Here is a 113,360-nt window from a genome sequence, read left to right as displayed (position 1 = left end):
GGCTCGGTCTCCAATTCCAAGGCTCTGATCGAGGCGCTTGTCTGATGCCATCGATGCGTGCCCAAGTCTTCCGTGTGCCGGCCGACGGGCCGGATGATGTCTCCGGCGTCGAGGCTCTGTTTGCTGCCGGCCTGAAGCCGGAGAATGTCGTCGCCATACTCGGGAAGACCGAGGGCAATGGCTGCGTCAACGACTTTACCCGCGGCTATGCGACATCGAGCTTCGAGGCGCTGTTTCGTCGCTATGGTGTCGAGGGAGTGTCGATCGTCATGTCCGGCGGCACGGAGGGAGCGCTGTCGCCGCACTGGACGGTGTTTTCCCGTGAGGAAACCGATGTGCCGGCGACGCGGTCGCTAGCGATCGGGGCGGCGCGCACACCTGCCCTGCCCTCGCATGATCTCGGGCGCCGTGCACAGGTGCTGATGGTCGCCGATGCCGTGAAGGCCGCAATCCGGGATGCCGGGATCGAGGATATGGCGGACGTGCATTTCGTGCAGATCAAGTGCCCGCTGCTGACGACGCAGCGGATCGCCAAGGTGGAAGCATCTGGCAAGACCGTCGCCACGCGCGACACGCTGAAATCCATGGGGCTTTCGCGCGGCGCGTCGGCGCTTGGCGTCGCAGTGGCGCTGAGCGAGATCGATCCGGACGAGATCACCGATGGCGATATAGGCACGCGCCACGAGCTCTATTCGCGCTGCGCTTCGGCGTCGGCAGGCGTCGAGTTGCTGGATCACGAGATCGTCGTGCTCGGCATGAGTTCCAGGTGGTCCGGTCCTTTCCAGATCGACCATGCTGTCATGCGGGACGCAATCGATGTGCAGTCGGTGAAGGCGGCCTATGCGCGGCTGCCCGAGGGCAAGCTTGCGGCCGTGCTTGCCAAGGCGGAACCTGACCCGAGCGGCCAGGTGCGCGGCAACCGGCACACCATGCTCGGCGATTCCGACATATCCGGCACGCGCCATGCCCGCGCCTTCATCGGTGGCGTGCTGGCCGGTGTGTTCGGGATGACCGATCTCTACGTCTCGGGTGGCGCCGAGCATCAGGGGCCGCCTGGCGGCGGGCCCGTGGGAATCATCGTCGAAAAGGAGACATGAAGTGAGCATAGTCCGCGACACCCCTCTCCCGCAGGCCGGCAAGGCCGTCGGCATCCAGACCATCGGCATGACCATGCGCTTCGGCAGCTTCACGGCGCTCGACAATGTCTCGGTCGACATCCCGGCCGGCAGCTTCCACGCGCTGCTCGGCGAGAACGGCGCCGGCAAGTCGACGCTGGTGAAATGCATCATGGGTTTCTATCACCAGACTTCCGGTTCGCTGTCGGTGGATGGCCGCGAGGTGGCGGTCGCCTCGCCGAAGGATGCGGCGACCTATGGGCTCGGCATGGTCTACCAGCACTTCACGCTGGTGCCGTCGCTGACTGGTGCCGAGAACCTCGTCATCAGCCGCGCGGAAGTGCCTCACATCATCAACTGGGCCAAGGAGCGCAAGGACCTCGCCGCCTTCATGGAGCGGATGCCGTTCAAAATCCCGCTCGACAGGCCGGTGAGCGAGCTGGCCGCCGGCGAGAAGCAGAAGCTCGAGATCGTCAAGCAGCTCTATCTCGGCCGTTCCTTCCTGGTGCTCGACGAACCGACCTCGGTACTGACGCCTGCAGAGGCCGACGAAATGCTCGGGCTGGTACGCGGGATGACCGAGCGCGGCGAGCTGACCGTGCTGATGATCTCGCACAAGTTCCACGAAGTGACCAAGTTCGCGGACGCTGTCTCGATCCTCCGGCGCGGTACGCTGGTGGGATCAGGCAAGGTCGGCGAACTCTCCACGGCCGACATGGCGGCGATGATGATTGGTGACGTGAAGCTTGCCGAACTCGACACGCGCGTGCCTGTTTCCTCAGCTGCCAAGCCGGTTCTCAAGGTCGAGAACGTAAAGGCGCCGGATCGGTCCGGGCTGAAGACCATCGAGATCGACAGCCTGACGGTGCGATCCGGCGAGATCGTTGGTATCGCCGGCATTTCGGGGAACGGCCAGAAGGAGCTGACCGAGATCCTCGCCGGCCAACGGCCGACCGATGCCGGCACGGTTGAGGTCAATGGCGGGGTCTACGGCGCTACGCGACCGGAAACGCGTCGTAACAATGTGCGCTTCATCCCCGAGGAGCCGCTGCAGAACGCCTGCGCGCCGAAGATGACGGTCAGCGAAAACCTCGCTTTCCGCACCTTCGACCTGAAAGCCGACGGCAAGGATGCGATCTGGCTCAGCAAGGGCAAGATGCGCAAGCGCGCCACAGACCTGATCTCCGATTTCAAGGTGAAGACCGCCTCCTCGTCCTCGCCTATCGCGGCCCTTTCGGGCGGCAACGTGCAGCGGGCGGTGCTGGCGCGGGAGCTCACCGGCGAGGTCGACCTGCTGATCGTATCCAACCCGTGCTTCGGCCTCGATTTCTCCGCGGTGGCGGAGATCCGGGCGCGGATCATGCGGGCGCGCAATTCTGGCGCGGCAGTGCTGCTGTTGTCGGAGGACTTGGACGAGCTACTGGAGATGTCCGACCGGATCATGGTGATCTCGGAGGGCAAACTGGTTTACGAGACGCCTGCGCTCGCGGCGGATATTGCCGTTATCGGTTCTCACATGGCGGGACATCATTGATGGCGGAGATCAAAGCGCAACCTTTCGCCTTCCTTGCGAAGCCAGGTGAACTGGCGCTTGTCGTCATCGACATGCAACGCGACTTCGCCGAACCCGGCGGCTTCGGTGCCAGCCTCGGCAACGATGTCAGCCGCATTACCAGGATCGTGCCCGACGTCAAGCGGCTGATCCAAGGGTTCCGCGATGCCGGATTGCCCGTCATTCACACGATGGAATGCCACAAGCCGGACCTTTCCGATCTTCCACCTGCCAAGCGCAACCGCGGCAAGCCGAGCCTGCGCATCGGCGACGATGGACCGATGGGGCGGATCCTCATCGCGGGCGAGCCGGGCACGGCGATTTTGCCTGAACTTGCGCCCATCGATGGTGAGATCGTCATCGAGAAACCCGGGAAAGGCGCCTTCTACGCCACTGAACTTGGCGACGTTCTGAAGGAAAAAGGCATCACGCAGCTGGTGTTCGCAGGCGTCACGACGGAGGTCTGCGTGCAGACAACGATGCGGGAGGCCAATGACCGTGGCTATGAGTGCCTGCTCGCGGAAGAGGCCACCGAGAGCTATTTTCCCGAATTCAAGGATGCCGCCATCGCTATGATCCGCGCCCAGGGCGCGATCGTTGGGTGGACTGCACATGTGGACGACATATTGGAGGTGATCGGTCATGCCTGAGACAACACGCGAGCTTCTGACGCTAGGCGGCTGGAAAGACCTGACTTTCTCTCCGTTTCGTGAAGAGGTGACGATCCACTGGATCCGGCCCTTCGAGGGCGATCAGCCGGGCGTAGCGCTGCTGAAATACGAGGCCGGCGCCTCGGTACCGCGCCACCGCCACGAGGGGCTGGAGACCATTCTCGTGCTCGAGGGCACGCAATCGGACGAAGCTGGTGACTATGGTCGCGGTAGCTATATCGTCAATGCCGCCGGCACGGAGCACTCGGTCTGGAGCGATACCGGCTGCGTGGTGTTGATCCAATGGGATCGGCCGGTGAAAATACTGGAAGAGGAAAGAGCATGACCGCGGGACCGCCATTCGACATCGCATCGCTGCACGCCTTCTACGCCGACGGCGGCACCGTCGCTGACATCTTCGATCAGGTCTTTGGGCGCATTGCCGCGGTCAACGACCCCGGGATCTTTCTTCATCTCGCGGATAGAAGCAAGCTGGCAGCCGAGGCGGAAGCGCTTGGCGCGTTCGATCCCATCACGAAACCCCTGTGGGGCGTTCCCTTCGCGGTCAAGGACAACATCGATGTTGCCGGCATGCCAACCACGGCGGCCTGCCCTGACTATGCCTATGTCGCCGAAAACGACGCGACGGTGGTCCGCTTGCTGAAAGACGCCGGGGCGCTCGTCATCGGCAAGACCAATCTCGACCAGTTCGCGACCGGCCTCGTCGGTGTTCGGTCTCCCTACCCGATCCCACGCAATGCCATCGATGCGCGCCTCGTTCCCGGCGGCTCGAGCTCCGGCTCCGCGGTTGCCACCGCGCAAGGAATTGTCAGCTTTGCGCTCGGCACAGATACCGCCGGTTCGGGGCGTATTCCCGCAGGGCTCAACAATATCGTCGGGCTCAAGCCGAGCGTCGGCGCCTTCTCGACCGCCGGGGTCGTGCCGGCCTGCCGGACCTTGGATTGCGTCTCCGTCTTCGCATTGACGGTCGATGACGCCTGGACCGTCTTCCGCGTCGCCGCACGCCATGATCCGGCGGATGCCTATTCGAAGACGATCTCGGCGACCGGCTTTGGCTCGCTGCCGCCCGTCCTGTCGATCGGCGTTCCTGTCAAGGACGACCGGCAGTTTTTTGGAGATACAGTCATGGAAGCGGCGTATGAGGCTGCTCTGTCGACCTTGTCCGGGCTAGGCCATCGGCTTGTCGAAGTTCCGTTCGGTGACTTCTACCGGGTCGCCAATCTTCTCTATGACGGTGCCTGGGTCGCCGAGCGCTATGCCGCGGTCAAAGATTTCTTCGACGCGAGAGAAGACAGCTTCCATCCGGTAACCCGGAAAATTTATGGCGCCGCGAAATCGCTGACGGCAGCCGATGCGTTCAATGGCCTCTATGCGCTTCAGGCACTCAAGCAAACGCTGCAGCCGGTGATAGCCTCCGTCGATCTCTTCTGCGTGCCAACCGCGCCGAGCCACTACACGCTTGCCGATCTGGAGGCCGAGCCGATCCGTGAAAACTCGCGGCTTGGGACCTACACCAACTTCGTCAACCTACTGGATATGTGCGGCATTGCCGTTCCGACCGGCACGCGCGCCGATGGTCTACCGGCCAGCGTCACGCTGCTTGCCGCATCCGGCCGTGATGGGCTGACAGCGGCGCTTGCCCGCGAGCTTCACCAGACCGCCGGCCTGACGCTCGGCGCCACCGGCTGGCCTCTGCCGCCCGCCGCAAAGGCTCCCGCCGACAGCGAGCAGGGGTTGATCGATCTGGTCGTGGTCGGGGCGCATCTGTCCGGCATGCAGCTGAACGTGCAATTGCGCGACCTCGATGCACGCTTCTCCAGGACGGCACGGACATCCGATGCCTACCGCCTTTATGCGCTCGCAGGCCAAGTTCCGGCTAAGCCGGGGATGATCCGTGTAGAGGCAAGGCAAGGCGGCAAGATCGATGTCGAAGTCTGGCAACTGACGCCGGCTGCTTTCGGCGCCTTCGTAGCGGCAATCCCGTCGCCGCTTGGCATCGGCACGGTTCACCTGTCCGACGGCACCTCAGCAAAGGGATTTCTGGTCGAGCCGGCGGCAATTGCCGGCGCGAGCGACATCACGGCCTATGGTGGCTGGCGCAACTATGTTGCCAGCGAGCCAGAGCGACGGGCTCGAAGCGCCGGCTGATCCGCCGGCAAAAACGCGAAACCGTCTGATCCCTTCAGGCGATTTCGGGTTCGGTCAACTCGACGTCGAAGCTCATTTGGTCGTAAGCCGGAACGACGTGCTCCGGCGTCTCTGCCATCACCGTGTCATAGTCCAGCGGCGTATGCATGTGTGTCAGGATCGCTCGCTTCGGCTTCAGGCGTTCGATCCAGTCGAGCGACTGCTCCAGCGACAGGTGGCTCGGATGGTATCGGTACTGCAGAGCGTCGATGATCAGGATGTCCAACTTCTCGAGTTTTACAACAGTTTCTGGCGGGAAATCACTGATATCGCTACAATAAGCGACATCGCCTATACGAAATCCCAGCGAAACGATATCGCCGTGCTGCTGTATGTGAGGCCGGAACGTGATCGTGCCCCCGGCGCCGCTGATGCGAAGCGGCGCACCGATATCCTCGATGATCCTCGCCTCGACAATCGGCGGGTAGTTGCTGCCGGGAGGTGTTTCCAGGCAATAGCCAAACCCCTGCCGGATCCGGTCCATCGTGACCGGCGTGGCATAGATCGGAACGCGCTGTTGCGAACCGAAGTAATAGCCACGCAGATCGTCGAGACCATGAATATGATCGGCATGGGCATGCGTGTAGAGAACCGCATCGACGTTATCGACACGCGCTGCAATCATCTGTTCGCGAAAGTCCGGCCCGGTATCGATGACAACGGTGGTCACGCCACCATTGTCATCGTATTGCTGGACCATGAAGGACGATCGGGTGCGCCGGTTCTTCGGATTGGCCGGATCGCAGGCACCCCAATCGCCGGTGATCCGGGGCACGCCGGGCGACGATGAACAGCCTAGAATGGTGAACCGTCGCCGATAGGCCACCGCGTCAGATCCTTGGCATTTTCGAGAAGCAGCGGAATGCGTTCTCCGTTGTGATCCTCGATATCTCGGCGTAGCTGACATCCAATGTTTCAGCCAGGACTTCGGCTGTGTTCACCACATAGGACGGCTCGTTGCGCTTGCCGCGCCAGCGCTTCGGCGCAAGGTAAGGCGCGTCGGTTTCGACCAGTAGCCGATTATGCGGGATGGTCTTGGCGATGTCGCGCAGATCCTGCGACTTCGGAAATGTCAGGATGCCCGAGAAGGAAATGTAACCCCCGAGCTCCACGCCAGTTCTTGCGAGCTCCGGACCGGCCGAAAAGCAATGCAGGATGAATGGGAACGCGCCCTTGCCCGTTTCCTCGGTCAGGATCGCAGCCATATCTTCATCAGCGCTGCGGCTATGGATGACCAGCGGAAGCTTCGTCTCGCGGGCTGCGGCGATGTGACGGCGGAAGCCGGTCTTCTGATCCTCGGGCTTCTGCGTGTCGTAGAAGTAGTCGAGCCCGGCTTCGCCGATCGCAACGACCTTCTCGTGCGCATTGGCAAGGCGCACGAGGTCTTCGGTCTGGATGTCGAGTTCTTCGTTCGCGCTGTTCGGATGCGTGCCGACGGAGCAGAACACCGACGGATACTTTTCCGTGATGGCCAGCAGAGTGTCGAGTTTGCGGACCCGCGTGGAGATCGTCACCATCTGCTTGACGCCGGAATCGTGGGCGCGCTTGACGATATCTTCACGCTCCTCCTCGAAATCACCGAAATCCAGATGGCAATGCGTATCGATCAGCATGGCGGTCTCACGCCTCGGGTGCGACGTAACGCGGGAATACCGGCGTCGGCGCTTCGAGCGGCGTGCCCGGTACGAGCCGGCCTGCTTCACCAAGGGCTACGAAGTCCCGCTTGTCGGCAGGTGCCGCAACGAGATTAAGCAGCTTGTCAGCCGATTCAGGCACGAATGGCTGCAACATGATCGCAATCTGACGGACAACCTCGGCTGTCACGTAGAGTACGGTGGCCATGCGCACCGGGTCGGTCTTCTTCAATGCCCAAGGCTGCTGCCCGGCAAAATAGCGGTCTGCCTCGGACACAACGGCAATGATCGACGTCAGTGCGCGATGGATCAGCTGCTTGTTCATGTCCTCACGCGTCGACGCGTGCAGGGCGTCTGCAGCGGCCAGCATTGCCTTATCTTCGTCGGTCAAGGGACCGCATTCCGGGATCTTGGCGTCGCAGTTCTTGGCGATCATCGACAGCGAGCGGCTGGCGAGGTTGCCGATGCCGTTTGCAAGATCCGAGTTGATGCGCGTGCCGATTGCCTCTTCGCTGTAGCTGCCATCGTGGCCGAAGGAGACTTCGCGCAGGAAGAAGTAGCGCACCTGATCGAGACCGAAATGGCTCACGAGATTGACGGGATCGACGACGTTGCCGAGCGACTTCGACATCTTCTCACCCTTGTTGAGCAAGAAGCCGTGCGCGAAGACGCGCTTGGGCAGCGGCAGGTTCGCGGACATCAGGAAGGCCGGCCAGTAGACCGCGTGGAAGCGAATGATGTCCTTGCCGATGATGTGGACGTCCGCAGGCCAATACTTCGCCCGTGGGCCATTCTTGTCTTCGATATAGCCGGTCGCGGTGATGTAGTTGGTCAGGGCGTCAACCCAGACATACATGACATGCTCGGGATCATTCGGAACCTTGATGCCCCAATCGAAGGTCGTACGCGAAATCGACAAATCCTTCAGGCCCGACTTCACGAACGAGATGACTTCGTTGCGGCGCTCGGCCGGACCGATGAAATCGGGATTGGCTTCGTAGAGCGCGAGCAGCTTGTCCTGGTATTCGGAGAGCTTGAAGAAGTAGCTCGCTTCCTCAACCCACTCGACCGGCGTGCCCTGCGGCCCGTAGCGCACGCCATCGGCGCGCAGCTCGGTTTCGTTTTCCTGGTAGTAGGCTTCGTCGCGCACCGAGTACCAGCCGGCGTAGGAATCCTTGTAGATGTCGCCGGCGTCGGCCATCAGGTTCCAGATATTGCGGGAGGTCTCGTGATGGCGCTCCTGCGTCGTGCGAATGAAATCATCATTCGACGCATTCAGTAGTTTCGCCATGGCCTGGAATTCGCCGGAGTTGCGGTCGGCGAGCTCTTGCGGGGTGATGCCTTCAGCCCGCGCCGTCTGCTGCATCTTCTGCCCGTGCTCGTCGGTGCCCGTCAGGAAGAACACATCCTTGCCGTCGAGCCGCTGGTAGCGTGCCATCGCATCGGTCGCGATCAGTTCGTAGGCATGGCCGATATGCGGCTTACCGTTGGGATAGGAAATCGCGGTGGTGATGTAGAAAGGAGTCTTGTCTGCCATGGCGGCCATCGTATCCGTCTAACTCTATAAAAACGATCAGCCGCTCCTTAGCGCATGTGGCGGCGAAGCGAAACATTAAGTTTCGAAACGGTTGGCGGTTTCAGGGGCGGAGCCCGCGCGACCTTGACTCGCTTTTTCTCGCATTCTACGCAGAGGCAAAGAAGACAGGGTGACAGCAACGTGACACTTCAGGCATCCCTCAGCAACGTTTCGCGCGCAGGCTCGAGGCTCACCGTTTGACCCTATCCAGCTTCGATCCGCTCTACTCGCTATCCGGGCTCCTCGTGGGCGCGCTTGTCGGAATCACCGGTGTCGGCGGCGGTTCGCTGATGACGCCGATCCTCGTGCTGCTCTTCGGCGTACACCCGGCAACTGCCGTGGGCACTGATCTGCTTTATGCCGCAGTGACCAAGAGTGCGGGCACCGCCGTTCACGGCATACACGGCCGCATCAACTGGCGCGTGGTCGGCTGTCTGGCCGCCGGCAGCGTGCCGGCCGCACTGCTGATGCTCTGGCTCATGGCGGGCGTTGATCGCAAGAGTATAGAAGTCGCGCATACGATCACCACCGCTCTTGGCTGGCTCCTGGTCATGACAGCGTTCATGCTGGTGTTCCGGCGCCAGGTGCTCGACTTCGCCAAGCGCTCCATCGGCGACCGGCGCCCGATGCGCCCGGCAACGATCTCCATCCTCACCGTTTTGCTGGGGCTGGCGCTCGGCGTCCTTGTGACGCTCACCTCCGTCGGCGCAGGCGCCCTTGGCGTGACCGTCCTGCTGATCCTCTACCCGAGGCTGGATGTTCGCGAGATCGTCGGCTCCGATATCGTCCACGCCGTCCCGCTGACCTTGATCGGCGGCATGGGCTACTGGATGATCGGCGAGATCGACTGGGGCATGTTGCTGGCCCTGCTCCTCGGCTCCATCCCCGGCATTATCATCGGCAGCCTGCTCGCCCCGAAGCTCCACGAGCGTACGATACGCATCGTGCTTGCTCTGACACTCGCCGTCGTTGCCTGGAAACTGCTGGCGGGCTGATCTCGCCTGATCAGGGACCAGGCTGTTTGATATCCCCGAGGATGCTCAGGATCGTCTGCTTGCGATCCAGATTGTAGGCATCCGATACCGTCAGCCGCTCGATGATATCGGAATGGAGCCGCGACAGCCGCTCCGCGGCAGCCACCTGCCCCGCCATTGCGGCCGCTCGTGCCTTGCCCATCAGATCATCGCCGACATGGCCGGAGAAAAACTCGAAGATGGTGTCGCTCTCCTTGCCCGAGAGCGCATCGGCGAGGCGATGCATCGCCTTTCGAGCCGATGGTCCCTGCGACGACAGCACCTCGTTGTAGGCCGCGATGATCTCGCCGCCACCGTAATTGACGAGCTTCAACGCCTCGCCGACACTGCCGTTCGCGGCAGCAAGGAGGTCGCTATCGTCGACCCGGACGCCGAGGTGCGCAAGCGCAGCGCCAAGCGCCTCATCCCCGAGCGGTGACAGCTTCAACGGCAGGCAGCGGGACCGGATGGTGGGCAAGAGCTTGCCCGGCGCGTGCGAAATCAGCAGGAACAGCGCCCGCTTCGGCGGCTCTTCGAGGATTTTCAGGATGGCGTTGGCCGCGCTGCGGTTCATATCGTCCGCGGGATCGATGATGACGATGCGCCAATTTCCGGTACCCGAGGTCTGGGAAAAGAACTTTCCGGCCCGGCGCACTTCATCGACCGTGATCGCCGACTTCTGCTTCCCGGTCTTTTCATCCACCGGTCGGGCAAGATACAAGAGATTGTGCGACGCGCCCGCGACGATCTGACGGGTCACCGGCGAGCCCGGATCGGGGTCGGCCATCAGCTCCGGCGCGCCGGCCGGATCCGGATGCGACAAGACGTGATTTGCGAAACGAAACGCCAGCGTCGCCTTGCCGATCCCCGACGGCCCTTCGATCAATAGCGCATGATGGCTTTTGCCCGAGTGGTAGGATTGGGCGAGAAATGCAGCCGCATCTTCATGGCCGAAGAGCTTCGTGTTTTCCGCTGGCCAGATGGCGCCGTCGAGCAGACCGGGGCGTTCGTCACTCATGGCGACGCTTCCGTTGTCTTCGATACTATTCCTGATGCAAGGAGCTGCTCGACGATCGACAGGATATCGGCAGAGATGACGTCCTGGCTGCGCATCGCGTTGACCACATGGCAACGCTCCGGTTCGCGCGCGGCGATATCGAGGAAAGCCTCGCGGCGCTTCTCGTGTGTTTCCAGCTCTTCCTTCTCGAACCGGTCGGGCGCCACATCTCCGGCTGCGCCGCGCTTCTGCGCGCGCTCCAGACCGGCACGTGCCGGCAGATCGAGGATCACCGTGCAATCAGGAACGACGCCGTTTACAGCAACCCGCTGCAGCGTCTCGACGAACTCCGGCTCGAGATTGCCGGTCACGCCCTGATAGACCCGGGAAGAATCCATGAACCGATCGCAGAGAACGACCTCGCCACGCAGCAGTGCCGGCCGTATCAGTTCCTCGACGTGATCGTTACGCGCAGCAGCAAACAGGATTGCCTCCATTCGGGTGCCATAGGCCTCCGCGGCGCCTGACAGGAGCACGTGGCGCACGGCCTCCGCTCCGCGGGAGCCACCTGGTTCGCGAGTCAGCAGAACGGTGTGCCCAGCCGCCCGAAGCGCTTCCGCCAGCAGGCGGATTTGCGTCGATTTCCCAGCGCCCTCGCCGCCTTCAAATGTAACAAACAACCCAGTATGGAATGACAATAATACGTTCCTGCATTTCGGCGCCGGTGCCGCCACTGCCGTACATCTAGCGGAAGATGCCGACGAGCGGAACTGCTTGCGGGTCAACTCCGTGTGTTGCCCCACAATGAACAGCGAATATGGCGATCACGTGGGCTCGGGCTTGTTCCAGAGCCAGGAAAAGAGCAGCGATTCACCGACTTCGAGCAGCGCATCGACGGCCCTGCTGCTCAGCGATCCGACCTCAACCGCGTTCTTCGTGTAGAGGGGAACCTCCCGCAGAAGTCGGCTGCCGGCAAAGATGCGAAGCGTGCCCACAGACTGGTCGGCGGCCACAGGCGCCATCAGGGGCCAGCGATAGACAATCCGCGCGGCCAGACGATCGGGATTGTTGACCGGGATATAGACGCTGACCGGGGCCTTCGCGACAAGATCGACGTTGCGCTCGGCGCCACCGTAGACGCTGGCCGCACCGATGACTTCGGTTTCGGCGAACAGCTGCCGGCTCTCGAATGAACCCAGCCCCCATTCGATGATGCGCTTGGCTTCCTCGGTTCGCTCCTTGTCGGAAGCAATACCGCCGAGTGCCACGAACAGCCGCCGGTCATTGCGCACGGCGGATGCGACGATGGAATATCCCTCCCCCTCGGCAAACCCGGTCGCGAGCCCATCAACCCCAAGACCGAAGCCCAACAACGGATTGCGGTTCCGCTGGAAGATCTTATTCCACTGGAAATCGGGCTGCGCGAAATAGGGATAGAAGTTCGGATAGGCCTGTTGGAGTTGAACGGCAAGCGTGACCATGTCGAACGCCGTCGTCTTGCTCTTCCCGTCAGGAAGGCCGGTCGAGTTACCAAAGAGCGAGTGCTGCATGCCGAGTGTCTTGGCCCTGCGGGTCATCGCTTCAGCAAAGGCCGGCTCGCCGCCGCTCATGCCCTCCGCGAGAATGATGCAACTGTCATTGGCGCCTTGAATGGCGATGCCCTTTGCCAGATCCTCAACGCGCACATTCGATTTCAACGCCGCAAACATCGTTGCCGTGCGCGACGGCGCTCCACCGGTGCGCCAGGCATACTCGGAAACAGGATATTGCGTGTCGAGGGTGATCTGGTTTTTCGTCAGGGCATCGAAGACGAGTTCGACCGTCATCAGCTTGGCAAGCGACGCCGGCGAAAAGGTCTGGTGTTCGTTCTTGGCGAGAAGGACCGTGCCAGTCGACGCCTCGATCATGTAGGCCTGTGCTGCCTTTGTGCCGAAGGCCGGCGCCGGCTCATTGGCAGCCGGCGCGGCATTCGCGGCAACCGGCAACAAGAACGCACAAAGACGAAGCATACGCTTCAGCATCAACAACCCCACCAATCAGGCAACCTTGCCCATGGGAGACGACATAAACGGCGTTCAACCGCCGCACTACTGGCGCCAGCGTTACCGCTTCTGGCGCTTGAACGAAGCGAGGATCGAATCCTGCGTGAGCCCGTCGTTACGCACCATGACGGCATCGAAAGCCAGTGGAACCGTGACGGTCTTGATCTCTTCCTGATAGCCCATCGCCATGCCGCCACCATAGGGCCGTTCATAAGGAACGGGGCCGATATCGGGGAGAACAACCATCTGCTCGTACGACTGCGACGTACCGGTCGCGAATGGCGACGCCATCGGCGTCGGTACGGCATTGTACTTGGCGCTCGGCGTCGAACCGGCATACGAGGTCGCTGACATCGGCACAGGAACGGACGCCGGCGTGGGCGCGTAGCCGCCAAATGTCTGGATCTCGTCGGCAGTTATGCGCTTGCTGTTGGAGGCAACCATGACGCCGCTCGCGATCTGCCCCTCACCGGGATTGATGCCTGGGATACGGCTGCCCTTGGGCACGTAGGAGGCCATCAGATACGGCATATCGTGGCCGTCCATGCGGGCGCGACCAACGTACTGGACGCGCACATTGCCGGTGCCGCTGTGCTGCAGATCCAGCATATCGGCCGTTTTATTCGACAGATCGATGATACGGCCCTCATGATAAGGACCACGATCGTTGACTCGCACGATAACGGACGAGCCGTTCTCGACGTTCGTTACGCGGGCGTAGCTTGGAAGCGGGAATGTCGGGTGAGCGGCAGACAGGTGCATCTGGTCATAGACTTCGCCATTAGCGGTCAACCGACCATGAAACGCCGAGCCGTACCAGGAAGCGATACCGACCTTGTTGTAGGAGAAATCCTCTTTCGGGTAATACATCTTACCCTTGACCGTGTAGGGATTGCCGACCATGTAGCGGCCGCCACCCTTGGGGATATTGTCGCCGGTCGCGACTCGCGGGCTCGCCTTGACGCCATATTCCTTCTCAGAGAAATATTCCTTGCCGTGCTTAGGCTTGGTCGGCGCAGGCGCCGTGCCACATGCCGTAACCGTTGCACAGATCAGCGACAGCCCTACCCATCGCATTCCCGTCGCAAATGACATCGCCCCGCCGTCTCGCCTCATATGTCCCACGCCGCTCAAGACCGTTATGGTTAAGAAATCCGCCCTTGCGGGCAAGACACCCCTAGTTCCATCAACCTAACGAGACTTTAATCATGATGCGTTCGTGGCAAATTTGCGAAGACTTTCGCCGAGATAGAGACAATTCTAATTAATATGGTTAATAAACCGCTAATTTAACGATCTATAACCGCACGTCCCGACATGGGACGCGGCGACCCGCTCTCAGTCGAGGAACCGCAAGTCCCGATCCGTGCGACGACCGAAAGGAATGGATATTTCGCCGGTCGCCGGCCGAATTCTGCATCGCTACTCCCGGTCGGAGACTTCAGGCGCCGAGCCCTCCGGAAACCACAACATGCCTGAGAGCTTGAAAAGGAAGGCGGTCGTCCAGCCAAACAGAAGTATGCCGTTGACGCCCTCCAGGGCACTGGCGATCCTCCAGTGACCCGTCAGCGTAACATCACCATAGCCGATAGTGGCGAAGGTGACCGCCGAGAAATAGACGGCCTCCTCCATATTCTCGAGCGCTCCGGTCAGCCAATAAGCCAGCGCCCAGATCATGATCTCGATAAAGTGTGCAACGACAAAGCCGAGAACGAACACGTAGGTGTAACCTAGCCGCATCGCGTTCGACAGGCCGGCAGCCTTGGCGAGCGGCTTCAGACTAAAGCCATAGAGAACTATCACGGCAATGCCGTGAACGATGATCGTGCCGAGCAAAAGGCTGGCAGCTATCAGAACGACAAGGATCACCGCGATTGCCCCTCCGAAACTCGCGTCAGTTGCGGCCTATGGTTGTTATTGCAATAAAACCGATATATAACAATAGCAAATTAGGAATGCTTAATTCTATGCCGAGGGAGCCATGGAACTTGCAAACCTGCCGTGTGCCGATCAACCGACTGAGGCGGAGATACGCCAACAGCTGGATCGGATATTTGCGAGCGCCGAGTTTCACTCTCCGCAGCGAGGCCGCGCGTTCCTGCAATTCATCGTGGACGAGACGCTGGCAGGACGCTCGGAGTTCCTGAAGGCGTTCACGATTGCCAATATCGTCTTCGGCCGAAACGTGTCATTCGATGCACAAAACGACCCGGTCGTGCGCATCGAAGCGGGCCGGATGCGCCGAGCCCTGGAGCGCTATTATCTGATCGTTGGTCGTAACGATCGGGTGGTCGTCACAATACCAAAAGGCGGTTATGTGCCGTCGTTCACCTATGCTGAGAGCGGCAAGGCGACTAGCCCGCAACCTTTATCCGACACGGTCTTGGCAAAGGAGACTGGTTCGGCTGCTCGCCCGCCCTCGCCGGCTCCGCTCGTTACTCCTCCCAGCCGTTCCTGGGTGAAATACGCGTTGCCGGCAGGCGCGTTCCTCGCTGCACTCGCGGTAGTCGCCCATACGCCGCTCACGTCCTTGCTCGCGCCGATGCTAGGTGCGTCTCACCCAACAGCGGTCACGGACGCGAGCCCTCCGAAAATCCTCGTCGAGCAATTCCAGAATGGGGCCGGATCGGAGGCAACGTCCGATATGGCGCAAGGCCTGAGAGACGAGGTCATCGGGCAACTCGTGAAGTTCAAGGATATCGTTGTCATCGCAAATCCGGCGGCGACCGACGAAAGCACCACCGAAGAGCCCCGCTATGCGCTGCAGGGCAGCGTCCGGCTTGAGGAAAACCAGCTTCGTTCGCTGGTCCGTCTCGTCCGCACGGCCGATGGCGCCGTTGTCTGGGCAAACAGCTACGACGGGGACATGCGCTCGCAAGGAATCTTTGAGATTCAAGAGGATATCGCACAGCGTGTCGCAACCACGGTCGCCCAGCCCTATGGCACCATCTTCCAAACGGATGCCGGTGCGCTCGCCCAAGAGCGAACCAGCGGCAGCTTCGACAGTTACGCCTGCACGCTGGCATATTACAGCTATCGCATGAGCATGAGCGCGACCAGTCATGAGGCTGCGAAGGATTGCCTGCAGAAGGCCACGCAGCGCAATCCGAACGAAGCGACCTATTGGGCGCTGCTGTCACTGACCAATCTCGACGAGTTCAGGTTCGCGTTCAAGCTTGGGCGACCGTCTTCTCCCGCCCCGCTTCAACGCGCCGTCGAAGCGGCTCAGAAGGCGATCAGTATCGACCCTCAGAACTCGCGCGCCCTGCAGGCATTGATGCTGGTAAGCTTCTTCGAGAATGACATCGACACGGCCTTGCGCGCAGGCGCCGCCGCCTATGCCGCCAACCCGAATGATGCGGAAGTGGCCGGCGAATACGGTCTGCGACTGTCGATGTCGGGGAAATGGCAGTCCGGCTGCGAACTGGTGTCGAGCGCGGTAAACAAGAGCGCCGGCCCCAAGGGATATTACGAAGTCGGCATGGCGCTTTGCGCCTTCATGCGTGGCGACCTTCAGGCTGCTGAACTGTGGTCGCGCATGTCCGACCTGGAATATAATCCGATGCATCGTCTCGTGCTGCTATCGATCCTTGGTGCGGCCGGGAAACGCGACGAAGGCAAGCAACAGCAGGACTGGCTTCAGGCCAATGCGCCGGCACTCATGAAAAATATCCGCAAGGAAGTTTCCATACGGCTTCAACGCAAGGAAGATCAGGAGCGCTTCTTCGCCGGTCTGAGAGCAGCCGGCACGCCTGTTGCATCATCCGACACACCTGTTTCGACACAGTAGCGGAAACCTTCTCCCGTATTAGGCTATGCCGATCCACCGCAGCGAAACCGCAACCAGTAGATGCGAGGTATTTTACCGTATCATACCGGAAATGGCCTGTATCTTACTGCCCTGTTCGCCCGCACCGGCCTATATGGGAAGCGTAGGTCCAGTAGCTACGGCGTGATTGCGATGGCGAGGTCGAATTCGTGGTTTGGCATTTGGGGTGCCAGGGTGTGCGACGTCGACGCTCATCCCATTACTGACGAAACGCTTGGGGGACACATGATGCGACGAGCAAAGTGCAGTGCCGTGCATGCGCCGATTTATTCTCTTCTTGCATTGTGCCTGCCCGTCGGATCCGCTCTAGCCCAAGAGGCGGCGAAACCGGCAGACAAACCGGCTGAGACCAGCAAGGCCGAGGAGCATTGGATTCCGAAACTGCGGCTCGGAGACGACAACGCCTATGTGGAGCTCTACGGTCAGATCAACAAAGGCCTGCTGGTCTATGACGACGGCGGTTCCACCGACAACTACTTCCCGGTCGACAACGGCAACTCGTCGACGCGCGCTGGTCTTCGGTTCTCCACCAAGATGGAGAACAACTGGTCGGTCGGCGGCAATCTCGAATGGGAATGGACACCGTATTCGACCACAAGCGTCAATCAGCTCAACAAGGATCACTACGATTGGGAGGCCAACCTTCTGCGAAAGGCGGAAGTTTATATGGACTCGAAGGAGTACGGGAAATTCTGGTTCGGCCAGGGTAGCATGGCCTCCGATGGTACCGCCGAAGTCGATTTGTCGGGCACCAGCGTCGTAGGCTATTCGCTTATTTCCGACATGGCTGGCGGGCCGTTCCTGAGGCTGGATGATGGAACGCTCTCCTCGATACGCGTCAAGGACGCCTTCACCAACTACGACGGTCTCAGCCGAAAACTGCGCTTCCGCTACGATACACCGTCGTTCGCCGGGTTCAGTGTGTCATCGTCGGTCGGAACGCAAGTCGTACCTGATCCGACGGACGTCGCCGTGTGGGACATCGCCTTGCGATACGACCAGACGATTGAGGACGTCAAAGTCAGTGGCGCATTGGCCTTTTCGAGGCCGGGCGACAGCAACTCGATCTACGACGCCTCGGTTTCCCTGTTGCATCAGCCGACTGGCCTTAGCCTGACGCTTGCGGCGGGTTATTCCGACAAGGAAGCGATCGATGGCCGCTACGGCTATGCCAAGCTTGGCTACCAAACGGATATCTTCGAGGTCGGCAAGACCGCCTTCTCCGTCGACGCCTATTTTGGCAAGGACATCAAAGCCAAGGGTACCAATAGCGATTCCTACGGTGTGCAGGTCGTCCAGAATCTCGACTATCTCCAGACCGAACTCTACGTCGGCGCGCGCACCTATTCGTATGACGACGAAGTCGCCAGCGTCCAAGACAGCTATGCAGTGCTCGCAGGCGCCAGACTGAAATTTTAGCGATGTTTCGCGCTCAAAGGTTCGGGCGCGACGGACCCTTCAACTGGAAGAGGCAGCGAACCGCCAACCATGGCGGCGCTTAAGCCGTATCACGGGAGGATGTAGCATGACCGAGATCGACTATCGCGAATACGAGCATATGAGCCCGTTTGAAATCAAGGACGGGTTGATGAAGCTTGCCAAGCGCAGCTCTCAGAGATCCGCGCACGCCCTGCTCAATGCCGGACGCGGCAATCCGAACTGGGTGGCGACGACGCCGCGTGAAGGCTTCTTCCTGTTCGGGCAGTTTGCATTGTCCGAATGCCGGCGCACCATGGACAATCCGGTGGCCGGTCTCGCCGGCATGCCACAGATGAGCGGCATTGCGGCAAGGCTCACGGCGTGGCTCGGCAAGCATGCGGACGAGCCGGGCGCGGCCTTCATTTCGAAAATCGTCGACCACGGCGTCAAGGCATTCGGTTTCGACGCGGACGCCTTCGTACACGAGCTGACGGATTCGATCATCGGCGACAACTACCCGGTTCCGGATCGGATGTTGGTGCATGCAGAGCAGGTCGCGCACCGCTATCTCCTGTGGGCGATGGGCGCCGATCAGTCCGTCGGAAAATTTGACCTCTATGCGGTCGAAGGCGGCACTGCGGCAATGTGCTACATCTTCAAGTCGCTGATGGCCAACCGGATTCTCAAGAAGGGCGACACGATCGCCATGGGAACCCCGATCTTCACCCCCTACATCGAGATTGCGGAACTGGAGGACTATGCGTTCCACGCCGTTCACATCCGCGCGACGCAGGAACACCGCTTCCAGTACTCCGACGAGGAACTCAAGAAGCTCGAAGACCCCAAGATCAAGGCATTTTTCATCGTCAATCCAGGCAACCCGACCTCGATGGCCATCGATGCCCCGACGCTGAAGAAGATCGTCACCCTGGTGAAGACCAAGCGGCCTGATCTCATCCTCCTGACGGATGACGTCTATGGCACCTTCGTTCCGCATTTTCGCTCATTGATGGCGGAACTGCCCTACAACACGATCTGCGTCTATTCCTATTCCAAGTATTTCGGCTGCACCGGTTGGCGCCTCGGCGTGATCGGCATTAACGAGAAGAATATTCTCGATGACCGCCTCAAGGAGCTTCCGGCCAAGGAGTTGGAGGCGCTGGACAAGCGCTACATTTCGATCACGCTTGAGCCACGCAAGCTGAAGATGATCGACCGCATCGTTGCGGACAGCCGCGACGTGGCGCTGAACCACACCGCTGGGCTATCCCTGCCGCAGCAGGTGATGATGACCATGTTCTCCATGAGCGAACTGATCGACAGCGAAAAGGTCTATCAGCAGGCCTGCATGGCCATTTGCCACAAACGCGTGAACACGCTTCTCGAGGGACTTCCCCTCGATCTGCAGCCCAACGCCAATTTCGCCGCCTACTACGGAACGATCGACTTCGAATTCTGGCTCCGCAGATATGTCGGCGAGGATATGGTGACCTGGCTCAAGGAGCATGTCCATCCTCTCGATCTCGTCTACAGGCTGGCAGAGGATCATTCGATCGTGCTGCTGAACGGCGGCGGATTTGAAGCGCCTGACTGGAGCGTTCGCGTCTCCTTCGCCAACCTGCCGGATGACGTCTATGACGATATCGGCCGGGCCGTGCGTGCGGTTGGACGTGGTTACGTCGATCGGTTCAACGCATCGAAAAAGTAAGGCAAGACACTGAATTAGAAAGACCGCGTCCTCCAAGGGACGCGGTCTTTCTATTTCTGCAATCCGAATGCTTCAGGTCTCGTCAGAAGGTGCCTCGGCATCAGGCGTCGGCGGCGAGCGTCCGGATATGGGCACCGCACTCTCCTGGTAGTGCCGAATGCCGGCATGAACCGAGGCGAACATGCGGCTCTCACCAAGCCGCTCGGCAAATCCTGACACCCTGACGTAGTCGAGAACATCCGCATTGAGGCTTGCAAGCCAGAGCACGATGCCGCGCTCGGCCAGGCTTCGTTCGCTTTCGATCAACATCTGGAGCGCGGAATATTCGATATCGAACACCGCCCTCAGATCCAGCATGAGCACCCGGGGTTTGTTCTGAACGACCAACTCGCGGATCGTGTCTGCGACATGCTGCGCATTGACGAAGAAGAGCCGGCCTTCCGGTCGCAAGATCAGCAGCCCTTCGACTGTCTCGTCGTTGGGGTGCTCTGGCGAAACCGGTCGCAGGACGTCCCCGCCTCGCTTCCGGCCGATCACATGGATACGTGGGTTTGCGGCCTGGCTGGACAATGCGACCAGGGAGAGGATGATGGCGACGACGATGCCCTGAAGCGTGCCAAAGACAAGCACGCCCAGGAACGCCGCTACGGCCCAGCGGAATTCCATCTTCCGTACATTGCGGATCGAGACGAACTCAGCGGGCTGAATGAGGCCAACGGAGTAGACGATGACGATTGCGGCAAGCACCGCTTGCGGCAGGAGGCCGAGCAAAGGCGCCAGTACCAGCATCGTCGCGGCTGACGCGGCCGCAGTCACGAACGACGCCTTCTGCGTTCGGCCGCCGACTGCACGCACAACGGCGGTTTGTGATGTCCCGCCGCCCGCGGGCATCGCGCCGAAGAAGGCGCCGGACAGGTTGGCGGCACCGGTCGCAATCAGTTCCCTGTTGGCGCGGATCGGCGGGTCCGACTGATCTGCGAACGCGCGCCCAGCGGCGATGGTCTCGGTGAAGCTCATCAAGGCGATGCCGATCGCGCCCGGCAGCAACTGTCTGATCAGGTCGGCGTGCGGCAGCGTCAGCGACGGCAGCGCCTGGGGGATGTGGCCAACGACGGAGACGCCGTGATTGCTCATGCCGAACAGCCATGATGCCGCGATACCGCCGGCGACGACCGCGAGGGGCGCAGGCGAGTGCGGCCACGCGCGCTCCATGAATAGCAACAGGACAAGTGCGATCGCGCCGACAAGCACCGTTGTGATCGACGTTTCGGGAACGTGTTGCAAAAGACTAAGAATATCGCGGAAGAAGCCTTCCTTGGTGAAGTGAATGCCAAGCAGCTTCGGTATCTGGTCCAGCACGATCACCAGCCCGATACCGGCCTTGAAGCCGGTCAGCACAGGCGAGGAGATGAAATTCGCGACAAAACCCAGGCGCAACGCCGACGCAAGGATCAGCAGGACGCCGGTGAGTGCCGTGAGCGTCGCAGTGGCCGTGAGCAGCTTTGCGGGGTCGCCGTCAGGAACGACGAGGGCGAGTTCCGCAGCGGTCAGGATCGCCAGTGTCGTCGTCGAACTGACGCTCAGTACGCGCGAGGTTCCTAGCAACCCATAGACAACGGTCGGTACGAAGGCCGTATAGAGGCCCACGCTCACTGGAAGACCGGCTACCGTCGCATAGGCCATGGCCTTCGGCAGGACGACCGCCGCTGCCGTCAGACCCGCAACAATATCCGGCCGCAGCGTCCCTGCTGATGGCCCTATTGGCTGCGCAGTATCTGATGACCGAAGCATGATGTTCTCTTTCCGTATCAAGGCGTCTCGGAAAGCGCGCCAGCCGCAGCCCACGCGCCCATGATTCTAATCCCGGCATGGCGCGGCGGCCAGACAAATGTCCGCAGCACCGGCCGCTTTATCCCGCCATAACGCCGACGATCACGGTTCCCCAGGTCGTAAGCAGGATGTGGCCGATCGGTACCGTCGGCGTGTAGCCAAGAACGGCAACGCTGCTTCCCGACCTGTCTTGGACCGCCGCCATGCCAGCCGTCATCGTCTGGGCACCGGCCAATCCGCCGAGCAGCAGAATGGGATTCATGCGCAGCACGTAACGCCCGAAATAGAGGCCGACGAGCATGGGGACAGCAGTGACGACCATGCCTCCCAGCAACAGGCCGACCCCCGCCTCAGCGATGGCGGAAACGAAGACGGGCCCGGCATGCAGCCCGGTCATTGCAACGAAGGCGGCGAGGCCAAGCGCGGTCATGAGGGATACGGCTGCATCCGGTATTCTGCCAAACAGCGGAAACTGGGTGCGCAGATGCCCGACGAGCAGGCCGGCAAGCAATGTGCCCACGCTGGTGCTGAGAGATATCCGCATGTCACCGATTGGAACGGTCACGATGATCCCGACAAGACCACCGAGGAATATCGCCAACCCAAGAACAAAAAAGTCCGTGGTCGTGGTCGGCGCCACGACCACCCCAATCTGCTTGGCGGCCTGCGAAACGACGTTCTCAGGGCCGACAAGACGGATGATGTCACCGCGTTCGATGACCACGCCCGGCGCCAAGGGAATTTCCTGGCCACCACGCGTGATCCCGCGGAGATAGAGGCTCCGTGCCCAACTCTCCTTTGACAGCCCGTCGATCGTCCGACCGACGAAATTTCGAGACGTCACCAGAACGTCAGCCACAGAGACCGGTATATCGAGCAGTGCGCTGTCCTCGACCTCTTCGGCGCGCGGCCCGAGCACGGTGATCAGCGCCTCCCGCGATCCCGACACGGCAATTATGTCACCGGCTTCGAACCGGATCTCCGATGAGCCCTCCAGTATCGCGCCCTGCCTTCGCAACCGCTGAACGAAAAGCCGATGTTCGGGGAACGAGGCTTCCGCAGCCGCCATCGACATGCCGACGATGGGCGCACCTTGGGCGATGCGGTACGCGCGAACCTCAAATCTGCGCCAGGCGGACGCGACACCGGCCGTCGTGCGGGTGATCCCCAGCTCTCGTTCCAGCTTCAGCGCCTCGGCACTCAAGTCCACGCCCAGCAGCTTCGGGCCGACGAGACTGCAAAAGAGGATCACTCCGACCGCACCGAAGACGTAGCAGACGGCGTCGGCAACAGCCACGTGTGCAACGAAACGGGCTCGATCCGCGTCCGGTAGCGGCAATGCATTGATCGCCTCGGTCGCGGTACCCATCGCCGGGCTTTCCGTGAGCGCACCGGAAACCAGGCCCGCCGCAAAGCCCGGGTCAAGCCCGAGGATCTTGGCGACGACGATGGCGGTGAACAGGCCGCTCACGCAGACGACGACGGCGAGCAGGACCGGCTTCATGCCGTCCCGCTTGAGAGCCTGCAAGAATTGCGGCCCGACGGAATAGCCGATGCCGAAAAGGAACAGGAGGAACAGGAACGACTTCGCCATTCCGGCGATCGGCACTTCAGCGACTTGCCCAATGAAAATGCCAGCGAAAAGGGAGCCGGTGACGGGCCCCAGGCTGAACCCGCCGACTTTCACCCCACCAATCAGATATCCGAGGCTGATTGTAAGGAACACGGCGAGCTCAGGATACTTGACCAGAATTTGCTCAATCCACACCATGACTATGCCCCCAACCCACGAGCGTGCCTTGGGCCGGCGTCGGTGGTGCGGCGCCGGCAGCTTTTGCTATTCCGGCGCCCGCCGCGGCACCGTCAATTGGCCCGCGAAGATCTCGCCGCCGGCTCCGCCTCGTCAGCGCTTCGCCTTGGCGGCGACCGCGTCGGGCTTGACCAGCTTCAGCCCCCTCGCCTTTTCGTAGCCATGGATCTCCTTCACATCGAGCTTGCGCATGAAGTCGATGGTCTCCTGCGTCAGCACCTGGCCCGGCACCATGATGGGGAATCCCGGTGGATAGGGAATGACGAAGTTCGCCGAGACCATTTCGGGGCCTTCGCGCAGTCTTCGATCGCACTCGGCACCGTTCAGCGGCACGTACTCGCACAACGAGGCATCATAAGCGTTGAAGAAGGCGCTTCGCATGTCGCCCTCTGGCGTCGTGCGGCCCGCATCGCTGCGATACAGCTCGTGGAAGTGGCTGAAATTGGGAAGGTCCGGCACATCGGTCATCAGCGATTTGACGCGCGCCTCAAACGCCGCACGCTCGGCTTCGCCGCCGTCCGCTAGGCGCTTTTCGATGCCATGGCATATCTCGACGAGGACGCGGATGAGGTGGGCAACGTCGCTGCGCGTGTTGTTGATGTTCGATTGCAGCAGCACGCTGTTACGCGAGGTCTTGTTGAGCTGGATATTGTACTCGTTTGCCAGCAGTCCCTTGAACTGCGTTCCGTCGAAGGCGGCAGTACCGCAAACCAACGTCATGCGCGTCGGGTCCAGATAGAATTCGTCCTCCTGCATTGCCTTGACGGCCGTTGCCCAACTGGAACCCGGCGCGAGGTAGTCCTTGAAGCCCGACTGGCGGTAGGCCGCAGGGATCATCTGATCGGCGCCGAGGACACGGAAATACTTTGAGATCAATTCGTGTTCGTTAATCGATTGCCGGATTTTGAGCGCGATCTCGATCGCGTTCATCACCAGCCCGTACCCTTCGAGCTCCATCTGCCGGCGAGCGACATCGAGGCTGGCGATGAGCTGCTGGTTCGGGCTCGTCGAAGCGTGCGTGAAGACCGCTTCGTGGAATTGGGCCTCGACCGTATGAAAGTCCACGTCCTTGACCAGCAGCATGGAACCCTGGCGGATGGCAGACATCGACTTGTGCGTCGAGTTGGTTTGGTAGACACGAAGGCGCACGAGGCGCGGATCGGGAATCAGGCGGGTGGCGAGCAGCGTTTCGTCCGGCGGATTATCACCCAGTTCGGCATGCTGCTTTTCGTAAGCCGTTACGGATGCGGGGTCACGTAGCCATTCCTCGAGGTCCGCTGCGGCACCCATTGCCGTGCGCGGACGCAGGAATGGCGAGAAACGGGCAAAACCCGACCAGGCTTCGTCCCAAAGGAAGATGAGGTCTGGCTTGATGGCGAGGCACTCCTCCATCACCCGCCTGACATTGTACATGTGCCCGTCGAAGGTGCAGTTGGTGAGATCAAGCAGCTTCAGCCGATCGAGCCGCCCTTCCGCGCGAAGCGCCAGCAATGCCTGCTTGATCGTGGCAAGCGGCACGGCGCCGTACATCGAGTATTCCGTCATCGGGAAAGCTTCGACGTAATAAGGCTGAGCCCCGGTAAGCACCATTCCGTAGTGATGAGACTTGTGGCAGTTGCGATCGACCACGGCAATATCGCCCGGCGCAAGCAGCGCCTGAACCGCCATCTTGTTGGAGGTTGATGTGCCGTTGGTGACGAAAAACACATGATCGGCGCCAAAGGCGCGCGCCGCCATCTCCTGGGAGCGCTTGATGTTTCCCGTCGGCTCCAGAAGGCTGTCGAGGCCGCCTGTCGTCGCACTGCTTTCCGCCAAGAACAGATTGAGACCGTAAAACTCCCCCATGTCGCGGATCCAGTCGGACTTGAAGACCGACTTGCCACGAGCGATCGGCAGCGCATGGAACGTGCCAATCGGTCGGCGCGCATATTTTTTCAAATTGTCGAAGAACGGCGTTTCAAAGCGCGCCTGGACCCCTTCCAGGACCGCCAGGTGCAATTCGAGCATTTCTTCGACCGCATAGAAAATGCGGCGGATGGCATCGGCTGCCGGGTCTCCGGCGATCTTCTCGACCTGGCGGTCAGAGAGTAGATAGACGTCGAGTTCCGGACGGATCCGCCGCAACGCGCGTGCTAGGCGGAGCGCAGACATGTCAGGACTGTCGGACTCTCCGAGCGGATCCAGAACAGAGCGGAGCACCGGCGCATCATGCCGCGAGCGGTAAGGGAAACCTTCCGCAAGGACGACAGAGATGATGTCAGGGTTCAAGGCCGCGGCGCAGACGGCATCCTCGAAGGAGCCTACAATGACGGGTTCATAGATGAAGGCATCTTCCGGGCGGCGCAGCCTGCGGATCTCTCTGGCGAAGGCGGGCCAGCGCGCTGCCGGCTGGCTGTTGACGAACAGCACCTCGAAATAGGGGCGGTGTCCGCCTAGCTCACCGGTCGCCGGCGGCATCATGTCCGCCACCTCGTTCGGTGACATCTCTTCGTGGGCATCCCATTCGGCCGCGCGGCCGCGATAGGCATGTGTCAGCAGACCGTTGGAAATCCGCCGCGCCAGTCGTGCGGCTCCACCTGCGTCGTTGGTCGCGATGCGCTCGCTCAACGCTGTTAGCAATCGCGATCCGGGATAGGCGTGATATTCCTCGACAGCTGCCAAGTCCGCCAGTGCTGCCTCCAATGCCGCCCTGTCTCCGCGCTTGCTGGCCCAGGCGTCGGCTAGGCTGGTCACTGCGCGCCAGTTGTCTGCACGCGCCGAATGTATCAGCAGAAACTGATCGATATGTGCGCTCTTGCTTGGCATCCCGGTCTCCAGATGTGGGTTCTGATTGCAATTCCGCCGTCCCCGCAGCCTTGCGCTCCCGCAGGGTCTGCCGATGGCGCTTGATCCGCTGGTGTTGACGGCAGGTCAGCTCGATGATCGAGCCGACCTCCCAACGTGCGCTGCTCAGGCGAGCAGCATCACGAGCACCATGCCCCAGATGGTCAGCAGCGTGTTGCCGACGGCGTATGTCACCGTGTAGCCGAGGCCGGGGATCTGGCTCTTCGCGCGGTCGTTGATCATCCCAAGCGAAGCGGTCGTGGTGCGGGCACCAGAGCAGCATCCGAGCAGGATCGCCGGATGGAAGCGAAACACGTATTTGCCAACGTACATGGCCAGAACCAGTGGCACGGTCGTGACCACGATCCCCCACAGGAACAGGCTGAAGCCGAGTTGCTGCAGACCAGCGACGAAACCCGGGCCCGACGAGATGCCGACGACGGCAATGAACACGTTGAGACCGACGGAGTTCATGAACCAGACGGTTGGGGACGGGATACGGCCGAAGGTCGGACGAACGGAGCGCAGCCAGCCAAAGAAGAGGCCCGCGATAAGCGCACCGCCCGATGTCGAAAGCGTCAGCGGAACGCTACCAATCTTGAAGGTTAGCGCACCGACCAAGGCGCCGATGGTGATAGCCGCACCGATGAAGGCGACGTCGGCAACATCCGTCTGTGCATCCGGACGGCCAAGATCGCGCGTTGCTGCCGCGGTATCCTGTGTTCGCCCAACGATCGTGAGAATATCGCCGCGATGGATCTTGGTGTTTGGCAGGATCGGTATTTCGGTTGCCGTTGCCCCGCGGACGATCTTGCGCAGGAATACGCCGCGAGAGGCTGGTCGCGTTGCCAGTTCCGCGAGCGTCTTTCCGTCCACGTCCTTGTTGGTGACGAAGACATCGACACCATCGGCGGGAACAGCGAGCAGCTCGCGGTCGTCCACTTCGTCGGCGACGCTGCCGATGAGATCGACAAGAACCTCGCGGCGACCGGCGACGGCGACAATGTCTCCAGCCGCGATCACGGTATCGGCCGTGGCATCCTTCACCACACCTGCGCGGCGAATGCGCTCGATGAAGACGCGCTCGGTCGGCAAGAGGCCTTCAGCCTCGAGCGCCGTCAGACCGACGATCTTGCCATTTTCCTTGACCCTGTAGGCGCGGAGCTCGAAGTTGTGCCAGGCTGTTCCGGCGCCACCTAGAGCCTTCTTGCCCCCCTGCTCTTCCTCATAACGCTTGCATTCGGCTTCCAGATCGATGTTGAGCATCGCGGGGCCGAAGAGCGCAAGGACGATGGCCGAGCCGACCGTTCCGAAAATATAGGTGACGGCGTATGCGACCGGCATCGCGTCCAGCATGGCCTTGCTCTGCTCCGGCGGCAGACCGAGGCGATTGATGGCATCGGTGGCAAGCCCCATCGAGGCCGAAATCGTCTGTGAGCCGGCATAAAGCCCGACCGCGGAACCGATATCGTAGCCTGCAAGCAAGGCACCAAAATAGGCTGCCCCCAGGCAGAAGACGCAGACCACGACGGCGAAAAGCGCCTGTGGAATCCCGTCTTTCGCTATCCCGCGCACAAATTGTGGCCCGACGCCGTAGCCGATTGCAAACAGGAACATCAGGAAGAACGTCGGCTTGAGCGGCGGTGAGATAGTAATGCCGAGCTGGCCGATCAGGACCGCGGCGATGAGCGTCGCGGTTACCGCGCCGAGCCCCAGCCCCTTGTAGGTGAATGACCCAAAGTAATAACCCAGCCCGAGTGACAGGAAAATTGCAATTTCCGGATAGGTGCGAAGCGTGCTGACAAACCAGTCGATCATCGGGCCCTCTCTCATTGGGATTGCGGGATGCGCAACATCACGAGGCAATCCCGCCCCGAAGTGCATCCCGCCAATATTTTTTTAACGAATACTCTCCTCCGATCCCGCGTGACCTTAAGGCCACCGTGATGCTGCCCTAAAGGTCCTCCAACAACCGCCGCTTGCGAAGTAAAATACCGTATTATACCGGACGGGACGTGTATCTTACTCCCCTCGCTTATCCACACGGCCTATCGTGCCGATGGTTAGATGGAGGCATGGTGTGATGGTAGAACCAAAAGCAGATGGTCCCCGTTCGACGATCGAGAGCGCGGAAGACCTGAGGAAGCGTGCGCTGGAGCTTCAACTCGCGGAAATGGACCGCGAGGACAAGATCAAGGAGCGCGAGGCCAAGAAGCACGCCGAGTTTGTCGAAGACTTCTTCAAGAAGCATATCGGCGACAACGAACGCGCAGTCATAAAGCGGCTGGTCATGAAAGCGGCGGCCGACGGAAAGTTCGAGGCGATGGTCTACAGCTTCCCATCGAGCTTCTGCACCGACAGCGGGCGGGCGATCAACAACAGCCTAGCAGGATGGCAGAACACGCTGCAAGGCAGGGCCAAGGAGGTCTACGACCTGTTCGAGACCGTCGCCAAACCGCAAGGCTATACGCTCAAGGCCATGGTCATCAATTTTCCCGGCGGAATACCGGGCGATATCGGCTTCTTCCTCGGCTGGGAACCGCCGGTGGAGTGATCCGCTGTCACCTGCCCCGCCTGACGCCGCCGATTTGACAGCTGAGGCTTGAACGCGATCGAGTGTCGGGGCAGATCTTTGCCCTCGAAGACGACGGCGCGTTTGTGGGTTGGCCCCACATACCGCGTCGCGGGGGTTGTTGCGTTCTGAACGCGCTAAATCGTCCCCGGGCATACGTCGTTGAAACAGAGCCACGGAGCCGGGCTGGATCGAAAGCCCGGCGTCCAGTCAGCATCACCGCATGATGCATGGCCGGCGACACTCAGATCCCGTCAACGGAAGGTCTACCTCATCCCCCTTTTTCACAGAGGGGATACTCGACCGTCGACCGTAGCCTCCGAAATCATGATATCTCTGCAAGGTGATTGGACAGTGGGAGCGGCAGGGGCGCAAAAGGCTGGCCACTAGGGTTTAGGTGGGTGCCGATGCTGGTGCAAATGAATGACTTTGGCCTTGGACAGAGCCTCTTCAATCTCGCTCGAAAGCGCGGTCACCAGCTCTCGGTATTCCAGTCGACGTGACTCACGGATGTCATCTGGAAGCCGTACGATATGCTCCAAGGTCGCCTGTGCATCCGCAAGATCCTCGCACAACCCGCGGAAGCTCTCATCGAACTCAAATAGATCCTCTATCCGGCGCGCTTGCGCTGGAAAAAGTTCGCGCGCAGCCGCGAGGCCCGGTGAAGGTAACGGTTTATCTGAGCTAGACCCCATCGCGCACCTGCAAGGTTCCCCGGCAAGAGATGGATCATCGTATTTCAGTTAAACCATTTATGGACGTATTATACATGAAGATACAGACGAGCCGGCGACCCTGACGATCTCCCTTACCATCGAGACAATTCAACGTGGCTCCCACTTCGGCCGGAAGAACCAACCCGCCACGCGAAATCGAGGCAAATACCGAGCGCACCAAACCGGTGCCATCTCCGGCGAAGCCATACCTCTAAAGCCGGTTTCACAAGCACCACAGATACTACATGATGTTACACGTCACTTAGCTCCATCCAAGTTAATATGCCAGGAAATGACTGTAACCGAGGACGGTTGTGGGCGTCAGCGCCCGACGGGAGCGGTCACACATACACGGCTGGATGAGATAGCATCCGTCTGCAGCCTTGAATCCCATTAGCAATGCGCCTGGCTCGATACGCCGCAAGTAACGTCGGGCACCCCTAATAAAGCAACAACGGAGGGAAGCATGAGCAAGACGCGCGATTCAGACCGTGAAGCAGGATCTGAAGGAGAAAAAAACAAAGAAAAAGCCTTCAACTATAACAAGCAGATGAAGAAGCTGCAGGTCGAGCTTGCCCATCTGCAGGCGTGGGTCAAGCAATCGGGATTCAGGATTGTCATCATTTTCGAGGGACGCGATGCCGCCGGTAAGGGCGGAATGATCAAGCGAATTCTCGAAAAGGTGAGCCCACGCGTTTTTCGGGTTGTCGCGCTTCCGGCGCCGACCGATCGCGAAAAGTCACAGATTTACATGCAGCGGTATATTGCGCATCTGCCGGCGGCAGGAGAGATCGTTATCTTCGACCGCAGCTGGTACAATCGGCCGGGCGTCGACCGTGTCATGGGCTTCTGCACGGAAAAGAAGGCGCAGCGCTTTCTGGAACTGGCTCCGCGCTTCGAGGCAGCGATCGTGGAAAGTGGCGTGCTGCTGTTGAAATACTTTCTGACGGTCAGCGAGGAGGAACAGGGGCGACGCTTCAAAAAGAGGATTGAGGATCCTGTTCGGCAGTGGAAGCTGAGCCCTATGGATGTGGAATCCTATCGTCGCTGGTGGGACTACACCCGCGCCTATGACGAGATGCTTCGGATGACCGACACCGAACATGCCCCATGGTGGATTGTTCCTTCGGACGACAAGGAGCGGGCGCGCATAAACTGCATCTCGCATATCCTCAAATCCATTCCCTACGAACACGTCAAGTTCGATGAGCCGGATCTTGGGAAGCGCCAGAAGCGACCGCACGACTACGTCGAGGATGATAGCCTCCGCCGCGTCGTTCCTGATGTCACGGCATAGTCTTTCCAGAGCGCGACCGCATCGGTCGGACGGTCAGTTTTGAAGTAGCGAGCGAGAACGATGAATGGCGATGCGACTGTGAAAGAGGACACGCCGCCGGCAGCGCGACCCGGGCAGATCTCGATCGAGGCGCGGGTTAGCGATCTCGTTCGTCTGGGGATCATCGCAGTATTCGCCTACTGGTCAGCGCAACTGGTCGCGCCCTTCGCTCTGATTGTCGTATGGGCGGGTATCCTCACGGTTGCGCTTTACCCGATCTTCGACTTCCTGAGCCGGCTCCTGGGTGGGCGCCGGCTCCTGGCGGCGATTGCTCTTGTCTTCGCCTGCCTGTTCGTGATCATCGGTCCCCTCGCGCTGGTGGCCAGCAACTTTGCGGAGACATTGCAGTCCTTGATCGCAGGCGCTGGAAGCTTCACCCTCCCGCAAGCGCCCGACCGGCTGAAGGATTGGCCGCTCGTCGGGCCGCAGCTTTACGCGGCATGGAATCAGGCTGCCAACAATCTGGCCGCTGCGATCGTGACATTCCAGGCCCCACTCCGCGAAGTGGGAGGGCTGATTGTCGGAAAACTGGCCTCGATCGGAGGCGGCATACTTAGCTTTATCGCGTCAATTCTTCTTTGCGGCGTCCTGCTCACCGTGGCACCGCGCCTCAACGCAGGCATACAGATCCTGGCAAGCCGGATTGCTGGCGAGCGAGGCGTCGGCTTCGCGAAGCTGGCAGGTACCACAGTCAGGAACGTCTCTCGTGGCGTCATCGGTGTCGCGTTCTTCCAGACGCTCTTGTGTGGTCTGGTTTTCATCGCTTTCGATGTGCCGGCGCGGGGGGCTCTCACTTTCGCGGTGTTCATCCTCTGCCTCATGCAGATCGGACCAGGCCTTATCCTGGTGCCGGCGATCATCTGGAGCTGGTTCTCATGGCCACTCGGGGTGGCCGTTTCGTTCACGATCGTGGCTGTGCCCGTGATGCTTGTCGACAACATTCTCAAGCCGATCCTGATGTCCCGGGGCCTCTCCACGCCGATGCCGGTCATTCTGATCGGCGTCATCGGCGGGACGATCTCGCACGGGTTGCTCGGACTGTTTCTTGGCCCGGTGGTGCTCAGCGTCTTCTACGACCTTCTTCTCGCGTGGGTATGGCCCTCGCCCCTACCTGCACCTGTCGATGGCAGCCAACAAACCGACCAAACCCGAGAGGTCCAACCCGAAAGGCACCCCTGAAAAAATGCATGGGCTTTTGTTAGGAGGTGCCATCCTGATAGCAATAGCGCGACACCTCGCATTCGATTTCCCGGCACAGTTCCTCGTACTCGCCGATGAACCCTGGGTTTGTCGACGTTTCCCTTCGAAATCCATCAAGCGCGCTGGTAGCCAGATCGTATGATTCAAAAAGTTCGCCCACGGTGTCGCCGGCAAGACTGCGAAGCTGGGCGCGCAAGGCAGGCAGCTTCAGCATCAGCTTCTTTCGTCCATTTTCGGGACTCGGTGAATACATTTGACTGCTCGCAATCAGTCGGGACAAAAGGACATACGCAATGGAGCGCACGACGGATCGTTCCATGAGTCACTTCAAAAGAATTTCGGCGATATGACCGCTCTGGGAGAACAGATGCACAGCAATCTGATCGGACGCCTCCTGAAATTTATCGACGTTGGCGATGCTCTTGGCGAGGTGCTCTTCGGCTTGATCATGGCGCTCACGTTCACTGTTGGCGCGCGGCTTGTCGCCGGCGACGAGGCACTCGACGCGCGCGATCTGGTCATCGCGACATTGGGCTGCAATATCGCGTGGGGTATCATCGACGCCGTTCTGTTCCTCATCGGAATCCGCATTTACAGGCTCGATCGGGCCCGTGTTTTTCGTGCCATCAACAGCGCCGCGGATGACAAGAGTGCGCTGGCAGCAATTGCCAGGGAATTCCCTCCAGACGAGGGACCATTGACGCTGGACAAACGCGACCAGGACGAGGTCTATGGCTACATGCTGGCGTTGGCCAGGCGCGCGAAGCCATCGACCACCACCTTTTCGCTGGACGATCTCATCGGAGCTTTCATCGTCTTCGTGATCGTCGCGGCGACAGCTATCCCGGCGGTCATCCCCTTTCTCATCATCGACGACAAATACCTCGCTCTGCGCGTCAGCAACGTACTCCTCGTCGGCTTACTTTATGCAACGGGCCACGCATGGGCGCGTTTCGCAGGTTCCCGGCCCTTCGTGGTCGGAATGGCGATGACGGGCCTGGGGCTGATCCTTGTCACCGTCGCCGTCCTGCTGGGAGGATGAGCACCGCCAGATGATGAGCGTAACCGCCGGCCAGGTGCGGCCTCCACGCTCCCGTCTTGGCGGAAAATTCCCCGGCCTGACGCTCTTCGTCCTGCGCATTTTATGCGATTCTACGTCGCCTGCCCGCGAGGCGTCGTACCGCGCGAGATGTGTTGTCCAGACTACCCAAACGACTTACGCTCAAACGGCTTTCCTACGCAAAAGAGCTGTAACTTTAGATAGTTGAATGAGAATAGGCGCCTCATTAGTCTGGCGTTTCTACTTTACGGGATTGTTGACGCATTCACGCTTGCGTCGATGCTTCCGGGAGTAGTTGTCAAAGAAGAATACGCCCGCCCTGGAAAAACGCCGCCTGCCCTCTCCGTAACTTACACGATGCTACGAGAAAATCGCATCTTCGATGCGTAGTGTGTCTCAGGCAAGCCACAGGAGGATTCGGAAGAGCGCAGTCAGGCGGTCATCAGAGAAATTGCGAAATCGTCACTATGCGCCTGCGGCCATGGCGCACCGGGTCAAAGCCAACAGTATGTGTTGATCGGCAGGCACCCGTTCTTACAGAAAGGAAAATCCGATGGCGCAAGATCTCCATCCGGCAGCTATTGAGCACTTGCCAATCTTCATCACGCCGCCCGGTCAGACCGACTACCTTTTCGTCGGCGTCGTTGTCTTCCTGATCCTGATGATTTTGATCGTCGGCAATCTTTACTTTCAGCTTCACGCCGTTCCCGAGCGCATGGCACATCGCACCAGCAAGGTGCAGATGGAAATTGTGGCCGTGTTGGCGCTGATTTCGCTCTTCACGCACAATCACCTTTTCTGGATCGCGGGTCTGTTGCTCGCCTTCGTACACATCCCCGACTTCTCAACGCCGCTCTACTCGATCGCGCAATCACTAGGCAAGCTGTCCGGCCGCACGGTTGAAACGACAGACGACCCAGCCCTGGTCCGCGACCAGCCTCCCAAACCCGTCGAAGCGCATCCAAAGGCTGAAGAGCCGGCGAAGAGCGAGACGCAGGGCGAAGGGGTCTGACCATGTTTGAATTGATGCTTTGCTCGCTTCTCACGATCTTCCCGGACTACCTCTACCGACGCTATTTCCAGGGAAAGCGAATTGGCTACGAGATCAACCTCTATACCATGTGGTACGAGCTCCGCTGGGGCATCTCCGCGTGCCTCATGCTCACCATTTCGCTGATCACACTGATCTTCTACTTCCATCCTTCGACGAAAAACGTGACGGCGGTGTTCCGCACGGTGACCATCCTGCCGGAAACGGTTGGGCGCGTCGATGAGGTTTTTGTCGGCCTCAATCAGAAAGTTGAAGCCGGCGCGCCGCTTTTCCGACTGGATGACTCGCAGCAGCGGGCAGCACTTGAGACGGCGCGCCGGAAAATCGCCGAACTGGAAGCCCAAGCCAAGGTCGCACAAACCGAATTGGTGACAGCTGACGGCCAGATCCAGGAAGCCCAAGGTTCGCTTCAGGTTGCCGTGGACGAGTATGAGATGAAGGCACAGCTCCTGACCAAGGATGCCGTCGCCCGTCGCGAGGTCGAGCGCCTCGCCAACACGATCGAAAGCCGCAAGGGAACGCTCAGCGCCGCAATCGCCAAAAAGGATACCCTCCAGACCCAAATCACAGATCTTCTACCGTCACAAAAAGCGAGCGCGGAAGCAGCGCTTGCGCAGGCACAGGTAGAGTTGGACAAGACACTGGTGCGGGCCGGCGTCGCCGGTACGGTTCAACAGTTCACCCTGCGGCCAGGTGATGTCGTGAACACCATGATCAGGCCCGCAGGTATTCTCGTGCCGGCGACAGCTGGCAAAGGCACGCTAATCGCAGGCTTCGGGCAGATTGAAGCACAGGTCATGAAGCGAGGAATGATCGCCGAGGCCACCTGCATCGGAAAGCCCTTCACCATCATTCCGCTTGTTGTCACCGAGGTGCAGGATGTCATCGCGGCCGGGCAATTGCGGCCTACCGATCAGCTTGTGGATGTCCAGCAGCTGGCGCAACCGGGAACGCTTACCGTCTTCCTGCAGCCGCTGTTCGAGGGCGGACTGGATGACATTCCACCCGGCAGCAGCTGCATTGCCAACGCCTACACGAACAACCACGACGCGCTCGCCGACAAGAATATCGGCGCGGCGAAATGGGTGTTCCTGCACGTGGTGGACACCGTCGGCCTCGTGCACGCGATGATCCTGCGCATGCAAGCGATGCTGCTCCCCGTCCAGACGCTGGTCTTCGCCGGGCACTGAGCCACGGCCCTGATACAAAGGTTTGTTGCAAGACGCTCATGGATCCGGCCGCGTTCAGCGCTCGGATCCATTTCCATTTTCCGAGACCGGCATTGTGTTACCGCCTACTCCGGTCTCATGGATTTGGTCTGTCTGCGAATGCACTCGCTGGCCGCCCCGTCGGAAACACGGCCGCAAGCGCGAACAAGCAACACGTAAGGATGCACCGTCAGTCACGATTTGACCATCAAGCCAGACTGTTGCCGTGCGTAACGCAGCAGCGGGGCGACTTCGCGTTAGAAGCGGTTATCCACGCAGAGAATGGCAAGCTCAAGCGCGCTATCAGCCTGTTACCTCAGTGTCGCTCCAGGCAAGGGAGCGACCATCGAGAGCGTGCCCTAGCCGATGCCCTGGGTCAGGCCGAGCAGGAAGACGGCCGACCAGGGGACGTCCTTGGTGCTCATATCGACCTCAGCGACACGCGCTCTTCAAGCTTCTCCGCCTCCTCCTTGCGCTCACTGTAGCGGTCGGTCAGATAGGCGGAGGCATCGCGCGTCAAGATCGTGAATTTGACGAGCTCCTCGCATACATCGACGACCCGGTCGTAGTAGGACGACCGCATCATCCGCCCCTCGGCGTCGAACTGCTCGAACGCCTTCGCGACAGAAGACTGGTTCGGGATGGTGATCATCCGCATCCAGCGACCGAGAACGCGGAGTTGGTTGACTGCGTTGAAGGATTGGCTCCCGCCGGAGACCTCCATCACCGCTAGCGTCTTGCCCTGTGTCGGCCGGACGGAGCCGACCGAGAGCGGTATCCAGTCGATCTGCGCCTTCATGATGCCCGTCATCGCGCCATGTCGCTCCGGACTGATCCAGACCTGCCCCTCCGACCACGCCGAGAGGTCGCGAAGCTGCTGCACCTTGGGATGGGTGGCGGGCTGCTCGTCTGGAAGCGGAAGTCCTTTTGGATCGAAGATGCGGACCTCACATCCCATGCGCTCCAGCAGGAGCCGGGATTCGTGAGCAAGGAGCCGGCTGTACGAGACCTCACGCAGCGACCCGTAGAGTATGAGGATGCGCGGCTTATGAGTGGCGAAGACAGGCCGCATGGATTCGGCGTCGGGCATCCGGAAGTGAGCTTCTTCCAAAACTGGGATGGTTTCAGACAACGCGCTTCCCCTCGGCATCAATGACCTTCTCACCGTCCTCTTTGCTGAACGCTCCTTGGTGAGTGTCCGGAAGGATGTCGAGAACGACTTCCGAAGGGCGCGCAAGACGCGTCCCCATAGGAGTGATGACGAATGGTCTATTGATCAAGATCGGATACTGCAACATCGCATCCAGAAGCTGATCGTCCGTCAGGTCAGCGTTGTCGAGCCCGAGCGCCGCGTAGGGCGTACCCTTTTCCCGGATCGCTTCCCGGACAGTCAGTCCGGCGTCCGCGATCATCTTCACCATCTCTTCCCGCGACGGCGTCGTCTTCAGGTACTCGATGACGGTCGGCTCGATCCCCGTATTGCGGATCATAGCCAGCGTGTTGCGGGAGGTGCCGCAGTCAGGGTTGTGGTAGATCGTGACGTTCATGATGCAGTCTCCACGGTGGGGGGTCCGAAGCAGCCAGGTGATCAGAAGGAAGGCGCACAGTGCGCCGATGAGTTCCGCCGCCACGAACCCCGGAAGGTCGACAGGGCGAATTCCGGAGAAAGTGTTCGTGAACGCACGCGCGACGGCGACGGCAGGATTCGCAAATGACGTCGAGGACGTGAACCAGTAGGCAGCCGTGATATAGAGGCCGACCAACCACGGAACTGACTTCCGATCGAAGCGCACGCCGAGGAGAATAGTCGAGACGAGGCCAACGGTGGCAACCCCTTCCGCGAGCCATTGGCTCGCTCCGGAGCGCTCCTTGGTTGACCATTCGAGAAATGGACGCGCGAACATCGCGTGGGCCAGCACCGTGCCCGCGATGCCGCCGACGATCTGAACCGCGACGTAGGCAGGCAGGTCGCGCCTGGTCAGCGTACGCGACAGGGCAAATACCAGCGACACGACGGGATTGAAGTGCGCCCCGGATATCGGGCCGAGCACCGTGACGAGAACCACGAGGATCGCACCCGTCGCCAGCGTATTTCCAAGGAGCGCCAGCGCCGTGTCCTGCGTGAGCGAGGAAGCCATGATGCCCGAACCGACGACGGTCGCGACCAAGAGAGCGGTCCCTATGGCTTCGGCAGCCAGCCGTCGTGGAAGATCAAACGACTGCATCAGATCGCTTTCTTAGACACCGACGTCGCCCGGTCCATGGGGCGCGCGCAGCAGGTCGCGACGTCGGCGGCCGGAGCGCATATCTCCGGATGGCCGGCGCAGCAATCCTCCAGCAGGAACCGAACAAGCGCGCCGAGCGCGTTGTAGCTTGCGCTGTAGATGATCGACCGGGCCTCGCGCTTCTGCAGTACGAGCCCCGAGCGTTCAAGTTCCTTCAAGTGGAAAGAGATGTTCGACGGCGAGACGCGCGCCTTCTCTGCGAGCGCCCCCGCAGCAAGGCCATCGGGACCGGCGACGACGAGCATGCGCACGATCTGCAGGCGGGTTTCCTGTGAGAGGGCCGCAAAGGACATGAGAGCTTGACGTTCTTTCATATTTCAATATTCCTTGAAATGTTGAATCAGGAGATATCCGAAATGGACACGATCGACAAGACACTTTCGATGGACATCGATCTGGGCACGCTGCTTGGGTCGCTGGACGGTATCGAGGCGCTGCCTCTCGTCTTCCGATACGACGGCCGCAGCGTCAGGCCCGCATGTGACGGAGGTGAAGAGCGGGCGATTCGACACCCTTGACTGCCGCGCGAACACGGAGAGTTGGACAGAGATATGCATTCAGCTCTGGGACGTCGACGAGGAAGGCAGAACTCACATGCCTGCCGGGAAGTTCTGCGCGATAATCCGGAAGGTCTCCGAACGTGTAGGCCTACCAAGGACAGCCCGGCTGACCTTCGAGGTCAGCGACGGCATCCACCAATGCAGCTCTACTGCGCGTCGTTGCCATCGTGCCGATCGGGAGGCATCGATGTCGAACTTCTCCCGCGTTCGGCAAGCTGCAAGCCACGTGACCGCTGGTTGTCCGAGAGCACTGCGGAGGCGGCTGCTTACTACGCGCCGGCTGCTTCCAACAGCAGTTGTTGCAGGCAGTTCCAAGCAGGAGAAAACTGACGGGAGCGGCACGGATTCTGCCGCCCCTCACCACAAGGCCGGCTGCAACACGAATCGGAACCTCCTGCAACAGAAATGCAGTTGCAGCATTGTTGCAGGTAATTGCTGACAATGTTGCAGATTGGCCTAGACGCCTTTCTGACATGTCAACAAAAATTGCCAAACACTATCATAGGGTTGTGGCGGAAGAGGTGGGATTCGAACCCACGGTACGGTTTCCCGCACGCCGGTTTTCAAGACCGGTTCCTTAAACCACTCGGACACTCTTCCATCAGATTGATTTGATTGCCAATCGCCACGTCCCATCGTGTGACGATGGAACAATCGGCTTGCGACCAGATCAGACAATGAGGCTTTATAGCCGTTCGGATCGCAGCGTCAACCGCTTCCGCGCGGTTGTCCCTCTTGAACGCAATCTGCGGGCAAACGCCCCGAGACATCAATGGCTCGAGACGTGCCCGCAGAACAATTCGACCTAGCGGTTCAGTGCGCGATCGTTTTTCTGTTGGCCAGAAGCAGGATGTAGTCGTCCGCTGCGTCGGCAATCGCCATCGCGACTTCCGCAGGCGCCCATCCCTTTCGTTGCGCCTCCCGGATAATCTCGTGAAGCGCTGGCTCGACCTCCGCGCGGCAATCGAGAAGTCGTTGGTCATGCGTGGTATCACTGCGAACAGATTGGAGATTGATCATGACTGGCACCCCTCATTTTCAGGGTTCTACCATGACATAGATTGCAGGTTGAGCAAGCGATTGCTGAAGGAAAGATGAAATTTGGCTTGATGTGAGGTTTTTCGATTACATCACAACGAACGCGTTCGTCCGAGAACGGGATTGATTCGGCGCAGATTTCGAACTGAACAGGTCCCTTGACGCGTTTTCGCGCAGTGACGGGTGCCAACGTCAGGGAAGCTGGCGGATATCTAAGGAACGCCCGCGCAGATCAATTTTCGTTGATTTAATTAGCGTTCTTCCGGGTACTTTAATTAAGAGAATTTGCATATATGGACATAACGAAGCCATATCTTAGCCATGCACTACTCCTTCAACGCGACGGCAAGGAAATACGCGGCGGGAAAAGGTTTTCGCGATCCCGTGGCGGACCGGCGCCCCTCGCCTCCGGCCGAAAATATCGCTTTGGTTGTATTTCCTGCGACCTCGCCCGACCAGTCAGATCAATGGCGCTATACGATAGCGTGTGAATACCGAATGGCGTCGGTCCACGTAACACCAACGCATATTGGGTGGTCTTGCGCGCCGTAGCGGATCGCATATCCTTCTCCACGGAGGGGGCGGTCAATGCGTTTTACAATCGATTCCGCGGCTAGGGTCCGCGCGCGGCCAACCGTTTCAACTTCGTTCTGACTCGGCGTTCAATTCTTTGTTTTTCCAGAAAGGAACATGCGCATGGAAAGTGCAGGCGTTGGTTGGGTTGCAGCCATCATCATCGGCGGGATTGCCGGTTGGCTGGCGGAAAAATTCATGAACAGCAGCATGGGCGTGTTCATGAACATCATTCTGGGGATTGTCGGAGCGATCGTGGCGAACGCGATCCTTTCCGTTTTCGGCGTCGTTCTCGGCGGATGGATCGGTTATCTCATCGCCGGCTTTGTCGGCGCCTGCATCCTCATTGCGGTCGGGCGGGTCATCCGCCGCTGAGTTTCACGTATTTAAAAATGCCGGGCGCCTCGGCGTCCGGCCTTGTCTTTTTGGGATACTGGTACCGCTTTCTATCGACGGCTCATCAATCCGAACAGATAAGCGACACCGGCGGTTACGGCGAGCGCGAAAATCGGTTCCTCGCGCACCTTATCGCGCACCCGCTCCGTCATGACCGATGCTTCATCTGCGACAGCAGTCTTTGCGCCCTGCCCCAGCGCCACAACGCTTTCGGACAGGCGGGCAAGGTCTTCCCGCAGCGCCGCGACCTGCGCGGAAAGATCGTCAGCTGCCACCTCTACCTTAGCTCGCGTAGCGGCGGACTGGGCGGAGGCAGTTTTCATATCGGCCATTGTCTACTCCTCTTTTCTCGGGATGCTTGGTCAACGAAATAACCCCTGCAAAGGTTCCCGCGGCTGGTCTCTTTTGTTGCGTGTCAGACGGTCTGAACCGGCCCGGATATAACGCAGAGCTTTTGTCGCGATAACCCTTCATTTCCGTACGGGTTTGCTCTAAGGAACGTCAAATGCTTTGCCCGCGAACGGGCGATAGAATGCGAGGTTTGCGTTTCGATGTTCGATATTCTGCGAAGAGCCGCCCAGACTTGGGTTGCCAAGCTGCTCATGCTTCTCTTGGTCGCCTCCTTCGGCATATGGGGCGTTTCCCGCTCGCTGATCAGTGGTGGGAACAGTACCACTGTCGTGACCGTCGGCAACCAGCATGTCGACGTCAACGAATTCCGTCTCGCCTACCAGCGTCAGGTGGCAAACCTTAGCCAGCAATTCGGCATGCGCCTGACGCCCGAGCAGGCCCGCGCCTTTGGCGTCGAGCAGCAGGTTCTGGCGCAACTGGTGGCCGGCGCGTCGCTGGATCAGCTGGCCGACGACATGAACCTCGGACTGTCGCAGGATCGGCTGGCACAGCTAATCGGTGATGACCCGGCTTTCAAGGCTGTCAACGGTCAGTTCGACCGGTCGCTGTTCACGTCGCGCCTGCGCAATGCCGGCATCCGCGAAGACGACTATATCAAGGAACGCAGCAAGGTTGCTGTCCGCAGCCAGATCGTGGACGCCGTCTCCAACGGCTTCACCGCTCCGAAGACGCTTGTCGACGCTCTGAAGCAGTACCGCCAGGAAAGCCGTGGCATCGACTATCTTCTGCTGACAAATGCGAATATCGAGCCGATCAAGGCTCCGGCGGACGACGTGCTCGCAAAGTGGTTTGAAGGGGCAAAGCCTCGCTTCCGCGCCCCGGAATATCGCAAGTTCGCCTATCTGAAGCTGCAGCCGGAAGACATCGCCGATGTCGGCTCCGTCACCGACGACCAGATTCGCGAAGACTTCGACAAACGCAAGGATAGCTATCGCACGCCGGAGCTCCGTACCGTCGAACAGCTTACCTTCCAGAACAAGGACTTGGCCAACGCAGCGGCTACGGCTTTGAAGACCGGCACCACGTTCGATCAGCTGATCGCCGATCAGGGCAAGACCGCAAGCGACGTGTTCCTCGGCGAGTTCTCGAAGGACAAGGTTCCGGATCAGACTGTTGCTGACGCCGCGTTCGCGGTGACCAAGAACGGCGGTACCACGCCTGTTGTCGAAGGTTCCTTTGGTCCTGTCATCCTGCGCATCAGCAACATCAAGCCGGAATCCACGAAGAGCCTGGACGAGGTCAAGGAAGAGATCCGCAAGCAGCTTGCGGTCACCAACGCCTCGCAGGAACTCATCAACATTCATGACCAGATCGAGGATCTCCGTAGCTCCGGCTCCACGCTCGAACAGATCGCCACGCAGCTGAAACTGAAGGCTGTCGTGATCGACGCCGTGGATTCGACGGGCCTCGACAAGAGCGGCAACGAGGTCAAGGACATTCCGGCCAAGCAGCAGGTTCTTGCTGCCGCCTTCAAGGCCGAGGCTGGTGCCGATGTACCCTCACTGTCGATCGGCACGGATGGCTATCTGTGGCTCGACGTCCGTGAGGTGACGCCCGAGCGCGACCGTCCGCTTGCCGAAGTTCGCGACAAGGCCGTCGCCGACTGGACCGCGGAACAGCAGAAGGCGGAACTTGCCAAGAAGGCCGACGAGTTGAAGCAGCAGGCACAGAAGGGCACGTCTCTGGCCGATCTCGCCGCTCCCCTCGGCATCACAGTCGAAAGCAAGAGCGGCATTACTCGCGGCATGGACGATGCGGTGCTCGGCAATGCCGGTGTCACGGCTGCATTTGCGGGCCCGATCGATACCGTCGCCAACGCGGTCGGTGCCGACCCGACGACGCAGATCCTGCTGAAGGTCACGGAAGTCAATCCGGAAGCGACTGGTGACGTGCTCAACAACCAGGATCAGCAAATCACCTCAATGGCCAACGCCGCCGGCGACGACATTCTCGATCAGATGGTCAACCTGCTGCAGACGCAGTATGGCGCATCGATCAACCAGCAGCTGGCAGAACAAGCAACCGTCCGCTAGGGAGAGCGAACAGCATGACCGATCTGAAGCCGCTTCTGGCCAAGGCTGCGAGCCGCGAACCGCTGACACGCGAGGAAGCGCGCCAGGCGTTCGACATCCTGATGTCCGGTCAGGCGACACCTTCGCAGATCGGCGGCTTTCTGATGGCCCTGCGTGTGCGTGGTGAGACCGTCGACGAGATCGTCGGTGCGGTCAGCACGATGCGATCGAAGATGCTGACCGTGGAGGCGCCTGCCGATGCGATCGACATCGTCGGCACCGGCGGCGACGCCAGCGGTACCTATAATATCTCGACGCTGGCGGCGCTGATCGTCGCCGGCGCGGGTGTTCCGGTTGCCAAGCACGGCAATCGGGCGCTGAGCTCCAAATCCGGCGCGGCCGACAGCCTCGCCGCACTCGGCGTCAAGCTGGACATTCCGCCGGAAGTAATCTCGCGCTGCATTCATGAAGCCGGCGTCGGCTTCATGTTCGCCCAGCAGCACCACTCCGCGATGCGCCACGTCGGGCCGTCGCGCGTCGAGCTCGGCACGCGGACCATCTTCAACCTTCTCGGTCCGCTCTCCAATCCGGCCGGCGTGCGCCGTCAGCTGCTCGGCGTCTATGCGCCGCAATGGGTGGTCCCGATCGCCGAAGTCATGCGTGATCTCGGTTCGGAAAGCGTCTGGGTCGTCCACGGCAGCGGTCTCGACGAGATCACCACGACCGGCAGCACCAATGTCGCGGCACTTGAGGGCGGCAAGATCCGTACCTTCGAGCTGTCTCCGGCTGATTTCGGCCTGCAGCCGGTCAAGCTGGAAGCGATCAAGGGCGGTGACGGCGTTGTGAATGCGGCGGCACTTCGTGAGGTTCTCAGCGGCGCCAAGAATGCCTATCGTGATATCGCGCTGGCCAATGCAGCTGCATCCCTCGTGATCGCGGGCAAGGCGGAGGTCCTGCGCGACGGTATGCGGCTCGCTACCGAATCGCTGGATAGCGGCGCGACCGCGGCAGCCCTCGACAAACTCATCGCCGTGTCGAACGATATCGACTAGGATCGTGATATGACGGATATTCTCAAGAAGATCGAACTCTACAAGCTGGAGGAGATCGCCGCCGCGAAGGCGAAGGTTTCGCTCGCGGACCTCAAGGCGATGCAAGCCGGGCAATCCGCTCCCCGCGGCTTCCACAAGGCACTCGTGGAAAAGCGTGACGCCGGCAATTTCGGCCTGATCGCCGAAATCAAGAAGGCCAGCCCTTCCAAGGGATTGATCCGCCCCGATTTCGATCCGCCGGCGCTCGCCAAGGCGTATGAGCTCGGCGGTGCGGCCTGCCTGTCGGTGTTGACCGACACTCCGAGCTTTCAAGGCGCGCCCGAATTCCTGACCGCCGCGCGGGCCGCCTGCGACCTTCCTGCACTCCGCAAGGACTTCATGTTCGATACCTACCAGGTGCAGGAAGCCCGTGCATGGGGCGCCGATTGCATCCTGCTGATCATGGCCTCGCTCTCCGACAGCGATGCCGAACGCCTGCAGGACGAAGCGTTTGGCCTCGGCATGGACGTTCTGGTCGAAGTTCACGATGCGGAAGAGATGGAACGCGCCCTGAATCTCTCCTCCCCGCTGGTCGGCATCAACAACCGTAATCTGCGGACTTTCGAAGTCAGCCTGACGGTAAGCGAAGAGCTTGCCGGCATGGCGCCTGCCGATCGACTGCTCGTCGGCGAAAGCGGCATTTTCACCAATGCCGATTGCAAGCGGCTGCACACTGTCGGCATCAACACCTTCCTCGTGGGTGAAAGCCTGATGCGCAAGGACGATGTGACGGCCGCGACCCGCGCCCTGCTCTTCGACAACGCCACGATGGCGGCCGAGTAACATGAGCGGCGGTCGAGCCGAACTCACGCATATCGATGCCTCGGGAGAGGCACGCATGGTCGATGTCGGCGACAAGGTCGAGACGGTTCGCGTCGCAACCGCCGAGGGCTGCGTGAAGATGGCGCCGGAAACGCTTGCGCTGATCCGCCAGGGTAACGCCAAGAAAGGCGACGTCATCGGCACGGCTCGCCTTGCGGGCATCATGGCGGCCAAGCAGACCAGCAGCCTTATTCCTCTCTGCCATCCCCTCATGTTGACCAAGGTTTCGGTCGACATCACCGAGGACGACAATCTGCCGGGGTTGCGCGTGACAGCAACCGCTAAGCTGACCGGGCGAACCGGCGTCGAAATGGAAGCGCTGACGGCTGTTTCCGTCGCCTGCCTGACGATCTACGACATGGCCAAGGCCGCGGACCGCACGATGGAAATCGGCGGCATCCGGCTGCTTGAGAAATCGGGCGGCAAGTCCGGTGATTTCCTGCATCCGGAGCATTCGAAATGAGCCTGATCCCAGTCGCGGAGGCGCAGGAACGGCTGCTGTCGCGGGCTCGACCGATCCAACTGTCGGAGTCTGTTGCGCTTGCCGCAGGCGATGGGCGCGTGCTTGCGGAGGATTTGGCCGCGAGACTGACGCAACCGCCCTTCGATGCCTCGGCGATGGATGGGTACGCCTTGCGGCATGCGGATGCAGCGGAACCCGGCGCTGCACTGGCACTCATCGGAACATCGTCAGCCGGCCACGGCTTCGATGGCACGATCGGCGAAGGCGAGACGGTTCGCATCTTCACCGGCGCTCCGGTTCCAGCAGGTGTCGACAGCGTGCTGTTGCAGGAGGATGCCGAGAAGGTCAATGGCGGCATACGGACGAACTATCCGGTGCGCGAAGGCCAGCATATCCGACCACGCGGACAGGACTTCGTGGAAGGAGAGACCGTTCTCCCGGCCGGCACCGTGCTCGATTTTTCCAGGCTGACAGTAGCGGCCGGCATGAACCACGCGACGTTGCCGGTATTGCGCAGGCCGCTGGTCGCCCTTCTTGCCACCGGTGACGAATTGCTGCCTCCGGGAAGCACGCTTGCGGACGCGCAGATTATCGCTTCAAGCACCTTCGGCATCGCGGCTCTGGCCCGCAAGGCAGGTGCAGAGGTCCTAGATCTCGGCATTGTACCTGATGACACGATAGCGATCACCGAAGCCGTCTCGCGGGCAAGAAACGCAAAAGCGGATGTCATCGTCACGCTTGGCGGCGCATCTGTCGGTGATCATGACCTGGTACAGGCGACGCTGCTTGCGGCGGGCATGAAGCTTGATTTCTGGCGTATTGCCATGCGGCCGGGCAAACCGCTGATGGTCGGCAGCCTCGGAGAGACCCATGTCCTCGGTCTGCCGGGCAATCCCGTCTCCAGCCTCGTGTGCGGGCTGCTGTTCCTCGAGCCTCTGATCCGCAAGCTGGCAAGCCTGCCGCCAGTTAAACGCGAGGCAACTGCGGAGAGCGCGGTAGTATTGCGCGCCAACGACCAGCGCCAGGACTATGTTCGGGCGCGGCTGATACGATCCCCGTCCTGCTCGCTGCTCGTTGAGCCCTTCAGCAAGCAGGATTCTTCGATGATGAAGATCTTTGCCTATGCCGATTGCCTGATCGTGCGCCCGCCGCATGCGGCTGAACTTCCGGCTGGCGGTCCCTGCCCTGTCATACTCTTGCGTCCAGACCTTATCGGCTGACCTCGCCAGGTCGTGGTATGGTCTTGTCATCGGATTTCAGCATAACGACCGGAAGAGGGCGATGACCACCACGCAACAGCCAGTACGCGATACACAGTCGATGGTATCAGGCATGAGGCCGAAGCTCGTCGAGGGAGAGTTCATATTCTGCACCACGCGAGACGAACGCCTGGCGGAACGCATTGGCGATTTTGCCCTGGCGCGGTTTCGCGAAGATGAAGGCATCTCGTTCATCATAGAGAGGAACCAAGCCGCCGAGATGGGGTTCGACTGCAGCCTCCCGATGCGCCGGATCATCCTCGAGGTCTTTTCCTCGCTGGAAGGCATTGGATTGACAGCGGCGGTTGCCACGGCCCTCACCGCCCATCAAATCCCCTGCAACATGGTGGCCGCCTATCACCACGACCACGTCTTCGTGCCCGCGGACATGGCCGGCACGGCGATCGATATTCTGCGGGAATTGCAGCAATCCGCCACCTCGGCAGGGTTCGGCCGCTAAACCCGCTGGTCGATGGCGAACACGCCGCTAACTTTTGCGGTGTCCTGTGTGCTATCGCCGAAGTCCGGCACTGCATATTCCGCGATCAGACGCAGTTGGTTCCTAGGCAACGGCGCGCGACGCGGATCGCCGATAAGCACATCAATCCCCGATGACGTGCACCGGGCAAGGAAGGGCAATGCACGATCCGCCAACTGGCGATCATAGAACACATCGCCCGCGAGAATTATATCGACGTCCGGCGGTTCTCCGGAGAGCATATCTGTCTGTATCGCTTCGATGGGAAATCCGTTTGCCTCGGCATTGAGGCCGATTGCGGCGATGGCATTCGCGTCGATGTCAACGGCCTTGACGGCAACGGCACCGCACCTAGCGGCTGCGATTGCGACAATTCCGGAGCCCGCCCCAAGATCGAGGACGCGGCGTCCCCGGACTAGTGCCGGATTTGCAAGGATATGATGCGCAAGCACGGCACCGCCCGCCCAGCAATAGGCCCAATAGGGCGCTGGATCGTCATCACGTCTCGCAAGCCGCGAGAGGCCGCTGCCGGGATGAGCCATGTAGAGCCATATGCCAGGCAAGCCTGGCACAGGCAGGAGGCGCAGGTTCGCCTGAATGAAAGCCCGAGCATCCTCGGCGAATGGCTTCATTCGCTCAATAGTTCTTCATCGCAAGATGCGGAATCCCGGCGTCCAGAAACTCGTCGCCGTAGGCAACAAAGCCGAGGCGCTCGTACAGCCCCACCTTGTCGCTCTGGGCCGTCAGGTAAAACCGATTGCTGCGGGCCGCGCGATGTTCGGTCATCGCATAGTCCATCATTCGACTGGCTATGCCCTGCCCCCGCCAAGCCATCGCAACGGCCACGCGCCCGATCTTGACGTGCTCCTGCGTATGGAGCACGCGGAGTGTGCCGCACACCTCGCCCGCTGCCAATGCAACGACGTGATGTGCGGTCAGGTCGTAAGTATCGAACTCCTCGTCCGGCGGAACCTTCTGCTCGGCGATAAAGACCTCGCGCCGAAGCTTGAAGCCTTCGTTGCAGAGGGTGCTGAAGAGCGGAACCGTCAGGATCACTACGTCATTCATCGCATCCTCCTTTGCGCCGGTGAGACGTTACAGACGTCAGCCCTTCTTCTTCGTGAATTTCGGCTTCGGACCATTGGACGGCTTGCCCTCGAATTTAGGCTTACCTTCGAATTTGGGCTTGCCTTCAAACTTTGGCTTGCCGGACTTCTTCGCCCACGGCTTGCTGTCGCGCCGATCGTCGCTGGGTCCCTGTGCAGGAGCAGTGTCGCTGCGCGGGCCCTTCTTGAAACCATCCTTCGGACGCTCGTCGCGACGGTCATCGAAAGTCTTCTTGCCGGCATAGGGCTTCGGCGCGGAAGGCCGGCTGTGGAAGTCCGGCGTGCCGTTCAGCTGAGTGACACGAATGCCGCGCTCGAGAGCCTTGTTGGGTCCGATCGCCTGCAGGAAGGCATCGGCGCTGTCAGCGGCGATCTCCACGAAGGTCTCGTCCTGCTGCATCTTGATTGCGCCGATCTCGCGCTTGGTCACGTTGCCGTTGCGGCAAAGCATCGGGATCAGCCAGCGCGGCTCAGCGTTCTGCTTGCGGCCGACGGAAACAGAGAACCAGATGCTGGCGCCGAAATCGTCGCGCGGGCCTTTCTGGCTGGGCTCGCGTGGCCCATCGGCGTTGTCACGGCGCTTGCGGCCACGGTCGTCCTGCACAGCCACCTCGATGAGGTCCTCCGGTGCGGACTGATTGGAACGGTACAGATTGACGAAGGCGTTGGCGAGCTTCTCGGCCCCATGCGTGTCCAGCAGACGCTTGACGAGATCCTGCTCTTCTTCGCGCGGTGCTTCGGCGAAAATCGGGTCGGCCAGCAGACGCTCTTCATCGCGGCCGATCACCTCTTCTGCCGACGGCGGGCGACCCCAGGCCGCAGCGATGCCGGCGTTGTCGAGCAGCCGCTCGGCCTTGCGACGAGCGTTCAGCGGTACGATAAGGGCGCTTACACCCTTGCGCCCCGCACGACCGGTGCGGCCACTGCGGTGAAGCAGCGTTTCCGGATTGGTCGGAAGGTCGGCATGGATCACAAGATCGAGGCCGGGAAGGTCGATGCCGCGTGCGGCAACGTCGGTCGCAATGCAGACACGGGCACGGCCATCGCGCATCGCCTGCAGCGCGTGGCTGCGCTCGTTCTGCGTCAACTCGCCCGACAGCGCCACAACGTTGAAATTGCGGTTATGAAAGCGCGCCGTAAGGTGATTGACCGCCGCACGCGTCGAGCAGAACACGATCGCATTGCTTGCTTCATAGAAACGCAGGGCATTGATGATCGCGTTCTCACGATCGCTGGGATGAACGACCAATGCGCGATATTCGATGTCGACGTGCTGCTTCTCTTCAGTGGTCGTGGCGATGCGAACGGCGTTCTTCTGGTAGCTCTTCGCGAGCTTGGCGATCGCAGCCGGGACGGTTGCCGAAAACATCAGTGTGCGCCGATCGTCCGGCGAGGCTTCCAGAATGAACTCCAGATCCTCGCGGAAGCCGAGGTCGAGCATTTCGTCGGCCTCGTCAAGCACGACGGCCTTGAGCGACGACATGTCGAGCGCTCTGCGGCGGATGTGGTCGCAAAGGCGGCCAGGCGTGCCCACGACGATGTGCGCTCCACGCTCGAGCGCGCGGCGCTCGCTGCGGATATCCATGCCCCCGACGCAGCTGACGATCACGGCGCCGGTAATTTCGTAGAGCCATTCCAGCTCACGCTTGACCTGCAGCGCCAATTCGCGTGTCGGCGCAATCACCAGTGCCAGCGGCTGTGCCGCCGGTTCAAAGCGATCTTCGCCGTCCAGAAGCGTCGGCGCCAGCGCAAGGCCGAAGGCAACGGTCTTGCCGGAACCGGTCTGGGCGGAAACCAGGGCGTCCGACTCGGCCAAGGCCGGATCGAGCATGGAATTTTGGACCGGGGTCAGCTCGGTATAACCGCGCTTCACCAACGCCTTGGCGATCGCCGGAACGACGCCGTTGAAATCTGTCATCTTGTCTGTCTTTCGGAATTTTCACGCGCATATTGCGCAGTGGCCGGAACCAGCCGGCTGAAAAGTTGCGCCGTTCCTACTTCGTCGGCGGACAAATGTCAAAGCGGATGTCCCTTCCATAGCCAAACATCGACGCTTTCGCTGCGGCCGCGGATCGGCACCTGCGCTGGACCTTCAAGTTGACCGGAGCGCAATGGGGCGCTGTCGGCGCCTGCCGCGTCCATCAGCGTTGCACTCAGCGCCAGCTCCGCACCGCGCGCGGCCGCCACTTCCATAAGGCGGCTGGCGACGTTGACCGTATCACCGGTGGCGGTAATCTGTCGGCGGTTGCCGGTGCCAAGACGCGACGCCACCACCGGCCCGTAGTGCGCACCGACCTTGAAACCGATATTGCGACCATCCAGTATCGGATGTGTCGCAAGCCAGGGACGCATCCGCGCACACAATTGCACGGCGCAGGACGCCGCCCGCGCTGCATCATCGCTGGCCGGCTGCGGCAAGCCGAACAGAATCATGGCGCCATCGCCCATGAAGCTCGTTATGGCGCCGCCGTGTGCGCGCGCCTCCTCATCGACGATCTCGAAGAATCCGCTCAGCACGTCGCGCACATGCGTGACGCCAATGGCCTCGCTCAGACCCGTGAAGCCGGACAGGTCGATGAAGACCACGGCAGCATCCTGGCGAACGGGATGCGCGAGGAAGCCCGGGTCGCGCGCGAGCCATTCCCCGAGCCCGGGCGCCTCTATCCGCTGCAACAGGTCGCTTTGGGCCGCAAAGTGCGACGCTTGGCGCCTGTCGATCCAAAGCTCCCCGGCGCCGAACAGCAAAATCGGCGGTAGAGCCGCTGCGATCGGCAACGCTGCGCTGAACCAATAGCCTTCCGCGAAGGCGAGCATGTTGAGCGCGCCCCAAGCAAGCACGAGGGCGATGATCGTCGCATAGCCGACGGCGCTGCGGCGCCAGGCGAGGAGACCGAGCAGCAGGATCGGCAGAACGACACAGATGATGGCATCAAAGCGACGAATATTGCTATCGCGGATGATGCTGTCGCCTGCGATCAGATGCGTTGTTGCCGTCGACATCACCTCCACGCCTGGCAGAACCGGATCGAAGGGTGTCGGGAAGACATCACCACCGCCGGCGACTGTCGAGCCAATGACGACCACCCTGCCCTCGACCGCCTTTGCTTTCAGTTTTCCGTCAAGGGCGTCCATCGCGCTGTAGGTCGGAATGGTGCCCTTGGGCCCGTAGAAGGTGAGCGGCAACCGTTGGCCCGTATCGGTCGGCAGGTGCCGATCGCCAAGCGCGAGGCCGCCAGGCACGAAGACGGGATTGATCCCGAGCGCAAGCGACGCGACCCTGAGCGGGAACGATTGATCGACGCGATCCGGCCCGCGCGAAATCAGCGGGACGTAGCGCGGTATTCCGGTCTGATCGGTCGCAAGATTGACGATGCCGACGGCCGCGACGTCAGAGAAGCGGGTAAGTGGCAACAGCAGCTGGTTGGCGACAGGTACCGCAGACAGCGGATCATTGGCGTCGCTTGTCACCGATTGGGTACTTTCCGGAAAGACGCCTGCTCCCGCGATAACCGCCGGTGTCTCCTGTAGCGCCAGTGCAAGCGCGGCGTCATCAGCGTCAGTACCGTGATCGACGAGCAGCAAGTCAAGTGCCACAACCTTCGGCTTAAGCGAGGTGATGGCGTCAACCACGCGCGCCAATGTGGCCCTGTTCAGCGGATAGCCGTGTGCCGCGGCCGTGCGATCATCGATTGCGACGATGCTGACGATCGGAGGCGGTGTCCGGGCGCCGATCGCAATGCTCCTGATATCGGTGAGCAAAGCCTCCATGCGGTCGAGAAAGCCCGCGTTTCCACTGAGGTGCAACGACGCAAGCAGGCTGCTCCAAAGCAGTGAGAAGACAATGGTGACGGTGACCAGAAGCCGTTTGGCATTCATTGGGAGTTACTGGCCAAGGCGCGCGAGCAAGGCCGCCGATCGTGCCGGCGGCCAGCGGCGGACAGTCAGCGGGCCGCTGCCGGAGGAGACGTCTACGCCCTCGCCGACCGAGAGCACGACGGAGGCGCGCGACGCGGGTCGAGCGACCGCGACACGCCCGCGTACGACCAAAACAGACGTCGTGCCATTCTTGACGTCAACCGCCCATCGCGTTCCGCGGACGGCGGCAATGGCCTGCGGCGTCATGACCTCGAAACCGTTCGGGCGCTTCTGGCGATCGACATCGACCAGAACCGCCTTGCTGCGGAGTGATAGCGCATCTACGCGGCCATCGCGGTCACGGTCGACCAAGTTGAAACGCGCGCCAAGCTCCGCAGTGACGACGACGCCATCCGGGCAGCGGATGATCTGTCGGGGCGGGCCGGCAATGCGTTGCACGGTGCAGCCGCCCTGCTGTGCCAAAGCAATGTCGGGTGCGGCGACGTAGATGGCGCCAAGACTAGCCAAAGCCAGCAGGATATTCAAGAATACGCGCATATCCGTCTCCCCTACCATGTGCACCCATACGCTCATCTGCATGACACTATCTGCCAGAGATGAGCTGATGAAAATCGATATTTTGGCATGCTGGCGTAACCGCTCTGATGAATGCTTCGCTCTCTATGCGCGTGGCGATCGCCCTTGCCGCAAAGCCCTCGCCTCCACCGAGGGTAGCAACAAACGCAAATTGCAACATTGATTAATATTTAGCGAAAACTTTACACACCACCCTTAGATTTCGCCCGGCGTGCAATCGGGTGCGCCGGAACGATTATCGGGGGCTTCATCTATGGTCGGGATTCTATCAGGCATCGGTTCGTCTGCCGTACTGGAAGCGCTCAACAAGTCGCAGGCCATCATTGAATTCGACCTCACCGGCAAGATCCTGACTGCGAACGAGAACTTCTGCAAAGCCGTTGGCTACCAGTTGAGCGAGATCATCGGGAAACATCACCGGATCTTTGTTGATCCCGCCGAGGCAGCCACGAAGGCCTATGCCGATTTCTGGACGAATCTCGGCGCCGGCCAGTTCGGCCAAGGCCAGTACAAGCGCATCGCCAAGGGCGGACGGGAAATCTGGATTGAAGCCAGCTACAACCCGATCTTCCGTGGTAAGAAACCTGTCAAGGTCGTGAAATTTGCGACGGACATCACGGCCGCCAAGAAGCAAAGCGCCGAAGATCGCGGAAAGTTGGATGCCCTGTCACGCGCGCAGGCGATCATCGAATTCACGCCGACAGGTGAAATCATCACAGCCAACGAGAACTTCCTGGCGACGCTCGGCTACTCCCTGAACGAGATCGTCGGCAAGCACCATTCGATGTTCTGCGAAAGCGATTATGCGAGCACACCTGACTATCGGAAATTCTGGCGTGATCTTGGTGCCGGCACGTTCGCCAGCGACCAATTCAAACGCGTGGCCAAGGGCGGTCGGGCCGTCTACATCCAGGCGTCCTACAATCCCATTCTCGACGACGCCGGTCGCGTGTTCAAGGTCGTCAAGTTCGCCACTGACGTGACCGACCGCATGAAGGTCGTCAACGACCTCGGTGCCGGCCTCGCGCGCCTGTCCGAGTGCAATATCCGCCAGACAATCGACGAGCCTTTCGCCGGCGAGTTCGAGGTCCTTCGCCGGGACTTCAACACGTCGATCGGGGCGTTCCAGGAAACACTGGCCAAGGTGCTGGGTCAGACCAATGTGCTGAACGGCAACAGCCAGGAGATGCGCCACGCGGCCGAGCAACTCTCAGAGCGGACCAAGGAACAGGCGACCTCACTGGAAGAGACCTCAGCGGCTCTCGAAGTGGTGACGGCAACAGTAAAATCGTCGACGCAGAACACACAGGAAACCCGCAAGCTGGTGCAGAGTGCCATGGCATCCGCATCGGCTTCGGCCAACGTCGTGCGCGAAACGATCACCGCCATGCAGCGCATTGCTTCCGCGTCCAAGGAGATCGGGCAGATCATCGGCGTCATCGACGAGATCGCGTTCCAGACCAACCTGCTGGCGCTCAACGCCGGCGTGGAGGCAGCCCGCGCCGGTGAAGCCGGCAAGGGCTTCGCGGTCGTTGCGCAGGAGGTGCGCGAGCTTGCGCAGCGTTCAGCCAAGGCTGCCAAGGAAATCAAGGGCCTGATCCAGAACTCCGGCAAGGAAGTTGACGAAGGCGTTCGCCTCGTCGATGCGACAGGCTCGGCGCTGAACGAGATCGAAACCTTCGTCGCGTCGATCGATGCGAATACCAGCGCCCTCGCCACTGCTGCGGCGGAGCAGTCCACTGGCCTCTCAGAGATCAACAATGCCGTTTCGCAGATCGATCGCATGACCCGGCAGAACGCCGAAATGGTGAAGCGAACGACCGGCATCAGCGCCGAACTGGCGGCCGGCGCGGCAACCCTTGCCGAACTCGTCAACCACTTCAAGCTGAACAGACGCGCCGCCATCCGCGAGCCAAACGCGCCCGCCGCACGGCGTCCGCAGCAGGCCGCATAAGGAGAAGAAATCAGTACACAAAGCAAAGCCGCCTGCACCAATGATGCAGGCGGCTTTTTCGATTCAGCCAGTGTTTCGTTCACAAAAGCGGTCGCCCGCCCTGTTAGACCAGACGGCTTTGCTCGGTCGCGGCTTCGATGAAGCTTGCGAAAAGCGGATGCGGATCGAGCGGACGGCTCTTCAGTTCCGGATGGTACTGGACGCCAATGAACCACGGATGATCCGGATACTCGACCGTTTCGGGCAGAACGCCATCCGGCGACATGCCGGAGAAGACCAGGCCGCAATTTTCCAGGCGATCCTTGTAGTCGACGTTGACTTCATAGCGATGGCGATGGCGTTCCGAAATATCGGTCGAGCCGTAGATATCGGCGATCTTGGTGCCCTTCTTCAAGGCTGCCTTGTAGGCACCGAGACGCATCGTGCCGCCGAGGTCGCCTGCAGCGTTGCGCTTCTGCAGCTCGTTGCCCTTGACCCACTCGGTCATGAGGCCGACGACCGGCTCCTTGGTCGGGCCGAACTCCGTCGAGGACGCATGCTCGACGCCAGCCAGATTGCGGGCTGCTTCGATCACCGCCATCTGCATGCCGAAGCAGATGCCGAAATAGGGAACCTTACGCTCGCGGGCGAAGCGTGCCGCATGGATCTTGCCTTCGGAACCGCGCTCGCCGAAACCGCCAGGAACCAGGATCCCGTGTACCTTTTCAAGGTACGGCGCCGGGTCTTCCTTTTCGAAGACTTCCGATTCGATCCACTCGAGGTTGACCTTGACGCGGTTGGCAATGCCACCGTGGTGCAGCGCTTCGATCAGCGACTTGTAGGCATCCTTGAGGCCTGTGTACTTGCCGACGATCGCGATCGTCACTTCGCCTTCCGGCGTGCGGATGCGATTGCAGACCTCTTCCCAGGAATCAAGGCGCGGCTTCGGAGCCGGCTCGATGCCGAAGGCGGCCAGAACTTCGTTGTCGAGGCCTTCCTTGTGGTAGGCGATCGGCACGTCGTAGATGTTGCCTACGTCGAGCGCCTGAATGACAGCCGATGGACGGACGTTGCAGAACAGCGACAGCTTGCGGCGTTCCGCTTCCGGAATTTCGCGATCGGCGCGCACCAGCAGGATATCGGGATGGATGCCGAGCGCCTGCAGTTCCTTGACGGAATGCTGCGTCGGCTTGGTCTTCAATTCCCCGGCCGCCGGAATGTAGGGCATCAGCGTCAGGTGGACGTAGATCGCGGTGCCACGCGGCAGGTCGTTGCCGAGCTGACGGATCGCTTCCATGAACGGCATCGCCTCGATATCGCCGACCGTGCCGCCGATTTCGCAGATGACGAAGTCATAGTCGTCATTGCCTTCGGTGACGAAGTCCTTGATCTCGTTGGTGACGTGCGGGATGACCTGCACCGTCGCGCCGAGGTAGTCCCCGCGGCGTTCCTTGTCGATGATGTTCTTGTAGATGCGGCCGGTCGTGATGTTGTCCGTCTTGGTCGCGGAACGCCCCGTGAAGCGTTCGTAGTGACCGAGATCGAGATCGGTTTCGGCACCGTCGTCGGTGACGAAAACTTCGCCGTGCTGGGTCGGGCTCATAGTGCCCGGATCCACGTTCAAATAGGGGTCAAGTTTGCGTAGCCGCACCCGATAACCACGGGCCTGCAGCAACGCTCCGAGAGCCGCGGCCGCAATTCCTTTACCGAGAGAGGAAACCACGCCGCCAGTGATGAATACGTATCGCGCCATGGGAGTCACCGGATACCTTTTCAAAAACGATTCCACCAGCCCAAAAATTCATTTCCTGAATTTTTGGTGCCAGCGTGAAATCTGAACAAAAGAAAACCGGCAGACCCAAGGGCCTGCCGGCGGTTTATCTCTTCTGCCGCTTACTGTCCGCTCGGGGCAGTCGCGGGTGTCTGCGCCGGAGCAGCGGGCGTGGTCGCCTGCGGAGCTGCCGGAGCGGTCTGAGTAGCAGGTGCAGCAGGAGCCGTCGCCGCAGGCGCGGTTTCGGCAGCCGGTGCTGCGGGAGCAGTTGCAGCAGGCGCTGCCGGGGCGGTCGCGGCTGGTGCAGCAGCCGCCGGAGCAGCCTCACCACCGGTCGGAACGCCGTTGCCTGCCGGGGCTGCTGGTGCTGCCGGAGCGGCCGCGCCGTTCTGGCCGCCGAGAGAATCGAGGATGCCCTTGCCCTGGCCACTCGTTGCCGGGATCCGGTTCAGAATATCCGTCGGACGGGCTTCGTAGCGGTTCAGGATGCCGAGACCGAGCGACGTGATGAAAAACAGCGTCGCGAGGATTGCGGTCGTACGGGTCAGCGCATTGGCCGTGCCGCGTGCGGACATGAAGCCCGAACCGCCGCCGATGCCGAGACCGCCGCCTTCCGAACGCTGGATAAGCACGACGCCGACAAGCGCCAGCACGATCATGAGATGAATGACAATCAATACGGTCTGCATGGGTCCAGTCCTGCCCACGCATAGCGGGCATAAAGTAAAATTCTGGCGCTCTTTACATGAGGTAATCCGCTATTCCAAGCCCTTCGGCCCGGAATATACACGGCTCTAAGCAAGCAACGCTTCGTATGCGCCGTAGATGGCGAGGAAATCCGTGGCTTTCAAGCTCGCACCGCCGATCAAGGCACCATCGACATTGGCGACGCCCATCAGCTCCCTGGCGTTGCCGGGCTTGACCGAACCACCATAAAGGATGCGGATCTTCTTGCCGTTGTCGCCAAAGCGGGCGACGAGCTCGGAGCGCATGAAGGCATGTGCCTTCTCCACGTCTTCCACGGTCGGCGTCAGGCCCGTGCCGATCGCCCATACGGGTTCGTAGGCAATCACGGTGTTTTCGGGCGTTGCGGTCTCCGGCACGGAGGCCGAAAGCTGTCGCTTGATGATATCGAGCGTCTGACCGGCCTTGCGCTCGTCGGCCGTCTCGCCGAGGCAGATGATGGCGGTGAGTTCGGCGGCAAAGGCGGCCTCGGCCTTTGCACGAACCAAATGGTCCGTCTCGGCATGGTCGGTGCGGCGCTCAGAGTGACCCGCGATGACGTAGGTGCCGAAGCAATCGGCGATCATCTCGGCGGAGATATCACCTGTATGGGCGCCCGACGGGTTCTGGTGGCAATCCTGCGCGCCGATCGCAAGCGGGCTATCGGTGCAGAGCGCGGTCGCAACATAAAGTAGCGTTGCAGGAGGGCAGATCAGCGCTTCCACCTTCGCGGAGAGTGGGCCTTGAACACCCTCGGCGATCGCCTTGATCTGATCGAGGGAGGCACGCGTGCCGTTCATTTTCCAGTTTCCCGCCACCAGTGGGCGTACGTCAGGGGTCATGCCAGCCATCCAATTTTCATATATTGAGCGGCCTTAGCAAAAGCCTGCGAGAATGAAAAGGTTTTGGACCCTTACGTAAGGGAAATAGGGGCAATTTGGCGCGCAAATGCTTAAAATTTGGCGGCCGTGTTGCCTAAAGGCTGACGTGAGGGGCCGGCGCGCCTACCTCACGAGGCAAGGATCCAGTTCAAGGCCCGGCGCCAGTCGATCATCCGGATCGGCGTGCCGTGGTTGCCTGTCTGGTAGAGTGTGAAATGCGTGGGATAGTTTGCCTTCAAGAGCTTCTCGAAGAGCGCCTGCTGGTCGGTGGCGGCATATACAGGGTCACGGCTGCCATGAGCGAACCAGAGCGGCAGCTTTGACTTGTAGAACGGGCTCTTGGCGAAATCAGGATCGGCGACACCGCTCATGATCACCATGCCTTTCAGCCGCTTCACGCTTTCGGGATCGCGACTGATGCCCCAGCAGATCTGGCTGCCCATCGATGCGCAGGTGAGTATCACCGGCTTTCCCGGCGATTGTTCGCTTGCATAGCGGATCAGCCCCGCGATCGCCGCTACACCGTCGCTGTCGAAAGACTTGACTGATGGCGAGTAGTAGACGCCCCCGTTTCCTGCGACCAGGTTCTTCAGACGGTTGAAGTTGCCGCCGAAGGTGTAGTCGTTGGCGCCGAGACGCCTGTCGCCGTTGCGGCCATGGATGAAGATCACCGTAAATCCCGCCGCGGAAGCCGGTCCCACCCTGGTGACATCGAGCTTGAGGCCGCCAAGCGAAAGGGTCTCGTCCGTCTGGCTCTTGCGCACACCGAGGGAAACATATTTCTGCTGGGTGCGCTTTTCGGGGATCTGATCGCGACCGTTGATATCGCGCATCTCGTCGTATTCGATGACCTCGAAGGCGCCGCCGTCGCCGGTCTGAAGCACTTTTTGTGTGGAAAACAGATCGTCCTTGAATGGCGGCAAAGCGTCCGCAGCCCGGACCTGATCGGTCGCCATCATGAAAAAGGCCGCAATTACGGCGATAATGGTGCAATGACTTGTGGACATTCGCATGTGCATGGTTCCCTGATGCGTCTGGCCGCTTGCCATTCCGCGCCCTGCAACGCAAATCATTTCCTGAGAAAGTCCGTCACATCAGGACGGCGTCGCGTATCGAGATGCTTTCTGGCAAACTTTGCTTGATTCGCAAACGTGACATGAAATGCGGTGATTTTGGGTCAGGCTCAATCTTGAGCGGCTCACCCACGACGAGATGAAGATCTGAACGGCCCCATGGACGATAACAACGACCTCTTTTCCGGATTGCCCCTGACACAAAAGCAGGAGGAGGCACCAAAAGCCAACGAGCCGGCTGCAACGCAAGCCATTGCCGCCTCCGTAGCCCCGCCCCCTGCCCCGGTGTCGCGCCCCGCGCCGGCCAGTTCGACGTCGGAAGACTATGGCGCATCGTCGATCCGCGTTCTCGAAGGCCTCGAGCCGGTTCGCATGCGCCCCGGCATGTACATCGGCGGCACAGACGAAAAGGCCTTGCACCACCTGTTTGCCGAAGTCATCGACAACTCGATGGACGAAGCTGTCGCCGGGCATGCCAACTTCATTGAAGTCCACCTCGATCGCGAAGGCTTCCTGACGGTCAGCGACAACGGCCGCGGCATACCGGTCGAGAACCATCCGCAGGTCCCGGGCAAGTCGACGCTCGAAGTCATCATGACCAAGCTCCATGCCGGCGGTAAGTTCGACGGCAAGGCATACGAAACGTCAGGCGGTCTGCACGGCGTCGGCGTGTCTGTCGTCAACGCGCTCTCCGATGTCCTGGAAGTTGAAGTTGCGCGCAATCGCAAGCTCTATCGCCAGCGTTTCTCGCGCGGCATCCCGCAGGGTGGTCTTGAAGAACTCGGCGACATCCACAATCGGCGCGGCACACGCGTGCGCTTCCATCCCGACCCGCAAATTTTCGGCGACCACGCCAAGTTCGACGCAGGGCGCGTGTTCCGCATGGCCCGTTCGAAGGCCTATCTCTTCGGCGGCGTCGAAATCCGCTGGAGTTGCGACGAAGGCGTTCTGCCGCAGGGCTCGGAGGTTCCTGATAAGGCGGTGTTCCATTTCCCGGGCGGGCTGAAGGACTATCTTCAAGCGACCATGGGCAAGGAATTCACCGTCACCCGCGAAATCTTCGCCGGCAAGACCGAGAAGACCAGCGGCCATGGTTCGCTCGAATGGGCAATCACCTGGTATGGCGGTGATCCGCAGGTTCATTCCTACTGCAATACCATTCCGACGCCCGAGGGCGGCACGCACGAAGCGGGACTGCGCATAGCGCTCACCAAGGGCCTGAAGGCCTACGGTGAACTGACGCAGAACAAGCGCGCGGCGCAGATCACCACCGATGACGTGATGATCTCGGCGGTGGGCATGCTGTCCGTCTTCATTCGCGAGCCGGAGTTCGTCGGCCAGACGAAGGACAAGCTAGCGACGGTCGAGGCGCAGCGTATCGTCGAAAACGCGCTGCGCGATCCCTTCGACCATTATCTCGCCGACAATCCCAATGAGACAGCCAAGCTGCTCGACTGGGTAATCGAGCGCGCCGAAGAACGTCTGCGGCGCCGCAAGGAAAAGGAAGTCAACCGCAAGACGGCTGTGCGCAAGCTGCGCCTTCCCGGCAAGCTTGCCGACTGCGCGCAGAACACGGCGCAGGGTGCTGAACTCTTCATCGTCGAAGGTGACTCGGCTGGCGGCTCCGCCAAGCAGGCGCGCAACCGCGCGAACCAGGCGATTCTTCCGCTTCGCGGCAAGATCCTCAACGTTGCCAGTGCCGGCCGCGAAAAGCTCGGGGCCAACCAGCAGCTCGCCGATCTCGTCCAGGCACTCGGCTGTGGTACCCGGTCGAAATATCGGGAGGAAGACCTCCGCTACGAACGTATCATCGTCATGACCGATGCCGACGTCGACGGCGCCCATATCGCATCGCTGCTGATCACCTTCTTCTATCAGGAGATGCCCGAGCTGGTGCGCGGCGGCCATCTGTTCCTCGCTGTTCCGCCGCTCTACAAGATCACGCAGGGAGCCAAATCCGCCTACGCCCGCGATGACGCGCATCGGCAGGAACTGATGGAAACCGAATTCAAGGGCAAGACCAAGGTCGAAATCAGCCGCTTCAAGGGTCTCGGCGAAATGCTGCCGGCGCAGCTCAAGGAAACCACGATGGACCCGAGCAAGCGCACGATGCTGCGCGTGCTGATCGACGAGGTGGATTTCGAAGGCACGCGAACGGCCGTCGACGACCTCATGGGGACGAAGCCGGAAGCGCGCTTCCGCTTCATCCAGGATCGCGCGGCCTTCGCCGAGAACCTCGATATCTGAGGTTCAGCCGAGCTTTACTTCGATCACGGTCTTCACCGAATTGGCGAGGAAGCAGAGTTCGTGTGCCTCGTGGTGCATGGCCTCTTCGACCTCCCTGCCCGGCGCGTCGCCGGAATAGGTGACGCGCGGTCGCAGCTCCACGCGGCTTACCATCGTCCTTCCGTCGACCTCCTCCATCAGGCCGATTGCATCATCGACGTAGCTGTCGATTCCGATGCGCTTCCTGGAGGCCAGCCAGAGATAAAAGAGCATATGGCAGCTTGAGAGTGCTGCCACATAGGCCTCCTCGGGATCGACATTCTCCGCGACCGCGTAAGGCAACGGAACATTGTGTGGCGACGCGGAAGCCGGGATGCTCAAGCCGCCGCCGAACGTCCATTCGTGCCCACGGCTGTAGCGCCCATGAAGGAAGTCGTCGTCGCCTCGCATCCAGGCCACGCGTGCAGAAAAACTCGTCATCGTCATTATCCCTCGCGCGTCAGCCGCGCTGTTGTCTGTTGCAGATGTCGCGAGAGCGCCGAGGCCGCCTCGTCCGGGTCCCTCCGTTCGCATGCCGCGATGATGTCGCCATGCTCGGCGTAGAGGATGGCACGATCGTCGGAGCCTTTTGGCTGACGCGTATAGGCTCGCCGCGATTCGCGGCGCAGTTCCTCGATCATGCTGAGGAGTCTGGCGTTTGCGCAGCGGCCATAGAGTGCTGTGTGAAAGGCGATGTCGAGTTCCTCCAGCACAGACGGATCCTCCTCCTCGACAAGGTCCTCGTTCAGGCGCCTCGCCTTGCGCAGATCGCTGTCGGTCAGTGCCGGCATCGACGCGCGCAGTGCGGCGGTCTCCAGGGCCGCGCGGATTTCGGCAAGCTCGCGAGCCTCTTCGCCATTCAAACCCAATACCGCAAGGCTTCTGTCCGGACGACGGCGCAGCAAGCCGATGGCAAGCAGTCGGTCCAGCGCCTGGCGCACAGGTTGGCGGCTGACGCCGAAACGCTCGGCGAGTACTTCCTGTTTCAGAACGGTCCCTGCGGGAAGGAGCCCGCTTTCGATCTCCTGTCGGAGTTCGGCGATGATCATATTTGTATCCATGGATCCAAACTATATGGATAGTTTGGGCTTGGCAACAATCCGGAAGGATTTCTGTCTTATTGATTGCAGAAAGCGCGGGTATGAAGCCTAGTGTGGATATGTCGGGGGCGACAGCGAAGGCTCAGGCTCGCATAAATTGGCGGCTGTGCTTGCGTGGCGTGTGCGCATGACCCATATCCATAGGAAACAATACGGGGGAAAAAGACGACGTGAGCCTTCCGACCAACAATGTCCAGAGAGAGTCACGGTGGCTCGGGCCATCCACTCCTGCGCGCACGCCTCTGATCCCCTCGATCTCCGCCGCGCGTTGGCTCCTGATCCTTGTCGTCGCGGCAGGCGTCTATTTCTTCTACGGCTTCCTCGTCCCGGTGCTGGCGGCGCTGGTCATCGGCTTTGCAAGCTGGCCGCTCTATCGACGGCTGCTCAGCAACGTCGGCGGCAACACGACTGTCGCCGCGACCATTGCGATTCTCCTGATCGTCACCTTCCTCGTGATCCCGATCGTTCTGGCGGTGAGCTACACCACCGGCGAGGTGCGCGAATGGGTCGCGTGGCTGATCCACGCCAACCGGTTTGGCGCCCCCACGCCGCAATGGATCCTCGCCCTGCCCTTTGCCGGCCCCTATCTCGATGAATTGTGGACCAAGTACATCGGCAGCCCTGGAACCATGGGCGAGGTCATACAGGCCGTCAGCGGTGCTCATATCGGCAATATCTATCGCGCGGTGCTCGCCGCAGGCGGCGGTGCGTTCCACCTGCTGCTGACGCTGCTGTTCATGCTGATCGCGCTGTTCTTCGTCTATCGCGACGGATCGTCCTTTTCCGGCCAGATCGATATGCTCGGCGAACGTATCCTGCCCAATCGATGGGAGCGGATCTCTCGCGTCGTGCCGGCGACGATCAGTTCCACCGTCATGGGTATGACGCTGATCGCAATCGGCGAAGGTATCGTGCTGGGCGTCGCCTATTGGATCGCGGGCGTGCCCTCGCCCGTGACGCTCGGTGTGCTGACGGGCATCATGGCGCTAATTCCTGGCGGCGCGCCGCTGTCGTTTACGTTGGTCTCGATCTATCTCGCCGCCAGCGGCTCTCACGTCGCCGGCATTGGTCTCTTCGTTTGGGGAACGGTCGAACTCTTCATCGTCGACAAGACGCTGCGCCCGAAGCTCGTCGGCGGCCCGATCAAGCTACCTTTCCTGCCCACCTTCTTCGGCCTGATCGGCGGCGTAAAAACGATGGGGTTCCTCGGGCTGTTCATCGGGCCTGTCCTGATGGCGCTTCTGGTCGCCATCTGGCGCGAATGGATGCATGAGGTCCGCAACTCCGACAAGGGCGAGATCGGCCCGCAAGTCATGATCGACGAGCCGGCGCCGGCGCCCCCACGCGCGGCGGACGGCTGATCAGACGATCCGCTTTTCCATGAAAAGGCTGAGCGGGTCGGGTAAATAGCTGCCAAACGGCTCGATCTCGATATAGCCGTACTTGCGATAGAGACCGATCGCTTCCGGCTGGTAGATACCGGTTTCCAGCTGCACGGCCGTCAGTTGCTTCTCGCCAGCGAGAGCCTCCAGTGCATTCATCAGCTTGCTTGCAACCTTGAGGCCACGGGCCTCAGGATCGACAAACATGCGCTTGATTTCGGCTGTACCGTCTCCGGCTTCAACCAGCGCACAGCACCCGACGACCTCGTCGCCATTGCGGGCCACAAAAAAGCTGACCGTGGGCTTCTCCAGGGTGGAGAGATCAACGAGGTGGTTGCTTTCCGGGGGATAGAGCGATTGTGCGTAAGCGTCCGACAATTCAAGCAGGCGGACGACGCCGTCCTGGCGCGGCGATTCGAGAGTGATCGTAACGGACACTGGATTTCCTGTCTCTGCACTTGGCGCGGCGTCGCCGCATGACGAAAAGTTAATGCAGCAGCCTTCTTTCGGTTGAAATTGCTGCCTCTAACGGAATCCATAGATTCAATATCGTAAAGGCGCGACCATGCAAGCTGTTCTCATTGCAATGACAATTCTCGGGTGCAACGACTCGGTGACACAGTGCAACTATGTCGCCACCGTCGAAAAGCACTGGGAAACCGTTGCGATGTGCGACGCCGAGTCTGAAACGCAGCTGAAGCATTACACCAATATCAGCTATCCGACCGTGATAGCCGTCTGCGAACCGCCAAAGCCCGCCGCCCCTCCGGCAGCGCCCGAGATTGCATCGGTGCCCACTCCGGCACCGACGCCTGCGCAAGCACCAACCGATTCGACTGCTGAAAGCGGCGTCTCCAGCTTTGCAGACAGGATCGCAACCAAAGTGCGGTCACATCTGCCTTCTGGTCATGCGATGAAATCGGCGCTTGCCACGCCGGTACACTTCGTCTCGGGAGGTTACTCGTGGGTCGTGAAGCGACTGGCTGACTAGGCGGCAGCTAGGGCCGTCAGATGTGCATAGCCGCGAGCGGATTGCCGCTGCTCGGCTATGTGAAGCTTCTCGACCATATCGAGCAATTCCCGTACAGCTCCGTGTGCGCTATCGCGATTGCGGAAGTTTTCGAGAAGACGGCCACAGACATTGGCAAGCATTGTTCCCGATGCCTTTCTGGTGGCATCTCGCCAGAGCAGCGTCGCCTCGACGAAGATGACGCTGATCTCGCGAGCAAGCCCGGCGCTTTCGTAGAGCGCGCGGACCGCATGGACACGGCCGGTCGCCAGGATGGACCGGGCGCGGCGTTCATCGCAGCCTGTAAGATTGACGATGGCGCCTGCAAAGAACTCCACCTTGCCGGCGCAAAGCGCATGCATCAGGAACGACGGCGTCAACCGGCCGTTTGCGCGCAGATGCTCCACCAGACCGGCGACCTCGCGTGGTGCGATCTCGCCTGCGATGGAAACGATCGCGGTTTCCGTGGCCTCCCGGGCGATGCGACGAAGGCGATCCACGCCGATCGTCACCTGCGCCAGCGGAAGACTGACCAATGCGTCGCTGATATGCTGGGTCAACAACTGCCGCGCGTCAGCAGGAAGATCGGGGCGCTCGAGGAGGATGTTGCGGATATCGCAGCAATCACCAAGACGATCGGCGATCCGCTTCAGCGAAGCGGGAGCGATCGCCGCACCCTCGTTCTCCAAGAGGCAGAGAACGTCTTCATCTTCGCCGATTTCCGCCAAGGCGGCCGAGACCGGACGCGAAACAACGGCGCGAGCGGCAATCAACATGCGGGTAATGGCATTGCCGCGCGCTGCGAGATCGACAAGATCGGAGTCCGACAGCAGCGGCGAGCAGGTAACGGCGTGGCAGGCGATTTCCGGCTGGTCACCTGCCAGTGACAGGATGACCGCACGCGGGGCCTCCGGCGACCATGCGATCGCCTCAGCCAGCGCAAGGCGCACCTTCGGTGATGGATCATCAAGCAGGAAGGTCATCGCCATCTCGGCCGCATTGCGCTCATCGACCGACATTTCAGACTGAAGATAGGCTCTGCCGAGGGCGTTTGCCGCCCGCGCCCTGTCTCCGGCCTTGGCGGTCTCAACCCAACGAAGAAATGCCTCTACGATCACCGCGAACCCCAATTCTCAAACGCGATTCCTTCGCGTTCCAGTCGTTGAGAATTACGGTAGCCGCAAAAAGTTTATGATTGGTTCACCATATCCATTAACGCCTTCCGGCAGCGCTGTCAGACCTGAGGCCGGAACATTTCGAAGACTTCGCTGCCCTCGCTGTAATCCATATAGCCCATGCGGGCCACCGGGCGGGCCAGCGCCATGTCTAGGCGACCATCGCGAACAATCGCTTCATCGATGTGGATGCCGACCACCTGGCCGAAGACCATGACGTTCTCCGACGGTTCGCCGGATAGCGACTTCGGCTCGATGATCTCCGTCACCTTGCACTCCAGCACGGCAAAGGCTTCGGCAACGTAGGGAGCGTCCACCAACTCCCCTTGCCTCGACGTCAGCCCGGAAAGCGCGAACTCGTCGACGCCGTAGGGTACGGCCGCCGACGAGATGTTCATCTGCTCGGCCAAGTTGCGGCTGACGAAATTGCAGGTGAATTCGCCCGTTTCAGCCGCATTTCGCTGGCTGTGCTTGCGGCCGGCCGACGAGAACATCACCAGCTTCGGCCGGTCCGAGATCGCGTTGAAGAAGGAATAGGGTGCGAGGTTGATCGACCCATCCTTGCCCTTGCTGCCGATCCAACCGATCGGACGAGGCGAGACGATCGCCTTGAAGGGATCGTGCGCCAGGCCGTGCTTATTGGTGTCCGTCGGATAAAACATCAGTCGTCCCCGCCGACCCAGCTGACGGTCTGCGACAACTCCGGACGGGGGCGCTCGATTGGGGGAACCGTCGTCGAACCGATATGAATGAAGCCGGCAACCTTTTCGCCCGGCTGGACGCCAAGCAGCGGATAGGCGCGCTCATTGTAGGCGTACCATTCCGTCAGCCAGTTAGCGACCCAACCATTGGCATTCGCGGAAAAGATGATGTTGAGGCACAGAGCACCGGCCGACATCAGCTGTTCCCATTCGGGAATCTTGACGTGCGGAGCAGCCGTACTGACAACGGCAACGACAACGGGCGCGCGGGTCAGACGGGCGCGTTCCACCTGGATCATTTCGTCTGACAGGTCAGGCTTGATTTCCAGTGCGAGTTTCAGCAGTTCTTCGCTGATGCGCTTACGCTCTTCGCCGCGGTAGACGATGAAGCGCCAAGGCGCCAGCTTGCCATGGTCAGGGACACGCGACGCAAGGCGCAGAATTTCCTCGATCTCTGCCTTCTCCGGCCCTGGTTCGCACATCTGGAAGGCGGGAATGGAGCGGCGGACGCCAAGGTAGTCGATAAGCTTGATATCGGATCTCATACAGAAGAAACTTTCATTTTCATCACAGTATCGGGGATGGGTCTTGAATTTGCCATCGCGTTGGTCTTGAAGTGGCCTCTGTGATTTCAGATGTCAATTGGTTCACAAAACACATGCTCGGCATTTTGCCTTACGCGCGCATGAGCCTTGTTGCCGCCCTCGTCGCTCTGACGCCCCTGGGCGCTGGTGCGCAGGACGCCTTCAAGGACTTCAAGCAGCTCGACACGACGGCAAAGATGCCGAAACTCAATGCCTTCATTGCCCCGGGCGAAGCACCGGCAGGCTCGAAGCTGCATGAAGTCCAGCTTGAAGCGAAACTGACCGCCAATGGCGATCCAGTTGCTGACGGCCTGTCCTGGTATGTGTTCAGTCCGATTGCCGGCACCGACGGCAAATTGCCGTTGATCGCCAGCTCGCAGGGTGGCTCGGCGGACTTCCAGCTCGCTCCCGGTGACTACTTCGTCAACGTGTCCTTCGGCCGCGCCGGGGTGACGCGAAAGCTGACCGTGGCCGATAGCGGCCAGGTCGACAAGCAGACGATGGTGCTCGAGGCCGGCGGCCTGCTCCTCAACGCCGTTTCAGGCACGGACATGCGGATCCGCCCCGATCAGTTGAGCTTCTCGATCTACTCTGCCGAAGTGCGCGAGGACGGCGAGCGCGGATTGGTCATGGCGGATGTGCCGCCCAACACGGTCGTGCGGCTCAACGCCGGCACCTACCACATCGTGTCGGAGTATGGCGACATCAACGCGTCGATCCGGGCCGACATCCAGGTCGAGGCCGGCAAGCTCACCGAAGCGACGATCCAGCACAAGGCGGCGCAAATCACGTTCAAGCTGGTTTCCGACCACGGCGGTGAAGCGATCGCGGACACGGCATGGTCCATCCTGACGGCAGCGGGCGACAGCGTCGGCGAAAGCGTCAGCGCCTTCCCGACGATGGTGCTTGCCGAGGGCGAATATTCAGCCGTCGCGCGCAACAAGGACAAGATCTACCAGCAGGACTTCAAGGTCGAGGCGGGCAAGAATACCGACGTCGAAGTCCTGATGAAGGACGCCCAGGCTGACGAACCGGCTGCCGCCGCCAAGACCGTCCAACAGCTACCGCCTGAACAGGCCGAGCAATCCGGCCAAAGCGGCGCACAGGCGCCTCTGCCCTCTTATGATCAGCTGCAGGACGGCGGGACGAACGGAGCGGACGCTGACTGAGGATTACCGCCCAGCGGCGAGCCTTGAATCAAAAAGCCCGGCCTGACGGCCGGGCTTTTCTGTTTGTCGTAGGGACAAAAGCAACGGCCGCCGTCAGGCAGCCTTCGCCTTTTTGGCTTCGGCCTTGCGGCGGACGTCAGGCGGCGTTGCTTCAAGCGACAGGCTCGCGATCGCTTCGTCGAGCGACATCGAGGTCTGTTCCTGGCTACCGAGGCGGCGGATGTTGACCGTGCGCTCCTCGGCTTCCTTCTTGCCGCAGACGATGATCACAGGAACCTTCGTGACCGAGTGTTCGCGGACCTTGTAGTTGATCTTCTCGTTGCGGAAGTCGGTCGAGACGTTCAGACCGGCTTCGCGCAGTGCTTCGGCCACCTCGGCACCGTAGCCGTCGGCCTCGGACGTGATGGTCGCCACGACGACCTGTTGAGGTGCGATCCAGAGCGGCATGTGGCCGGCGAAGTTCTCGATCAGAATACCGAGGAAACGCTCCATCGAGCCGCAGATGGCGCGATGGATCATCACCGGCTGCGTCTTTTCGGAGTTGCTGTCGATGTAGAAGGCACCGAAGCGTTCCGGCAGGTTGAAGTCGACCTGGGTCGTACCGCACTGCCATTCACGTCCGATCGCGTCCTTCAGCGTATATTCGAACTTCGGTCCGTAGAACGCGCCCTCGCCCGGCAGGATGCCGGTCTTGATGCGTCCGCCGGACTGCTCCTCGATCGTCTTCAGCACGTCCATCATCACGCTTTCGGCGCGATCCCAGAGCGCATCGGTGCCAACGCGTTTGTCCGGGCGGGTCGAGAGCTTGACGACGATCTCGCTGAAACCGAAGTCCTCATAGACCGACAGGATCAGGTCGTTGATGCGCAAGCACTCGGTCGCCATCTGCTCGTCGGTGCAGAAGACGTGGGCATCATCCTGCGTGAAGCCGCGTACACGCATCAGGCCGTGCAGCGCGCCCGAGGCTTCGTAGCGATGCACCGTACCGAACTCTGCGAGACGGATCGGCAGCTCGCGATAGGACTTCAGGCCGTGCTTGAAGATCTGCACGTGACCCGGGCAGTTCATCGGCTTCAGCGCGAAGACGCGGTTGTCGGCTTCCTTGTCGTCGGGATGCGTGAAGGCATAGGCCGACTTCACCGCGAACATGTTTTCCTGGTACCAGCCCCAGTGGCCCGAAGTTTCCCACAGCGAGGAATCGAGCACCTGCGGCGCGTTCACCTCTTCATAGGTGCCGGCGAGACGACGGCGCATGTAGGAGGTCAGCGTCTGGAACATGCGCCAGCCCTTGCCGTGCCAGAAGACGACGCCGGGGCCTTCTTCCTGGAAATGGAACAGGTCCATTTCGCGGCCGAGCTTGCGGTGGTCGCGCTTCTCTGCCTCGGCGAGAATGTGCAGGTAGTTGTCCAGCTCCGACTGCTCGGCGAAGGCGGTGCCATAGATGCGCGAGAGCATGGCGTTGTTGCTGTCGCCACGCCAATAGGCGCCGGCAACCTTCATCAACTTGAAGGCCGTGCCGATCTGGCCGGTGGACGCCATGTGCGGCCCACGGCAAAGGTCGAACCATTCGCCCTGATTGTAGATCTTCAGATCCTGGCCGGCGGGAATCGCGTCTACCAGCTCGACCTTGTAGCTCTCACCCTTGGCAGCAAAGACTTCCTTCGCCTTCTCGCGCGACCAAACCTGTTTGGTGAAGGGCGCGTTGCGGGCGATGATCTCCTTCATCTTCTTTTCGATCTTCGGCAGATCTTCGGGCGTGAAGGGCTCGTTCTTGGCGAAATCGTAGTAGAAGCCGTTCTCGATCACCGGACCGATCGTGACCTGCGTGCCGGGCCATAGCTCCTGCACGGCTTCCGCCATCACGTGGGCAGCGTCATGCCGGATCAGCTCCAGCGCGCGGCCGTCATTGCGGGTGATGATTTCGATCTTGCCGTCGACGACTGGATCGGAAAGGTCGCGTACCGTACCGTCGATCGCAATGGCGACAGCCTTCTTGGCAAGCGACTTCGAAATGGATTCGGCGACATCCTTACCGGTTGCGCCAGCATCGTAGCTGCGCACGGAACCATCGGGAAATGTCAGGGAAACGGATTGGGACATCTAGAATTCTCCTTGTCCAGTCCCGCCAACGAATGCGGGTGGTTGCAAATGAAGCGCTTCGTCCGCACGAACGCGCCGCCGCCTGATAGCCAGATTTGGTCGTTTAGTAAAGGAAAAGACGGCTCAGCCGAGCATTTCGGCAAGGCCGCGAACGGTATTCCAGTTCCGCAACGTGCCAACGCCCATGCGCTTTGTGGTGAGCGCCGAGAGCAGTTTCCATTCACTCGGCTTGCCCGCGAAATCGATCCACAGGTCACCGTCGACAATCGCGAGTCGCTGGCTGGGGGCCGCGTAGGATCGCAGCGCCTCGAGCGCTGCCGGCACGAGCGGCTTACGCATGACGCGCAGAATGACCTGGCTTCCCTCACCATCGGGAAACGGATTGCCGGCAGCGACCTTGCGCCAATCCTCAGCACGTCGAACCATGATATCGACTGCCTTGCCAAAGCGCGCCTGGAAGTGTGCCTCGAGCTTTGCCTCGATGTCACCTATCAGTGTCTTCGGCCCTTCGAAGACGATATTGCCGGTAGAGACCAACGTGCGTGGGTGGCGATAACCGGCTGCCTCCACCATGTCGCGGAGATCGGACATCACGACGCGCCGGCCAGGCGCCAGAACGATACTGTGGAGCAATGCAACGTAGGCGGTCACGCCGTCTTCCGGCCAAAGGCGAGGTAGCGCCAGGGCGTCCACCAGTGAAAGCTGCCGCCCAGCGTCTCCGGCACCGGATCCAGACCGCTTGTGCCGCCCGGTCCGCACCGCCCGACGCGAAACAACGTCATCCAGCCGCCGGCCCACAGACCATGGCGCGCGATGGCCTCATAGCCATACTCGGAACAGGTCGGCACATGCCGGCAGGAATTGCCGACGAAGCCGGAGAGCGTCAGCTGGTACAGCCTGATGAATGCCATGCCGAGCAGCCGGTCTGGCGTCTTGCGAAACGGGCCTCGGTAGTTGCGTGAAAAGCCGGCCTGCTTTTTGGGAGGAGCAGTGGCGGCACCGCCCTCGTCCTCGTCATCATGGCCTGGAATGGAACAGAATTGACACATGGCCGGCGCCGCTCATGCTTCCACGGCTTCGGCGCGGCTCGCCTCTATCTGGCCGATCGCATCGACGACAGCATCGAAGGTCAGCATGGTCGAAGCGTGGCGGGCCTTGTAGTCCTTGACAGGACGCAGATAGCGCATGTCCTCGAACCGGCCTTCCGGGCCTTCCCCATCGGCCTTAAGCATGGCGAGCATGTCTTCGCGCGCCTTGCGCACTTCGGCGGCCTTTGCGCCGACAACATGCCGCGCCATCACCGACGACGATGCCTGGCCGAGGGCGCAGGCCTTCACATCATGGGCGAACGCGGTGATGGTGTCACCGTCCATCTTCACCCAGATCTTCACCTTCGAGCCGCAAAGTTTCGAATGCGCCTGGGCGCTCGCGTCGGCATCGGGCAAACTGCCGATCAGCGGAATATTGCCCGCAAATTCGAGGATTTTGCTGTTGTAGATATCGTCCATCGCGGATTCCGCTCCCGAATTCATGCGGATCGGCATGCAATTCCCGTATTGTAGCACAAACAAAAACACAGCGTGTCGTGCGAGAAGACTTACATAGGGATGCCGTTTTCCTATATGTATGTCGTTCGAAGGCCATAAAAATGCAATGGCCTCGTGTAAGTTTGATTGGGAAACCGTGCCGGAAGGGCCGCAAATCAAGCCCTGAAAGCCCCGGAGCCTGCCAAAGGTGCATGAATTCCCGTAAGTGGGATTGCCAGTGGCTAGTCCGAAATACGATCCGCCGTGCGGATCAGGAGACAGTTGCATATGGACGCCATCGTAAAGAATTTTCCGCAGACCGCGCTTGATTCCGGCCGCCCGAGCCAGAAGGAAGCGGAAGACGCAGTTCGTACCCTGCTTCGCTGGGCAGGCGACGATCCGTCGCGTGAAGGCTTGCTCGATACTCCGTCGCGCGTCGCCAAATCCTATCGTGAGCTGTTCGCCGGCTACGATATGGATCCTGAAGACGTACTCGGCCGGACGTTCGAAGAAGTCGCCGGCTACGACGACATGGTGCTCGTGAGGGATATTCCATTCTTCTCGCATTGCGAACATCACATGGTCCCAATCATCGGGAAGGCGCATGTCGCCTACATGCCGGATGGCAAGGTACTGGGCCTGTCGAAGATCGCCCGCGTGGTCGAAATCTACGGCCGTCGCCTGCAAACGCAGGAAACGATGACCGCGCAGATCGCCAGAGCGATCGACGAAACGCTTGCGCCGCGCGGCGTTGCGGTGATGATCGAGGCCGAACACATGTGCATGGCGATGCGCGGTGTTCAAAAACAGGGCTCGACCACATTGACGACTACTTTTACTGGAAGCTTCAAAACTGAGCCGGCTGACCAAGCCCGCTTCATGTCCATGGTGAGGAGCCGCTGATCCCGGCTTCGCTTTAGAAAGCCGCAAGTATGCCCTTTGCCTTCAACGCACCGTCCGACGACAAATCCGAGTTGGAGGATGCTGGCGATTTCACGCCGCGGTTCGATGACCGCGGCCTGATTACAGCGATCGTCACGGACGCGCATGACGGCGAACTGCTGATGGTGGCGCACATGAACGCGCAAGCGCTGGCGCTGACCATACAGACGAAAAAGGCACACTACTTCAGCCGCTCGCGAGGCAAGCTCTGGATCAAGGGCGAGACTTCAGGCAACATCCAGACGGTCAAGGAAATCCGAACCGATTGCGACCAGGATGCCATCTGGCTGAAGGTCGAGGTTGCCGGTCACGACGCCACCTGCCACACCGGCCGGCGCTCCTGCTTCTACAGGACCGTCAATCTCGAGGACGGCAAGCCGATGCTGGAGATCGCCGACGACGAGCGTCAGTTCGATCCGCATGAAATTTACGGAAAAGAGCCATAAAAACGAAAAACCGTCTCTTTTTGGGGCGAAATCGGCGCCCATATACCAATTGGAAAGGGAAACGGAACACTAATATACTGACCTGAGTGTTCCGCCAGGAGGGAGGCTTTTCATGTTGAGCTGGAGTTTGAACCGTCAAAGCTCCGAGGCCGGCATTTCCGACCCGAGCAATCCGGCTTCTCCAGACGTGAAAACCCTGCCTCCGACAATTCCTGCTGCCAAAAGACCAAAGCTTGCGCTCGCGCTTGGCGGTGGTGCCGCGCGCGGATGGGCCCATATCGGCGTCCTGCGTGCGCTTGACGAGGCCGGGATCGAGATCGGCATGGTGGCAGGCACGTCGATCGGCGCTCTTGTTGGTGGCTGCTATCTCGCTGGCAAGCTCGACGAACTCGAGGGTTTCGCCCGTTCGTTGACGATGCGCCGCATTGCCAGCCTCCTGGATCTGACGATCGGCGGAAGCGGCCTGTTCGGCGGCATGCGCCTCACGAAGCGAATGCAGGAACATCTTGAAGGGCTGAACGTCGAGGATCTTGACCGCCCTTTCGTCGCGGTCGCCGCCGAGGTCAACACCGGACATGAAGTCTGGATCGCCAGCGGCTCGCTCATCACGGCGCTTCGCGCCTCATACGCCCTTCCCGGCATCTTCGAACCGATCCGTAGCAATCACCGCACCCTTGTGGACGGCGCGCTCGTAAATCCTGTTCCGGTGTCGGTTTGTCGCGCCTACGAACAGCCGCTGGTCGTTGCAGTCAACTTGAATTACGACCTCTACGGCCGCTCAGCCGTCGTCCGTCACAGCGCCAGCCTGAGCCCGTCCGAAGTCCAGAAGCAGGAGCACGCGCCTTATGCCAAGCTCGGCATGACCGGCGTCATGGTGCAGGCGTTCAATATCATTCAGGACAGGATCGCCAGGGCAAGGCTCGCGGGCGACCCCCCGGATATATCCGTACAGCCGCGTCTTAGCGATATCGGGCTCTCGGAGTTTCACCGGGCCGGAGAAGCCATCGAACGTGGTTACGAAGAGACAAAGGCTCGTCTCCCCGAGTTGCAGCGAATGCAGGACGTGTTCGCCGGCTCGTGACGAGCCGGCGCAAGGTCAGCCCGCGATATAAGCCTTGATCTCTTCGGTTTCCCGCTCGACTTCAGCGATACGGGTCTTCACCACGTCACCGATGGAGATAATGCCGGCAAGCTTACCGTTCACTTCGACCGGGACGTGACGGAAGCGACGGCTGGTCATCAATTCCATGAGTTCATTCACCGTCGTCGCGTCGTTGCAGCGGTAGACCTTCGCCGTCATCATCGACGCCACAGGCTGGTCGAGACAGGCAGGACCTGCCTTGGCGATCGCGTGCACGACATCGCGCTCCGTGAATATCCCGGCGATCTTGTTCTCCATTCCCACCACAACGATGGCGCCGATCTTTTTCTTGGTGAGAATCGCGGCAGCCTCGGAAACCGTCGTGTTCGGGCTGGCAGTGACAACATCCCTGCCCTTTGCATCCAGTATGGCTTTGACTGTATTGGACATTTTGAACCTCCTATGTCGAAAGCGAAACATGTCAGCTGATCACAGGCATCCGCAGCGGCCTCTCCTCCCTTCGCGGATCAGTTCGAATGGTGCACTCCAACGGCTAAGATTGCAATATATCCGATGTCTCTAAGGTAGGTGGCATTTCCGGCGGTTTCCGGTCGAACAGGGCAAAGAGAAAGAAGCCGAAAACGAAGCCGCCGATATGTGCATCCCAGGCGATCGGCTGGGCACTGTCGCCAATCAGCGGTACCCCGACGGCAATGAGGATGTTGCCGACAAACCAGAACAGCATGAACATCACGACCGTTCGACTGCGGAATGCTTCGCCGATCGAAAGACGCCGATTGAGGTGAGCGGGCAGCGGCGTCCGCCTCTCGGGCGGAAACGCGAACCTGCAGGCCGCTCCCATCAAACCGGAGACCACGCCGGACGCACCGATCAACAGTGTCGGAGCGCCCCAGTTCAATGCGGCATGCAGCGCCGCGGATGCAATTGCCGACAACAGCCAGAAGATGAGGTAGCGAGCCGTACCAATCCGGCGGGCGACCGGCGCGCCGAATGCCATGAGCCAGAGGCCGTTGAACAGGAGGTGTTCGAGGCCGCCATGCAGCAGAGAATAGGAAACAGGCGTCCAGAACAGCTGCGGTCCCTGCTGCGATAGCGGCGTGACGTAACGCAGGGGAATGAAGCCGAAGTTGAAGAACATCCACTCGACCGCCTGATCCGACAGCACGAAGAGCTGCACGGCATAGATTGCCGCAAGCAGCCCCAGTGAAGCCAGTACCACACCCGGCAGGTTGAATATGGGAATACGCGGCGGTGGAGGCTCCGTGACCATCTGCGCCTCTGTGGAATCGTCCATCTCTGCCCCCGCTTTATTCAGGACCACACGCTTACAGGAGCGCCGGCCAAAAAAAAAGCCGTCCGGCGAGGAGCCGAACGGCCTGCCGAGCATGCCCCGAGAATGACCTCGTGCTCGAGCAATTGGTGCTGAACTTCCAGAGCGGAAGTCGTGAATAATTCCTCGCACGTTCCTCGGCCCCACTCAATCGAAACCCTTTTTTAACCTTAACCATTCCCGCGTGGCACGAAAAACGCATGGCATACAGCGACATGGTCATGATGACCGTGGTTCGACCCAAAATGAAACAGATCGGCATCGGCATGCGCCTCAAGACGACAATCGACGTTTTCGACTATTGGAACCTCATCCGAGGCGCGGATGCGGCCCCGTTACGATCGGCAATCGAGCCGACGCATATTGGTCACTTCCTGTCGAGCCTGTTCATGCTGGAAGCGCATGAATCCGGCACCGTCTTCCGCCTTGCGGGAAGCCGCATCTGCGACCTTTTCGGCCGGGATCTCGGCGGCAGCCAGTTTTCCCAGCTCTGGCCGCACTGCCACCAGGACATCGAGATGACCGCGCTTGGCGTCATGCAACATGCAATGCCGGCCTTGCTCAATGTGACGGGCTACAGTGCGGCCGGGCACTCGGCTGCCTTCGAAATCATCCTGCTGCCGTTACGCTCGAACGAGAGCGAATGCGATCGGGTGCTCGGCGCCATCGCATCGTCGGTCGCCGCGAGCTGGCTTGAAATCGTGCCTCTCGAGTTCTTTGCCCTGGACCGCAGCCGGTTGCTTCATGAGCAGTTCGGGCCGCAATCGGATACTGTTAACCAGGAGCCGACGGCTGCAGCGACCGGCCAACGCCCTCCATCCATCAGCGAGACCCTTCGGAGCTTTGCCACTGACGCAAGCCGGATGTTCCACTTCAATACAACCAATACGCATCGCAGTGGACTAAGCTGAACAACCTTCTGTTAATGGATTGCGGGTAAAGATCATTCGCAAACGATTTATGAAGAAGCCCTTTAATGTTCGCATTCCAGCAAGCTCAGCCGCAGCGGACTGCACCTCGCCCGGAACAAGGCGCTTTTCAGCGCGTGCCCATCAATATGCAGGGCCGCCTTATGCTGGCGAACTACGAAGAGTATGAGTGCCTGGTAATCGACATGTCTCCTGGCGACATGTACGTGACGTGCCAGGGTCGTCCGCGCGCCAATGAGCGCGTCGTTGCCTACATCGACCATCTCGGACGCGTCGAGGGCTACGTCCAGGCGATTGATACCCGCGGCTTCACGATGTCGATCAACGCAACCGAGCGCAAACGCGAGAAGCTCGCTGCGCAGCTGACATGGCTGGCGAACAAGCACGAACTCGGCCTCCCAGAGGATCGGCGTCACGATCGTTTGACGCCACGCGAGACGCTGACGGAAATGACTCTCGAAGACGGTAGCCGTTACAACTGCCGGATTATGGACTTGTCTCTCTCCGGGGCTGCGGTCGATGTCGAAATGCGTCCGCCGATCGGCACGCCCCTGCGGCTTGGGAATATGCGAGGACGCGTGGTCCGTCACTTCGTCGAAGGTGTGGCTATCGAATTCCTCTCCGTGCAATCCCGCGAGACTCTGCGCGAGTTCCTCTGATTTTCGTCATTGCGGCGTCACGCGACTGATCCATATGGGTCGCTCGCAATGAAAGGCCGTCGCATGTCCGTGCTCTATCCCGAAATCGAGCCTTATGAGAAAGGCGCTCTCGACGTCGGCGACGAGCAGCAGATCTATTGGGAGGCCTACGGCAATCCCCACGGTCTGCCGGCGCTCTATCTTCACGGCGGGCCGGGATCGGGCTCAACTCCCGCATCCGCGCGATATTTCAATCCCGAGCGATACCGCATTGTTCTCTTCGATCAGCGTAATTGTGGCAAAAGCCTCCCCTCTGCAGCCGACCTGAAAACCGACCTGACCAGAAACACAACCTGGGATCTGGTTGATGACATCGAGAAACTCCGGCAGCATCTCGGCATCGAAAGCTGGCTGTTGTTCGGCACCTCGTGGGGCTCGACGCTCGCCCTTACCTACGCCCAAGCAAGACCGGAACACGTCAGCGCCATCGTGCTTGGCGGCGTCACGATGACGCGACCATCCGAGATCGCGTGGCTGACACATGGGATGGCCGGCTTGTTTCCGGAGGAATGGAATCGCCTTCTCTCCGCGCTTCCCGACAAACTTCGCCAGGCAGGCCTGCTTGAAGGGTATCGCACGCTGCTGAATGCGCCTGAGATGGATACCCGCCTGAAGGCTGCTCGAGACTGGCACGACTGGGAGGCAGCTTCTATTCTTCTTGCCGACCCGAACGGCCTTCCTCGTCGCTGGAGCAACCCGACCTATCTGCTGGCCCGCGCGCGGATCATCGTTCACTACTTCGCTCACAACGCATGGCTCGACGATGGCGCATTGCTGTCGGGCGTCGACAAGCTGCGGGGCATCCCCGGCGTTCTTGTGCAAGGCAGGCTCGATCTCGAGGCACCCCTGACAACAGCCTGGGAGCTTGCAAGAGCATGGCCCGGAAGCCAGCTCGTGATCGTTGAAAAGGCCGCGCACTCCGTCGCAAATCAGGACATTGCCCGGGCAATCGTCAGTGCGACCGATATTTTTTCTGAAACTCTTCAAAAATAATCGCGCCGCTCGACCGTCGAAAATTGGGCTTTTTCCGAGCCACCCCGCATCAAGTCGGCTGCCATCGGCCGGAGGGCGCAGGGGCTGCGATGGTTAAGCACTCATTACGCCCAACCTCAAAACGTGTCGCCTGTTAACGTTCTGTGCCGGAATGAGACCTTTTCAATCCTGGTATCTTTTCAAAATAGCTGCAATTTGAACTAAGTTTTCGGCAAATGCGCATCAAGTTTTATGCGCATTCGATTTTGTTTTTAGTCGAAATGTCCGCGCATTTGAATCAACTAAGCCTTTAATTTAACTACGCAATTTTGCGGCAGGTAAAAACGTGTGTGGCAATGTCTCCTCACAAACGGGGAGACAAAAATGGCAATCGGGACATTCATCAAAGGCGGCTTGGCAGCCGGCGCGATACTGGTGACAATCGTGGGCGACGGACAGGCGAACTCTCTCAGCATGACGGTCGTCGGCAATGCTAGCCCACCGATCGGCGCCTATCAGTTCTGCAAGGAGATTCCGGCAGACTGCGCAAATCCGGCGGGCGACCAGGGCGTACTGACGCTGACGGAAGATCGTTGGAAAACCATTCTCAAGATCAACTATCAGGTCAACTCGACGATTACGCCGATGACCGACAAGGAAATCTACGGTGTCGAAGAGCGCTGGGCCTATCCGCAAACGGCCGGCGACTGTGAAGATTATGCGCTTCTCAAGCGCAAGCTCCTGATCAATGCAGGCTTCTCGCCATCCGACCTGCTGATGACCGTCGTCCTGCAACCGAATGGCGAAGGCCACGCTGTGCTGACCGTTCGCACGGATCGCGGGGATTTCATCCTCGACAACATGCGCAACAAGGTCATGCTGTGGGCCGATACGGAATACACCTTCCTGAAGCGTCAATCCGCCAGCGATCCGACTCGCTGGTCCAAGCTCCAGGACGGTCGCGCTGTTGCCGTGGGTAGCGTGAAGTAAATACCGACCGCCAGCTGCCACTGGCGGACGTGCAAGGCGCCTTGGTTCGTGTGTCCCCGCATCCCGTTCCTACCGGCGCCCGAGAGCCGCTCCCGCTGTCCCCGGAGCGGCTCATTTTTTATGTGCTCGCGGCCGCAATTAGAACTTCATTAACCATCCTCTCGCCATGATCGGCCAAACGATAACGACCGGCGGCTCCTGTCCCTTCCTGCGGCGGTTTGACATGCGAGAGCCGCCATGCACCACGTCGAAAACAATGCCATAGCCGAAGCGCCACTGCTCTCCACCAGCTTTCTGGTGCGGGTCACGGCTGTGATTGCGATTCTGGCCGCATTGACGATCGCGATCAGCATTGGTGGCCGCTGGTTCGGAGCGCGGGTGTCGCTCGCCGGCAATACGGAAGACACGACGCCGATAACCCTCGTGATCGGTCAAGACACCATTCAGTTTCCAGCCAATACGATCCGTTTTCCGAGCCAGCGGCAAAGTGGCGTCGCAGAACGGACCGATCTTTACCTGACATGGCCCGAACTGCGTGGATACGACAAGGCAAACCGCACGCGCTTCGATGACGTTTCCCAGTCATCGGGCCTCATCTTTCTGCAGATATCGCAGAGCACGATGTCCAAGGACATGTCGGGGCGCATGGAGCCGATCTATTCGCATCTGCTGGAAGGGGCGCCTGTCCCCTTCTCGAACGGAATGACGCTCCATCATTTGCGCGCGGATGCGGGTTACGCCGGCGAAGTGCTGCTGACGGCAGCGAAACCTGACGGCAGCAACTATGTCGTGCGCTGCGTGCTTCCCGACACACCGGCGATGGCGACCAGCGGCGATTGCCAGCGCGACATCAAGGTCGGTCACGATTTAAGTGTGCTTTACCGCTTCTCGAGTCAGCATTTGCCCGACTGGGACCATATTGATGCCGCTATTCGCCACTTTGTGGAAACGCGTCTTGTGACCCGTTCTGCGCCAAGCCGCTAAATTGGTCCGAAATGGCGAAACAAACGATTAATCATAAACGGATTGGTAACCCCAGGCGGCTACTTTCGGGAGGGTTGATCGTGCGGGAGGGCGCGCGATCCCGCGAACATTTGAACTGCAAGCGAAGAGTGAAATAGTGTCCAGGTCAGCTTCCTCCGTGTCTCCATCCCGTTCCGGTAATTTCCTGATCAAGGCGATCATGGTACTGTCGATGGCAGTCGGGATCGCAATGATCGACTCGGCCAATGCCGAGGCGGAAGCCGCCAATTCGAGATATGCCGGCATCGTCGTCGATGCGAATACGGGCAACGTCCTCTACAGCGAAAATGCCGACCGCTTGCAGTATCCGGCTTCGCTCACAAAGATGATGACCCTTTATCTGACGTTCGAAGCACTCGAGCAGGGTCGCATCCGTCTTGATACAGCTGTTCCCTTCTCCGCTCATGCGTCCGGCCAGGCTCCCACCAAGCTCGGCGTTCGACCGGGCGGTACGATTTCCGTCGAACAGGCGATTCTCGGCCTCGTCACGCTTTCGGCCAATGATGCTTCCACCGCCCTTGGCGAGTTGCTCGGCGGCAGCGAGGATCGTTTCGCGCAGATGATGACTGCCAAGGCGCATGCGCTCGGCATGACCCGCACGACCTACCGCAACGCAAACGGCCTGCCGAACACCGCGCAGATGACGACGGCGCGTGACCAGGCCCGCCTTGGTATCGCGCTACGCCAGCACTTCCCGCAGTATTACGGTTACTTCTCCACCCAGAGCTTCAAGTTCGGGAACCGCATCATCCGCAGCCACAACCGCCTCGTCGGTTCCGTGCGCGGCGTCGATGGCATCAAGACGGGCTACACCCGTGCGGCCGGCTTCAATCTCGTCAGCTCAGTTCAGATCGATGGCAAGTCGATCGTCGGCGTGGTCCTCGGTGGCGCCTCCACCCCTGCCCGCGACAACCAGATGCGCAATTTGATCGCAAGCTACCTGCCGAAGGCCTCGAGCCGTAGCGGTTCGTCCAATCTCGTTGCACAAGCGCCCAAGATTTCGACTGAGCCGGTTATTCCGGTGACCGCGGCAAAAACCGAGGTTGCCTCCGTGCCGACCGGTTCCGACCTTCCGCACAGCGGTCCGGTTCCTGATACGCGTGACCAGGCTGCCTCCGCTCAGGTCGCTTTTGCCGCAACGCCAGCTGCGAAGTCCGCCAACCCGCTTCTGCAGGAGATGCCTGCCCCAACGAAGGTCAAGACGCAGCCGATCAAGCAGGCATCCATCGCCACTCCGACGCCGGCGCCTTCCTACGTGCCGCCGGAACAGGGCGACACCTCGGTAGACACTCTGACGACTGCCTCCACCAAGGAAGCGCAGCCGAGCGGTTGGGTCGTTCAGATCGGCGTAGCGTCCAGCAAGGATGGCGCAATGGATCTGCTTGACGGCGCAAAGACCAAGGGCGGCAAGGCACTGCGCTCCGCAAAGCCCTTCGCGGTTGCCTACGCCGGCAGCTACCGCGCTCGCTTCGGCGGCTTCGACGACCAACGCGACGCCGTGAATGCCTGCAACGCGCTGAAGCGCGCCGGTGTGAAATGCTGGGCTGCGGCTCAGTGATGATGAGGACTGTCGCCTACGCGTTTCAGGCGGCAGCCCGGAATATGGCCGTGATCGGTGTTCGCGATCCGGCCGGAGTTGTTAGACTCGATTTGTGTTGCGTACGGGGATGACTATGGCGATCAACGAGAACGTTCCGGAATTTCCGCCTCAAGGCCGACTGACGGGAAAGAACCCACGGGCGGGATTGCACCCGCTCCATGAGGCGGCGCTTCGGTTGGCCGAGATCGGCCTTCAGCGCCAGAAGCCGAAGACGGCAAAGACCAAGGATCTCATCAACCTGCTGCTCTGCCACGGCGCACGCGCCTGGCGCTATTCGCAGCCGGAAGCAAGCATTCACCTGCATGTGACGTGCCCCGATGGACGGGCACCTGTCACCTTGCGCTTGCGCTAATTTTATTCAGAGCAGACCAAGCTCGGAAAGCTCGCGGCGCAGGTCCGCGGGCATTTCAGCAATACCTTCGCCGAGACTGTGAAGATCGCGCGGCGTATCTTCCTCGGGGAAATACCGCCAGCCCTGGAACGCGCGCTTCGGCTGCACCGAGGTTTCAATGACCTCCGGGCCGAGCACCAGATGGCAGCGGCCAATTCCCTCGCCATCCGTAAATGTCTGGATGTCCAACAGCTTCTGCCGCGCCTGAACCTGACCCTTGATCACCCAGTAGAGCGATCCTCCGTCGAGCAGTTCTTCGACGCGTTTGGGAACCATTCTTGTCGTGTGAACGGAATGAGGTTCCAGACCAGCAGCGATGGCGCGAAGCGAGCGTTCCGCCACCCATTCACGCAGGTCATCAATCGAGTCTGCTCCGACGCACAGTTTGATAAGATGCAATGCCATGCTGCCGTTGAAATCCTTTTGGGCGGCAGCGTCAAGACATCAGATCGGGATGTGCGACCGTGTGCAGCGATTTTCGAAGGACGCCTACGGTCAACATTCGACAACGTTGACGGCGAGGCCACCTGTGGACGTTTCCTTGTATTTCTCGCTCATATCATGGCCCGTCTGCCGCATGGTTTCGATGCAGGCATCGAGCGGCACGAAATGCCGACCGTCGCCCTTGATCGCTAGCGACGCTGCTGTGACCGCCTTGACAGCGCCGAGCGCGTTGCGCTCGATGCACGGAACCTGAACCAAGCCCGCGACCGGGTCGCAGCTCATTCCCAGGTGATGCTCAAGAGCGATCTCCGCCGCGTTCTCGATCTGCTCTGCCGTGCCGCCCATGACGGCAGCGAGGCCGGCGGCGGCCATGGCGGCGGCGGAGCCAACCTCGCCCTGACAGCCGACTTCCGCGCCTGAGATCGAGGCGTTGTGCTTAATGATGCCGCCGATGGCGGCTGCCGTCAGAAGGTAATCGCGAATGCCCTTCTGGTCCCAATCGTCATGGAAGTGCTCGTAGTAGCGGATGGTCGCCGGAATGACGCCAGCAGCGCCGTTCGTCGGCGCCGTCACGACGCGCCCGCCTGCTGCGTTCTCTTCGTTCACGGCCATGGCGTAGACGCTCAGCCAATCGTTGGCGAGCAGCGGGTTGATGCGGTTGCTACGCCATTCTTCCTGGAGCTTGTCATGAATCGCCCGAGCACGGCGGCGGACATTCAATCCGCCCGGCATGATGCCATCGACCTTCAGGCCGCGTTCGATGCAGGAGCGCATGGCAGCCCAGATCCGATCGAGCCCCTCGTCCAACTCCTCGCGGCTGCGGTGGCTTTCCTCGTTGGCGCGTTTCATCTGCGCGATAGAAAGGCCGGAGCGCGCCGCCATGTCGAGCATCTGCTTCGCGCTCGAAAACGGATAGGGCACTTTGGCGAGATCCGACGATGCCTTCTTCTTCGTACGCATTCCTTCCAACTCGGTATCGGTCACCACGAAACCGCCGCCGACGGAGTAGTAGATGCGACGCAGAAGCATGCGCCCGTCCCGATCGAAGGCGGAAAAGGACATGCCGTTGGCATGCCCAGGCAGCGGCTGCTTCTTGTCGAAGACCAGATCGACCTTGGGCTGGAACTGATAGGCCGGATGGCCGGGCGGCGTGATGCGACCGGAACGTTCCACGCCGTCGATGATGCCATCCATCTTGTCGGGATCGACGCTGTCGGGCTGCTCCCCCATCAAGCCGAGCACGACAGCCCTACCCGTTCCGTGGCCGATCCCGGTGTGGGCCAGCGAACCATGGAGACTGACCTTGATCGACGCGACCTGTGCGCCCGACGACGGGCGTGGCCATTCGTCCGACAGAATCAGATCGAGAAAGCGGTTAGCCGCCGTCATCGGCCCCATGGTGTGCGAGCTCGAGGGACCGACGCCGATCTTGAATACGTCGAAAACGGAAAGGAACATGATTGCGTCCTGTTTTGATTTGCTGTCGAAAGCTACGCCAGCGCCGCGCGCGACCCCTTCGATACACCGACATAGCATTTCACGGGTGCGACATCGCTTAAAACCAAACGCTCGATCGCGTCCCGGTTATTGCGGCGCGCGCGCGCATCTGTAGAGTGGCGGCGTTTCGACGGGGAACTGAATCAATATAATGATGACGACGGCAGATTACATCGCACTGGCGCTTTTTGCAGCACTCTGGTTTGGCTATTCTCGGCTGCTGAGAGGTGCCAGCCTCTTCGGCCGGACCAGCCTGACGCACGCGATGGGCGAACGCCGCCGCGAGTGGATTTACAATTCGCTTCGCCGCGATCTGAAGATGATCGACACCCAGATCATGGCCGGCCTGCAGAACGGCACGGCGTTCTTCGCCTCGACCTCGATCTTCGCGATCGGCAGCTGTTTTGCTTTGCTCGGAGCCACCGAGAAGGTGGATGCGGTCTTCGCCGACCTGCCCTTTGTCTTCCACAGTGGACATGGCGCATTCGAAATGAAGGTTGGCGGGCTGGCGGTGCTTTTCGGCTATGCCTTTTTCAAATTCGGCTGGTCCTACCGGCTGTTCAACTACTGCACGATCCTCTTCGGCTCCATTCCGATGATGCGCGATACGGAACGCGATATCGTCGCCGCAGAGCGCGCGGCAGAGCGCGTCATCCGCATGAATGTTATCGCCGGAGGCCATTTCAACGAGGGTTTGCGCGCGATCTTCCTTTCGATCGGCTACCTCGGCTGGTTCATCAATCCCTACGTCTTCATGGCAACGACGGTGATCGTGATTACCGTCCTGACGCGGCGGCAGTTCTTTTCCGAGGCGCGGCTCGCGATCATGGACTCCGCGTCGCCATCAAATCTCCACCTTTCTCCTGTTCCCCGCGATGCACCGTCGGACGACGGAAACGACTCATCCGGGGGATTGTGAATGACTGTTCCGGCGACGGGAACCGAGGCGAGCGCCAAGCCGCCCCGCATAGGCTTGCTGGATACAGTGCGTGGAGCGGCGCTGATCGCGATGGCGAGCTACCACTTCACCTGGGACCTAGAGTTCATGGGGTATCTGACCCCGGGCACCGCGGAAACAGGATGGCTGAAGCTATATGCCCGCGCCATTGCCTCGACGTTCCTTTTCATCGTCGGCATCAGTCTGGTACTCGCCAACACGCCCGAGATTCGTTGGCGTCCTTTCTGGAAGCGGTTCGCGATGATTGCAGCCGCCGCCGCCGCGATTTCTGCTGCGACATGGTATTTTATGCCGGGAGAATGGATATTCTTCGGCATCCTGCACGCGATCGCGGTTCTCAGCCTGATCGGCGTCGTGCTGCTGTGCTTGCCGACGCCCGTGACCATCCTGGTCACGGTGGCCGCGATCGTCGCGTGGGTCGCTGACACCTGGGTTGCACCGGGCATCCTGCGCTGGTCACTCTTCAACCCCCGCTACCTCGCATGGATCGGTTTCGCGGAACTGCCGCAACGATCGAACGACTATGTGCCGGTATTCCCCTGGGCGGTTCCGTTCCTGATCGGACTGACAAGCGCGCTGATTGCCGTCAGGACGACCCTGCCCGCACGGCTTGCGCGCCTGGGAACCGGCTCAAACCTGCTTGCGAAGGCCGGCCGCCACAGCCTTGCCTTCTACCTCATTCATCAGCCGGTATTGATTTCGATCGCCTATGGATTGTCGATCGTCGTACCGCCGGCCAAGCCCGATCCGGTGGAAAGCTATCTCAGACAATGCAACGTGTCCTGCACCCAGCAGGAAGGTGAAGCGCTATGCCGCAGCTTCTGCCAGTGCACGCTCGACAAGCTTCAGGCACAAAACCTGTTCACGCAGTTTCAGTCGGGAGCGGTCAAGGCGGACGACGACCGCATTGTAGCGCTGGCGGGCGAGTGTAGCGCCGCCAGCCAATAGCTCAGGTGCCGACGCCGATTTCGGCGAGGCGACCGAGACAGGCTTCTTCGATGTTGTCGAGTTCAGCCAGCGTTTCGTCGATGTCCTTGCGCTTCTGGCGGAGGTCATCTCGCTTTTCGTCCACACGCTTCATCAGCAGCTTGAGCTGACCAAGTTCGCCTGGTGGCTCCTTGTAGACCTGGATGATCTCGCGGATTTCCGCAATCGTAAAGCCGATACGGCGACCACGCAGGATTTCCTGGATAAGGCGCCGGTCAGTCGGCCTGAACAGGCGCGTGCGGCCGCGACGCTCAGGATGAATCAGTCCCTCATCTTCGTAGAATCTAAGCGTGCGCGTCGAGACCCCGAATTCGCGCGTCAACTCAGTTATGCTATAGTACTTGCTAACCGGCATGGTTCCCTCAATATTCAGGGAGTTATAATATTGACTTTTACGTAATAGTCAATTTGTGCAGGGCGCTTCAAGCCGGCTAAATTCCGAACCACCAGGTCGCAATTCCAAGAAAGGCAAAGAAGCCGGTGCAGTCCGTGACCGTGGTTACAAAAACCGACGAGGCGATGGCCGGATCGGCGCCAAATTTGTGCAGGAGCAGCGGCAGGAGAATGCCGGCAAGAGCTGCGGCGAACAGGTTGATGATCATTGCCGCGCCAATGACGAAGCCGAGCTGATAGTCGTGGAACCAGGTCGCTGCGATCGCTCCCATGATCACCGAGAACATCGCGCCATTGGCAATACCGACCGCCGCCTCTCTGCGGATAACTCGCCCCGCGTTATAAATATCGAGATCGCCGGTAGCGAGCGCGCGAACGGTCACCGTCATTGTCTGTGTACCGGCATTGCCGCCCATGGAGGCGACGATCGGCATCAAAACGGCAAGCGCAATCATCTTCTCGATCGAATCGTCAAACAATCCGATGACGCTTGCGGATAGCAGCGCGGTGCCGAGGTTGATCAGCAGCCACAGGAAGCGGGACCGCACCGTCGAGACGACATTGTCCGACAGCTCTTCGTCGCCGACACCGCCGAGACGCTTGATGTCCTCGTCCGCCTCTTCATGGATGACGTCGACGACGTCGTCGATGGTCAGAACACCGACAAGCCGTTCGTTCTCATCGACCACGGCCGCAGACAGAAGGTCGTACTGCTCGAAAAGCTGTGCGGCCTCTTCCTGGTCCATCTCCGCTGGGATCGGATGGTTCGTCTCCCGCATGATCGACTCGATCTTGCTCTGCCGCTTGGTTCGCAGGATCTTGTCGAGATCCACGGCACCGAGCAGCTTGAACGTCGGATCGATGACGAAAATCTGCGAGAAGGAATAAGGTAGGTTCTCCTCGTCTCGCATGTAGTCGATCGTCTGGCCGACCGTCCAGAACGGCGGCACGGCGACGAACTCCGTCTGCATGCGGCGCCCGGCCGAGCTTTCGGGATAATCCAGCGCGCGGCGCAGGCGCACCCGTTCCGTGAACGGAAGCTGCGCGAGGATCTCTTCGCGATCCTCCTTGTCGAGATCCTCAAGAATGTAGACGGCGTCGTCCGAATCGAGCTCGCCGATCGCGGCGGCGATCTGCTCGTTCGGCATCTGATCGACGATCTCGCGACGGATCGCTTCGTCGACCTCCGTCAGCGCCGTCATGTCGAATTCGTCGCCGAGCAATCGGACGAGCGCGAGGCGCTGATCCGGCTGGATCGACTCGAGCAGGTCGCCTATTTCGGATTCGTGCAGGCGTGCGACATGCTGCCGAAGAAAGATGGTATCGCGATCGGCAATGGCGGCGCCGACCAGCGCGAGGAAGTCGCTGCGGACGTTGCCATTCTCGTCATAAATGTCGGCTTCGTCGTCCTCAGGACGCGCGCGGACGAGCTCTTCTGCGTCGTTCGTCATCCTTTGCCGCCCTCGCATCTGATTCGAAGTTCACCAACTTCGAAACGCCGGAATTGATTTCGTGCTAGCCGAAAGCCGGCAGCGCGTCCAGCGCCAAACCATTCACGGGGATGACAATTCTCCCATCAATGAGTAGTTTCCGCCCGATACGAACGAGGAGCTATCTGCGTGCCCATCCGCCCCATTCTGCGCTTCCCCGATGCCGGTCTTAGAACCGTGTGTGAGCCGGTTACGGTTTTCGACGACGGGCTTCGCGCGCTTGCCGCCGACTTGCTGGATACCATGCGGGCAGCACCCGGTGTTGGCATCACAGCGGCACATATCGGCGTGTCCCAACGTGTGACGGTGATCGAGCTTAGCCGCGAGGATGGCGTGCGCAATCTCGTCAATCCGGCCATCATTTCAACCTCCCAGGACACGATCCGGCATACCGAGGGCAGTGTTTCCATGCCGGGGATCATCGACGAGGTGATCAGGCCGAATGCCATCCGCTATCGTTATCAGGATCTCGATGGAGTGCTGCATGAGGATGAGGCCGAGGGCTTCCTTGCCGTGTGCATCCAACATGAAATCGATCAGCTGGACGGAATCTTCTGGCTGCAGCGCCTCTCGAAGCTGAAGCGCGATCGGCTGATCAGGAAGTGGGAAAAGTCCGGAGGTTAGATCGCCGGTTCCTACATTTCGATCGGCGCCGGCAGCGGTCGAGGCCGTTCCGGCTTCTGGCTGCGCGAAGCCAGTTCCTCAGGCGTCACGAGACCGCCGGAAATCAAAAGCTTGGCTGCATCCTCCGGCGACATATCCAGAAAGACGATCTTTTCGCGCGGCACGAAGATAAGGAAGCCAGCCGTCGGCACCGGCGTCGGCGGCAAGAAGACGCTGACCATGTCATGGCCCATGGCGTTGAACTTCGACGCAATCTCGCCCTTTGCATCTGTCGCCACGAACACCAAGGACCAGAGACCGGGACTTGGATATTCGATCAGCCCGACCTTTTTGAAGGAGTTGCTGCGCTCCTTGAGCACCGTCTCGAAGATCTGCTTCACGCTCTTATAGATGACGCGCACCAAGGGAACGCGGCGCACCAGCGATTCACTGAGCTGGACGATCGACTGACCGATCAGATTCGTTCCGAGGAAGCCTATCAGCGTGATCACCACCAGGGCGATCAGCAGGCCGGAGCCGGGCACGGCAAAATTCAGATAGTTATCAGGATCGTAGCGTGCCGGCAGATAGGGTTTCACCCAGCTATCTGCCCAGCGAACCACCGACCATGTGAGCCACAGCGTGATGGCTATCGGCGCGCAGATAATGAGACCCGCCAGAAAATTGTTTCTGATGCGCGTCGCAATCGGCAATCGGGGCAGTTTTTCCGTCATCGTTTGCTGATGGACTCCATTGAGCATGACGGCAAGCGGAAATCAGTGCTCATGTCCTGTTCACGACGAAGCTGCCAGAGTTTTCGGCGCTGCACAAGCCTTTGCGGCGAGCCTCACTCGACCGTGACCGACTTCGCGAGATTGCGCGGCTGATCGACATCGGTGCCCATGAAGACCGCCGTGTGGTAGGCCAGCAGCTGGATCGGCAGAGAGAAAATCATCGGTGCAATGATCTCATCGACATTCGGCAATACAATTGTCGCCATCGTCGGCAGCTTGGAGGCTGCAGCACCGGCTTCATCGGTGATGAAGATGATGCGCCCACCGCGAGCCGCGACCTCCTGCATGTTGGAGACGGTCTTCTCGAAGAAGCGGTCGTAAGGCGCGATGACGATGACAGGCATGTTCTCGTCGATCAGCGCGATCGGTCCATGCTTCAGCTCGCCAGCCGCGTAACCCTCGGCATGAATGTAGGAGATTTCCTTGAGTTTGAGCGCGCCTTCCATGGCCAGCGGGAAACTCGTGCCTCGTCCGAGATAAAGCACGTCGCGGCATTTCGACAGTTCGCGCGACAGGCTCTCCATCTGCGGCTGGATCATGTTGAGGACCCGGCTCATGATGCGCGGCATTTCCGCGAGATGGCGGACCAGCTGTTTTTCCTGCTCGGGGCTGATCGTTCCCCTCGCCTTGCCTGCGCCGAGCGCCAGCGATGCGAGAACAGCGAGTTGGCAGGTAAAGGCCTTGGTCGAGGCGACACCGATTTCCGGGCCGGCCATGATCGGGAAGACGGCATCCGACTCGCGGGCGATCGTCGATTCCTTGACGTTGATCACCGCGCCGATCTTCAGGCCATGGTCCTTGCAGTAGCGCAGCGATGCCAGCGTATCGGCGGTTTCGCCCGACTGCGAGATGAACAAGGCCGCCTGCGTCGGCGAGAGAGGCATTTCGCGATAACGGAATTCCGAGGCGACATCGATCTCGACCGGCAGGCGCGCGTAGCGCTCGAACCAGTACTTGCCGACAAGGCCTGCCAGATAGGCCGTACCGCAGGCTGAAATAGCGAGACCAGTCGCCGCCTTGAAGTCGATCGCCGCGGCGTTGGCGCTCACGGTATTGCTGGCGAAATCCACATAGTGGCTGAGCGCGTGCGAGATAACCTCGGGCTGCTCGTAGATTTCCTTTTCCATGAAGTGGCGATGGTTGCCCTTGTCGACGACATAGGCCGTCGTCTGGGAAATCTGCCGTGGCCGCTCGACCTCGTTGCCGGCATAGTCGAGGATCCTGGCACCCTCCGCGGTCAGGACAGCCCAGTCGCCATCAACGAGGTAGGTGATCTCATTGGTGAACGGCGAAAGCGCGATCGCATCCGATCCAAGGAACATCTCACCCTTGCCATAACCGATGGCAAGCGGCGGGCCGGAACGAGCCGCCATGATCGTCCCCGAATCACTCTGGAGCATGACCGCAAGCGCATAGGCGCCGCTGACCCGGTTCAGCATCTTCATCATCGCGTCACGCGGCGCGAGCCCCTCGGCGAGGTACTTCGCGATCAGGTGGGCGACCACTTCCGTATCGGTCTGGGTTTCGAAGACGGCGCCATCCGCCGTCAATTCATCCCGCAGCTCCGAGAAGTTCTCGATGATTCCGTTATGGACAACCGCGACGCCACGCACGAAATGCGGATGCGCATTGGTTTCATTCGGCACGCCATGCGTGGCCCAGCGGGTGTGGGCGATGCCCGTCGTTCCCGGCAAGGGTTCGGCATCGAGCCGCTTCTCGAGATTGAAAAGCTTGCCCTCGGCGCGGCGGCGCGCCATCGCGCCGTCATGGATGGTCGCCACACCGGCGGAATCGTAGCCGCGGTATTCGAGGCGCTTCAGCGCGTCAACGAGGCGCTCCGCAACCGGGCTGTTTCCGACGATTCCAACAATTCCGCACATAAACGCCCCCAGAGCCTTCCGTATTGAAGGCCAGTCCTAACAATTTTCTCTTTTTTCTCAATTGGCTGGTTGGTCACTTTCAGTTTCCAGCCGTTACGAAAGGCACTCAGCTCTTCGACTGCTTCGCTGCCTTGATCGCCAGCGCGCGCTCTCGCAAGGCGACGGCGCGGCCGGGCTTCACTTCCTGCCGCGCCCGTCCGAACGCCAAGGCGTCTGCCGGGACATCCGAAGTGATGACGCTGCCTGACGCGACATAGGCGTTATCGCCAATGCTGACGGGCGCCACCAGCGACGAGTTCGAGCCGACGAACGCATTCACGCCGATCAAAGTCTCGCTCTTGTTGACGCCGTCGTAATTGCAGGTGACCGTACCCGCTCCGATGTTGGCGCCGGCGCCGACCTTGGCATCGCCGATATAGGTGAGATGGTTGACCTTCGCGCCCTCACCCACCTTGCCGTTCTTGACCTCGCAGAAATTGCCCACCTTCGCGTTGACGGCAAGGTCCGCACCGGGACGCAGACGGGCGAACGGTCCGACGGTCGCGCCGGCGCTCACATGCGCTCCTTCAATGTGCGAGAAGGCGTGGATGACCGCGCCGCCGTCAACCACGGTACCGGGGCCGAACACGACGTTCGGCTCGATAAGGGCATCCTGGCCGATGACCGTGTCGTATGACAGGAAAACGGTTTCCGGGGCGACCATGCTGACGCCTGAGATCATCAACGCGTGGCGACGACGCTCCTGCCAGAGGCGTTCGATCACGGCGAGTTCGGCGCGATTGTTGCATCCCGTCATTTCGACCTCAGGAGCATCGACGGCCGTGACACGGCCGCCGAGCGAACGCGCGATCTCGACGAGGTCCGTCAGATAGTATTCGCCCTTGGCATTGCTGTTTCCGATCCGGGAAAGCAACTCCAGCGCCTTGCGACCGTTGATCGCCATAAGGCCGCTGTTACACCAGGTCACCGCGCGCTCGGCGTCGGTCGCATCCTTTTCCTCGCGGATGGCGATCAACTCACCGTCCTTGACGAGCAGTCGGCCGTAACCGGTCGGGCGGTCGGTGTTGAAGCCGATGACAACGATATCGCTGCCGGCCGCCAGTCCCTCGCGCGCTGCCTTCAGGGGGCCGTCGGTCTGAAGGGGCACATCGCCATAGGTAACGATAATATCGTCATAGCCGCGGGCAATCGCCTCTTTCGCGGCGAGAACGGCGTGGCCGGTGCCCAGGCGTTCCTTCTGCAGGTAGGTCTCGATCTCGACGCCGCCGACGCTTGCTGCCTTGGCAACCTCTTCGGCATCGCGCCCAACGACAAGTGCGACCGACGAGATGTCGGCCCCGGCCACCGCATCGACAACATGCGCGATCATCGGACGATTGGCGACAGGATGGAGCACCTTCGACTTCGACGATTTCATTCGCGTGCTGTCACCCGCGGCAAGAATTACGGCAAGGCAAGTGCGTTCCATGGTCTGCTCCAAGTATCCGTTACAGGCAGTGCTTTGCTGCCTCATAGCAGCAAGACAAAGCCGGGACAAAGATCAAAATGGATTAGGCCGGGACCTTCGTCATGCTCGCAAAGGCTTCGCGGACATGATCACGGCCTTCAACGATAACGGCCTCCATGGCCGCGCGGGCAGCTGGGACATCACCACTAACGATCGCATTGACGATGCGCATGTGTGTCTCGGCGATATTGGAGAAACCGTTCTGCGATGGCGGCGTACTGATCCGGAACATGCCGACAAGTGCGGCCTCGATCAGGCTTCCCAAGGTGTGCATGAAGGGATTGTGCGCGGCATCGGCAACCGCGAGATGGAACTGCAGATCAGCAAGCGCCAGGCTCTCCGTCGTATGGCCGGGCGCGGCCATCTCCAGCGCGAGGCTATTCAAGCGTTCGAGGTCGCCCGGGCGGGCGCGCTCGGCGGCAAGGCCAGCCGCAAAAGGTTCGACCGCCAGGCGGATATCGTAGAGCTGAAGAAGGAACTCTTCACTCACCCCGTTGTCGAAATGCCAGGCGATGACCTCGCTATCGAACATGTTCCACTGGTTCTTCTCGGTGACCCGCGTGCCGACGCGCGCCTTGGCGACGATCATTCCTTTCGCCGCCAATGTCTTCATGGTTTCCCGAAGCACGGTCCGGGACACCTTGAAACGCTGCGCGAGTTCCGCGTCACCTGGAAGAATGCTCCCCACCGCATAGGTTCCCGCGACGATCGCGCGTCCGAGTTCATCCACCACCTGCGCATGGCTGGTGCGGGACCTTCTCCCTAATTTTCCGGCTTCGAGCATTCGGTTACGCAATTAGAACTCCCCCGTCAGGCATACCTCTTGTTCAGGCTGGACAGGAACAGGATACCCTTCTGCATCAGGATGAATGCAAAAAGCAGCAGACCAATCAGGATCTTCGTCCACCAGCTGGAAAGCGTTCCATCGAAGGTGATGTAAGTCTGAATGAGCCCCTGGATAAGGAGACCTATGAAGGTTCCCGCCACGAATCCCGCTCCCCCCGTCAGCAGTGTCCCCCCAATGACAACTGCTGCGATGGCATCAAGCTCGACACCGACCGCCGCCAAGGAATAGCCGGCGGACGTATAGAGCGAAAAAACGATTCCTGAAAGCCCGGCCAGGAAGCCAGACAGCGCATAGATCTGGATTGTCGTGCGACCAACCGGCACACCCATGAGCTGGGCCGTCTGGGCGCCGCCACCCAGAGCATACACATTCGTGCCGAAACGGGTTCGGTGAGCAATGAATATGCCGGCGGCAAAAACGATCAGCATGACCATGCCCACAAGCGTCAGGCGTCCTCCCCCTGGAAGCTTCCAATAGATCCCGGAGAGCGTCGTATAGTAATCATGGTTGATCGGGATGCTGTCGATCGACAAGACGAAGGCCATACCGCGTGCCAGGAACATCCCCGCCAATGTCACGATGAAAGCGGGCATCTGGAGATAGTGGATCACGGCCCCCATCGCCCCGCCGAAGGCAGTGGTGATCACGAGCACCAGCGCGAAAGCCAGCAGCGGGTGGATCGTCGTATTCTGGAGTATCAGCGCGAGGAAGACGCCGGTGAATGCGATCACCGAGCCGATCGACAGATCGATGCCACCCGAGATGATGACGAAGGTCATGCCAACCGCTGCGATCCCCAGGAACGCGTTATCGGTCAGCAGGTTGCCGATCACCCGTGTCGACAGCATGTTCGGATACTGCATGGCACAGACGGCATAGGACAGAATGAAGATCACGATCGTCGCCAGAAGGGGCAGATATTTCGAGTTCATTTCTGCAGCTCCCCTTTCAGGTTCGCGCGACGTCCCAGGAAGACGGTGGCCGATTGCACGGCCGGCGACTGGATCACAAGAATGACGAGCACGATCACTGCCTTGATGATGAGATTGAATTCCGGCGGGAAGCCCGAGAGCAAGATGCCGGTGTTGACCGCCTGAATGATCATCGCGCCGATCAGGGAGCCAACAATGCTGAAGCGCCCGCCGAGAAGAGAGTTTCCGCCAACGACGACGGCAAGGATGGCGTCGAGCTCAAGCCACAAGCCGGCATTGTTCGCGTCGGCACCCTTAATGTCGGCGGCAACGATAATCCCCGCGATGGCCGCACAGAGACCGCTCAGGACGTAGACCGCCATGAGTAGGACCGGCGTTCTCACACCGGACAGCATGCTCGCATGGCGGTTGATGCCAGTCGCCTCGATCAGCATTCCCAACGCCGTCCGCCGCACGAGCAGCGTGACGATCACCCCGACGACCAGCCAGATGACAACCGGCATCGGCATGAAGGCGAACGATCCGCTGCCGAAGAAGATCAGGCCGTCGTCGTTGAACGTCATGATCACGCCTTCGGTGATCAGCTGCGCGATTCCGCGACCGGCGACCATCAACACGAGTGTCGCAATGATCGGCTGTATGTTGAGGATAGCAACGAGAAACCCGTTCCAAACACCACAGGCCAAGCCGACCAATAGGGTGATCAGCAGCGTCCAAGCCAATGAGTTACCTGACACAATCGACGAGGCCGCGACGGCGCCGCAAATGGCAATCACCGCCCCCACAGAAAGATCGATGCCCTTGGTGGCGATGACCAGTGTCATGCCGGTCGCCAACAGGGCCACCGGAGCACCACGGTTCAGCACGTCAATCAAACTGCCGTACAGGCGGCCGTTTTGAATGGTTACGTTAAAGAACTGCGGGAACATTATGAAATTCAATAGAAGAATGACAGCCAACGCGATCAACTGCGGGGCCAGGCGGACCAGAAGTGCCTTCTGAGAGGAGGTCATGCGTCCTCCGTCTTCTTCTGGGCTGCCGCAATCGCCTCGACGATCTGCGCGGTGCTCACATTCTCGCCGGTCAGTTCGGCCACATGTTCACGATCCCGCAACACCAGGATACGTGAGCTATAGGCGATAAGCTCTTCCAATTCCGAGGAAATGACGATCAACGACATGCCTTTTTCACACAATTGCTCGATGAGACGAATGATCTCAGCATGGGCTCCGACATCAATGCCTCGCGTGGGTTCGTCGAGGATCAGGAAATCCGGATTCGTTGCCAGCCAACGGGCAAGGATGGCCTTCTGCTGATTACCGCCGGAGAGAAGCCGGATCGGCTTCTCCCGGTCCGTCGTGCGAATATCCAGCGCCTTGATGTAACGATCCGCCAAGGCATTCTGTTCGCCACGCGACAGTGGTCGCGCCCAGCCTCTTCGCGCCTGAAGCGCAAGCGCGATGTTCTCACGGATCGAGAGGTCGCCGATGATGCCATCCGTCTTGCGGTCTTCGGGGCAGAAGCCGAATCCCTGCCGGATTGCGGCCCTCGGGTTCGACAGTGTGATCTGCTTGCCGTCGATCTTCGCAGCGCCGCTGTCGGCGCTCTCGATGCCGAACAGCAGTTCAGCGGTCTCGGTGCGCCCGGAGCCGAGCAAACCTGCCACACCAACGACCTCGCCAACGCGCACCTGCAGGTCGAACGGCTTGACCTTGCCTCGCTTGCCGTAGCCTTCAAAGCTGTACTTCACGGGGCCGGCGGCAACCGATCGCTCCTTGACCGCGGCTTCCGCGTGAGCCAGTTCGTGCCCCAGCATCATGGAGATCAGGCCCTGCCTGGGTAGATCAGCAGTGTCGCGCGTTCCGACCAGTTTGCCGTTACGGAGCACCGTTATCCGATCGCTGATTTCGTAGACCTGCTCGAGAAAATGCGTAATAAAGACAATTCCTAATCCGCGCTTCTTTAAGTCTCGCATAATGCGAAAAAGCATAGCGACTTCCTGCGCGTCGAGGCTTGCCGTCGGCTCGTCCAAGATGAGCACCTTGCCTGACAGATCGACCGCGCGCGCGATGGCAACGACCTGCTGCACGGCCACCGAGAAGCGGTCCAATTGCGCGGTTACATCAATGTCGATGCCATATTCCTGCAGGAGTTCACGCGCTCGCCGATTCATGGTGCGTACGTCGATCATGCCGAAGCGTTTCGGCTGGCGGCCAATAAACAGGTTTTCCGCGACACTGAGATTGGGCAGGAGGTTGACCTCCTGGTAGACCGTGCCAATGCCGAGCTTCTGGGCGGCCAGAGTATCGACAGGATCAATCTCCGCGCCGTCGAGCATAAGGCTGCCTTCGTCACGGTGATATGCGCCGGTGATGCACTTGATCAGCGTCGACTTGCCGGCGCCGTTCTCACCCAACAGCGCATGCACTTCGCCTTTGCGCAGCGTGAAGTCGACCTTGTCCAGCGCGACCGCTCCGGGAAAAAATTTCGATACCCTAGAGGCAGCAAGCACGTTCTCGAAATCGTGAATCATGAAGGCGGTTTTTCCTGATATTGACCCATATAGCCGTGCCGCGGCCGGACATGATGCCCGGCAACAGCTCTGGCAGTTCCGCACCGGCCTATGACGGGCCGGTGCGGTTCCAATGTCAAATCAGTAGCCGAGGCCCTTCTTGGATTCGTAGACCTTCTTCGGATCGTCAGCCTGGGTATAGAGCTTGGATTCCGTCTGGATCCACTTCGGCGGAGCCTTCTTGTCCTTCAGGTACGCATCGAGAGCGTCGAATGCCGGACCTGCCATGTTCGGCGTCAGTTCGACGGTCGCGTTCGCTTCACCGGCTTCCATTGCCTTGAAGATATCTGGAACGGAGTCGATCGAGACAACGAGGATATCCTTGCCCGGCTTCAGGCCGGCTTCCTTGATCGCCTGGATGCCACCGACGGCCATGTCGTCATTGTGAGCGTACAGAGCGCAGATGTCCTTGCCGCCGTTCTCAGCCTTCAGGAAGCTTTCCATGACTTCCTTGCCCTTGGTGCGGGTGAAGTCGCCGGTCTGGCTGCGAACGATCTTGAAGTTCGACTTGCCGGCAATTGCCTCCTCGAAGCCCTTCTTGCGGGCGATCGCCGGCGAAGAACCGGTGGTGCCCTGAAGCTCAACGATGTCGCACTTCTTGTCGCCGACCGTCTTAACGAGCCAGTCGCCGGCAACCTTGCCTTCATGAACCTGATCGGAGGTGACAGCGGTCAGGTAGAGGTCCTCAGGAGCCTTGATGGTACGGTCAAGCAGGATGACCGGAATGTTGGCTTCCTTGGCTTCCTTCAGGACGGCATCCCAACCGGTTTCGACAACCGGCGCGAGAAGGATGGCGTTGACGCCCTGAGCAATGAAGGAGCGGATCGCCTTGATCTGGTTTTCCTGCTTCTGCTGTGCATCGGCGAATTTCAGGTCGATGCCGCGCTTCTTGGCTTGCTCCTTGGTGACGGTCGTTTCAGCCGCGCGCCAACCGGATTCAGAGCCGATCTGCGAGAAGCCAACGACGAGTTCGGCAGCAGATGCTGAACCGAACATGCAGGCAGCAAGTATCGTGGCACTCACGAGTGCAGTCTTCAATTTCATGATTTCCTCCCAACGCCGCCTCCTCGCGGCACACACAAGGAAAATCATATAGTATTACTTTTGTAAATGCACTTTATAGTATGCAACGCAACAAAAAAGGGCGCCTACAACGGGCGCCCTTTCGCATCTGCTAACTGACCAATCGAAGCTTATTGCGGCAGCTTGTCGTCAACGCCTTCGACGTAGAAGTTCATGCCGAGCAAGGTGCCGTCATCAGCCTTCTCGCCGGCCTTCAGCCAAGGCGTGCCGTCCTGCTTGTTGATCGGGCCGGTGAAGGGATGCAGTTCGCCGGACTTGATCTTGGCTTCGGTGTCCTGGGCCATCTTCTTCACGTCGTCAGGCATGTTGGTGTAGTCCGCCATCTTCAGGATGCCGTCCTTCAGGCCATCCCAGCTCTGATCAGGCTTCCAGGTGCCTTCGAGGAGCGCGTGAACGCGCTTGGAGTAGTAGTTACCCCAGGTGTCGACGATCGCCGTCAGCTGTGCCTTCGGGCCGGCTGCGATCATGTCGGACGCCTGACCGAAGGCGTGGATGCCGCGCTCTTCCGCAACCTGCATCGGCGCGGTGGTGTCGGTGTGCTGCGTGAGGACGTCTACGCCCTGGTCAACCATGGCCTTCGCGGCATCTGCTTCCTTGCCCGGGTCGAACCAGGTGTTCACCCAGATGACCTTGAGCTTGAAATCAGGATCGATCGACTTCGCGCCCTGCTCGAAGGAGTTGATGCCCATCACGACTTCCGGGATCGGGAAGGATGCGATGTAGGCGGCACCGTGGTTCTTCGAGGTCTTGGCGGCGATCTGGCCGAGGATGTAGCGGCCTTCATAGAAGCGCGAGTTGTAGGTCGCGAGGTTCGGGCCGGACTTGAAACCCGTCGCGTGCTCGAACTTCACCTTCGGGAACTTCGCGGCAACCTTGACGGTGGCGTCCATGAAGCCGAACGAGGTGGAGAAGATCAGCTTGCAGCCGGAACGCGCCAGGCGCTCGATGGCGCGCTCTGCGTCAGGGCCTTCCGGGACGTTTTCGAGATAGGAGGTTTCGATCTTGTCACCGAACTCTTCCTGGATCTGCTGGCGACCGCGATCATGTGCCTGCGAGTAGCCACCGTCGGTGTGCGAGCCGACGTAGACGAAACAAACCTTGGTCTTGTCGGCGGCCTGAGCGGCGGTGCCGATGCTGAGAACAGCAGCTGCCGAAGCGGCAAATGCGAGTGCTAGTTTTTTCATGATAACCCCTGTTGGTTTGAAGTTTCCGGAAGCCCGTCTCATTCTTCTGTTTAACGTTCCGGGACGAAAGGCTTTCCCAGCGACGCAGGCGTGTTGATCAACGTCGTGCGGCGATTATGAGAAATGATGACAAGAACCACAATAGTCGCGGCGTAAGGCAGCATCGACAGAAATTGTGCCGGTATGCCGACCCCGAATGCCTGCGCGTGCAGCTGCAGGATCGTGACAGCGCCGAAGAGATAGCCGCCTGCGAAAACGCGCCATGGGCGCCAGGATGCGAAGACGACCAGCGCCAAAGTGATCCAGCCACGACCGGACGACATGTTCTCCACCCATTGCGGCGTATAGACCAGCGACAGCTGCGCACCGGCCAGCCCCGCACAGGCGCCGCCGAACATGACCGCCAGATAACGCGTGCGGATGACGTTGATGCCAAGCGCATGAGCCGAGCCGTGGCTATCGCCGATGGCGCGCAGCTTGAGCCCGGTGCGGCTGCGGAAGAGAAACCAGCTGATCCCAAATACCAGTGCCAGCGACAGGTAGAACGTCAGATCCTGGCGGAAGAGAACGGAACCAATCAGCGGAATATCGGAGAGATAAGGGAATACGATCGGCGAAAGGCGGACACCGGGAACACCGACATAGCTTTCGCCAAGCATCCCCGACACGCCAAGGCCAAGGATTGTCAGCGCCAGACCGGTCGCGACCTGATTGGCGACCAGCGTCAGCGTCAGGAAGCCGAACAGCAGGGAGAAAACAGCGCCTGCGCCAATCCCGGCCAGCAACCCGATGTAGGGCGACCCCGTAACCTGCGCACCCGCGAAGGCCGCGACGGCGCCCATGATCATCATGCCCTCGACACCAAGGTTGAGGACGCCCGAGCGCTCGGCAACGAGTTCGCCAAGGGCCGCTATGACAAGCGGTGTCGAGGCCGTAATGACCGTCAGGAGAATTGCCTCGAAGATGCTCATGCGACGCCTCCCCGCAGCCGTGACCAGACGATGCGGATCTTGTAGTAGATGAGAGTGTCGCAAGACAGCACGAAGAACAGCAGCAGCCCCTGGAAGACGCGTGTGACCTTGTCGGACACGCCGATCGAAAGCTGTGCCGCCTCACCACCGAGGTAGGTCAGCGCCAGCACCAGTCCCGATGCGATGATGCCGAGCGGATTGAGACGACCGAGAAAGGCGACGATGATCGCCGTAAAGCCGTAGCCGGGCGAAATGGCCGGCTGCAGGTGACCGATCGATCCGGATACCTCGGAAATGCCGGCAAGCCCGGCGAGCGCTCCTGAGAACAGGAAGCTGAACCAGATCATCTTCTTCGACGAGAATCCGGCAAAGCGCCCTGCTCGCTCGGATTGGCCTAGAACGACGATCTCGAAGCCTCGAAGCGTGAATTTCAGCATGAACCAGACCAGGAAGGCGGCCACGATCGCGAACACCGCAGCCCAGTGGGCGCGGCCCGACTCTTCCCAGATGGCGGGCAATGTCGCTTCCGGCGGGAATGGCACGCTTTCAGGGAAATTGAAGCCTTGCGGATTGCGCCAGGCGCCGCGGATGAGCCAGTCGAGAAACAGCTGAGCGATATAGACGAGCATCAGGCTGGAGAGAATTTCGTTCGTGTTGAAATGGGCCTTGAGAAGCGCGGGGATTGCGGCGAACAACGCGCCACCGATCGCCCCCATGATCAGCATCAGCGGCAGGACCAGCGGCGAATGCCATTCGGTAAACAGGATCGGCAGGATCGAGCCCGTGATGGCGCCGATGGTAAACTGCCCCTCCGCACCGATATTCCAGTTGTTCGAGCGGTAGCAGACGGCAAGACCAACCGCGATCAGGATTAGCGGCGCGGCCTTGACGGCCAGTTCGTGCAGTGACCAGACTTCGAGCAGAGGCTCCAGAAAGAATGCGTCCAATGCTTCGACGGGATTTTTGCCCAGGATCGCGAACATGATCGCGCCGGCAGCCAGCGTCAGGACGAGAGCGAGAAGCGGCGAGACGAAGCCATATAGCTTGGATGCCTGGGGACGCTTTTCGAGTTCAATGCGCATGGTCGGTCTCCGCGTCAGCCACCGGCGCGGCCTTGCTTTCATGCAGCCCGCCCATCAGCAGGCCGATCTTTTCGCGCGTCAGTTCGCCTGCCGCAAACGGCTGCGAGAGCCGCCCTTCGGAGATGACGGAGATTTCGGTCGCGACCTCGAATATCTCGTCGAGATCCTGGCTGATGACGACGACGGCCGAACCGTTGCGCGCCAGGTCGACCAGTGCCTGCCTGATGCGGCTGGCGGCGCCCGCGTCGACACCCCAGGTCGGCTGGTTCACGACCAGGACCGCGGGCTGCCGATCGAGCTCGCGGCCAACAATGAATTTCTGCAAATTGCCGCCCGAAAGCGAACCCGCGGCAGGGTCTTCGCCGCTCTTGCGCACGTCCATCTCCTCGGAGATGCGTTTCGCGGCATTCTTCACTGCGCTTCTGCGGATGATCTTGAGGAAGCCGCCGCCGAGAAACGCCTTCCGGTCGGACTGACTGCGCGCTAGCACCAGATTGTCGGACAGTTTCATGGCAGAGACGGCCGCGTGGCCGTGTCGTTCCTCGGGAACAAAGCCTGCGCCTAGCAGGCGGCGGGCAGTAATCCCCTGCGTGCCCACTGGCTTGTTGCGAATGGTGATCGCGCTGGGCGTCGATACCGGATACTCGCCGGAAAGCGCGTCGAAAAGCTCGCCCTGGCCGTTGCCGGCGACACCGGCGATCGCCAGGACCTCGCCCGAGCGAACCGCCAGCGACACGTCTCTGAGCGGCATGGCGAAGGGCGTGCGAGCAGCGACCGAAAGGTTGGAGACGGCGAGTTGCACGTCACCCTTGTTGCCGCGATCGGGATGCGTGACGGCGGCGATGTCGTTTCCGACCATCATCCTTGCAAGCGAAGCAGGCGTCTCGTGGCGCGGATCGCAGGCACCCGTCACCTTGCCGTGACGCAGTACCGTCGCGCGGTCGCAGATGCGCTGCACCTCTTCCAGGCGATGGCTGATGTAGAGAACGGAACGTCCCTCGGCCTTGAGCTTGAACAGCGTCTCGAAAAGCTTGTCGGCCTCCTGCGGCGTCAGAACGGAGGTCGGTTCATCAAGAATGATAAGCTTCGGATTTTGCAGCAGCGCGCGGACGATCTCGATACGCTGACGCTCTCCAACCGAGAGATCGGCGACATGGGCGTAGGGATCGAGCGGGAGACCATAGGCCCGAGAGAGCGCCCTGGCCTCCTCGGCAATCTTGCCGATCGGAATGCTGTCGTCGAGCGATAGCGCAATATTCTCAGCGACGGTCAGGGCTTCAAACAGCGAAAAGTGCTGGAAGACCATGCCGATGCCAAGCTTCCGCGCATCGCCCGGCGACGCGATCGACACCGACCGCCCCTCCCAGACGATATGGCCTTCGCTTGGGTCCAGGACGCCGAACAGCATCTTGACCAGCGTGGATTTACCCGCGCCGTTTTCACCAAGAAGTGCATGGATCTCGCCCGGCGCGATATCGAGGTCGATGTGGCTGCAGGCGGCAAAGCTGCCAAACAGCTTCGTCAGCTTCTGCACCGACAATAACGCGCCGGAAGCCGGCACACTCGCTAACGACACGTTCCCCTCATTTCCCTCTGCTGACCTGCCCTTTCAGGATCATTATGGGATCAGCAGCGTAGTTCCGGTAGTTTTCCTGGATTCCAGATCCGCATGGGCGCGTCCAACCTCGCGCAACGGATAGGTTTGATTGATATTGATACGCACTTTGTTGCTCAAAACAACATCAAATAATGCGTTTGCACAATCAGTTAGCTCCTGGCGCGTCGCGATATAGGTGAAAAGCGTCGGCCGGGTTGCAAACAGCGATCCCTTCTGGGCGAGCATCGCCAACGTGAAGTTCTCGATAGGGCCCGACGACTGGCCAAAGGAGACGAACATGCCGAGACGCTTCAGACAGTCGAGCGACTGCGGGAAGGTGTCGCGACCGATGGAATCGTAGACGACATCCACGCCCTCGCCGCCCGTGATCTCGTGGACCCGTTCGACGAAATTCTCGGTGTTGTAATCGATAACGTGGTCGTAGCCGTGATCGAGGGCCAGTCGCACTTTGTTTTTCGAACCGGCCGTCCCGATGACCCTTGCCCCGAGCGCCTTTGCCCATTGGCCGGCGATCAGCCCGACGCCGCCCGCCGCGGCATGAAACAGGATGGTGGTCTCAGGACCGACCTTGAATGTCCGGTTCAGCAGGTATTGCGCCGTCATGCCTTTCAGCATCATCGAGGCGGCCGTTTCCAGCGAGATACCATCCGGCACCTTCACGAGATGTTTCGTCTCGATATTGCGTTCGACGCTGTAGGCGCCGTCAGAACCGGCATAGGCAACTCGGTCGCCAACAGCAAAGCCGTCCACGTCGGGACCAACTGATATCACCGTTCCGGCCGCCTCCTTGCCCGTTACAAAGGGAAGGTGCGGCGTCTTGTAGAGGCCGGTTCGGAAATAGACGTCAATGAAGTTCAGGCCGATGGCAGCGTGCCGGATCTGGACCTCTCCCGACGAGGGTGGCGGCAGATCGATATCAACATATTCGAGGACGTTGGGTCCACCGGTTTTGCTGAACGTTACTGCCTGTGTCTTCGCCATTTTCCGCTTCCTACTCGTTGCGTCCAAGCGCCGGGAAGAATTGCAGAACGGCGCCTATGCAGTAGAGATAGATACCGCTCAGAATGAACAGCACAAGCGCCCAATGTGGCATATTGAAATGCATCAACAGCGAGTACATCCCGAGCGCCGACCAAAGGAAGAAGACGCCGAGGTTCAGCGTGCGCAAGCGCTTCACGCGGACCGGGTGCAGGAAATTGATCGGAAGGAATGTGAGCACGACCGAGACAATCACCATGGTCAACGCCGTCACCGCACTCGCGTCCATGACAAAGAGCGTGAAGACGATCATGTTCCAGACGACTGGAAAACCCGAAAAGAAGTATTCCTCGGTCTTCATGCCCATATCGGCATAGTAGATCGCGCTCGACACGACGATCATGCCGGCGGCGACGAAGGACCAAGGCTCGCCGATCATTCCGCTCTGGTAGAGCGCGAATGCCGGCAGCAATACATAAGTCACGTAGTCGATGATGTTATCGAGTGTGTCGCCCGACCAGTTCGGCAGAACTTCCTTGACCTTCACCTTGCGTGCGATCGGGCCGTCGATACCGTCGACAAGGAGTGCAAGTCCCAGCCACCAGAACATATCTATGAAGCGATGCTCCGCCGCGGCTACGACACCAAGAAATGCCAGAAACGATCCGGACGCCGTCAGAATATGGACGGAAAACGCACGCATCTCCGCATAGGGCACGCGCTTATAGTTGAAAATCTTCATGTTTCCCCGAGCTGCCAAAGGCATTCGCACCCGGCCGGCGCGATTTTTGCCTAATATGCATCCTTTGCATCGCTTCGCCAGCGCAAAAGCGACGAAGGCTCACGGCAGTCTGAATCCTGACCGTGACACGCATATTTCGTGCAAGTCGCTTCAGAAAGAATGGAATACCTTTATCCGAAGGCCTATTTGTAATATCTGGCTCGCATCGAAAAGATCATCCGACGAATTACGGGATCCGACACTGCAATGAACGCCCCTGCAAAGACCGAAGACTTCGCCTCCCCGATTCCTGCCGGCGTCTACGCCGAGACCGTGCTCAGCGTCACGCATTATACGGATAGCCTGTTCCGTTTCACCATGACGCGCCCGCAGGGCTTCCGCTTCCGCTCTGGCGAATTTGCGATGATCGGGTTGATGGTCGAAGGCAAGCCGATCTTCCGCGCCTACTCGATCGCGAGCCCTGCCTGGTCGGAAGAACTCGAATTCTTCTCGATCAAGGTTCAGGACGGCCCGCTGACCTCGCACCTTCAGGCCATCAAGCCCGGCGATCAGGTGCTGATGCGCAAGAAGCCAACCGGCACGCTCGTGCTCGACGCACTGACGCCGGGCCGCAGGCTCTACATGTTCTCGACCGGCACCGGCATTGCACCCTTCGCCAGCCTGATCCGCGATCCCGAAACCTACGAAAAGTACGAGGAAGTCATCCTCACCCACACGACCCGCAACATTGCGGAACTGAAGTACGGTTTCGACCTCGTGCATGAAATCCAGAACGATGAACTTCTCAAGGAAGTCGTCGGCGACAAGCTGCGTCACTACGCGACCGTCACGCGCGAAGACTTCGAGTATCGCGGCCGCATCACGGATCTGATCGAATCCGGCAAGCTCTTCACAGATCTTGGCGTCCCCCCGCTCGATCCGTCGATCGACCGCGGCATGATTTGCGGCTCTTCCGCAATGCTGAAGGACACCAAGGAACTCTTGGAAAGAGCCGGCCTCAACGAGGGCGCAAACAGCAAACCCGCTGAATTCGTCATCGAGCGCGCTTTCGTCGGCTAAGGCGCTGACATCCTTCGAAGATAACGGCTCCGGAAACGGGGCCGTTTTTATTTGTGGCCGAGATAATCGATCAGCACGGTCATGACCTTGGCGGCCTCGGCCGCATTGCCTTGCTGGATCGCGCGGATAACGGCGACATGGAGCGAGATCGATCGGTCCATCCGATCAGGACTTGCCGTCGAGTACCACAGCCGGCGTGAATGCGTCTGTACTGGCGCCAGCGCCGAGGTGATGAACGCGTTAGGACATGCCTCCTCGAGGATTTCGTCGAACGCCTTGTCGGCCGAGAAGAATGCGGCTAGGTCGCCGCTGATCGCGCAATCCGCCATCGCGCGGGCGCATTCAACGAGCTGGTTTCGCTGCGCGTCCGTGGCATGTTCGGCAACGAGCGCTGCGGCAATCGGCTCCAACTCGCGGCGCACCTGCATGACATGGCTATGGTCCCGGGGCTTTATCTCAGCGATCTGCAGACCCACCCGCGGCCTGACGAAGATGAGGCGCTGCCATGCCAGCTTCTGGATTGCTTCACGTACTGGCGTGCGACCGTGGCCAGCAAGATCGATGAGCTGCTTTTCGGTTACGAGCGCGCCGGGCTGCAACGCCAACGTTACGATCGCATGCTCCAGCGCCAGATAGGCCAGATGGCTCTGTGAGTTCTGCATCGCATTCCCATGTTTTGCTCTGATATATCATAAGCAGACATCGCATGAATGCAATGGCAGGTTGCCTTGATATATCAAAGCCGTTGGAGCGCCGTGCGCCGGCGGTCATTCGTGCCGAAGCGCTTCGATCGGATTGAGTTGAGCAGCCCGCCGTGCGGGGAAGTAGCCGAAGATCATGCCGATCGCCGCGGAGAACGCAAAGGCGACGCCGATCATCACCGGGCTGACGACAAACGGCACTTTGAGAAGCGTCACAGCGCCGAAGCCCAGCCCCAGGCCGAGCAGAATGCCTGTCATTCCGCCAAAGATGGACAGGGCGACAGCCTCCACGAGGAACTGCAGCAGCACCTGCCCTTCCAGCGCGCCGATCGCCAGCCTGATGCCGATCTCCCTGGTGCGCTCGGTGACCGATACCAGCATGATGTTCATGATGCCGATGCCTCCCACCAGAAGGCTGATGGCGGCAACCGCCCCGAGGAGACTGGTCAGAAGCGTCGTCGTGCCGGTCATCGCTTCCGCGATCTGCGTCATGTCGTTGACGTTGAAATCGTCCTCGCGACCAGGAATGATCTTGCGGCGTTCGCGCAGCAGGTTTTCGGTTTCGGATTGAACCTTGGAGGTCGAGACGCCGTCGCGGGCGGAGATCACAATCATCGACACATTGGCGTTGGCCCTGCCGCCGATCCGGCGCTGGTACACCTTGACCGGCATGACGACGACATCGTCCTGATCGTTGCCCATGCCGGACTGGCCGCGCTTTGCGAGAACGCCGATCACGCCGCACGACACCTTGCCGACACGGATCTGCTGGCCAGTCGGGTCGGCGGCGCCGAACAGTTGCGAACGCACCGTCTCGCCAAGGATGCAGCGCGCGCGGCCACGCTCCTCGGCGGCTTCGAACGTGCGGCCAACGGCCATATCCCAATCCTGAGCCACGAGGTAGTCGTTCGTGGTCCCCATGACAGTGGTCGAATGGCTCTGGCCACCATAGATCACAGTCGCTGTCGTCTGGTTGAGCGGCGCCACCGCCCGCAGACCACCGACCTGGTCACGAATGGCGTCCACATCCGCGACGGTGAAGCGCCTGGCCTCGGAACTGGCCCTGCCCGGGCCGAACTGGCCGGGACGCGCAAACAGCATGTTGGTGCCCAGCCGCGACAGTTCCGACGTAACCTGGGCAGTCGTGCCGTTGCCGATGGTGACGAGCGCTATGACGGCTGCAACACCGATGACCACGCCCAGCACGGTCAGAAATGAACGCAGCATGTTGCGGCTGATCGCCCGCAGAGCAAGCTTCAACGTTTCAAAGAACATGCGCCGCCTCCCCGCTTTTGGTGGTCTCCGCCTCTAGCTTGCCATCGACGAATCGCAGCAGACGCTGCGCGTAGGCGGCGATGTCAGGCTCGTGAGTGACCATGACAATGGTGATGCCCTGCTCGCGGTTCAGGCGCGTCATCAGGTCCATGATCTCGATGCTGGTCTTGGTGTCGAGGTTGCCGGTCGGTTCGTCCGCAAGGAGCAATGACGGCTGCGTGACGATGGCACGGGCGATGGCCACGCGTTGCTGCTGGCCGCCCGACAACTCCTGAGTCTTGTGATGCTCGCGCCCGGACAGGCCGACCAGCGCCAGCGCTTCTTTCGCGCGGCGATGCCGCTCGGCGCCCGGCATGCCGCGATAGATCAGCGGCAACTCGACGTTCTCCACGGCCGATGTCCTGGGCAGGAGATTGAACCCCTGAAAGACGAATCCGAGCATATGCCGGCGCAGCAGGGTCAACTGGCTGCGACTAAATCCCCGCGTCGGAATCCCCTGAAACAGATAGTCGCCGGCGCTCGGAACATCGAGACAGCCGAGTATGTTCATGGCGGTGGATTTGCCTGAGCCCGACGGCCCCATGATAGCAACGAATTCGCGCTCCGATATCGAGAGATCGACGCGGTCGAGTGCGCGGATGGCCGCCTCTCCTTGACCGTAGATCTTGGATACTTGCCGGAATTCGATGAGTGGCGGCGTGGTCATCGCGCGTCCGCCTACTTCGATTGGTCGGTGGAATCGACGACTAGGGCGTCGTTTTCTTTCAGATCACCGGAGACGACCTGCGTGAACTGTCCGTCTGACGATCCGACCTGAATGACCACCGGCGCCGGCTTGCCTGCCTTCAGCACCCAGACCCTGCGCTTTGCCCCGGTCAGCGCCTCACCGCCCTGATTGCCCGTGCGCGGCCCCATGCGGGGTGCCCGGAGCAATCCGAACAGACCACCGCGGCGCGGCGAGTCGGCAGCGGGCGGCGCGTAGCGAAGTGCCGCATTCGGAACCATGAGCGTGTCCTTGACCGCTTCGACGGTGGCGTCGGCAGTCGCCGTCATGCCGGGGCGCAACAGCAGATCGGCATTGTCGACCGAGAGGATCGCCTTGTAGGTCACCACGTTGTTGGTGGTCTCGGACGCAAAGCGTATCTGCTTGATCTCAGCGGGAAACGTGCGATCAGGATAGGCGTCGACCGTAAATGTCGCCTTCTGGCCAACCGCGACCTGGCCGACATCGGCCTCGTCGACATCGACTTGAAGCTCCATCTTGCGCAGATCGCCGGCGATGACGAACAGGACCGGTGCCGAAAGCGAAGCGGCAACCGTCGCTCCTGGGTCGACCGACCGGGTGAGGATCACGCCGTCGATCGGCGAAACGATCTTGGCCTTCGCCAGGTTCACTTCGGCGAGCTGCAGGTCGGCTTCCGCGGACAACACGGCTGCTTCGTTGATTTCCTTCGCTGCCACGGCAGAATCATATTTGTAGCGCGCGTCTTCCAGGCTCTGCTGGGTCGTCACATTGCTCTGCACCAGATTGCGATAGCGCTCGTAGGAACTCTGGGCGGATTGGAGATCGGCTGTCGCCTTGACGACGTTGGCTTTTGCCGAATCGAGCTTGGCACGCGTGCTCTTCACATCTGCCTCGAGCTTATTGGTGTCGAGCACCGCCAGAACCTCGCCCGCCTTGACCTCGCTGTTGTAGTCAACGTTGACGTCGCGAACCGTCCCTGAGAGTTCGCTGGAAATGTCTACCTGCTCTGTCGGCTGCACGGAGCCCGTCGCCGTGACGAGCACGGTCAAGTCGCCGCGCTTTGCCGGCTGCGTGATATAGGTCAGCTGGCTGGTCCCACGACTGGAGTAGGCATAGACGCCGGTGCCGATGGCAAGCACCACGAGAAGAAGCACCAGTAAGCGTCTCAACCAGCGCCCCTTCTGTTGCCGCTCGGACGCGGCAAGAGCGGCTGCGAGATCCGCGCCGCCGGCACTGGTTTTCGTTTGGCTGGTGATTGCAATGTCGTTCATTCGGGCCTCGATCAGTATTCGGCCAATGCGGCCGCGAGCTACCGAATAACAACGTGAAGCTGAACGGGCGATTAGCACCAGCACCGCATTGGCACGGCGAGGTCGGAAAGGGAAATGAAATCTTGGTAATCAGAGTCCGGTTTCGACCGGTTGCGCACGACGCAATCCATCTACAAAGAGGCCGTCCTCTCGATCCAGAAAGACAAGAGAACGGCGCTCCTCACCCCCCGCCTTGAAAAAGGCGGCGCAGATGCTTCGCTATACGCCGAGCGCTGCCAGCGACACCGGTGGACGGCGCTTGGCTGCCATCAGCAAATCAAGCTCCATGGCGGAAGGCCCGAACTTCTGAAAGAGGCGCTCGGCCTCCTCCTCATCAAGCCGATACTTCCGGGCGAACTCTGAAAGGCTATAAGGACGGCCACGCAGAACCTTGCGTGTCTGGGATGGTTTCTGTTCATGCACTTCAGTCATGGCAATCTCCTTCGATAACGAGATAGCTAGCGCAGCACACGTGTTTGTGAAGCATCGAAGGCATTGATTTATTTCGGCATTTCTCTGGAACAATCTGGCGCTCCGCGCATTATTCGCCATTGGATGTCAGCGGGGCCGCCGCGTCCCCCGCAATCGCCCGCGTGCATGTCTGAATGCGACCATCACGAAATATTAAATTGCGGAACCGCGCTTTGGCCGCGGGGTTTAGGACCGTGGGGTCGACGGGGCCTCACGTTTTCAAACCCAAGGAGACCGAAATGGCAAACCAAGGTGGAACCCACGATCAGCACGTCAAATCCGGCCAACAGAGCCACAAGAGTGCAGGAAGCTCCGGAAGTGAGCGCAACATGTCGTCGTCCGGTTCCCGCGACGATCAGAGCAAGAAGCATGAGCAGCAGATGAAGCCCGGCCAGCAAGGCAACAAGGGCAAACATTGATGCTTGTATGAACGGCCCGCGCTTCGGCGCGGGCCTTCATTTGCCAACCCGCCGCAAGAATTGTGCCTAATGCACAGGAAACGTAGATTTTTTGGTTGACCGCAATGGGTCGTCTGCATATGTTCCGCGCACTTCCAGCCGGGGCGGCATTTGAGCCTCGGACCGAGGGAGAGCGTAGCTCAGCCGGTAGAGCAACTGACTTTTAATCAGTAGGTCTCGGGTTCGAACCCCGACGCTCTCACCACGTGTTTCAGAGACTTAGACACAGTCTTGATTTCGCGTCTGGTGAGGATCGTTCGCAACGTTTCCAGCACTTCTCCCAGCATGGCGCTCACGCTTGGTCTTGCCCAACGCCCAGCGACTTCCGTAACCATTGACGGAACTCTGGCCTGTTTTGGGAACAAAGCGCGTCTCTTTGAGTTCCTTGCCTAGTAAAGGCACGGAGGAAGCATATGACTTACGACCCGAACGACAGAGAATCAGATCTTCGAACCCCGCCGATTCGCAGCCGTAGTTCAGGCGGCGGTTGGGGCACCTGGGTTGCGATCATCGCCATCATCGCGGTTGCAGGCTTTGCCTGGTCGCAATGGGGCGGTGGATCCAGGACCGACCCCGAGACGACGGCCTCCACGACACCACCACCGATTAGCGAGCCTGCTCCCAAGCCCGTGATGCCGGCGACACCGCCAGCCACGACGACGCAGCCCGCACCGTCGACTGATACAACCAAGCCTTGATGCCGACCTAAGCTCGGGCAACAAGGCTGAGCCTGAAAACAGAAAATGCCGGAACGTCATTTCGTTCCGGCATTTTCTTTTATGCACAAGTAGTTGATCTTACTGGCAGATCCGCATGCTCTCCATGTGCCAGCCACCATCGTAGGCGTTCGGTACACGACGGTCCTCAAACCAGCAACGTGGCGGCGGCGGGGGTGGCGGCGGTGGCGGATCGATATAGCGGGGACCGCCACTATTGACGATGGCACCGCCGATGATACCGCCAATCACGCCTGCAGCCAGACCCCCGGCAATAGCCGAACCGTTATCATGGTGGTGGTAGTGTCTGGGCGGCGGCGGCCGATTATCACGCCACTGCGCCATCGCGCTCCCGGTCGATGCTGCAATGCTGCCAACGGCCAAGGCCACAGCGACTGCAGAATGGATTAGTCTATTCATTGTGTCTCCAATCGAGCTAAGCGCCGTTCAGCGCCACCCAGCAGGCGGAGACAGTTGCACCGGCAAGCTTAACGCCACATTAACAAGACCCGACCACCAACCTACTGCACGATATTGCGGCAGAGCATCCGGTCCTGCACATTGCCAAGGCCGACGATCGCTTCGGCCACGCGGACCGCCTTCTCCCTGTCGCTTCGAATCGCGACGTATCCTTCGAGAACAACGACCGGGCCAAGAACGCGGACTTCTATTTCCTCGCTCACAAGCGAGGCGTCGGCCGCGAGCGCTGCAGTGACCGATGCCTTTGTGGATGACGCGCTATGCCCCGCCGCACAGCAATCGTCGTGGGCGCCGGAACTGTCGAAACGGGTTACCATTGATCTCTCTCCTGTGATCTTCGATAACACCGGGACGCCGAATTTGTTTCCTCGTCGCGACAGCCGCCGTTCCCCACCCGCCTCTTCCCGGCTTTACTCGAACCGCCGATACCAATAGTTTTTGGAAGCCCGCTCAAGGATGATCGTGATGACCTTTCGCCCGCCGCAATCGTTGAGACAGCCCTTCTCGGTTGAAAGCGGCTTCAACGTCCTTGAATATGAGCTGATGTCCGAACGGGCGGATTCTCTAGGCCGCCACGGCCGAAAGGCCGAGTCAGCGCTGGCGGATCTGAAGGCATGGGACGGCACGCGGCAAGACGATGCAGAGCGCTCCATCCTCGTAGGCAAGGCATGCGATGCCGTCTGGGCGCTCTTCGTTCAGCGAGAGATCTGCGGATTGCGCAACAGCCGCGACGTCATCCAGCGCTACGCGATACCGGATGAAGTGCTTGTTCGCCTTGGGTCCGCGCCCCGAAGATAACGCGTATCAGACTGAGCCGCGCATCTTGTCGCCTTCGTTGGGCGCGGCACCCACCACGGTCATGTTTCGTCCGAGTGACTTGGCCTCCAGCAGAGCCGCATCGGCGCGCGTCAAAAGCGACCCCACCGGCCCCTTACCCTTTGCCGCTGCAAGACCGATCGACACGGAAACGGAGCCAAGGATCCGGCCGCGGTGCGACAGCGGAGCACTGCGAATGGTTTCCCGCACGCGCTCAGCCAGCAAAAGCGCCTCCGCGTCGCTGGCTCCCGGCAGCAATATCGTGAACTCCTCGCCGCCAAATCGATAGGCGCGTCCGAGGTCGCCAACCGTATCAACAAGGATTCGGGCGACATAGCGCATGACTTCATCGCCCGCGTCATGACCGAATTCGTCATTGAAGCGTTTGAAGTGATCGATGTCGATCATCATGCAGGCCAACTGCTCGTTGGCCTCGGTCCGCGCATGACGGTTCAAATCCTCATCCAGCGAGCGACGATTGAACAATCCGGTGAGCGCATCGCGGGTCGACAGGTTCGTCAACCTGTCGCGCATCTGCAGGTTTGCCATGGCGAGACCCACGTTCTCGGCAATCAACTCGAGATAGAGACGCGAGGCCTCGGCGGCCAACTCGGCCGGAGGCCGCTCCTCGAAGTAGAGAAGTCCGATGACGTCGCC

Annotated in this window: 110 protein-coding genes, 2 tRNA genes and 2 pseudogenes (2 of these 114 cut by a window edge); 47 read left to right on the top strand and 67 right to left on the bottom strand. The window is 60.4% G+C overall.

Annotated features, from left to right (window positions below; translation table 11 throughout):
- The 6 genes in view from biuH to atzF are tightly spaced (at most 1 nt apart) and all read left to right on the top strand, a layout consistent with a single transcriptional unit that may run on beyond the window.
- A protein-coding gene (gene biuH / locus QTL94_RS18965) for a biuret amidohydrolase (protein ID WP_289802859.1) crosses the window boundary here: on the top strand, positions 1-45 show its end. 657 nt of this gene lie to the left of the window's left edge; 45 of the gene's 702 nt are visible here — the last part of the coding sequence; the start codon falls outside the window, past its left edge; it ends in the stop codon at positions 43-45.
- Positions 45-1,097: a cyanuric acid amidohydrolase gene (gene atzD, locus QTL94_RS18960; protein WP_289802858.1), complete on the top strand. Its 1,053-nt coding sequence runs from the start codon at positions 45-47 to the stop codon at positions 1,095-1,097. The genes biuH and atzD overlap by 1 nt, the downstream gene beginning before the upstream one ends.
- 1 nt (position 1,098) lies before the next feature.
- A complete protein-coding gene (locus tag QTL94_RS18955; protein WP_289802857.1) occupies positions 1,099-2,649 on the top strand; it encodes an ABC transporter ATP-binding protein in 1,551 nt (516 codons plus the stop codon).
- Positions 2,649-3,317: a cysteine hydrolase family protein gene (locus QTL94_RS18950; protein ID WP_289802856.1), complete on the top strand. Its 669-nt coding sequence runs from the start codon at positions 2,649-2,651 to the stop codon at positions 3,315-3,317. Before QTL94_RS18955 ends, QTL94_RS18950 begins: the two co-directional genes overlap by 1 nt.
- Positions 3,310-3,663, top strand: a complete 354-nt coding sequence (locus tag QTL94_RS18945; protein WP_289802855.1) for a cupin domain-containing protein — start codon at positions 3,310-3,312, stop codon at positions 3,661-3,663. The genes QTL94_RS18950 and QTL94_RS18945 overlap by 8 nt, the downstream gene beginning before the upstream one ends.
- Positions 3,660-5,486 carry an allophanate hydrolase gene (atzF, locus tag QTL94_RS18940; protein WP_289802854.1) on the top strand — a complete coding sequence of 609 codons (1,827 nt, stop codon included), beginning with the start codon at positions 3,660-3,662 and terminating at the stop codon, positions 5,484-5,486. The genes QTL94_RS18945 and atzF overlap by 4 nt, the downstream gene beginning before the upstream one ends.
- Before the next feature lie 34 nt (positions 5,487-5,520).
- Here atzF and QTL94_RS18935 read toward each other — a convergent pair whose 3' ends face one another.
- Genes QTL94_RS18935 through metG form a run of 3 tightly spaced genes read right to left on the bottom strand, consistent with a single transcriptional unit; the run spans position 5,521 to position 8,696 of the window.
- Complete coding sequence (locus tag QTL94_RS18935) at positions 5,521-6,351, bottom strand: MBL fold metallo-hydrolase (protein ID WP_289802853.1); 831 nt, start codon at positions 6,349-6,351, stop codon at positions 5,521-5,523.
- A gap of 4 nt (positions 6,352-6,355) precedes the next feature.
- A complete protein-coding gene (locus tag QTL94_RS18930; RefSeq protein ID WP_289802852.1) occupies positions 6,356-7,138 on the bottom strand; it encodes a TatD family hydrolase in 783 nt (260 codons plus the stop codon).
- A 7-nt stretch (positions 7,139-7,145) separates the two neighbouring features.
- The gene (gene metG / locus QTL94_RS18925; RefSeq protein WP_289802851.1) at positions 7,146-8,696 is read right to left on the bottom strand and encodes a methionine--tRNA ligase; all 1,551 of its coding nucleotides are present in this window, start codon (positions 8,694-8,696) and stop codon (positions 7,146-7,148) included.
- Between the two features lie 236 nt (positions 8,697-8,932).
- Between metG and QTL94_RS18920 the strand changes: the two genes are divergently transcribed.
- Positions 8,933-9,730, top strand: coding sequence for a sulfite exporter TauE/SafE family protein (locus tag QTL94_RS18920; protein WP_289802850.1), 798 nt, complete (start codon positions 8,933-8,935; stop codon positions 9,728-9,730).
- A gap of 10 nt (positions 9,731-9,740) precedes the next feature.
- On the opposite strand, the gene QTL94_RS18915 is transcribed toward QTL94_RS18920, so the two are convergent.
- The 5 genes from QTL94_RS18915 to QTL94_RS18895 form a co-directional block, all read right to left on the bottom strand.
- A complete protein-coding gene (locus tag QTL94_RS18915; RefSeq protein WP_289802849.1) occupies positions 9,741-10,766 on the bottom strand; it encodes a DNA polymerase III subunit delta' in 1,026 nt (341 codons plus the stop codon).
- Positions 10,763-11,443 (bottom strand): dTMP kinase, encoded by a 681-nt coding sequence (tmk, locus tag QTL94_RS18910; protein ID WP_289802848.1) that lies wholly within the window; start codon positions 11,441-11,443, stop codon positions 10,763-10,765. The genes QTL94_RS18915 and tmk overlap by 4 nt, the downstream gene beginning before the upstream one ends.
- A gap of 126 nt (positions 11,444-11,569) precedes the next feature.
- Positions 11,570-12,766, bottom strand: coding sequence for a D-alanyl-D-alanine carboxypeptidase family protein (locus QTL94_RS18905; protein WP_065691265.1), 1,197 nt, complete (start codon positions 12,764-12,766; stop codon positions 11,570-11,572).
- 81 nt (positions 12,767-12,847) lie between these two features.
- Positions 12,848-13,903 (bottom strand): septal ring lytic transglycosylase RlpA family protein, encoded by a 1,056-nt coding sequence (locus tag QTL94_RS18900; protein WP_289802847.1) that lies wholly within the window; start codon positions 13,901-13,903, stop codon positions 12,848-12,850.
- 306 nt (positions 13,904-14,209) lie between these two features.
- A complete protein-coding gene (locus tag QTL94_RS18895) occupies positions 14,210-14,656 on the bottom strand; it encodes a potassium channel family protein (RefSeq protein ID WP_065691267.1) in 447 nt (148 codons plus the stop codon).
- 112 nt (positions 14,657-14,768) lie between these two features.
- On the opposite strand from QTL94_RS18895, the gene QTL94_RS18890 reads away from it, so the two are divergent.
- The 3 genes from QTL94_RS18890 (at position 14,769) to QTL94_RS18880 (ending at position 19,743) form a co-directional block, all read left to right on the top strand.
- Entirely contained in the window at positions 14,769-16,577 is a 1,809-nt protein-coding gene (locus QTL94_RS18890; protein ID WP_289802846.1) for a hypothetical protein, read from the top strand.
- Positions 16,578-16,841: 264 nt separating this feature from the next.
- A complete protein-coding gene (locus QTL94_RS18885) occupies positions 16,842-18,035 on the top strand; it encodes a porin (protein WP_289802845.1) in 1,194 nt (397 codons plus the stop codon).
- 106 nt (positions 18,036-18,141) lie between these two features.
- Positions 18,142-19,743 carry a bifunctional aspartate transaminase/aspartate 4-decarboxylase gene (locus QTL94_RS18880; RefSeq protein ID WP_289802844.1) on the top strand — a complete coding sequence of 534 codons (1,602 nt, stop codon included), beginning with the start codon at positions 18,142-18,144 and terminating at the stop codon, positions 19,741-19,743.
- 72 nt (positions 19,744-19,815) lie between these two features.
- On the opposite strand, the gene QTL94_RS18875 is transcribed toward QTL94_RS18880, so the two are convergent.
- The 4 genes from QTL94_RS18875 to aspT (QTL94_RS18860) form a co-directional block, all read right to left on the bottom strand.
- On the bottom strand, positions 19,816-21,534 hold the full coding sequence (locus QTL94_RS18875) for a SulP family inorganic anion transporter (protein ID WP_289802843.1): 1,719 nt from the start codon (positions 21,532-21,534) through the stop codon (positions 19,816-19,818).
- A 118-nt stretch (positions 21,535-21,652) separates the two neighbouring features.
- A complete protein-coding gene (gene aspT / locus QTL94_RS18870) occupies positions 21,653-23,344 on the bottom strand; it encodes an aspartate-alanine antiporter (RefSeq protein WP_289802842.1) in 1,692 nt (563 codons plus the stop codon).
- Between the two features lie 132 nt (positions 23,345-23,476).
- Complete coding sequence (locus QTL94_RS18865; RefSeq protein WP_289802841.1) at positions 23,477-26,188, bottom strand: aminotransferase class I/II-fold pyridoxal phosphate-dependent enzyme; 2,712 nt, start codon at positions 26,186-26,188, stop codon at positions 23,477-23,479.
- 144 nt (positions 26,189-26,332) lie between these two features.
- Positions 26,333-28,024 carry an aspartate-alanine antiporter gene (aspT, locus tag QTL94_RS18860; RefSeq protein ID WP_289802840.1) on the bottom strand — a complete coding sequence of 564 codons (1,692 nt, stop codon included), beginning with the start codon at positions 28,022-28,024 and terminating at the stop codon, positions 26,333-26,335.
- A 265-nt stretch (positions 28,025-28,289) separates the two neighbouring features.
- On the opposite strand from aspT (QTL94_RS18860), the gene QTL94_RS18855 reads away from it, so the two are divergent.
- The 3 genes from QTL94_RS18855 (at position 28,290) to QTL94_RS18845 (ending at position 32,009) form a co-directional block, all read left to right on the top strand.
- Positions 28,290-28,760 (top strand): hypothetical protein, encoded by a 471-nt coding sequence (locus QTL94_RS18855; protein ID WP_289802839.1) that lies wholly within the window; start codon positions 28,290-28,292, stop codon positions 28,758-28,760.
- 1,200 nt (positions 28,761-29,960) lie between these two features.
- A complete protein-coding gene (ppk2, locus tag QTL94_RS18850) occupies positions 29,961-30,791 on the top strand; it encodes a polyphosphate kinase 2 (RefSeq protein ID WP_065691276.1) in 831 nt (276 codons plus the stop codon).
- A 60-nt stretch (positions 30,792-30,851) separates the two neighbouring features.
- Positions 30,852-32,009 carry an AI-2E family transporter gene (locus tag QTL94_RS18845; RefSeq protein WP_289802838.1) on the top strand — a complete coding sequence of 386 codons (1,158 nt, stop codon included), beginning with the start codon at positions 30,852-30,854 and terminating at the stop codon, positions 32,007-32,009.
- Between the two features lie 19 nt (positions 32,010-32,028).
- Here QTL94_RS18845 and QTL94_RS18840 read toward each other — a convergent pair whose 3' ends face one another.
- Positions 32,029-32,349 carry a hypothetical protein gene (locus QTL94_RS18840; RefSeq protein WP_342587885.1) on the bottom strand — a complete coding sequence of 107 codons (321 nt, stop codon included), beginning with the start codon at positions 32,347-32,349 and terminating at the stop codon, positions 32,029-32,031.
- Between the two features lie 48 nt (positions 32,350-32,397).
- Between QTL94_RS18840 and QTL94_RS18835 the strand changes: the two genes are divergently transcribed.
- From QTL94_RS18835 to QTL94_RS18825, 3 genes are all read left to right on the top strand, one after another.
- Positions 32,398-33,072 (top strand): VIT family protein, encoded by a 675-nt coding sequence (locus QTL94_RS18835; RefSeq protein WP_289802837.1) that lies wholly within the window; start codon positions 32,398-32,400, stop codon positions 33,070-33,072.
- 571 nt (positions 33,073-33,643) lie between these two features.
- Positions 33,644-34,102: a hypothetical protein gene (locus QTL94_RS18830; RefSeq protein WP_289802836.1), complete on the top strand. Its 459-nt coding sequence runs from the start codon at positions 33,644-33,646 to the stop codon at positions 34,100-34,102.
- Between the two features lie 2 nt (positions 34,103-34,104).
- Positions 34,105-35,331, top strand: coding sequence for an HlyD family secretion protein (locus QTL94_RS18825; protein WP_289802835.1), 1,227 nt, complete (start codon positions 34,105-34,107; stop codon positions 35,329-35,331).
- 439 nt (positions 35,332-35,770) lie between these two features.
- Here the strand turns inward: QTL94_RS18825 and arsH are convergent, their stop codons facing one another.
- The 4 genes and pseudogenes from arsH to QTL94_RS18805 all read right to left on the bottom strand — a co-directional run bounded on the left by arsH (position 35,771) and on the right by QTL94_RS18805 (position 37,948).
- A complete protein-coding gene (arsH, locus tag QTL94_RS18820; RefSeq protein WP_289802834.1) occupies positions 35,771-36,499 on the bottom strand; it encodes an arsenical resistance protein ArsH in 729 nt (242 codons plus the stop codon).
- Positions 36,474-36,896, bottom strand: a complete 423-nt coding sequence (gene arsC, locus QTL94_RS18815) for an arsenate reductase (glutaredoxin) (protein WP_065691283.1) — start codon at positions 36,894-36,896, stop codon at positions 36,474-36,476. Before arsC ends, arsH begins: the two co-directional genes overlap by 26 nt.
- A gap of 24 nt (positions 36,897-36,920) precedes the next feature.
- Positions 36,921-37,574 (bottom strand): annotated as a pseudogene (locus tag QTL94_RS18810) (aquaporin); the annotation flags it as partial.
- A complete protein-coding gene (locus tag QTL94_RS18805; protein WP_289802833.1) occupies positions 37,574-37,948 on the bottom strand; it encodes an ArsR/SmtB family transcription factor in 375 nt (124 codons plus the stop codon). The pseudogene QTL94_RS18810 and the gene QTL94_RS18805, both read right to left, overlap by 1 nt.
- Positions 37,949-37,990: 42 nt before the next feature.
- Here QTL94_RS18805 and QTL94_RS18800 point away from each other — a divergent pair.
- Positions 37,991-38,524: pseudogene (locus QTL94_RS18800) on the top strand (DUF6428 family protein).
- A 180-nt stretch (positions 38,525-38,704) separates the two neighbouring features.
- On the opposite strand, the gene QTL94_RS18795 reads toward QTL94_RS18800, so the two are convergent.
- Both QTL94_RS18795 and QTL94_RS18790 read right to left on the bottom strand, forming a co-directional pair.
- Positions 38,705-38,794, bottom strand: a tRNA-Ser gene (locus QTL94_RS18795).
- Positions 38,795-39,007: 213 nt separating this feature from the next.
- Entirely contained in the window at positions 39,008-39,214 is a 207-nt protein-coding gene (locus QTL94_RS18790; RefSeq protein WP_065691286.1) for a hypothetical protein, read from the bottom strand.
- Positions 39,215-39,928: 714 nt separating this feature from the next.
- On the opposite strand from QTL94_RS18790, the gene QTL94_RS18785 reads away from it, so the two are divergent.
- A complete protein-coding gene (locus QTL94_RS18785; RefSeq protein WP_065691287.1) occupies positions 39,929-40,180 on the top strand; it encodes a GlsB/YeaQ/YmgE family stress response membrane protein in 252 nt (83 codons plus the stop codon).
- A gap of 71 nt (positions 40,181-40,251) precedes the next feature.
- Here QTL94_RS18785 and QTL94_RS18780 read toward each other — a convergent pair whose 3' ends face one another.
- Entirely contained in the window at positions 40,252-40,533 is a 282-nt protein-coding gene (locus tag QTL94_RS18780) for a hypothetical protein (RefSeq protein ID WP_065691288.1), read from the bottom strand.
- Between the two features lie 219 nt (positions 40,534-40,752).
- Here QTL94_RS18780 and QTL94_RS18775 point away from each other — a divergent pair, with 219 nt between their 5' ends.
- The 6 genes from QTL94_RS18775 to QTL94_RS18750 all read left to right on the top strand — a co-directional run bounded on the left by QTL94_RS18775 (position 40,753) and on the right by QTL94_RS18750 (position 46,719).
- Positions 40,753-42,645, top strand: a complete 1,893-nt coding sequence (locus QTL94_RS18775; RefSeq protein ID WP_289802832.1) for a peptidylprolyl isomerase — start codon at positions 40,753-40,755, stop codon at positions 42,643-42,645.
- A gap of 14 nt (positions 42,646-42,659) precedes the next feature.
- Positions 42,660-43,676, top strand: a complete 1,017-nt coding sequence (gene trpD / locus QTL94_RS18770) for an anthranilate phosphoribosyltransferase (protein WP_289802831.1) — start codon at positions 42,660-42,662, stop codon at positions 43,674-43,676.
- 9 nt (positions 43,677-43,685) lie between these two features.
- Entirely contained in the window at positions 43,686-44,498 is an 813-nt protein-coding gene (gene trpC, locus QTL94_RS18765) for an indole-3-glycerol phosphate synthase TrpC (protein ID WP_289802830.1), read from the top strand.
- A gap of 1 nt (position 44,499) precedes the next feature.
- Entirely contained in the window at positions 44,500-45,000 is a 501-nt protein-coding gene (gene moaC, locus QTL94_RS18760) for a cyclic pyranopterin monophosphate synthase MoaC (RefSeq protein ID WP_289802829.1), read from the top strand.
- A complete protein-coding gene (locus QTL94_RS18755; RefSeq protein ID WP_289802828.1) occupies positions 44,997-46,220 on the top strand; it encodes a molybdopterin molybdotransferase MoeA in 1,224 nt (407 codons plus the stop codon). Before moaC ends, QTL94_RS18755 begins: the two co-directional genes overlap by 4 nt.
- A 61-nt stretch (positions 46,221-46,281) precedes the next feature.
- Complete coding sequence (locus QTL94_RS18750; protein WP_289802827.1) at positions 46,282-46,719, top strand: ACT domain-containing protein; 438 nt, start codon at positions 46,282-46,284, stop codon at positions 46,717-46,719.
- Here QTL94_RS18750 and QTL94_RS18745 read toward each other — a convergent pair.
- The 5 genes from QTL94_RS18745 to QTL94_RS18725 form a co-directional block, all read right to left on the bottom strand.
- Positions 46,716-47,369 (bottom strand): class I SAM-dependent methyltransferase, encoded by a 654-nt coding sequence (locus tag QTL94_RS18745; protein ID WP_289802826.1) that lies wholly within the window; start codon positions 47,367-47,369, stop codon positions 46,716-46,718. The two genes, QTL94_RS18750 and QTL94_RS18745, sit on opposite strands and share 4 nt — an antisense overlap.
- A gap of 4 nt (positions 47,370-47,373) precedes the next feature.
- Complete coding sequence (locus QTL94_RS18740; protein WP_289802825.1) at positions 47,374-47,805, bottom strand: GNAT family N-acetyltransferase; 432 nt, start codon at positions 47,803-47,805, stop codon at positions 47,374-47,376.
- Positions 47,806-47,841: 36 nt separating this feature from the next.
- Complete coding sequence (locus QTL94_RS18735; protein WP_289802824.1) at positions 47,842-49,761, bottom strand: DEAD/DEAH box helicase; 1,920 nt, start codon at positions 49,759-49,761, stop codon at positions 47,842-47,844.
- Between the two features lie 98 nt (positions 49,762-49,859).
- Complete coding sequence (locus QTL94_RS18730) at positions 49,860-51,719, bottom strand: CHASE2 domain-containing protein (RefSeq protein WP_289802823.1); 1,860 nt, start codon at positions 51,717-51,719, stop codon at positions 49,860-49,862.
- Positions 51,720-51,725: 6 nt separating this feature from the next.
- On the bottom strand, positions 51,726-52,256 hold the full coding sequence (locus QTL94_RS18725; RefSeq protein ID WP_289802822.1) for a FecR domain-containing protein: 531 nt from the start codon (positions 52,254-52,256) through the stop codon (positions 51,726-51,728).
- Between the two features lie 292 nt (positions 52,257-52,548).
- Here QTL94_RS18725 and QTL94_RS18720 point away from each other — a divergent pair, with 292 nt between their 5' ends.
- The gene (locus QTL94_RS18720; RefSeq protein ID WP_289802821.1) at positions 52,549-54,249 is read left to right on the top strand and encodes a methyl-accepting chemotaxis protein; all 1,701 of its coding nucleotides are present in this window, start codon (positions 52,549-52,551) and stop codon (positions 54,247-54,249) included.
- A gap of 103 nt (positions 54,250-54,352) precedes the next feature.
- On the opposite strand, the gene pyrG is transcribed toward QTL94_RS18720, so the two are convergent.
- The 4 genes from pyrG to QTL94_RS18700 all read right to left on the bottom strand — a co-directional run bounded on the left by pyrG (position 54,353) and on the right by QTL94_RS18700 (position 58,616).
- Complete coding sequence (gene pyrG / locus QTL94_RS18715; RefSeq protein ID WP_065691301.1) at positions 54,353-55,981, bottom strand: CTP synthase; 1,629 nt, start codon at positions 55,979-55,981, stop codon at positions 54,353-54,355.
- A 140-nt stretch (positions 55,982-56,121) separates the two neighbouring features.
- A complete protein-coding gene (secG, locus tag QTL94_RS18710) occupies positions 56,122-56,688 on the bottom strand; it encodes a preprotein translocase subunit SecG (protein ID WP_065691302.1) in 567 nt (188 codons plus the stop codon).
- A 105-nt stretch (positions 56,689-56,793) separates the two neighbouring features.
- Entirely contained in the window at positions 56,794-57,564 is a 771-nt protein-coding gene (gene tpiA, locus QTL94_RS18705; protein WP_289802820.1) for a triose-phosphate isomerase, read from the bottom strand.
- A gap of 167 nt (positions 57,565-57,731) precedes the next feature.
- Positions 57,732-58,616 carry a dienelactone hydrolase family protein gene (locus QTL94_RS18700; protein WP_289802819.1) on the bottom strand — a complete coding sequence of 295 codons (885 nt, stop codon included), beginning with the start codon at positions 58,614-58,616 and terminating at the stop codon, positions 57,732-57,734.
- Positions 58,617-58,835: 219 nt separating this feature from the next.
- Between QTL94_RS18700 and parE the strand changes: the two genes are divergently transcribed.
- Positions 58,836-60,923 carry a DNA topoisomerase IV subunit B gene (gene parE / locus QTL94_RS18695; RefSeq protein ID WP_289802818.1) on the top strand — a complete coding sequence of 696 codons (2,088 nt, stop codon included), beginning with the start codon at positions 58,836-58,838 and terminating at the stop codon, positions 60,921-60,923.
- 3 nt (positions 60,924-60,926) lie between these two features.
- On the opposite strand, the gene QTL94_RS18690 is transcribed toward parE, so the two are convergent.
- Positions 60,927-61,382, bottom strand: a complete 456-nt coding sequence (locus QTL94_RS18690; protein WP_289802817.1) for an OsmC family protein — start codon at positions 61,380-61,382, stop codon at positions 60,927-60,929.
- A 5-nt stretch (positions 61,383-61,387) separates the two neighbouring features.
- Entirely contained in the window at positions 61,388-61,990 is a 603-nt protein-coding gene (locus tag QTL94_RS18685) for a GntR family transcriptional regulator (protein WP_289802816.1), read from the bottom strand.
- Between the two features lie 221 nt (positions 61,991-62,211).
- Between QTL94_RS18685 and QTL94_RS18680 the strand changes: the two genes are divergently transcribed.
- Entirely contained in the window at positions 62,212-63,402 is a 1,191-nt protein-coding gene (locus QTL94_RS18680) for an AI-2E family transporter (protein WP_289802815.1), read from the top strand.
- Here the strand turns inward: QTL94_RS18680 and QTL94_RS18675 are convergent, their stop codons facing one another.
- On the bottom strand, positions 63,403-63,861 hold the full coding sequence (locus QTL94_RS18675) for a GNAT family N-acetyltransferase (RefSeq protein ID WP_289802814.1): 459 nt from the start codon (positions 63,859-63,861) through the stop codon (positions 63,403-63,405).
- A 127-nt stretch (positions 63,862-63,988) separates the two neighbouring features.
- Between QTL94_RS18675 and QTL94_RS18670 the strand changes: the two genes are divergently transcribed.
- A complete protein-coding gene (locus tag QTL94_RS18670; protein ID WP_289802813.1) occupies positions 63,989-64,414 on the top strand; it encodes a hypothetical protein in 426 nt (141 codons plus the stop codon).
- On the opposite strand, the gene QTL94_RS18665 is transcribed toward QTL94_RS18670, so the two are convergent.
- The 3 genes from QTL94_RS18665 to QTL94_RS18655 form a co-directional block, all read right to left on the bottom strand.
- Positions 64,411-65,550 carry a DUF2336 domain-containing protein gene (locus QTL94_RS18665; RefSeq protein ID WP_289802812.1) on the bottom strand — a complete coding sequence of 380 codons (1,140 nt, stop codon included), beginning with the start codon at positions 65,548-65,550 and terminating at the stop codon, positions 64,411-64,413. The two genes, QTL94_RS18670 and QTL94_RS18665, sit on opposite strands and share 4 nt — an antisense overlap.
- A gap of 116 nt (positions 65,551-65,666) precedes the next feature.
- A complete protein-coding gene (locus QTL94_RS18660) occupies positions 65,667-66,269 on the bottom strand; it encodes a flavin reductase family protein (protein WP_289802811.1) in 603 nt (200 codons plus the stop codon).
- Complete coding sequence (locus QTL94_RS18655) at positions 66,269-66,853, bottom strand: nitroreductase family protein (protein ID WP_289802810.1); 585 nt, start codon at positions 66,851-66,853, stop codon at positions 66,269-66,271. The genes QTL94_RS18660 and QTL94_RS18655 overlap by 1 nt, the downstream gene beginning before the upstream one ends.
- 113 nt (positions 66,854-66,966) lie before the next feature.
- Here QTL94_RS18655 and QTL94_RS18650 point away from each other — a divergent pair, with 113 nt between their 5' ends.
- Positions 66,967-68,061, top strand: a complete 1,095-nt coding sequence (locus QTL94_RS18650; protein ID WP_289802809.1) for an RgsD C-terminal domain-containing protein — start codon at positions 66,967-66,969, stop codon at positions 68,059-68,061.
- Between the two features lie 93 nt (positions 68,062-68,154).
- Here QTL94_RS18650 and thrS read toward each other — a convergent pair whose 3' ends face one another.
- From thrS to QTL94_RS18630, 4 genes are all read right to left on the bottom strand, one after another.
- Positions 68,155-70,161 carry a threonine--tRNA ligase gene (gene thrS, locus QTL94_RS18645; RefSeq protein ID WP_289802808.1) on the bottom strand — a complete coding sequence of 669 codons (2,007 nt, stop codon included), beginning with the start codon at positions 70,159-70,161 and terminating at the stop codon, positions 68,155-68,157.
- A gap of 123 nt (positions 70,162-70,284) precedes the next feature.
- On the bottom strand, positions 70,285-70,812 hold the full coding sequence (locus QTL94_RS18640; RefSeq protein WP_289802807.1) for a DUF1697 domain-containing protein: 528 nt from the start codon (positions 70,810-70,812) through the stop codon (positions 70,285-70,287).
- Positions 70,809-71,210 (bottom strand): membrane protein insertion efficiency factor YidD, encoded by a 402-nt coding sequence (gene yidD, locus QTL94_RS18635; RefSeq protein WP_289802806.1) that lies wholly within the window; start codon positions 71,208-71,210, stop codon positions 70,809-70,811. The genes QTL94_RS18640 and yidD overlap by 4 nt, the downstream gene beginning before the upstream one ends.
- Positions 71,211-71,222: 12 nt before the next feature.
- Positions 71,223-71,669 carry an iron-sulfur cluster assembly scaffold protein gene (locus QTL94_RS18630; protein ID WP_113522960.1) on the bottom strand — a complete coding sequence of 149 codons (447 nt, stop codon included), beginning with the start codon at positions 71,667-71,669 and terminating at the stop codon, positions 71,223-71,225.
- Positions 71,670-71,975: 306 nt separating this feature from the next.
- Between QTL94_RS18630 and folE the strand changes: the two genes are divergently transcribed.
- From folE to QTL94_RS18615, 3 genes are all read left to right on the top strand, one after another.
- Positions 71,976-72,590: a GTP cyclohydrolase I FolE gene (folE, locus tag QTL94_RS18625; RefSeq protein WP_113522945.1), complete on the top strand. Its 615-nt coding sequence runs from the start codon at positions 71,976-71,978 to the stop codon at positions 72,588-72,590.
- A gap of 29 nt (positions 72,591-72,619) precedes the next feature.
- Positions 72,620-73,075, top strand: coding sequence for a phosphoribosyl-AMP cyclohydrolase (gene hisI / locus QTL94_RS18620; protein WP_113522944.1), 456 nt, complete (start codon positions 72,620-72,622; stop codon positions 73,073-73,075).
- 112 nt (positions 73,076-73,187) lie between these two features.
- Positions 73,188-74,156, top strand: a complete 969-nt coding sequence (locus QTL94_RS18615) for a patatin-like phospholipase family protein (protein ID WP_289802805.1) — start codon at positions 73,188-73,190, stop codon at positions 74,154-74,156.
- A 15-nt stretch (positions 74,157-74,171) separates the two neighbouring features.
- Here the strand turns inward: QTL94_RS18615 and QTL94_RS18610 are convergent, their stop codons facing one another.
- Positions 74,172-74,606 carry a CBS domain-containing protein gene (locus QTL94_RS18610; RefSeq protein WP_065691317.1) on the bottom strand — a complete coding sequence of 145 codons (435 nt, stop codon included), beginning with the start codon at positions 74,604-74,606 and terminating at the stop codon, positions 74,172-74,174.
- Positions 74,607-74,709: 103 nt separating this feature from the next.
- A complete protein-coding gene (locus QTL94_RS18605; RefSeq protein WP_502944156.1) occupies positions 74,710-75,492 on the bottom strand; it encodes a rhomboid family intramembrane serine protease in 783 nt (260 codons plus the stop codon).
- A 281-nt stretch (positions 75,493-75,773) separates the two neighbouring features.
- Here QTL94_RS18605 and QTL94_RS18600 point away from each other — a divergent pair, with 281 nt between their 5' ends.
- The 7 genes from QTL94_RS18600 (at position 75,774) to QTL94_RS18570 (ending at position 82,071) form a co-directional block, all read left to right on the top strand.
- Entirely contained in the window at positions 75,774-76,418 is a 645-nt protein-coding gene (locus QTL94_RS18600) for a PAS domain-containing protein (RefSeq protein ID WP_289802878.1), read from the top strand.
- Positions 76,419-76,483: 65 nt separating this feature from the next.
- Complete coding sequence (locus QTL94_RS18595) at positions 76,484-77,095, top strand: PilZ domain-containing protein (RefSeq protein ID WP_289802803.1); 612 nt, start codon at positions 76,484-76,486, stop codon at positions 77,093-77,095.
- A 63-nt stretch (positions 77,096-77,158) separates the two neighbouring features.
- Positions 77,159-78,127, top strand: a complete 969-nt coding sequence (gene pip / locus QTL94_RS18590; RefSeq protein ID WP_289802877.1) for a prolyl aminopeptidase — start codon at positions 77,159-77,161, stop codon at positions 78,125-78,127.
- Positions 78,128-78,490: 363 nt separating this feature from the next.
- A complete protein-coding gene (locus QTL94_RS18585; protein WP_065691321.1) occupies positions 78,491-79,096 on the top strand; it encodes a transglutaminase-like cysteine peptidase in 606 nt (201 codons plus the stop codon).
- Between the two features lie 237 nt (positions 79,097-79,333).
- Complete coding sequence (locus tag QTL94_RS18580; RefSeq protein ID WP_289802802.1) at positions 79,334-80,080, top strand: hypothetical protein; 747 nt, start codon at positions 79,334-79,336, stop codon at positions 80,078-80,080.
- A 115-nt stretch (positions 80,081-80,195) separates the two neighbouring features.
- Positions 80,196-81,677, top strand: coding sequence for a serine hydrolase (locus QTL94_RS18575; protein WP_289802876.1), 1,482 nt, complete (start codon positions 80,196-80,198; stop codon positions 81,675-81,677).
- A 115-nt stretch (positions 81,678-81,792) separates the two neighbouring features.
- Positions 81,793-82,071 carry a hypothetical protein gene (locus QTL94_RS18570; protein ID WP_065691323.1) on the top strand — a complete coding sequence of 93 codons (279 nt, stop codon included), beginning with the start codon at positions 81,793-81,795 and terminating at the stop codon, positions 82,069-82,071.
- Positions 82,072-82,077: 6 nt separating this feature from the next.
- Here the strand turns inward: QTL94_RS18570 and QTL94_RS18565 are convergent, their stop codons facing one another.
- Complete coding sequence (locus QTL94_RS18565; protein WP_065691324.1) at positions 82,078-82,515, bottom strand: DUF1489 family protein; 438 nt, start codon at positions 82,513-82,515, stop codon at positions 82,078-82,080.
- Between the two features lie 90 nt (positions 82,516-82,605).
- Positions 82,606-84,012, bottom strand: coding sequence for an L-serine ammonia-lyase (locus QTL94_RS18560; protein WP_065691325.1), 1,407 nt, complete (start codon positions 84,010-84,012; stop codon positions 82,606-82,608).
- A 193-nt stretch (positions 84,013-84,205) separates the two neighbouring features.
- Between QTL94_RS18560 and QTL94_RS18555 the strand changes: the two genes are divergently transcribed.
- Both QTL94_RS18555 and QTL94_RS18550 read left to right on the top strand, forming a co-directional pair.
- Positions 84,206-84,970, top strand: coding sequence for a DUF599 domain-containing protein (locus tag QTL94_RS18555; RefSeq protein ID WP_065691361.1), 765 nt, complete (start codon positions 84,206-84,208; stop codon positions 84,968-84,970).
- Complete coding sequence (locus QTL94_RS18550; protein ID WP_289802801.1) at positions 84,971-85,957, top strand: heparan-alpha-glucosaminide N-acetyltransferase; 987 nt, start codon at positions 84,971-84,973, stop codon at positions 85,955-85,957.
- A 1-nt stretch (position 85,958) separates the two neighbouring features.
- Here the strand turns inward: QTL94_RS18550 and QTL94_RS18545 are convergent, their stop codons facing one another.
- Both QTL94_RS18545 and mgtE read right to left on the bottom strand, forming a co-directional pair.
- Positions 85,959-86,351, bottom strand: coding sequence for a MerR family transcriptional regulator (locus QTL94_RS18545; RefSeq protein ID WP_065691327.1), 393 nt, complete (start codon positions 86,349-86,351; stop codon positions 85,959-85,961).
- A gap of 76 nt (positions 86,352-86,427) precedes the next feature.
- Positions 86,428-87,840, bottom strand: coding sequence for a magnesium transporter (mgtE, locus tag QTL94_RS18540; RefSeq protein WP_113522937.1), 1,413 nt, complete (start codon positions 87,838-87,840; stop codon positions 86,428-86,430).
- A gap of 168 nt (positions 87,841-88,008) precedes the next feature.
- Here mgtE and QTL94_RS18535 point away from each other — a divergent pair, with 168 nt between their 5' ends.
- Positions 88,009-88,503 (top strand): peptide deformylase, encoded by a 495-nt coding sequence (locus QTL94_RS18535; RefSeq protein ID WP_289802800.1) that lies wholly within the window; start codon positions 88,009-88,011, stop codon positions 88,501-88,503.
- A gap of 11 nt (positions 88,504-88,514) precedes the next feature.
- Here QTL94_RS18535 and QTL94_RS18530 read toward each other — a convergent pair whose 3' ends face one another.
- The 14 genes from QTL94_RS18530 to pcsA form a co-directional block, all read right to left on the bottom strand.
- Positions 88,515-89,216 carry a DUF502 domain-containing protein gene (locus tag QTL94_RS18530; protein WP_113522956.1) on the bottom strand — a complete coding sequence of 234 codons (702 nt, stop codon included), beginning with the start codon at positions 89,214-89,216 and terminating at the stop codon, positions 88,515-88,517.
- A gap of 113 nt (positions 89,217-89,329) precedes the next feature.
- The gene (gene glmS, locus QTL94_RS18525; RefSeq protein WP_289802799.1) at positions 89,330-91,156 is read right to left on the bottom strand and encodes a glutamine--fructose-6-phosphate transaminase (isomerizing); all 1,827 of its coding nucleotides are present in this window, start codon (positions 91,154-91,156) and stop codon (positions 89,330-89,332) included.
- Positions 91,157-91,262: 106 nt separating this feature from the next.
- Positions 91,263-92,624, bottom strand: a complete 1,362-nt coding sequence (glmU, locus tag QTL94_RS18520) for a bifunctional UDP-N-acetylglucosamine diphosphorylase/glucosamine-1-phosphate N-acetyltransferase GlmU (RefSeq protein ID WP_289802798.1) — start codon at positions 92,622-92,624, stop codon at positions 91,263-91,265.
- Positions 92,625-92,706: 82 nt separating this feature from the next.
- The gene (locus tag QTL94_RS18515; RefSeq protein ID WP_502944155.1) at positions 92,707-93,447 is read right to left on the bottom strand and encodes a FadR/GntR family transcriptional regulator; all 741 of its coding nucleotides are present in this window, start codon (positions 93,445-93,447) and stop codon (positions 92,707-92,709) included.
- A gap of 26 nt (positions 93,448-93,473) precedes the next feature.
- Entirely contained in the window at positions 93,474-94,442 is a 969-nt protein-coding gene (yjfF, locus tag QTL94_RS18510; RefSeq protein ID WP_065691333.1) for a galactofuranose ABC transporter, permease protein YjfF, read from the bottom strand.
- Positions 94,439-95,455 carry an ABC transporter permease gene (locus QTL94_RS18505; RefSeq protein WP_065691334.1) on the bottom strand — a complete coding sequence of 339 codons (1,017 nt, stop codon included), beginning with the start codon at positions 95,453-95,455 and terminating at the stop codon, positions 94,439-94,441. The genes yjfF and QTL94_RS18505 overlap by 4 nt, the downstream gene beginning before the upstream one ends.
- Entirely contained in the window at positions 95,452-96,975 is a 1,524-nt protein-coding gene (gene ytfR, locus QTL94_RS18500; protein ID WP_065691335.1) for a galactofuranose ABC transporter, ATP-binding protein YtfR, read from the bottom strand. Before ytfR ends, QTL94_RS18505 begins: the two co-directional genes overlap by 4 nt.
- Positions 96,976-97,095: 120 nt before the next feature.
- Positions 97,096-98,058 carry a galactofuranose ABC transporter, galactofuranose-binding protein YtfQ gene (ytfQ, locus tag QTL94_RS18495; protein ID WP_065691336.1) on the bottom strand — a complete coding sequence of 321 codons (963 nt, stop codon included), beginning with the start codon at positions 98,056-98,058 and terminating at the stop codon, positions 97,096-97,098.
- 149 nt (positions 98,059-98,207) lie between these two features.
- Positions 98,208-99,281: a BMP family ABC transporter substrate-binding protein gene (locus tag QTL94_RS18490; RefSeq protein WP_289802796.1), complete on the bottom strand. Its 1,074-nt coding sequence runs from the start codon at positions 99,279-99,281 to the stop codon at positions 98,208-98,210.
- A gap of 50 nt (positions 99,282-99,331) precedes the next feature.
- Complete coding sequence (locus QTL94_RS18485) at positions 99,332-100,252, bottom strand: ABC transporter permease (RefSeq protein WP_065691338.1); 921 nt, start codon at positions 100,250-100,252, stop codon at positions 99,332-99,334.
- Positions 100,249-101,334 (bottom strand): ABC transporter permease, encoded by a 1,086-nt coding sequence (locus QTL94_RS18480; RefSeq protein WP_289802795.1) that lies wholly within the window; start codon positions 101,332-101,334, stop codon positions 100,249-100,251. Before QTL94_RS18480 ends, QTL94_RS18485 begins: the two co-directional genes overlap by 4 nt.
- Positions 101,324-102,910, bottom strand: coding sequence for an ABC transporter ATP-binding protein (locus QTL94_RS18475; protein ID WP_289802794.1), 1,587 nt, complete (start codon positions 102,908-102,910; stop codon positions 101,324-101,326). Before QTL94_RS18475 ends, QTL94_RS18480 begins: the two co-directional genes overlap by 11 nt.
- A gap of 42 nt (positions 102,911-102,952) precedes the next feature.
- Positions 102,953-103,933, bottom strand: a complete 981-nt coding sequence (locus tag QTL94_RS18470) for a quinone oxidoreductase family protein (protein WP_289802793.1) — start codon at positions 103,931-103,933, stop codon at positions 102,953-102,955.
- A gap of 10 nt (positions 103,934-103,943) precedes the next feature.
- Positions 103,944-104,672, bottom strand: coding sequence for a phosphatidylcholine synthase (pcsA, locus tag QTL94_RS18465; protein WP_289802792.1), 729 nt, complete (start codon positions 104,670-104,672; stop codon positions 103,944-103,946).
- 246 nt (positions 104,673-104,918) lie between these two features.
- Between pcsA and QTL94_RS18460 the strand changes: the two genes are divergently transcribed.
- Entirely contained in the window at positions 104,919-105,731 is an 813-nt protein-coding gene (locus QTL94_RS18460; RefSeq protein ID WP_289802791.1) for a ferredoxin--NADP reductase, read from the top strand.
- A gap of 47 nt (positions 105,732-105,778) precedes the next feature.
- Here QTL94_RS18460 and QTL94_RS18455 read toward each other — a convergent pair whose 3' ends face one another.
- The 5 genes from QTL94_RS18455 to QTL94_RS18435 all read right to left on the bottom strand — a co-directional run bounded on the left by QTL94_RS18455 (position 105,779) and on the right by QTL94_RS18435 (position 110,194).
- On the bottom strand, positions 105,779-106,393 hold the full coding sequence (locus QTL94_RS18455; RefSeq protein WP_289802790.1) for a GntR family transcriptional regulator: 615 nt from the start codon (positions 106,391-106,393) through the stop codon (positions 105,779-105,781).
- Between the two features lie 105 nt (positions 106,394-106,498).
- A complete protein-coding gene (locus QTL94_RS18450; protein WP_289802789.1) occupies positions 106,499-107,707 on the bottom strand; it encodes an ABC transporter permease in 1,209 nt (402 codons plus the stop codon).
- Entirely contained in the window at positions 107,697-108,413 is a 717-nt protein-coding gene (locus tag QTL94_RS18445) for an ABC transporter ATP-binding protein (RefSeq protein WP_289802788.1), read from the bottom strand. The genes QTL94_RS18450 and QTL94_RS18445 overlap by 11 nt, the downstream gene beginning before the upstream one ends.
- 11 nt (positions 108,414-108,424) lie before the next feature.
- Complete coding sequence (locus QTL94_RS18440; RefSeq protein ID WP_289802787.1) at positions 108,425-109,723, bottom strand: efflux RND transporter periplasmic adaptor subunit; 1,299 nt, start codon at positions 109,721-109,723, stop codon at positions 108,425-108,427.
- 258 nt (positions 109,724-109,981) lie between these two features.
- Positions 109,982-110,194 (bottom strand): hypothetical protein, encoded by a 213-nt coding sequence (locus QTL94_RS18435; RefSeq protein WP_065691348.1) that lies wholly within the window; start codon positions 110,192-110,194, stop codon positions 109,982-109,984.
- Positions 110,195-110,472: 278 nt separating this feature from the next.
- Here QTL94_RS18435 and QTL94_RS18430 point away from each other — a divergent pair, with 278 nt between their 5' ends.
- From QTL94_RS18430 to QTL94_RS18420, 3 genes are all read left to right on the top strand, one after another.
- Complete coding sequence (locus QTL94_RS18430) at positions 110,473-110,652, top strand: hypothetical protein (RefSeq protein ID WP_065691349.1); 180 nt, start codon at positions 110,473-110,475, stop codon at positions 110,650-110,652.
- A gap of 168 nt (positions 110,653-110,820) precedes the next feature.
- Positions 110,821-110,896 (top strand) — tRNA-Lys (locus QTL94_RS18425).
- Positions 110,897-111,104: 208 nt separating this feature from the next.
- Positions 111,105-111,389: a hypothetical protein gene (locus QTL94_RS18420; protein WP_289802786.1), complete on the top strand. Its 285-nt coding sequence runs from the start codon at positions 111,105-111,107 to the stop codon at positions 111,387-111,389.
- Between the two features lie 99 nt (positions 111,390-111,488).
- On the opposite strand, the gene QTL94_RS18415 is transcribed toward QTL94_RS18420, so the two are convergent.
- Together QTL94_RS18415 and QTL94_RS18410 are read right to left on the bottom strand one after the other, a co-directional pair.
- Positions 111,489-111,827 (bottom strand): hypothetical protein, encoded by a 339-nt coding sequence (locus tag QTL94_RS18415; RefSeq protein ID WP_289802785.1) that lies wholly within the window; start codon positions 111,825-111,827, stop codon positions 111,489-111,491.
- Between the two features lie 101 nt (positions 111,828-111,928).
- Positions 111,929-112,204, bottom strand: coding sequence for a BON domain-containing protein (locus QTL94_RS18410; protein WP_065694365.1), 276 nt, complete (start codon positions 112,202-112,204; stop codon positions 111,929-111,931).
- 148 nt (positions 112,205-112,352) lie between these two features.
- On the opposite strand from QTL94_RS18410, the gene QTL94_RS18405 reads away from it, so the two are divergent.
- Positions 112,353-112,685 carry a DUF6665 family protein gene (locus QTL94_RS18405; RefSeq protein WP_065694383.1) on the top strand — a complete coding sequence of 111 codons (333 nt, stop codon included), beginning with the start codon at positions 112,353-112,355 and terminating at the stop codon, positions 112,683-112,685.
- A 6-nt stretch (positions 112,686-112,691) separates the two neighbouring features.
- Here QTL94_RS18405 and QTL94_RS18400 read toward each other — a convergent pair whose 3' ends face one another.
- A protein-coding gene (locus QTL94_RS18400; RefSeq protein WP_289802784.1) for a diguanylate cyclase crosses the window boundary here: on the bottom strand, positions 112,692-113,360 show its 3' end. It continues 1,137 nt past the right edge of the window; only the last 669 of its 1,806 coding nucleotides appear in the window; its start codon lies off the right edge, out of view — the gene reads right to left on this strand; it ends in the stop codon at positions 112,692-112,694.

Origin of the sequence: Rhizobium sp. S96 (assembly GCF_030382195.1) — a bacterium.
Taxonomy (GTDB): domain Bacteria; phylum Pseudomonadota; class Alphaproteobacteria; order Rhizobiales; family Rhizobiaceae; genus Rhizobium.
The sequence above is the reverse complement of the archived record's forward strand: the minus strand, read 5'-3'. Positions and strand labels throughout refer to the sequence as shown.

Bases quoted from the DNA above. Each gene is read 5' to 3' on its own strand.
- atzD (WP_289802858.1), top strand. From the start codon at position 45: ATGCCATCGATGCGTGCCCAAGTCTTCCGTGTGCCGGCCGACGGGCCG.
- QTL94_RS18950 (WP_289802856.1), top strand. From the start codon at position 2,649: ATGGCGGAGATCAAAGCGCAACCTTTCGCCTTCCTTGCGAAGCCAGGT.
- QTL94_RS18945 (WP_289802855.1), top strand. From the start codon at position 3,310: ATGCCTGAGACAACACGCGAGCTTCTGACGCTAGGCGGCTGGAAAGAC.
- atzF (WP_289802854.1), top strand. From the start codon at position 3,660: ATGACCGCGGGACCGCCATTCGACATCGCATCGCTGCACGCCTTCTAC.
- QTL94_RS18930 (WP_289802852.1), bottom strand. From the start codon at position 7,138: ATGCTGATCGATACGCATTGCCATCTGGATTTCGGTGATTTCGAGGAG.
- metG (WP_289802851.1), bottom strand. From the start codon at position 8,696: ATGGCAGACAAGACTCCTTTCTACATCACCACCGCGATTTCCTATCCC.
- QTL94_RS18915 (WP_289802849.1), bottom strand. From the start codon at position 10,766: ATGAGTGACGAACGCCCCGGTCTGCTCGACGGCGCCATCTGGCCAGCG.
- QTL94_RS18905 (WP_065691265.1), bottom strand. From the start codon at position 12,766: ATGCTGAAGCGTATGCTTCGTCTTTGTGCGTTCTTGTTGCCGGTTGCC.
- QTL94_RS18900 (WP_289802847.1), bottom strand. From the start codon at position 13,903: ATGAGGCGAGACGGCGGGGCGATGTCATTTGCGACGGGAATGCGATGG.
- QTL94_RS18890 (WP_289802846.1), top strand. From the start codon at position 14,769: ATGGAACTTGCAAACCTGCCGTGTGCCGATCAACCGACTGAGGCGGAG.
- QTL94_RS18885 (WP_289802845.1), top strand. From the start codon at position 16,842: ATGATGCGACGAGCAAAGTGCAGTGCCGTGCATGCGCCGATTTATTCT.
- QTL94_RS18880 (WP_289802844.1), top strand. From the start codon at position 18,142: ATGACCGAGATCGACTATCGCGAATACGAGCATATGAGCCCGTTTGAA.
- QTL94_RS18875 (WP_289802843.1), bottom strand. From the start codon at position 21,534: ATGCTTCGGTCATCAGATACTGCGCAGCCAATAGGGCCATCAGCAGGG.
- aspT (WP_289802842.1), bottom strand. From the start codon at position 23,344: ATGGTGTGGATTGAGCAAATTCTGGTCAAGTATCCTGAGCTCGCCGTG.
- QTL94_RS18865 (WP_289802841.1), bottom strand. From the start codon at position 26,188: ATGCCAAGCAAGAGCGCACATATCGATCAGTTTCTGCTGATACATTCG.
- aspT (WP_289802840.1), bottom strand. From the start codon at position 28,024: ATGATCGACTGGTTTGTCAGCACGCTTCGCACCTATCCGGAAATTGCA.
- QTL94_RS18855 (WP_289802839.1), top strand. From the start codon at position 28,290: ATGGTAGAACCAAAAGCAGATGGTCCCCGTTCGACGATCGAGAGCGCG.
- ppk2 (WP_065691276.1), top strand. From the start codon at position 29,961: ATGAGCAAGACGCGCGATTCAGACCGTGAAGCAGGATCTGAAGGAGAA.
- QTL94_RS18845 (WP_289802838.1), top strand. From the start codon at position 30,852: ATGAATGGCGATGCGACTGTGAAAGAGGACACGCCGCCGGCAGCGCGA.
- QTL94_RS18840 (WP_342587885.1), bottom strand. From the start codon at position 32,349: ATGGAACGATCCGTCGTGCGCTCCATTGCGTATGTCCTTTTGTCCCGA.
- QTL94_RS18835 (WP_289802837.1), top strand. From the start codon at position 32,398: ATGCACAGCAATCTGATCGGACGCCTCCTGAAATTTATCGACGTTGGC.
- QTL94_RS18830 (WP_289802836.1), top strand. From the start codon at position 33,644: ATGGCGCAAGATCTCCATCCGGCAGCTATTGAGCACTTGCCAATCTTC.
- QTL94_RS18825 (WP_289802835.1), top strand. From the start codon at position 34,105: ATGTTTGAATTGATGCTTTGCTCGCTTCTCACGATCTTCCCGGACTAC.
- arsH (WP_289802834.1), bottom strand. From the start codon at position 36,499: ATGCCGAGGGGAAGCGCGTTGTCTGAAACCATCCCAGTTTTGGAAGAA.
- arsC (WP_065691283.1), bottom strand. From the start codon at position 36,896: ATGAACGTCACGATCTACCACAACCCTGACTGCGGCACCTCCCGCAAC.
- QTL94_RS18805 (WP_289802833.1), bottom strand. From the start codon at position 37,948: ATGAAAGAACGTCAAGCTCTCATGTCCTTTGCGGCCCTCTCACAGGAA.
- QTL94_RS18790 (WP_065691286.1), bottom strand. From the start codon at position 39,214: ATGATCAATCTCCAATCTGTTCGCAGTGATACCACGCATGACCAACGA.
- QTL94_RS18785 (WP_065691287.1), top strand. From the start codon at position 39,929: ATGGAAAGTGCAGGCGTTGGTTGGGTTGCAGCCATCATCATCGGCGGG.
- QTL94_RS18780 (WP_065691288.1), bottom strand. From the start codon at position 40,533: ATGGCCGATATGAAAACTGCCTCCGCCCAGTCCGCCGCTACGCGAGCT.
- QTL94_RS18775 (WP_289802832.1), top strand. From the start codon at position 40,753: ATGTTCGATATTCTGCGAAGAGCCGCCCAGACTTGGGTTGCCAAGCTG.
- trpD (WP_289802831.1), top strand. From the start codon at position 42,660: ATGACCGATCTGAAGCCGCTTCTGGCCAAGGCTGCGAGCCGCGAACCG.
- trpC (WP_289802830.1), top strand. From the start codon at position 43,686: ATGACGGATATTCTCAAGAAGATCGAACTCTACAAGCTGGAGGAGATC.
- moaC (WP_289802829.1), top strand. From the start codon at position 44,500: ATGAGCGGCGGTCGAGCCGAACTCACGCATATCGATGCCTCGGGAGAG.
- QTL94_RS18755 (WP_289802828.1), top strand. From the start codon at position 44,997: ATGAGCCTGATCCCAGTCGCGGAGGCGCAGGAACGGCTGCTGTCGCGG.
- QTL94_RS18750 (WP_289802827.1), top strand. From the start codon at position 46,282: ATGACCACCACGCAACAGCCAGTACGCGATACACAGTCGATGGTATCA.
- QTL94_RS18745 (WP_289802826.1), bottom strand. From the start codon at position 47,369: ATGAAGCCATTCGCCGAGGATGCTCGGGCTTTCATTCAGGCGAACCTG.
- QTL94_RS18740 (WP_289802825.1), bottom strand. From the start codon at position 47,805: ATGAATGACGTAGTGATCCTGACGGTTCCGCTCTTCAGCACCCTCTGC.
- QTL94_RS18735 (WP_289802824.1), bottom strand. From the start codon at position 49,761: ATGACAGATTTCAACGGCGTCGTTCCGGCGATCGCCAAGGCGTTGGTG.
- QTL94_RS18730 (WP_289802823.1), bottom strand. From the start codon at position 51,719: ATGAATGCCAAACGGCTTCTGGTCACCGTCACCATTGTCTTCTCACTG.
- QTL94_RS18725 (WP_289802822.1), bottom strand. From the start codon at position 52,256: ATGCGCGTATTCTTGAATATCCTGCTGGCTTTGGCTAGTCTTGGCGCC.
- QTL94_RS18720 (WP_289802821.1), top strand. From the start codon at position 52,549: ATGGTCGGGATTCTATCAGGCATCGGTTCGTCTGCCGTACTGGAAGCG.
- pyrG (WP_065691301.1), bottom strand. From the start codon at position 55,981: ATGGCGCGATACGTATTCATCACTGGCGGCGTGGTTTCCTCTCTCGGT.
- secG (WP_065691302.1), bottom strand. From the start codon at position 56,688: ATGCAGACCGTATTGATTGTCATTCATCTCATGATCGTGCTGGCGCTT.
- tpiA (WP_289802820.1), bottom strand. From the start codon at position 57,564: ATGACCCCTGACGTACGCCCACTGGTGGCGGGAAACTGGAAAATGAAC.
- QTL94_RS18700 (WP_289802819.1), bottom strand. From the start codon at position 58,616: ATGCGAATGTCCACAAGTCATTGCACCATTATCGCCGTAATTGCGGCC.
- parE (WP_289802818.1), top strand. From the start codon at position 58,836: ATGGACGATAACAACGACCTCTTTTCCGGATTGCCCCTGACACAAAAG.
- QTL94_RS18690 (WP_289802817.1), bottom strand. From the start codon at position 61,382: ATGACGAGTTTTTCTGCACGCGTGGCCTGGATGCGAGGCGACGACGAC.
- QTL94_RS18685 (WP_289802816.1), bottom strand. From the start codon at position 61,990: ATGATCATCGCCGAACTCCGACAGGAGATCGAAAGCGGGCTCCTTCCC.
- QTL94_RS18670 (WP_289802813.1), top strand. From the start codon at position 63,989: ATGCAAGCTGTTCTCATTGCAATGACAATTCTCGGGTGCAACGACTCG.
- QTL94_RS18660 (WP_289802811.1), bottom strand. From the start codon at position 66,269: ATGTTTTATCCGACGGACACCAATAAGCACGGCCTGGCGCACGATCCC.
- QTL94_RS18655 (WP_289802810.1), bottom strand. From the start codon at position 66,853: ATGAGATCCGATATCAAGCTTATCGACTACCTTGGCGTCCGCCGCTCC.
- QTL94_RS18650 (WP_289802809.1), top strand. From the start codon at position 66,967: ATGCTCGGCATTTTGCCTTACGCGCGCATGAGCCTTGTTGCCGCCCTC.
- thrS (WP_289802808.1), bottom strand. From the start codon at position 70,161: ATGTCCCAATCCGTTTCCCTGACATTTCCCGATGGTTCCGTGCGCAGC.
- yidD (WP_289802806.1), bottom strand. From the start codon at position 71,210: ATGTGTCAATTCTGTTCCATTCCAGGCCATGATGACGAGGACGAGGGC.
- QTL94_RS18630 (WP_113522960.1), bottom strand. From the start codon at position 71,669: ATGGACGATATCTACAACAGCAAAATCCTCGAATTTGCGGGCAATATT.
- folE (WP_113522945.1), top strand. From the start codon at position 71,976: ATGGACGCCATCGTAAAGAATTTTCCGCAGACCGCGCTTGATTCCGGC.
- hisI (WP_113522944.1), top strand. From the start codon at position 72,620: ATGCCCTTTGCCTTCAACGCACCGTCCGACGACAAATCCGAGTTGGAG.
- QTL94_RS18615 (WP_289802805.1), top strand. From the start codon at position 73,188: ATGTTGAGCTGGAGTTTGAACCGTCAAAGCTCCGAGGCCGGCATTTCC.
- QTL94_RS18610 (WP_065691317.1), bottom strand. From the start codon at position 74,606: ATGTCCAATACAGTCAAAGCCATACTGGATGCAAAGGGCAGGGATGTT.
- QTL94_RS18600 (WP_289802878.1), top strand. From the start codon at position 75,774: ATGCGCCTCAAGACGACAATCGACGTTTTCGACTATTGGAACCTCATC.
- QTL94_RS18595 (WP_289802803.1), top strand. From the start codon at position 76,484: ATGTTCGCATTCCAGCAAGCTCAGCCGCAGCGGACTGCACCTCGCCCG.
- pip (WP_289802877.1), top strand. From the start codon at position 77,159: ATGTCCGTGCTCTATCCCGAAATCGAGCCTTATGAGAAAGGCGCTCTC.
- QTL94_RS18585 (WP_065691321.1), top strand. From the start codon at position 78,491: ATGGCAATCGGGACATTCATCAAAGGCGGCTTGGCAGCCGGCGCGATA.
- QTL94_RS18580 (WP_289802802.1), top strand. From the start codon at position 79,334: ATGCACCACGTCGAAAACAATGCCATAGCCGAAGCGCCACTGCTCTCC.
- QTL94_RS18570 (WP_065691323.1), top strand. From the start codon at position 81,793: ATGGCGATCAACGAGAACGTTCCGGAATTTCCGCCTCAAGGCCGACTG.
- QTL94_RS18565 (WP_065691324.1), bottom strand. From the start codon at position 82,515: ATGGCATTGCATCTTATCAAACTGTGCGTCGGAGCAGACTCGATTGAT.
- QTL94_RS18560 (WP_065691325.1), bottom strand. From the start codon at position 84,012: ATGTTCCTTTCCGTTTTCGACGTATTCAAGATCGGCGTCGGTCCCTCG.
- QTL94_RS18555 (WP_065691361.1), top strand. From the start codon at position 84,206: ATGACGACGGCAGATTACATCGCACTGGCGCTTTTTGCAGCACTCTGG.
- QTL94_RS18550 (WP_289802801.1), top strand. From the start codon at position 84,971: ATGACTGTTCCGGCGACGGGAACCGAGGCGAGCGCCAAGCCGCCCCGC.
- QTL94_RS18545 (WP_065691327.1), bottom strand. From the start codon at position 86,351: ATGCCGGTTAGCAAGTACTATAGCATAACTGAGTTGACGCGCGAATTC.
- mgtE (WP_113522937.1), bottom strand. From the start codon at position 87,840: ATGACGAACGACGCAGAAGAGCTCGTCCGCGCGCGTCCTGAGGACGAC.
- QTL94_RS18530 (WP_113522956.1), bottom strand. From the start codon at position 89,216: ATGACGGAAAAACTGCCCCGATTGCCGATTGCGACGCGCATCAGAAAC.
- glmS (WP_289802799.1), bottom strand. From the start codon at position 91,156: ATGTGCGGAATTGTTGGAATCGTCGGAAACAGCCCGGTTGCGGAGCGC.
- glmU (WP_289802798.1), bottom strand. From the start codon at position 92,624: ATGGAACGCACTTGCCTTGCCGTAATTCTTGCCGCGGGTGACAGCACG.
- QTL94_RS18515 (WP_502944155.1), bottom strand. From the start codon at position 93,447: ATGCTCGAAGCCGGAAAATTAGGGAGAAGGTCCCGCACCAGCCATGCG.
- yjfF (WP_065691333.1), bottom strand. From the start codon at position 94,442: ATGAACTCGAAATATCTGCCCCTTCTGGCGACGATCGTGATCTTCATT.
- QTL94_RS18505 (WP_065691334.1), bottom strand. From the start codon at position 95,455: ATGACCTCCTCTCAGAAGGCACTTCTGGTCCGCCTGGCCCCGCAGTTG.
- ytfR (WP_065691335.1), bottom strand. From the start codon at position 96,975: ATGATTCACGATTTCGAGAACGTGCTTGCTGCCTCTAGGGTATCGAAA.
- ytfQ (WP_065691336.1), bottom strand. From the start codon at position 98,058: ATGAAATTGAAGACTGCACTCGTGAGTGCCACGATACTTGCTGCCTGC.
- QTL94_RS18490 (WP_289802796.1), bottom strand. From the start codon at position 99,281: ATGAAAAAACTAGCACTCGCATTTGCCGCTTCGGCAGCTGCTGTTCTC.
- QTL94_RS18485 (WP_065691338.1), bottom strand. From the start codon at position 100,252: ATGAGCATCTTCGAGGCAATTCTCCTGACGGTCATTACGGCCTCGACA.
- QTL94_RS18480 (WP_289802795.1), bottom strand. From the start codon at position 101,334: ATGCGCATTGAACTCGAAAAGCGTCCCCAGGCATCCAAGCTATATGGC.
- QTL94_RS18470 (WP_289802793.1), bottom strand. From the start codon at position 103,933: ATGGCGAAGACACAGGCAGTAACGTTCAGCAAAACCGGTGGACCCAAC.
- pcsA (WP_289802792.1), bottom strand. From the start codon at position 104,672: ATGAAGATTTTCAACTATAAGCGCGTGCCCTATGCGGAGATGCGTGCG.
- QTL94_RS18460 (WP_289802791.1), top strand. From the start codon at position 104,919: ATGAACGCCCCTGCAAAGACCGAAGACTTCGCCTCCCCGATTCCTGCC.
- QTL94_RS18455 (WP_289802790.1), bottom strand. From the start codon at position 106,393: ATGCAGAACTCACAGAGCCATCTGGCCTATCTGGCGCTGGAGCATGCG.
- QTL94_RS18450 (WP_289802789.1), bottom strand. From the start codon at position 107,707: ATGTTCTTTGAAACGTTGAAGCTTGCTCTGCGGGCGATCAGCCGCAAC.
- QTL94_RS18445 (WP_289802788.1), bottom strand. From the start codon at position 108,413: ATGACCACGCCGCCACTCATCGAATTCCGGCAAGTATCCAAGATCTAC.
- QTL94_RS18440 (WP_289802787.1), bottom strand. From the start codon at position 109,723: ATGAACGACATTGCAATCACCAGCCAAACGAAAACCAGTGCCGGCGGC.
- QTL94_RS18435 (WP_065691348.1), bottom strand. From the start codon at position 110,194: ATGACTGAAGTGCATGAACAGAAACCATCCCAGACACGCAAGGTTCTG.
- QTL94_RS18430 (WP_065691349.1), top strand. From the start codon at position 110,473: ATGGCAAACCAAGGTGGAACCCACGATCAGCACGTCAAATCCGGCCAA.
- QTL94_RS18420 (WP_289802786.1), top strand. From the start codon at position 111,105: ATGACTTACGACCCGAACGACAGAGAATCAGATCTTCGAACCCCGCCG.
- QTL94_RS18415 (WP_289802785.1), bottom strand. From the start codon at position 111,827: ATGAATAGACTAATCCATTCTGCAGTCGCTGTGGCCTTGGCCGTTGGC.
- QTL94_RS18410 (WP_065694365.1), bottom strand. From the start codon at position 112,204: ATGGTAACCCGTTTCGACAGTTCCGGCGCCCACGACGATTGCTGTGCG.
- QTL94_RS18405 (WP_065694383.1), top strand. From the start codon at position 112,353: ATGACCTTTCGCCCGCCGCAATCGTTGAGACAGCCCTTCTCGGTTGAA.